At 64.2% G+C, this 112345-nt stretch carries 110 protein-coding genes, 1 tRNA gene and 2 pseudogenes (2 of these 113 cut by a window edge); 67 read left to right on the top strand and 46 right to left on the bottom strand.

What is annotated here, in order from left to right:
• Both aceK and PQQ53_RS00810 read right to left on the bottom strand, forming a co-directional pair.
• Position 1, bottom strand: a 1-nt sliver of a protein-coding gene (aceK, locus tag PQQ53_RS00815) for a bifunctional isocitrate dehydrogenase kinase/phosphatase (RefSeq protein WP_408157411.1). The gene continues 1841 nt to the left of window position 1, outside the view; a 1-nt sliver of its 1842-nt coding sequence is all that appears in the window; only part of the start codon is in view: it crosses the left edge, with 1 base visible at position 1; its stop codon lies off the left edge, out of view.
• Positions 2–286: 285 nt separating this feature from the next.
• Complete coding sequence (locus PQQ53_RS00810; protein ID WP_168669483.1) at positions 287–691, bottom strand: MerR family transcriptional regulator; 405 nt, start codon at positions 689–691, stop codon at positions 287–289.
• A 190-nt stretch (positions 692–881) separates the two neighbouring features.
• Between PQQ53_RS00810 and PQQ53_RS00805 the strand changes: the two genes are divergently transcribed.
• Entirely contained in the window at positions 882–1955 is a 1074-nt protein-coding gene (locus tag PQQ53_RS00805; protein ID WP_408323087.1) for an MBL fold metallo-hydrolase, read from the top strand.
• Positions 1956–2041: 86 nt separating this feature from the next.
• Here the strand turns inward: PQQ53_RS00805 and PQQ53_RS00800 are convergent, their stop codons facing one another.
• From PQQ53_RS00800 to argS, 6 genes are all read right to left on the bottom strand, one after another.
• Positions 2042–3628, bottom strand: coding sequence for an ABC transporter substrate-binding protein (locus tag PQQ53_RS00800; RefSeq protein WP_408150364.1), 1587 nt, complete (start codon positions 3626–3628; stop codon positions 2042–2044).
• Positions 3629–3858: 230 nt separating this feature from the next.
• Complete coding sequence (locus PQQ53_RS00795) at positions 3859–4677, bottom strand: helical backbone metal receptor (protein WP_408157416.1); 819 nt, start codon at positions 4675–4677, stop codon at positions 3859–3861.
• A gap of 3 nt (positions 4678–4680) precedes the next feature.
• Complete coding sequence (locus PQQ53_RS00790) at positions 4681–5454, bottom strand: SDR family oxidoreductase (RefSeq protein WP_408323086.1); 774 nt, start codon at positions 5452–5454, stop codon at positions 4681–4683.
• A gap of 15 nt (positions 5455–5469) precedes the next feature.
• Entirely contained in the window at positions 5470–6108 is a 639-nt protein-coding gene (locus PQQ53_RS00785; RefSeq protein WP_408150358.1) for a thiol:disulfide interchange protein DsbA/DsbL, read from the bottom strand.
• Between the two features lie 159 nt (positions 6109–6267).
• Positions 6268–7086, bottom strand: coding sequence for an SPOR domain-containing protein (locus tag PQQ53_RS00780; protein WP_408157422.1), 819 nt, complete (start codon positions 7084–7086; stop codon positions 6268–6270).
• 61 nt (positions 7087–7147) lie between these two features.
• Positions 7148–8938 (bottom strand): arginine--tRNA ligase, encoded by a 1791-nt coding sequence (gene argS, locus PQQ53_RS00775; protein ID WP_408150354.1) that lies wholly within the window; start codon positions 8936–8938, stop codon positions 7148–7150.
• Between the two features lie 455 nt (positions 8939–9393).
• Here argS and PQQ53_RS00770 point away from each other — a divergent pair, with 455 nt between their 5' ends.
• Positions 9394–9720: a DUF1840 domain-containing protein gene (locus PQQ53_RS00770; protein WP_408323085.1), complete on the top strand. Its 327-nt coding sequence runs from the start codon at positions 9394–9396 to the stop codon at positions 9718–9720.
• Positions 9721–9860: 140 nt separating this feature from the next.
• Here the strand turns inward: PQQ53_RS00770 and PQQ53_RS00765 are convergent, their stop codons facing one another.
• The 7 genes and pseudogenes from PQQ53_RS00765 to PQQ53_RS00735 form a co-directional block, all read right to left on the bottom strand.
• Positions 9861–10070, bottom strand: a complete 210-nt coding sequence (locus PQQ53_RS00765; RefSeq protein WP_408150350.1) for an acid-shock protein — start codon at positions 10068–10070, stop codon at positions 9861–9863.
• Positions 10071–10225: 155 nt separating this feature from the next.
• Positions 10226–12970 (bottom strand): annotated as a pseudogene (gene metH, locus PQQ53_RS00760) (methionine synthase); the annotation flags it as partial.
• Between the two features lie 69 nt (positions 12971–13039).
• Complete coding sequence (locus PQQ53_RS00755; RefSeq protein WP_408323084.1) at positions 13040–14110, bottom strand: homocysteine S-methyltransferase family protein; 1071 nt, start codon at positions 14108–14110, stop codon at positions 13040–13042.
• A 308-nt stretch (positions 14111–14418) separates the two neighbouring features.
• The gene (locus tag PQQ53_RS00750) at positions 14419–14676 is read right to left on the bottom strand and encodes a BTH_I0359 family protein (RefSeq protein WP_007179533.1); all 258 of its coding nucleotides are present in this window, start codon (positions 14674–14676) and stop codon (positions 14419–14421) included.
• A 119-nt stretch (positions 14677–14795) separates the two neighbouring features.
• Positions 14796–15584 carry an alpha/beta fold hydrolase gene (locus PQQ53_RS00745; protein WP_408157462.1) on the bottom strand — a complete coding sequence of 263 codons (789 nt, stop codon included), beginning with the start codon at positions 15582–15584 and terminating at the stop codon, positions 14796–14798.
• 189 nt (positions 15585–15773) lie between these two features.
• Positions 15774–17108 carry a DUF3108 domain-containing protein gene (locus PQQ53_RS00740; RefSeq protein WP_408323083.1) on the bottom strand — a complete coding sequence of 445 codons (1335 nt, stop codon included), beginning with the start codon at positions 17106–17108 and terminating at the stop codon, positions 15774–15776.
• A 297-nt stretch (positions 17109–17405) separates the two neighbouring features.
• A complete protein-coding gene (locus PQQ53_RS00735; RefSeq protein ID WP_408323082.1) occupies positions 17406–18302 on the bottom strand; it encodes an IclR family transcriptional regulator in 897 nt (298 codons plus the stop codon).
• Positions 18303–18532: 230 nt separating this feature from the next.
• Between PQQ53_RS00735 and PQQ53_RS00730 the strand changes: the two genes are divergently transcribed.
• The 6 genes from PQQ53_RS00730 to rfaE2 all read left to right on the top strand — a co-directional run bounded on the left by PQQ53_RS00730 (position 18533) and on the right by rfaE2 (position 25011).
• A complete protein-coding gene (locus PQQ53_RS00730) occupies positions 18533–19516 on the top strand; it encodes a fumarylacetoacetate hydrolase family protein (protein WP_408323081.1) in 984 nt (327 codons plus the stop codon).
• Positions 19517–19764: 248 nt separating this feature from the next.
• Complete coding sequence (locus tag PQQ53_RS00725; protein WP_408157432.1) at positions 19765–21009, top strand: ABC transporter substrate-binding protein; 1245 nt, start codon at positions 19765–19767, stop codon at positions 21007–21009.
• Between the two features lie 78 nt (positions 21010–21087).
• Complete coding sequence (locus tag PQQ53_RS00720) at positions 21088–22032, top strand: enoyl-CoA hydratase/isomerase family protein (protein WP_408323080.1); 945 nt, start codon at positions 21088–21090, stop codon at positions 22030–22032.
• An 82-nt stretch (positions 22033–22114) separates the two neighbouring features.
• Positions 22115–22918 carry a PhaM family polyhydroxyalkanoate granule multifunctional regulatory protein gene (locus PQQ53_RS00715; protein WP_408323079.1) on the top strand — a complete coding sequence of 268 codons (804 nt, stop codon included), beginning with the start codon at positions 22115–22117 and terminating at the stop codon, positions 22916–22918.
• Between the two features lie 574 nt (positions 22919–23492).
• Entirely contained in the window at positions 23493–24365 is an 873-nt protein-coding gene (locus PQQ53_RS00710) for a ferritin family protein (RefSeq protein WP_121316394.1), read from the top strand.
• 163 nt (positions 24366–24528) lie between these two features.
• Positions 24529–25011, top strand: a complete 483-nt coding sequence (gene rfaE2 / locus PQQ53_RS00705) for a D-glycero-beta-D-manno-heptose 1-phosphate adenylyltransferase (RefSeq protein ID WP_408150335.1) — start codon at positions 24529–24531, stop codon at positions 25009–25011.
• Positions 25012–25100: 89 nt separating this feature from the next.
• On the opposite strand, the gene PQQ53_RS00700 is transcribed toward rfaE2, so the two are convergent.
• From PQQ53_RS00700 to PQQ53_RS00690, 3 genes are read right to left on the bottom strand one after another with little or no spacing between them, the layout of a single operon-like run.
• Complete coding sequence (locus tag PQQ53_RS00700; RefSeq protein WP_408150333.1) at positions 25101–25340, bottom strand: hypothetical protein; 240 nt, start codon at positions 25338–25340, stop codon at positions 25101–25103.
• A 57-nt stretch (positions 25341–25397) separates the two neighbouring features.
• Entirely contained in the window at positions 25398–26231 is an 834-nt protein-coding gene (locus tag PQQ53_RS00695) for a type III pantothenate kinase (RefSeq protein ID WP_408150331.1), read from the bottom strand.
• A complete protein-coding gene (locus PQQ53_RS00690; RefSeq protein WP_408157438.1) occupies positions 26228–27145 on the bottom strand; it encodes a biotin--[acetyl-CoA-carboxylase] ligase in 918 nt (305 codons plus the stop codon). Before PQQ53_RS00690 ends, PQQ53_RS00695 begins: the two co-directional genes overlap by 4 nt.
• 106 nt (positions 27146–27251) lie before the next feature.
• On the opposite strand from PQQ53_RS00690, the gene PQQ53_RS00685 reads away from it, so the two are divergent.
• The 10 genes from PQQ53_RS00685 to PQQ53_RS00640 all read left to right on the top strand — a co-directional run bounded on the left by PQQ53_RS00685 (position 27252) and on the right by PQQ53_RS00640 (position 35977).
• Positions 27252–28385: an MlaE family ABC transporter permease gene (locus PQQ53_RS00685; protein ID WP_408145528.1), complete on the top strand. Its 1134-nt coding sequence runs from the start codon at positions 27252–27254 to the stop codon at positions 28383–28385.
• Complete coding sequence (locus PQQ53_RS00680; RefSeq protein WP_408157440.1) at positions 28382–29260, top strand: ABC transporter ATP-binding protein; 879 nt, start codon at positions 28382–28384, stop codon at positions 29258–29260. Before PQQ53_RS00685 ends, PQQ53_RS00680 begins: the two co-directional genes overlap by 4 nt.
• A gap of 16 nt (positions 29261–29276) precedes the next feature.
• Positions 29277–30239 (top strand): MlaD family protein, encoded by a 963-nt coding sequence (locus PQQ53_RS00675; protein WP_408145532.1) that lies wholly within the window; start codon positions 29277–29279, stop codon positions 30237–30239.
• Between the two features lie 28 nt (positions 30240–30267).
• Positions 30268–30894, top strand: coding sequence for an ABC-type transport auxiliary lipoprotein family protein (locus tag PQQ53_RS00670; RefSeq protein ID WP_408323078.1), 627 nt, complete (start codon positions 30268–30270; stop codon positions 30892–30894).
• Between the two features lie 31 nt (positions 30895–30925).
• Positions 30926–32083, top strand: coding sequence for a VanZ family protein (locus PQQ53_RS00665; protein ID WP_408323077.1), 1158 nt, complete (start codon positions 30926–30928; stop codon positions 32081–32083).
• 161 nt (positions 32084–32244) lie between these two features.
• The gene (locus PQQ53_RS00660; RefSeq protein WP_408145750.1) at positions 32245–32568 is read left to right on the top strand and encodes a (2Fe-2S) ferredoxin domain-containing protein; all 324 of its coding nucleotides are present in this window, start codon (positions 32245–32247) and stop codon (positions 32566–32568) included.
• Positions 32569–32576: 8 nt separating this feature from the next.
• The gene (locus PQQ53_RS00655) at positions 32577–33221 is read left to right on the top strand and encodes an alpha/beta hydrolase (RefSeq protein ID WP_408145538.1); all 645 of its coding nucleotides are present in this window, start codon (positions 32577–32579) and stop codon (positions 33219–33221) included.
• Between the two features lie 316 nt (positions 33222–33537).
• Positions 33538–34767 carry a D-alanyl-D-alanine carboxypeptidase family protein gene (locus tag PQQ53_RS00650; RefSeq protein WP_408145540.1) on the top strand — a complete coding sequence of 410 codons (1230 nt, stop codon included), beginning with the start codon at positions 33538–33540 and terminating at the stop codon, positions 34765–34767.
• 12 nt (positions 34768–34779) lie between these two features.
• Entirely contained in the window at positions 34780–35736 is a 957-nt protein-coding gene (locus tag PQQ53_RS00645) for a D-amino acid aminotransferase (RefSeq protein ID WP_408323076.1), read from the top strand.
• A complete protein-coding gene (locus PQQ53_RS00640; RefSeq protein ID WP_408145544.1) occupies positions 35708–35977 on the top strand; it encodes a DUF493 family protein in 270 nt (89 codons plus the stop codon). Before PQQ53_RS00645 ends, PQQ53_RS00640 begins: the two co-directional genes overlap by 29 nt.
• A gap of 21 nt (positions 35978–35998) precedes the next feature.
• Here the strand turns inward: PQQ53_RS00640 and PQQ53_RS00635 are convergent, their stop codons facing one another.
• Complete coding sequence (locus tag PQQ53_RS00635; protein WP_408145546.1) at positions 35999–36967, bottom strand: transcriptional regulator GcvA; 969 nt, start codon at positions 36965–36967, stop codon at positions 35999–36001.
• Positions 36968–37065: 98 nt separating this feature from the next.
• Here PQQ53_RS00635 and PQQ53_RS00630 point away from each other — a divergent pair, with 98 nt between their 5' ends.
• The 3 genes from PQQ53_RS00630 (at position 37066) to lipA (ending at position 39374) form a co-directional block, all read left to right on the top strand.
• Positions 37066–37392, top strand: a complete 327-nt coding sequence (locus tag PQQ53_RS00630; protein WP_121316408.1) for a DUF2917 domain-containing protein — start codon at positions 37066–37068, stop codon at positions 37390–37392.
• A gap of 235 nt (positions 37393–37627) precedes the next feature.
• Positions 37628–38353: a lipoyl(octanoyl) transferase LipB gene (gene lipB / locus PQQ53_RS00625; RefSeq protein ID WP_408323075.1), complete on the top strand. Its 726-nt coding sequence runs from the start codon at positions 37628–37630 to the stop codon at positions 38351–38353.
• A gap of 13 nt (positions 38354–38366) precedes the next feature.
• Positions 38367–39374: a lipoyl synthase gene (gene lipA / locus PQQ53_RS00620; RefSeq protein WP_408157452.1), complete on the top strand. Its 1008-nt coding sequence runs from the start codon at positions 38367–38369 to the stop codon at positions 39372–39374.
• 118 nt (positions 39375–39492) lie between these two features.
• On the opposite strand, the gene PQQ53_RS00615 is transcribed toward lipA, so the two are convergent.
• Entirely contained in the window at positions 39493–39993 is a 501-nt protein-coding gene (locus PQQ53_RS00615) for a MarR family winged helix-turn-helix transcriptional regulator (RefSeq protein WP_408157454.1), read from the bottom strand.
• Between the two features lie 227 nt (positions 39994–40220).
• On the opposite strand from PQQ53_RS00615, the gene PQQ53_RS00610 reads away from it, so the two are divergent.
• The 6 genes from PQQ53_RS00610 (at position 40221) to PQQ53_RS00585 (ending at position 49030) form a co-directional block, all read left to right on the top strand.
• The gene (locus tag PQQ53_RS00610; protein ID WP_408323074.1) at positions 40221–41375 is read left to right on the top strand and encodes a M20 aminoacylase family protein; all 1155 of its coding nucleotides are present in this window, start codon (positions 40221–40223) and stop codon (positions 41373–41375) included.
• Positions 41376–41411: 36 nt separating this feature from the next.
• The gene (locus PQQ53_RS00605; RefSeq protein WP_408145558.1) at positions 41412–42740 is read left to right on the top strand and encodes an MFS transporter; all 1329 of its coding nucleotides are present in this window, start codon (positions 41412–41414) and stop codon (positions 42738–42740) included.
• Between the two features lie 368 nt (positions 42741–43108).
• A complete protein-coding gene (gene ugpQ / locus PQQ53_RS00600; RefSeq protein ID WP_408323073.1) occupies positions 43109–43894 on the top strand; it encodes a glycerophosphodiester phosphodiesterase in 786 nt (261 codons plus the stop codon).
• A gap of 436 nt (positions 43895–44330) precedes the next feature.
• Entirely contained in the window at positions 44331–45611 is a 1281-nt protein-coding gene (locus PQQ53_RS00595; RefSeq protein ID WP_408145562.1) for a dicarboxylate/amino acid:cation symporter, read from the top strand.
• Positions 45612–45659: 48 nt separating this feature from the next.
• A complete protein-coding gene (locus PQQ53_RS00590; protein WP_408323072.1) occupies positions 45660–47660 on the top strand; it encodes a sensor histidine kinase in 2001 nt (666 codons plus the stop codon).
• Positions 47661–47677: 17 nt separating this feature from the next.
• Positions 47678–49030, top strand: coding sequence for a sigma-54-dependent transcriptional regulator (locus PQQ53_RS00585; RefSeq protein WP_408145566.1), 1353 nt, complete (start codon positions 47678–47680; stop codon positions 49028–49030).
• A gap of 75 nt (positions 49031–49105) precedes the next feature.
• Here PQQ53_RS00585 and PQQ53_RS00580 read toward each other — a convergent pair whose 3' ends face one another.
• Positions 49106–49633 (bottom strand): peroxiredoxin family protein, encoded by a 528-nt coding sequence (locus tag PQQ53_RS00580; RefSeq protein WP_408145568.1) that lies wholly within the window; start codon positions 49631–49633, stop codon positions 49106–49108.
• 171 nt (positions 49634–49804) lie between these two features.
• Here PQQ53_RS00580 and PQQ53_RS00575 point away from each other — a divergent pair, with 171 nt between their 5' ends.
• Complete coding sequence (locus tag PQQ53_RS00575) at positions 49805–50488, top strand: hypothetical protein (RefSeq protein WP_408323071.1); 684 nt, start codon at positions 49805–49807, stop codon at positions 50486–50488.
• Between the two features lie 332 nt (positions 50489–50820).
• Here the strand turns inward: PQQ53_RS00575 and PQQ53_RS00570 are convergent, their stop codons facing one another.
• A complete protein-coding gene (locus PQQ53_RS00570; RefSeq protein ID WP_408323070.1) occupies positions 50821–52428 on the bottom strand; it encodes a YifB family Mg chelatase-like AAA ATPase in 1608 nt (535 codons plus the stop codon).
• 121 nt (positions 52429–52549) lie between these two features.
• The gene (locus tag PQQ53_RS00565; protein WP_408145574.1) at positions 52550–52807 is read right to left on the bottom strand and encodes an accessory factor UbiK family protein; all 258 of its coding nucleotides are present in this window, start codon (positions 52805–52807) and stop codon (positions 52550–52552) included.
• 397 nt (positions 52808–53204) lie between these two features.
• Between PQQ53_RS00565 and PQQ53_RS00560 the strand changes: the two genes are divergently transcribed.
• From PQQ53_RS00560 to ptsP (PQQ53_RS00530), 7 genes are all read left to right on the top strand, one after another.
• Complete coding sequence (locus PQQ53_RS00560) at positions 53205–53543, top strand: P-II family nitrogen regulator (RefSeq protein WP_006048089.1); 339 nt, start codon at positions 53205–53207, stop codon at positions 53541–53543.
• Between the two features lie 44 nt (positions 53544–53587).
• Positions 53588–55072, top strand: coding sequence for an ammonium transporter (locus PQQ53_RS00555; protein WP_408323069.1), 1485 nt, complete (start codon positions 53588–53590; stop codon positions 55070–55072).
• 232 nt (positions 55073–55304) lie between these two features.
• Entirely contained in the window at positions 55305–56594 is a 1290-nt protein-coding gene (gshA, locus tag PQQ53_RS00550) for a glutamate--cysteine ligase (RefSeq protein ID WP_408145578.1), read from the top strand.
• A gap of 102 nt (positions 56595–56696) precedes the next feature.
• Positions 56697–57653 (top strand): glutathione synthase, encoded by a 957-nt coding sequence (gene gshB, locus PQQ53_RS00545; RefSeq protein ID WP_408156129.1) that lies wholly within the window; start codon positions 56697–56699, stop codon positions 57651–57653.
• A 328-nt stretch (positions 57654–57981) separates the two neighbouring features.
• Positions 57982–58509 carry a PTS sugar transporter subunit IIA gene (locus PQQ53_RS00540; RefSeq protein ID WP_408145582.1) on the top strand — a complete coding sequence of 176 codons (528 nt, stop codon included), beginning with the start codon at positions 57982–57984 and terminating at the stop codon, positions 58507–58509.
• 112 nt (positions 58510–58621) lie between these two features.
• Positions 58622–58891 (top strand): HPr family phosphocarrier protein, encoded by a 270-nt coding sequence (locus PQQ53_RS00535; protein WP_054035732.1) that lies wholly within the window; start codon positions 58622–58624, stop codon positions 58889–58891.
• A gap of 301 nt (positions 58892–59192) precedes the next feature.
• Complete coding sequence (gene ptsP / locus PQQ53_RS00530) at positions 59193–60941, top strand: phosphoenolpyruvate--protein phosphotransferase (RefSeq protein ID WP_408145584.1); 1749 nt, start codon at positions 59193–59195, stop codon at positions 60939–60941.
• 84 nt (positions 60942–61025) lie between these two features.
• Here the strand turns inward: ptsP (PQQ53_RS00530) and PQQ53_RS00525 are convergent, their stop codons facing one another.
• From PQQ53_RS00525 to gpmA, 3 genes are all read right to left on the bottom strand, one after another.
• Positions 61026–61784 (bottom strand): HesA/MoeB/ThiF family protein, encoded by a 759-nt coding sequence (locus PQQ53_RS00525; protein WP_408145586.1) that lies wholly within the window; start codon positions 61782–61784, stop codon positions 61026–61028.
• Positions 61785–61947: 163 nt separating this feature from the next.
• Complete coding sequence (locus PQQ53_RS00520; protein ID WP_408145588.1) at positions 61948–63525, bottom strand: S41 family peptidase; 1578 nt, start codon at positions 63523–63525, stop codon at positions 61948–61950.
• 307 nt (positions 63526–63832) lie between these two features.
• Positions 63833–64579: a 2,3-diphosphoglycerate-dependent phosphoglycerate mutase gene (gpmA, locus tag PQQ53_RS00515; RefSeq protein WP_408323068.1), complete on the bottom strand. Its 747-nt coding sequence runs from the start codon at positions 64577–64579 to the stop codon at positions 63833–63835.
• Positions 64580–64717: 138 nt separating this feature from the next.
• Between gpmA and PQQ53_RS00510 the strand changes: the two genes are divergently transcribed.
• From PQQ53_RS00510 to PQQ53_RS00490, 5 genes are all read left to right on the top strand, one after another.
• The gene (locus PQQ53_RS00510; RefSeq protein WP_408145752.1) at positions 64718–65143 is read left to right on the top strand and encodes a rhodanese-like domain-containing protein; all 426 of its coding nucleotides are present in this window, start codon (positions 64718–64720) and stop codon (positions 65141–65143) included.
• On the top strand, positions 65140–65400 hold the full coding sequence (grxC, locus tag PQQ53_RS00505) for a glutaredoxin 3 (protein ID WP_028199035.1): 261 nt from the start codon (positions 65140–65142) through the stop codon (positions 65398–65400). The genes PQQ53_RS00510 and grxC overlap by 4 nt, the downstream gene beginning before the upstream one ends.
• A 162-nt stretch (positions 65401–65562) precedes the next feature.
• Entirely contained in the window at positions 65563–66033 is a 471-nt protein-coding gene (gene secB / locus PQQ53_RS00500) for a protein-export chaperone SecB (RefSeq protein ID WP_074762880.1), read from the top strand.
• Positions 66034–66055: 22 nt separating this feature from the next.
• A complete protein-coding gene (locus PQQ53_RS00495; protein WP_408145593.1) occupies positions 66056–67054 on the top strand; it encodes an NAD(P)H-dependent glycerol-3-phosphate dehydrogenase in 999 nt (332 codons plus the stop codon).
• 111 nt (positions 67055–67165) lie between these two features.
• Positions 67166–67714 (top strand): O-acetyl-ADP-ribose deacetylase, encoded by a 549-nt coding sequence (locus PQQ53_RS00490; protein ID WP_408145595.1) that lies wholly within the window; start codon positions 67166–67168, stop codon positions 67712–67714.
• Here PQQ53_RS00490 and trmL read toward each other — a convergent pair.
• Positions 67687–68157 (bottom strand): tRNA (uridine(34)/cytosine(34)/5-carboxymethylaminomethyluridine(34)-2'-O)-methyltransferase TrmL, encoded by a 471-nt coding sequence (gene trmL / locus PQQ53_RS00485; protein WP_408145597.1) that lies wholly within the window; start codon positions 68155–68157, stop codon positions 67687–67689. The genes PQQ53_RS00490 and trmL overlap by 28 nt on opposite strands.
• A gap of 18 nt (positions 68158–68175) precedes the next feature.
• Positions 68176–68877, bottom strand: coding sequence for a phosphoribosyltransferase family protein (locus PQQ53_RS00480; protein ID WP_408323067.1), 702 nt, complete (start codon positions 68875–68877; stop codon positions 68176–68178).
• A gap of 167 nt (positions 68878–69044) precedes the next feature.
• Here PQQ53_RS00480 and PQQ53_RS00475 point away from each other — a divergent pair, with 167 nt between their 5' ends.
• The 8 genes from PQQ53_RS00475 (at position 69045) to PQQ53_RS00440 (ending at position 76280) form a co-directional block, all read left to right on the top strand.
• Positions 69045–70010, top strand: coding sequence for a methyltransferase domain-containing protein (locus tag PQQ53_RS00475; protein WP_408145601.1), 966 nt, complete (start codon positions 69045–69047; stop codon positions 70008–70010).
• A 295-nt stretch (positions 70011–70305) separates the two neighbouring features.
• A complete protein-coding gene (locus PQQ53_RS00470; protein WP_121319223.1) occupies positions 70306–70779 on the top strand; it encodes a DUF2244 domain-containing protein in 474 nt (157 codons plus the stop codon).
• Positions 70780–70845: 66 nt separating this feature from the next.
• On the top strand, positions 70846–72456 hold the full coding sequence (coxB, locus tag PQQ53_RS00465) for a cytochrome c oxidase subunit II (RefSeq protein WP_408145603.1): 1611 nt from the start codon (positions 70846–70848) through the stop codon (positions 72454–72456).
• Between the two features lie 44 nt (positions 72457–72500).
• A complete protein-coding gene (gene ctaD, locus PQQ53_RS00460; RefSeq protein WP_168666060.1) occupies positions 72501–74114 on the top strand; it encodes a cytochrome c oxidase subunit I in 1614 nt (537 codons plus the stop codon).
• Between the two features lie 117 nt (positions 74115–74231).
• Positions 74232–74366 (top strand): cytochrome oxidase small assembly protein, encoded by a 135-nt coding sequence (locus PQQ53_RS00455; RefSeq protein WP_217468646.1) that lies wholly within the window; start codon positions 74232–74234, stop codon positions 74364–74366.
• A 48-nt stretch (positions 74367–74414) separates the two neighbouring features.
• Entirely contained in the window at positions 74415–75029 is a 615-nt protein-coding gene (locus tag PQQ53_RS00450) for a cytochrome c oxidase assembly protein (protein ID WP_408323066.1), read from the top strand.
• 33 nt (positions 75030–75062) lie between these two features.
• Positions 75063–75272 (top strand): DUF2970 domain-containing protein, encoded by a 210-nt coding sequence (locus tag PQQ53_RS00445; RefSeq protein ID WP_408323065.1) that lies wholly within the window; start codon positions 75063–75065, stop codon positions 75270–75272.
• Positions 75273–75422: 150 nt separating this feature from the next.
• Positions 75423–76280, top strand: coding sequence for a cytochrome c oxidase subunit 3 (locus PQQ53_RS00440; RefSeq protein ID WP_408145611.1), 858 nt, complete (start codon positions 75423–75425; stop codon positions 76278–76280).
• Between the two features lie 198 nt (positions 76281–76478).
• On the opposite strand, the gene PQQ53_RS00435 is transcribed toward PQQ53_RS00440, so the two are convergent.
• The gene (locus tag PQQ53_RS00435; protein WP_121316432.1) at positions 76479–76688 is read right to left on the bottom strand and encodes a twin transmembrane helix small protein; all 210 of its coding nucleotides are present in this window, start codon (positions 76686–76688) and stop codon (positions 76479–76481) included.
• 111 nt (positions 76689–76799) lie between these two features.
• Here PQQ53_RS00435 and PQQ53_RS00430 point away from each other — a divergent pair, with 111 nt between their 5' ends.
• From PQQ53_RS00430 to PQQ53_RS00410, 5 genes are all read left to right on the top strand, one after another.
• Positions 76800–77516, top strand: a complete 717-nt coding sequence (locus PQQ53_RS00430; protein ID WP_408156119.1) for an SURF1 family protein — start codon at positions 76800–76802, stop codon at positions 77514–77516.
• A gap of 154 nt (positions 77517–77670) precedes the next feature.
• A complete protein-coding gene (locus tag PQQ53_RS00425; protein WP_408145614.1) occupies positions 77671–78333 on the top strand; it encodes an SCO family protein in 663 nt (220 codons plus the stop codon).
• Between the two features lie 36 nt (positions 78334–78369).
• The gene (locus PQQ53_RS00420; RefSeq protein ID WP_408145616.1) at positions 78370–79479 is read left to right on the top strand and encodes a COX15/CtaA family protein; all 1110 of its coding nucleotides are present in this window, start codon (positions 78370–78372) and stop codon (positions 79477–79479) included.
• A 6-nt stretch (positions 79480–79485) separates the two neighbouring features.
• Positions 79486–80391: a heme o synthase gene (gene cyoE / locus PQQ53_RS00415; RefSeq protein WP_408145618.1), complete on the top strand. Its 906-nt coding sequence runs from the start codon at positions 79486–79488 to the stop codon at positions 80389–80391.
• Positions 80392–80395: 4 nt separating this feature from the next.
• Positions 80396–81013 (top strand): SCO family protein, encoded by a 618-nt coding sequence (locus PQQ53_RS00410; protein WP_408156116.1) that lies wholly within the window; start codon positions 80396–80398, stop codon positions 81011–81013.
• 84 nt (positions 81014–81097) lie between these two features.
• Here the strand turns inward: PQQ53_RS00410 and PQQ53_RS00405 are convergent, their stop codons facing one another.
• A complete protein-coding gene (locus PQQ53_RS00405; protein ID WP_408145622.1) occupies positions 81098–81388 on the bottom strand; it encodes a YciI family protein in 291 nt (96 codons plus the stop codon).
• 247 nt (positions 81389–81635) lie between these two features.
• On the opposite strand from PQQ53_RS00405, the gene PQQ53_RS00400 reads away from it, so the two are divergent.
• Both PQQ53_RS00400 and PQQ53_RS00395 read left to right on the top strand, forming a co-directional pair.
• Entirely contained in the window at positions 81636–83492 is a 1857-nt protein-coding gene (locus PQQ53_RS00400; protein WP_408323064.1) for a methyl-accepting chemotaxis protein, read from the top strand.
• 228 nt (positions 83493–83720) lie between these two features.
• The gene (locus PQQ53_RS00395; protein ID WP_408323063.1) at positions 83721–84533 is read left to right on the top strand and encodes a MetQ/NlpA family ABC transporter substrate-binding protein; all 813 of its coding nucleotides are present in this window, start codon (positions 83721–83723) and stop codon (positions 84531–84533) included.
• Positions 84534–84588: 55 nt separating this feature from the next.
• Here PQQ53_RS00395 and PQQ53_RS00390 read toward each other — a convergent pair whose 3' ends face one another.
• Entirely contained in the window at positions 84589–85515 is a 927-nt protein-coding gene (locus tag PQQ53_RS00390) for a GNAT family N-acetyltransferase (RefSeq protein WP_408323062.1), read from the bottom strand.
• A gap of 372 nt (positions 85516–85887) precedes the next feature.
• Here PQQ53_RS00390 and PQQ53_RS00385 point away from each other — a divergent pair, with 372 nt between their 5' ends.
• From PQQ53_RS00385 to nagE, 5 genes are all read left to right on the top strand, one after another.
• Entirely contained in the window at positions 85888–86622 is a 735-nt protein-coding gene (locus PQQ53_RS00385) for a GntR family transcriptional regulator (protein ID WP_042328750.1), read from the top strand.
• A gap of 122 nt (positions 86623–86744) precedes the next feature.
• Positions 86745–87848 carry an N-acetylglucosamine-6-phosphate deacetylase gene (gene nagA / locus PQQ53_RS00380; protein ID WP_408323061.1) on the top strand — a complete coding sequence of 368 codons (1104 nt, stop codon included), beginning with the start codon at positions 86745–86747 and terminating at the stop codon, positions 87846–87848.
• Complete coding sequence (locus PQQ53_RS00375) at positions 87841–88848, top strand: SIS domain-containing protein (RefSeq protein ID WP_408323272.1); 1008 nt, start codon at positions 87841–87843, stop codon at positions 88846–88848. Before nagA ends, PQQ53_RS00375 begins: the two co-directional genes overlap by 8 nt.
• Positions 88849–88859: 11 nt before the next feature.
• The gene (gene ptsP, locus PQQ53_RS00370) at positions 88860–91451 is read left to right on the top strand and encodes a phosphoenolpyruvate--protein phosphotransferase (RefSeq protein ID WP_408323060.1); all 2592 of its coding nucleotides are present in this window, start codon (positions 88860–88862) and stop codon (positions 91449–91451) included.
• A 98-nt stretch (positions 91452–91549) separates the two neighbouring features.
• Positions 91550–93337 (top strand): N-acetylglucosamine-specific PTS transporter subunit IIBC, encoded by a 1788-nt coding sequence (gene nagE, locus PQQ53_RS00365; RefSeq protein WP_408156105.1) that lies wholly within the window; start codon positions 91550–91552, stop codon positions 93335–93337.
• Positions 93338–93496: 159 nt separating this feature from the next.
• On the opposite strand, the gene cydX is transcribed toward nagE, so the two are convergent.
• The 5 genes from cydX to rpoH form a co-directional block, all read right to left on the bottom strand.
• Positions 93497–93613 carry a cytochrome bd-I oxidase subunit CydX gene (gene cydX, locus PQQ53_RS00360; protein ID WP_408145758.1) on the bottom strand — a complete coding sequence of 39 codons (117 nt, stop codon included), beginning with the start codon at positions 93611–93613 and terminating at the stop codon, positions 93497–93499.
• Between the two features lie 28 nt (positions 93614–93641).
• Complete coding sequence (gene cydB / locus PQQ53_RS00355) at positions 93642–94778, bottom strand: cytochrome d ubiquinol oxidase subunit II (RefSeq protein WP_408145639.1); 1137 nt, start codon at positions 94776–94778, stop codon at positions 93642–93644.
• Between the two features lie 34 nt (positions 94779–94812).
• Complete coding sequence (locus PQQ53_RS00350; protein ID WP_408156103.1) at positions 94813–96408, bottom strand: cytochrome ubiquinol oxidase subunit I; 1596 nt, start codon at positions 96406–96408, stop codon at positions 94813–94815.
• Entirely contained in the window at positions 96398–96658 is a 261-nt protein-coding gene (gene cydP, locus PQQ53_RS00345) for a cytochrome oxidase putative small subunit CydP (protein WP_408145643.1), read from the bottom strand. The genes PQQ53_RS00350 and cydP overlap by 11 nt, the downstream gene beginning before the upstream one ends.
• A gap of 347 nt (positions 96659–97005) precedes the next feature.
• The gene (gene rpoH / locus PQQ53_RS00340) at positions 97006–97941 is read right to left on the bottom strand and encodes an RNA polymerase sigma factor RpoH (RefSeq protein WP_408145645.1); all 936 of its coding nucleotides are present in this window, start codon (positions 97939–97941) and stop codon (positions 97006–97008) included.
• A 409-nt stretch (positions 97942–98350) separates the two neighbouring features.
• On the opposite strand from rpoH, the gene PQQ53_RS00335 reads away from it, so the two are divergent.
• Both PQQ53_RS00335 and PQQ53_RS00330 read left to right on the top strand, forming a co-directional pair.
• The gene (locus PQQ53_RS00335) at positions 98351–98857 is read left to right on the top strand and encodes an acyloxyacyl hydrolase (protein ID WP_459252105.1); all 507 of its coding nucleotides are present in this window, start codon (positions 98351–98353) and stop codon (positions 98855–98857) included.
• Between the two features lie 42 nt (positions 98858–98899).
• The gene (locus tag PQQ53_RS00330; protein ID WP_168666095.1) at positions 98900–99283 is read left to right on the top strand and encodes a nuclear transport factor 2 family protein; all 384 of its coding nucleotides are present in this window, start codon (positions 98900–98902) and stop codon (positions 99281–99283) included.
• Positions 99284–99486: 203 nt separating this feature from the next.
• Here the strand turns inward: PQQ53_RS00330 and PQQ53_RS00325 are convergent.
• Positions 99487–100512 (bottom strand): annotated as a pseudogene (locus PQQ53_RS00325) (2-isopropylmalate synthase); the annotation flags it as partial.
• Positions 100513–101046: 534 nt separating this feature from the next.
• Positions 101047–102024 carry a DNA-binding protein YbiB gene (gene ybiB, locus PQQ53_RS00320; protein WP_408145647.1) on the bottom strand — a complete coding sequence of 326 codons (978 nt, stop codon included), beginning with the start codon at positions 102022–102024 and terminating at the stop codon, positions 101047–101049.
• Positions 102025–102263: 239 nt separating this feature from the next.
• Between ybiB and PQQ53_RS00315 the strand changes: the two genes are divergently transcribed.
• Positions 102264–102962: a fumarylacetoacetate hydrolase family protein gene (locus tag PQQ53_RS00315; protein ID WP_408323059.1), complete on the top strand. Its 699-nt coding sequence runs from the start codon at positions 102264–102266 to the stop codon at positions 102960–102962.
• 29 nt (positions 102963–102991) lie between these two features.
• Complete coding sequence (gene maiA / locus PQQ53_RS00310) at positions 102992–103636, top strand: maleylacetoacetate isomerase (RefSeq protein ID WP_408323058.1); 645 nt, start codon at positions 102992–102994, stop codon at positions 103634–103636.
• 85 nt (positions 103637–103721) lie between these two features.
• Here maiA and ftsY read toward each other — a convergent pair whose 3' ends face one another.
• Positions 103722–104915: a signal recognition particle-docking protein FtsY gene (ftsY, locus tag PQQ53_RS00305; RefSeq protein WP_408156094.1), complete on the bottom strand. Its 1194-nt coding sequence runs from the start codon at positions 104913–104915 to the stop codon at positions 103722–103724.
• A gap of 254 nt (positions 104916–105169) precedes the next feature.
• On the opposite strand from ftsY, the gene rsmD reads away from it, so the two are divergent.
• From rsmD to PQQ53_RS00290, 3 genes are all read left to right on the top strand, one after another.
• The gene (gene rsmD, locus PQQ53_RS00300) at positions 105170–105784 is read left to right on the top strand and encodes a 16S rRNA (guanine(966)-N(2))-methyltransferase RsmD (protein ID WP_408323057.1); all 615 of its coding nucleotides are present in this window, start codon (positions 105170–105172) and stop codon (positions 105782–105784) included.
• Between the two features lie 112 nt (positions 105785–105896).
• Positions 105897–106412 (top strand): pantetheine-phosphate adenylyltransferase, encoded by a 516-nt coding sequence (coaD, locus tag PQQ53_RS00295; RefSeq protein WP_408145657.1) that lies wholly within the window; start codon positions 105897–105899, stop codon positions 106410–106412.
• A 63-nt stretch (positions 106413–106475) separates the two neighbouring features.
• The gene (locus tag PQQ53_RS00290) at positions 106476–106733 is read left to right on the top strand and encodes a YfhL family 4Fe-4S dicluster ferredoxin (RefSeq protein WP_012431644.1); all 258 of its coding nucleotides are present in this window, start codon (positions 106476–106478) and stop codon (positions 106731–106733) included.
• Between the two features lie 83 nt (positions 106734–106816).
• Here PQQ53_RS00290 and hisC read toward each other — a convergent pair whose 3' ends face one another.
• The 7 genes from hisC to lolB all read right to left on the bottom strand — a co-directional run.
• A complete protein-coding gene (gene hisC, locus PQQ53_RS00285; protein WP_408323056.1) occupies positions 106817–107896 on the bottom strand; it encodes a histidinol-phosphate transaminase in 1080 nt (359 codons plus the stop codon).
• A gap of 216 nt (positions 107897–108112) precedes the next feature.
• The gene (pth, locus tag PQQ53_RS00280) at positions 108113–108715 is read right to left on the bottom strand and encodes an aminoacyl-tRNA hydrolase (protein WP_408145661.1); all 603 of its coding nucleotides are present in this window, start codon (positions 108713–108715) and stop codon (positions 108113–108115) included.
• A gap of 150 nt (positions 108716–108865) precedes the next feature.
• Positions 108866–109486, bottom strand: coding sequence for a 50S ribosomal protein L25/general stress protein Ctc (locus PQQ53_RS00275; protein WP_408145663.1), 621 nt, complete (start codon positions 109484–109486; stop codon positions 108866–108868).
• Positions 109487–109650: 164 nt separating this feature from the next.
• Entirely contained in the window at positions 109651–110607 is a 957-nt protein-coding gene (locus tag PQQ53_RS00270) for a ribose-phosphate pyrophosphokinase (protein ID WP_006048037.1), read from the bottom strand.
• Between the two features lie 46 nt (positions 110608–110653).
• Positions 110654–110730, bottom strand: a tRNA-Gln gene (locus tag PQQ53_RS00265).
• A gap of 52 nt (positions 110731–110782) precedes the next feature.
• Positions 110783–111664 (bottom strand): 4-(cytidine 5'-diphospho)-2-C-methyl-D-erythritol kinase, encoded by an 882-nt coding sequence (gene ispE, locus PQQ53_RS00260; protein ID WP_408156089.1) that lies wholly within the window; start codon positions 111662–111664, stop codon positions 110783–110785.
• A gap of 62 nt (positions 111665–111726) precedes the next feature.
• On the bottom strand, positions 111727–112345 hold the 3' portion of the coding sequence (lolB, locus tag PQQ53_RS00255; protein WP_408323055.1) for a lipoprotein insertase outer membrane protein LolB. Its footprint extends 14 nt past the window's final position; 619 of the gene's 633 nt are visible here — the last part of the coding sequence; the start codon falls outside the window, past its right edge; its stop codon occupies positions 111727–111729.

Here is a 112345-nt window from a genome sequence, read left to right as displayed (position 1 = left end):
TGTCGACCGTGCATTCGTCCCATGTCGTGAAGACACCCGTGATTGTATCGTCCGGGTGGGCCCGCGACGCATCGCGCCGCTCGGCTCGCGCCTTGCCGCCTTGTGGGCGTTGTCAGGCGTTCACCGACTTTCCAGCTATCTTCGCTCAATGCGCCGGTTTGGCATCGCTAACCGGCGCAAATTCCGGCAAAAAAATTGCTTCGTGCTGCGCTTGACTGCGTTACGTTGCGTTTATCCGGCTCGTGCCGTGCCGTGCCACGCCACGCCGTGCCACGTCACGCTTCGCTCATGCGGGCTTCGCCTCGCGTGCGCCACCGTCGAGCAACGCGCGCGCCTGGGCTTCGTATTGCGCGAGATCTTCGAGCGTCGCGTTCAGGTCTTCCAGTTGACGCTCCAATACCTCGCGATGACGCGCCACCGTGGCAAGAAACGCGTGCAATTGCGGCACGGTGTCGGTCGGCGATTCGTACACGTCCAGCAGTTCGCGAATTTCCGACAGCGTGAAGCCGAGCCGTTTGCCGCGCAGCGTGAGCTTCAGACGCGTTCTGTCGCGGCCCGAATAGACGCGCCGCAATCCGCTCGACCCTTCGCGGCTCGGCGAGAGTAAACCCTGATCTTCGTAGAAACGGATCGCGCGCGGCGTGACATCGAATTCCCGCGCGAGCTCGGTGATCGTGTATTGCGTATTCATACGGGGCATCCCGTGGCCGGGCAGAAAATCGGATTGGACGATAGAATCGACGTTTACGTTATCGTCAACCTGAGCTGAACGCAACCATTGCTGCAACCACGGCGCGACACGGCAAGCGCGCGCCACAACCACGCCGACCGGCATCGCACACCTCGCCATGCCGGACGGCCGACGGAGGAAGACATCCCCAATGAATGCACTCGAACATCAACTTCAATACCCATTCAACGACAGCTTGCCGGAAGCCGGCCAGACGATGGAAGTCGCGCCCGGCGTGTTCTGGCTGCGCATGCCGCTGCCTTTCGCGCTCGACCACATCAACCTGTGGCTGCTGCGTGACGAGATCGACGGCAAGCAGGGCTGGACGGTGGTGGATTGCGGCATCACGTCGGACACGATCAAGCAGAACTGGGAGAGCGTGTTCGACTCGCTGCTCGACGGCCTGCCGGTGTTGCGCGTGATCGTCACGCACTGCCATCCGGACCATATCGGCCTCGCGCACTGGGTGTGCAGCGGCGGTGACAGGAAGCGCTGGGACGCGCGGCTCTGGATGACGCTCGGCGAATACATGCAGGCTCGCGTGATGGCCGCCGGCGACGGTTCGAATGCAGGCGGCGAGGCGGCGGCGCGGCACTTCGCGCGCCACGGTCTGAACGATGAGGATTCGCTCGAGAAGCTGCGCAACCGCAAGAGCTACTACTCGAGCCTCGTGCCGGCGATCCCGGGGCAATACCGGCGTCTGCGCGAAGCCGATGGCGTGAAGATCGGCGGCAGGACGTGGCGGGTGGTGACGGGCTTCGGCCATTCGCCGGAACACTGCGCATTGCATTGCGAAGAAACCGGCGTGCTGATTTCCGGGGACATGGTGCTGCCACGCATTTCGACCAACGTGTCGGTGTTCGATATCGAACCGGAAGGCTCGCCGCTCGCGCTGTATCTGGAGTCGCTCGGCCGCTACGAGACCATGCCTGAAGAGACACTGGTACTGCCGTCGCATGGCAAGCCGTTTCGCGGCGTGCGCACGCGTATCCGGCAACTGCGCGAGCATCACGACGCGCGGTTGGCCGAAGTGCGCGAAGCATGTACTCAGAAGCCGCGGAGCGCCGCCGACATCGTGCCTTTGATGTTCAAGCGCCAGCTCGACATCCATCAGATGACGTTCGCGCTGGGTGAGGCGCTCGCGCATTTGCATCTGCTGTGGCTCGCGGGCGAGTTGAAGCGCACTCAGGACGCGGACGGCGTGATCCGTTTTTCAGCGTCGTGAGTGATGAGATCGCGTTGATGCGTCGATAAAAAAAGCCCGGTTATGCAAACCGGGCTTTTTTCTGTGTACCTTCGGGCAAGCGCGAATTACTGCACCGAGACCGTCCCGAAGTTGACCCGGCCAAACGGGCTCACGTGATAACCGCTGACGTTCGTGCGCGTGATCGCCGAGGCGGTCGGATAGCCGAGCGGAATCCACAGCGCCTGATCGTGGATGATCTGCTGCGCCTGTTCATACGCCTTGGTGCGCTTGGCCTGGTCCGGCGTGGCCTTGCCGTCGGTGATCAGCTTGTCGAGATCCTGATCGCAAAAGCGCGCGAAGTTGATCCCCGACTTCACCGCGTTGCAACTGAAGAGCGGCGTCAGATAGTTGTCCGGATCGCCGTTGTCGCCGGCCCAGCCCATGAACAGCGAATCATGCTGGCCTTGTTTGGCCTGCTTGATCAGCTCGCCCCACTCGATCACCTTCACGTCCGCCTTCACGCCGATCTTCGCGAAGTCGGCCTGCAGCAATTCGGCGCCGGCCTTCGGATTGGGGTTCAGCACGCTGCCGTTCGGACGCACCCAGATGGTCGTTTCGAAGCCGTTCGGATAGCCCGCATCGGCAAGCAGCTTCTTCGCTTTCGCCGGATCGTACGGCCAGCCCTTGATCGACTTGTTGTAGCTCCACGTGTTCGGCGGATACGGGTTCGTGGCCGGTGTCGCGGTGTTGTCGAACACGGTCTTCAGATAGGTGCTGCGATCGAACGCCATGTTCAGCGCCGCGCGCACCTTCTGGTTGTCGAGCGGCTTCTTCTGCGTGTTCAACGCGACGAACGCGGTCATGAACGCGGGCGTCTGCACGATCGCGAGCGACTTGTCCTGCTTCGCGTCGGCGAGATCCTGCGGCTTCGGCGACAGCGCGATCTGGCATTCACCCGCTTTCACTTTCTGTGCGCGCACGGTGGCGTCCGGCGTGATCGCGTAGATCAGGCGGTCGATCTTCGGCTTCGGCCCCCAGAAGGTCGGGTTCACGTCGTAGCGGATCACCGCGTCCTTCGTGTAGCTCTTCAGGACGAACGGGCCGGTGCCGATCGGCTTCGCGTTCAAATCGGTCTGCTTGCCCGCCTTAAGCAACTCGTCGGCGTATTCGGCCGAATAGATCGATGCGAAACCCATCGTCAGGATCGGCACGAAGGTCGCGTTCGGTACAGTCAGTTCGAACTTGACGGTGTTGTCGTCGACCTTGCTGATCGACTTGATCAGCTTCGGCAAGCCCATCGACTGCGCATGCGGAAAGCCGCTCGCGCCCGTCACCTTGTGCCACGGATTGCTGTCGTTGAGCATGCGCTCGAACGTGAAGACGACATCGTCGGCGTTCAGCGCGCGGCTGGGCTTGAAGTAGTCGGTGGCCTGAAACTGCACGTTCGGGCGCAGATGGAACGTGTAGGTGAGGCCGTCGGCGCTCACGTCCCACTTCTCGGCCAGCGCCGGCACCACCTTCTTCGTGGCCTCGTCGTACGAGACCAGCGAGTTGAAGATCACATCGGCCGACGCGTTGGTCGTGACGAGCGAATTGAACTGCACCACGTCGAAGCCGTCCGGGCTTGATTCGGTACAGACGGTCAGCGGTTTGGCGAGCACGAGCGCGGGCGCCGTGAACAGTAGGGCGGCTGCGAGCAGTTTGAAGCGCATAGGTTCTCCCATAACGAGCGCAGTCAGTCGGTGCGTCTGGTTGTGCGTTATTCCGGTGACGAGGGACGGGCGTCGACGCCGCCCTGATTGTGATACGTTTCCGGCGCTCGCGCATGGTGTGGGTGATCCCGGCTCATGCGCGCCGCGTGCCTTCGCGAAAGCTTATCGAAGGGAGATTATGGCGACAACAACTTAATCCGCATATCCATATGGAGAGCGGACGTCCGCGCTCATGGCGTTGACGCAAGCCGCTGCAGATAAGCGACGCCTTCGATCGCGCGCACGCCATACCACGACACCATTTCGCCGTCGATCAACTCGATGCGCTTGCCCGCCAGCCTCGGGTCACGCGCGAGCGCGTCGCGATGCGTCTGCGTGAAGCGATACGGCTCGCTGGACAGCAGGATGCGGTCGACATCGGCGAGCCACGGCGCGTCGTCGAAGTCGAGCATCGGATAACGCGCGGCGCCCGACGCTCCGCCTCGCACATCGGGCAGCGTGCGCCAGTTCACGAGCCTCAGCATCGCGGCGATGTATGTGTCGCGCGCCACGCTCATCCACGGCTCGCGCCAGATTAGATACAGCACGTTTTGCGCGACGAAAGCCTGCGCCGCAGCTTCGCGCAGCCGGCCTTCGAGTCTTTCGCCGAGCCTTTGAGCTTCCTGCTTACGGTCGAAGATCGCGCCCAGCAGCGCGTAAAGCGAGAGATTGTCTTGCGGTGTCTGCGGATGAGTGACGACGATATGCGGCACGAACGCGCGCAATTGCTCGACGGTGTCGCGCTCGTTTTCGTCGATATTGACGATCAGATGAGTAGGGCGCAGCGCGCGAATTGCGTCCAGCTTGACGGCCTTGGTGCCGCCGACCTTGCGGACCTCGCGCACCTTGTCGTGCGGATGCACGCAAAAGCCGGTGCGCCCGACGATCTGCCGGTCGAGCCCAAGCGCGAAAAGTGTTTCGGTGACGCTCGGCACCAGCGAGACGATGCGCGCGGCGGCGCCCGCTGTTTCGTGCGCGACGCCGGCTGCATCGACCGCACGTGGTTGCATGATTTATTCGGCGGCGACGCGCGGCTTGCGCGGCGCGCGTTCGAACGCGCGGTCGTAGAGCCAGCGCGGCAGCACGTGCAGCAGCATCGCGACGATGCGCATCTGCCACGGAAACACCGCGAACGCCGTCTGCTGCTCGACCGCATGCGCGACCTTGGCGGCGAAACGGTCGGCGTCCATCAGGAACGGCATCATGTACGGGTTGTGCTCGGTCATCGGCGTGCGGATATAGCCGGGCGCGATGGTAACGACGCCGACACCGTGCGGCCGCATCTCGACACGCAACGCTTCGAGATACTTGAGCGCCGCCGACTTCGACGCGCTATAGGCGCCCGAGCCCGGCAAGCCGCGCACACTGGCGACGCTGGCGATGCCGACCAGCGTGCCGCGCTTCGCGGCGACCATCGCGGCGGCGAACGGTTCGAAGGTGGCGACCATGCCGAAGTAGTTGACGTCCATCACCTCGCGGAAGGTGCGCAGATCGCCCTGTCCGGTGACCGCGCCGCGGCTGATGCCGGCGTTGGCGATCACGATATCCGGCAGGCCGTGTTGCGCGATGAACTGCGCGGCCGCTTCGGCGAGCGCTTCGGCGTCACGAACGTCGACGGAATAAATGGAGATGGTGTTGTGCGGATGGGACTGCTGGAACGCGGCGAGCGCGCCGCCGCGGCGGGCAACCAGGCCGAGAATCGCGCCGCGCCGCGCATAGTCGGCGGCAAGCGCGAGGCCGATGCCACTCGAAGCGCCGGTAATGAAAACCTTCAGCGGTGAACTCATTCCGGCGCCTCGTCTTTACATCTTCCTGGCGCGGACTTGCTGCACCAGGTAGTCGAGCACCTGGATCGTGCCCGGCAGGCTGTCGGTCGCGGCCGGGCCGGTTTCATACTTGCCTTGCACGGCCAGCGTCGGCACGCCGTCGATCTTGTACGTGTCGAGCATCTTCTTGTCTTTCTGCAGCGCGCTTTGCGTCGAGAACGAGTTGTACGCTTCCATGTACTTCTTCGGATCGACGCCGAGCTTCGCGAGGAATTTACTCTGGTCTTCCGGCGTCAGCAGGTAGTTCTTGTTGACGTGGATTTCGTTGAAGATCTTCGGCGTGAGTTCGTTCACGACGCCGAGTGCGTCGAGCGCGTGGAACATCTTCGAGTGCGGAATGAAGTCGTCGCGGAAGGCGACCGGCACGCGCTTGAACACGACGTCCGGACCCTGCTTCTTCGCCCATGCTTCGAGGTACGGGTTAAATTCGTTGCAGTGCGGGCAGCCGTACCAGAAGAACTCGATGACTTCGATCTTGCCGGCCGGCACGTCGGTAGGCTGCGGCGAAGCCAGCACGGTGTAGTCCTTGCCCGACACCGGCGCGGCCGGCGACGCCTGCGCCGAGGCGGCAATCAGACCCAGCGAAAGAAACAGAATGCTCAGCAGTTTTTTCATGTTGTGTTGACTCGAGTAGGCGGAGAAACGGTGGCGCCACGCAAATGCCCGTCACCGTTTCCAGATTCGGCATTGGACGTTGCAACTGTCCGACGAGTTGTGACACGCACCGCGCACCGATAGTTTCGGTGGCCGCGCGTGCCGACGTTTACCGTTTGTTTATTGTTTGGTGAAGCGGATCACGGCGGTATCCACGCCCGCGTCCGACAGACGCTGACGGCTCGAATTCATGTCTTCGAACTTCGAGAACGGTCCGATGCGCACGCGATAGTACGTCACGCCGCCCGCATCCCGCTGGGTCACCTTCGATTCGAAGCCCTGGAACGCGAGACGCGCGCGCTGCTGTTCGGCATCGGCTGCGGTCTTGTATGCGCCCACCTGCAGGAAGTAGCCGGTGTTCGCATCGCCCGGCGCTGGCGCCGCGCTTGCGCCCGGCTTGGCGGCGTTAGCGGTAGCCGGGGCCGAGGTACTCTTCGGCGCGGAGCCCGCGGCGGTAGCGGCCGGCGCGCTGGAGGCTTGCGGCTTTTTCGCCGGAGCGGGCACGGCGGACGTGCCGGTACCGTTATCCTGCGAAGGCTTTGGCGCGACCGCCGTGCCGTTCGCATTACCTGCCGACGGCGGCACTTCGACGATCTGCGGTTCTTCGAGCATGCCCGACTGGGTCTGCGAGTTGGTCTGGCCCGGTGCGGTATTGGGCGGCGCGGGTTGCGCTGCCTGCGGCACCGGCTGGCCCGGCGTCTTGCCTTGCAGCGGACGGTTCGGGTCATATTGCGTCTGGCTCGCGCCGGCGTCCGACGCCGCGGGCGGCGCCACCTTCGACACGAACGGCGTAGGCGCACGGGTGATATACAGCGCCACCACTACCGCGATCGCAAGGCCAACGATCAGGCCCAGCACGATGCCGAGAAAAGTCCCCCCGGTTTGTTTCGATTGCTTTGTTGTGCGGCGTGGTTTTGCCATCGTACGAATCACCTGCAAAAAGAATCCTGGAACGGCCGTCGATTATAACGACGGCCGCGTGCATGTTGCGTCGGAGGACTTACATCTTGACGGGAGCGGAGACGCCGATCGTCGCGAGACCGTTGGCCAGCACTTGACGCGTGGCCGCGAGCAGCGCGACGCGTGCATTGCGCTCGGCCGCATCGTCGACCAGCACGCGTTCGGCTCTGTCATTGTAGAACGAGTGGAATTCGCCGGCGAGGTCGCGCAGGTAGAACGCGACCGCGTGCGGCGCGAGTTCGTCGGCCGCGTGTTGCAGCATGTCCGGGAATTCGGCGAGCTTGTTCAGCAGGGCCATCGCGCGTTCGCTCTTGAGCGGTGCGACGTCTACGTTCGCGAGCGTGCTTTCGTCCGTGTTGTAGCGCGCCTTGCATTCGGCGATCACCGAGCAGATCCGTGCGTGCGCATATTGCACGTAATGCACCGGATTTTCGTCGTTCTGCTTCAGTGCGAGGTCGATGTCGAACACGAACTCCGTGTCCGCCTTGCGCGAGATCAGGAAGAAGCGCACCGCGTCCCGGCCGCGGCGAATCGTTTCCTCGTCGATCAGGTCGACAGCGGCTTCCGAACCCGGCGTCGCGCCGCCCGACCATTCGATCAGGTCGCGCACCGTCACGTAGCTGCCGGCGCGCTTGGAGATTTTCACCTCTTCGCCGTTGCGCATGACCGTGACCATCTTATGCAGGATGTAGTCGGGATAGCCCTTCGGAATGCCGACGCCGAGACCCTGCAGGCCGGCGCGCACGCGCGCGATCGTGCCGTGGTGGTCCGAGCCCTGAACATTGATAACTTTAGTGAAGCCGCGCTCCCACTTGGCGACGTGATAGGCGACGTCGGGCACGAAGTAGGTGTAGGTGCCGTCGGTCTTGCGCATCACGCGGTCTTTGTCGTCGCCGTCGTCGGTGGTGCGCAGCCACAGCGCGCCTTCCTGCTCGTAGGTCTTGCCGGCGGCGATCAGCGCCTCGACGGTTTTCTCGACCCGGCCTTCCGTGTACAGCGACGACTCCAGGTAGTACTGGTCGAACTTCACGCCGAAAGCCTGCAGGTCCATGTCCTGCTCGCGGCGCAGATACGCGACCGCGAAACGGCGGATCGCTTCGAGATTCTCGACGTCGCCCGCGCCGGTGACCGGCTCGCCGTCGCTCGCGGCCACCGTCGCGCCGTTCAGATAGTCCTTCGCGATATCGGCGATGTACTCGCCGTTGTACGCCGAAGCCGGCCAGCCCTCGTCGCCGGGAGCGAGGCCGCGCGCGCGCGCCTGAGTGGACAGCGCGAGCGTGTGGATCTGCACGCCGGCGTCGTTGTAGTAGAACTCGCGATGCACATCCCAGCCCTGCGAGGCCAGCACGTTCGACAGCGCGTCGCCGAGCGCGGCCTGGCGGCCATGGCCGACGTGCAGCGGCCCGGTCGGGTTGGCCGACACGAATTCGATCAGCACATGCTTGCCGGCGTCGCGTTGCGAGCGGCCGAATGCGCCTTTCTCGGCGAACACGGCGGCAATCACCGCCTGCTTGGCCGCGGCCGTGAGGCGCAAGTTGATGAAGCCGGGGCCGGCCACTTCGGCTGCTTCGACGAGACCCTGGGCATGCGGCTGCGCGAGCAGCGCGTCGACGATCTGCTGGGCCAGCTGGCGCGGATTGGCGCGCAGCGGCTTGGCGAGTTGCATCGCCACATTGCACGCGACGTCGCCGTGCGCGGCGACCTTCGGGCGTTCGAGTGTGATGGTGGGCGACACGAAAGCGGCTTCGCTCGCGCCTTGCGTGGCGAGCGCGACCTGCTTCACGGTGTCGGCGAGCAGGGTTTCGAGGGTATGTTTATGTGCGGGCAGCATGCTTGTTGCGAGTCCAGTGAGGCAATCCGGTGATGCGGAAGAGGCGCCGGCCGCGTGGCTGGCGCGGCCGATTCGTTAGAAGCGTGGAAAGCGGCGAGGCACCGGCGCGGCTTTTCGAAGGCGCCGGGGTACATCCGAAGCGCCATCGGGCACGTTGTCTGCAACGCGGTAAGCGGTGCACGGCAACTTGCAGCGGTGTCGACTGCCACGGCATGCGAGTTGGGGCCAACCGGCCCGGCCACGCTGCTTGCGCTTCGCCTCGCGCGGCGCAGGGCGGCGCGCTTTTCCGTCCAGACGGATTTTAGCAGGTGCTAATATGTTCAATGAGATGCCCAGCAAGGGCCGTGGCCGCCGCGCCTGACCGGCGAGTTGTCGTGACAGGCGCGTCATGCGCGCCGGCAGCCGCCTTCGGGCCGCTCGCGCGTCGATCCAACATAACGAAAAAGGGAACAGTCATGCTGATTACTTTCAAATGCCGCGCCTGCCCAGACGTGATGATGCTGGAGAATCTGGCTCAGTATCTGGTCGGCATTGTCGGCAAACGCCTTGGGGAGCGGGGCGTCATCACTCACGACGAACTGGGCCCGGCTATCGAGAAGCTCGAAACCGCCATCACCTTCGACAAGCAGGAACGCGCCGAGCACGACGGCCATTTCCACGAAGGCGAAGATGGTCATGATCATCACGAGATTCCGCCGGGGCTCGCGCAACGCGCGTATCCGTTCCTCGACATGCTGCGCGCGGCGCAGAAGGCAAACGCGGACATCGTTTGGGGGCTCTGACCCCCCGCATGCCGCGCGAGAGCGTGTGCGGCAGCCGCAATGGCTGACCACGCGAGGCCCGAGGCCTGACGCACCAATGAAAAGAGCCCGCTCGACGCGGGCTCTTTGTTTTTGCAGCGGGCCGGGGCCGGCCGTGCCGCTTACTGGCTGGCGGCCACTGCCGGGGCGGCAGCGGGCGCCGACGCACCTTTCTTCGTCTTCTGCTTCTTCGGTTTCTTGACGTGCTTCTGAACCGGCGGCGAATACGAACTGACCGCGCTGGAGCCGCCGGGGGCGGCGGGCTGGGCCAGCGCCGCCGAGGCGCCCACGGCAAGCGAAACAGCAGTCAATAACAGCGCCAGCTTTTTCATACGATTTTCTCCGTTGACGATTGCAATTAGATAAGCCGACGCGTTTTGGCCGCGCCTGGCGGGATGAAACCGACCCAGTCTACAAAGCCGAAAATTACGCTGCCGCAAATATTCAGTCTTTCAGACCCGATATGGTGGGTTTCCCGCCACAAGGCTTACAGCAATGGCGCCAACGCGCGCTCGGCGTCCTTTTTCGACAGCGACATGCGCTGCGCGTAGTCTTCGAGCTGGTCCTGGCCGATCTTGCCGACCGAGAAATACGTGCTGTCCGGGTGCGCCAGATAGAAGCCCGACACGCTGGCCGCCGGCAGCATCGCGAGGGATTCGGTCACGCTCATGCCGATTTCGGTGGCGTGCAGCACGTCGAACATGTCGCGCTTCACGAGGTGATCCGGGCAGGCCGGATAGCCGGGCGCCGGACGGACGCCGCGATATTTTTCGGCGATCAGCTCGTCGTTCGAGAGGGTTTCGGTGTTCGCGTAGCCCCACAGGTCGCGCCGCACGCGTGCGTGCAGCGCTTCGGCGAACGCTTCGGCGAAGCGGTCGGCGAGCGCCTTCAGCATGATCGCGCTGTAGTCGTCGTGATCCTTTTCGAACTGCTTTTCCTTCACGTCGACGCCCAGACCCGCCGTCACCGCGAACATGCCGATGTAGTCGGCCACGCCTGAGTCTTTCGGCGCGATGAAGTCGGCGAGCGACCGGTTCGGCCGCATCACGCCGTCCACCACCGGCCGCACGCTTTGCTGGCGCAGGTTGCGCCACGTGAGTGCGACTTCCGAGCGCGATTCGTCCGTGTAGATTTCGATGTCGTCGTCGTTGACCGTGTTGGCCGGCAGCAGCGCGATCACGCCGTTGGCCTGCAGCCAGCGGCCCTGGATCAGACGCGCGAGCATCGACTTGCCGTCCGAGAACACGCGTCTTGCCGATTCGCCGACGATCTCGTCGTTCAGGATCGCCGGATACGGACCGGCCAGGTCCCAGGTCTGGAAGAACGGACCCCAGTCGATGTAGTTCGCGAGCTCGTTCAGATCGAAGTTCTTGAACACACGGCGGCCGATGAATTTCGGCTTGACCGGCTGATAGTTCGCCCAGTCGACCTTGGTCTTGTTCGCGCGGGCTTCGGCGAGCGTGACCATCGGCTGCGCTTTCTTGTTGGCGTGCTGGTCGCGGATGCGGTCGTAGTCGGCCTTGAGTTCGTCGACGTATTTTGCCGCGCCTTCATCGGACAGCAGGCTCGACGCCACCGACACCGAGCGCGACGCGTCCGGCACATAGACCACCGGGCCTTCGTAATGCGGCGCGATCTTCACCGCGGTGTGCACGCGCGAGGTGGTCGCGCCGCCGATCAGCAGCGGAATCTTTTTCACGCGGAAGTAGTCGTCGCGCTGCATTTCCGACGCGACGTAGGCCATCTCTTCGAGGCTCGGCGTGATCAGCCCGGAGAGCCCGATGATGTCCGCGCCTTCGACCTTCGCCTTCGCGAGAATGTCGTTGCACGAGACCATCACGCCCATGTTGACCACTTCGAAGTTATTGCACTGAAGCACCACGGAGACAATGTTCTTGCCGATGTCGTGCACGTCGCCCTTCACCGTGGCGATGACGATCTTGCCCTTCGCGCGCACGTCGGCGCCGGCTTCGGCGAGCTGCTTCTTTTCTTCTTCGATGAACGGGATCAGATGCGCGACCGCCTGCTTCATCACGCGCGCCGATTTCACGACCTGCGGCAGGAACATCTTGCCCTGACCGAACAGGTCGCCGACGATGTTCATGCCGTCCATCAGCGGACCTTCGATCACGCTGATCGGGCGGCCGCCTTCCGCCGCGATCTTCGCACGCACTTCCTCGGTATCTTCGACGATGAAATTGGTGATGCCCGACACGAGTGCGTGCGCCAGACGTTTTTCGACCGGCTGGTTGCGCCACTCGAGGTTCTCTTCCTTCTTCGCGGCGCCGGTCTTGAACTTGTCGGCGATTTCGAGCAGACGGTCGGTGCCGTCTTCACGACGGTTCAGCACCACGTCTTCCACGCGCTCGCGCAACTCGGGGTCGAGGTCGGCATATACGCCGAGCTGGCCCGCGTTGACGATGCCCATGTCCATGCCCGCCTGGATCGCGTGATAGAGGAACACGGTGTGGATCGCTTCGCGCACCGGGTCGTTGCCACGGAACGAGAACGACACGTTCGACACGCCGCCGCTCACCTTCGCGTACGGCAGGTTCTGTTTAATCCAGCGCGTCGCGTTGATGAAGTCGACCGCGTAGTTGTTGTGTTCTTCGATACCGGTGGCGACCGCGAAGATGTTCGGATCGAAGATGATGTCTTCCGGCGGGAAGCCGACTTCGTTCACGAGGAAGTCATACGAGCGTTTGCAGATCTGCGTCTTGCGCTCGAAGGTGTCGGCCTGGCCCTGTTCGTCGAAGGCCATCACCACGGCGGCCGCGCCGTAGCGGCGAATCAGGTTCGCGTGATGGCGGAACGCCTCTTCGCCTTCTTTCAGCGAGATCGAGTTGACGATCGCCTTGCCTTGCACGCACTTCAGGCCCGCTTCGATCACTTCCCACTTCGACGAGTCGATCATGATCGGCACGCGCGCGATGTCCGGCTCCGACGCGATCAGATTCATGAAGCGCACCATCGCCGCTTTCGAATCGAGCATCGCTTCGTCCATGTTGACGTCGATGACCTGCGCGCCGTTTTCGACCTGCTGGCGCGCGACGGCAATCGCATCGTCGAACTGGTCGTTCAGGATCATTCGCGCGAACGCTTTCGAGCCAGTCACGTTGGTGCGTTCACCGACGTTGATGAAAAGCGTCCCGGACGTGACGTTGAACGGCTCGAGGCCGGCAAGGCGCATGGTGTGATCGGTCATGGCGTATGTGCGAGTCGATTGCTTGCGTTGAGGTGCGGCTACGGTGCGGCTATTTCGGTACTGCGGGAGCGGCGGCCCGAACTCGGGCCGCCGGGCTCAGGCGGCGTCGCGATACTGGGTCGGCCACTGGCGCGGCTTCACTTCGGCGAGCGCCTGGGCAATCGCCGCGATGTGCTCCGGCGTCGTGCCGCAGCAGCCGCCCGCGATGTTCACGAGACCGGCCTGGGCGAACTCCTTGAGCAGGCCGGAGGTATCCGCGGGCAATTCGTCGAAGCCGGTGTCGCTCATCGGATTCGGCAAACCGGCGTTCGGATAGCACGACACGTAAGTGTCACAAAGCTTCGCCAGTTCGGCGATGTACGGGCGCATCAGCGCCGCGCCCAGCGCGCAGTTCAGACCGAACGTAAGCGGCTTCGCGTGACGCAGCGAGTTCCAGAACGCCTCGACGGTTTGCCCCGACAGAATACGCCCCGACGCGTCCGTGACGGTGCCGGAGATCATGATCGGCAGACGCTCGCCCGTGTCTTCGAACAGCTCGTCGAGCGCGAACAGCGCGGCTTTGGCATTGAGCGTGTCGAAGATCGTTTCGACGAGGAACAGGTCCACGCCGCCGTCGAGCAGCGCCTTGGCCTGCTCGTAGTAGGCGGTGCGCAGTTCGTCGAAGGTCACGTTGCGTGCGCCCGGATCGTTCACGTCAGGGGAAATGCTCGCGGTCTTCGGCGTCGGTCCGATGGCGCCCGCGACGAAGCGTGGCTTGTCCGGCGTCGAATACTTGTCGCACGCGGCGCGCGCCAGTTTTGCCGACTCGAGATTCATCTCGATGGCCAGCGCTTCCATGCCGTAGTCCGCCTGCGCCACCGTGGTCGCGCCGAACGTGTTGGTTTCGACGATGTCGGCGCCCGCCGCCAGATACTGCTCATGAATCTCGGCGATGATCTGCGGCTGCGTGATCGACAGCAACTCGTTGTTGCCCTTGATGTCGCGCCCGTAGTCCCTGAAGCGCTCACCGCGATAGCGGGCTTCGTCGAGCTTGTAGCGCTGGATCATCGTGCCCATTGCGCCGTCCAGGATCAGGATGCGCGATTTGAGCAGCGCGGGGAGCGCCGTGCCGCGCGTGTAGGCGGGCTCGGAACGGACTGGCGTGGCGGTTTGAGCAGGCTGGTTCATGGCGGATGAGGGCTTGCGCCGGCTTTTTCGGGAAACCTGTCATTGTAGCCGCTGCCGGGCGGATGCGCCCGGCGCGGGTGAAGCCACGCCCGGGCGTGCGGGGCAAGGCAGTGAGCCAAAGATAATGCGAGAAGCGGTACGGGGACAAACCGTTGGCGAGGCCAAAGCGCGCTGCCAAGAAAACGGCCCAGCGAGGCAAAAGCCTGCTGGGCCGTTTTACGAGTGCTGACCGCCTTATAAAGGCCGCCGGCCGGGCCGGACGGCGCGGTCAATCCATGTCGCCAAAGAGATTGAAGCGAATCCCGCGGTTAGTGAAGGATCACCGGTTGGTGCATCAGGCTGTCGAACTGGCCGAGAAATTCGTCGACCTCGTCCAGAGACGGTTCCTCTTCGATCAACTTCTGCACGTGCTCGCGAAAGCGCGCCGCCATTGCACCGTCGATGTAGATTTCGCGCTGCATGTTTTTATCGACGATCTCGTAGCCACCCGACTTCATGGCCAGAGGACCTTCCTGCGGCGGAAACTCGACGACACAATAGTTGGGGCTGTTGTAGATCATTTGCATGGCGACACTCCTTATTTCCGTTGGCTCCTGGCCGTTTCTGCACCATACGTGGAGCGTATGTGGTGGAATTCAAGGGGTGGGTCCGGATGTGACGCTTGCCCAGCGTCCGAACCTACCGGTTAGACCGGCCTTTCAAGAAACGTTTCAAGCAGTGCAGCAAAACGGTGAGATTGCTCGATGGGCGCGAGATGAGCGGCGTCGAGGAGTTCGAACTGTGCGCCTTCGATGGCGTCTGCTATTGCACGCGTAGCAGCAGGCGGCGTGCCTGAGTCGTGGTGGCCCGCCACGGTCAAGGTTGGACAACGAATGCTTCCCAGCTTACTGCTTACGTCGAAATCGCGCAGCGCTTCGCATGCCATGGCGTAGCCTTCTGGCAACGTATGGGCGAGCACGTCGCGAATCTGCTCTACCGCTTCGGGGTGCGCGGCCTGAAAGCCGGGTGTGAGCCAGCGGCTCAAAGTCGTGGGCACCAGCGCCGCGACGCCGTCGCTGCGCGCTGCATGGGCGCGTTGATCCCAGACGGCGCGGTTCTCCGGCAACGTGCCGGCCGTGCTGTCGGCGATCGTCAAGGTGTCGACGCGTGAAGGGTGGTTCAGCGCGAATTGCTGCGCGATCATGCCGCCCATCGACATGCCGACCAGATGAGTCGTCGGGGCACCCAGCGCATCGAGCAGCGCGGCGAGATCGTTTGAAAGATCGTCGACGCTGAACGGCTTGCCGGATACCGCCGTCTCGCCGTGGCCGCGCACGTCGTAGCGCAGCACGGTGTAGTCGTCGCGGAAATAGCCGGCAAGCTGGTCCCAGACGGACAGATCGCCCCCCAGTTGGTGGATGAACGTCAGCCACGGGCCGCCGCCCTCGTTGCTCAGCACATAGCGCGTTTCGATTCCGTTGATGTTCACTTGCATGCGGGCTCCTTGAAGGGAACGCAGTGGAAGGTCCGTTCGTCCGTTTGCACGCGTCGTGTTCCGCCCCCGCGATTTGGGGCTGATCCATATACGCAGCGCACGCGCGAACGGTTGCAGCAACTGGTGCGAGTCGGCGTCGTCGTGGAAGTTCGGCGATCCGGTCGAGACCCTGTTCAGGTTGTGGGGATGTCAGGGTTTGACGTTGCCCGGGGCGGTCGGATCGACCGGTGCGGCGGGCGCGGGTTCGGGCGTAAGTGCCGATGCGTCGGCGGGCGAGGTGGTTGAATTGTCAGGCGAGGGCGAGGGCGAGGGCGAGGGCGACGGCGACGGCGACGGCGACGGCGAGGGCGAAGCGGCCGCGCCGCCGTCATTGCCGCTACCGCCGGTCGATCCCGCATCGTCGAGCGAGAGCTTGCCGCGCCACACCAGTTCGAATTGCGTGCCGTTCGGTTCTGTTTGAACGATGCGCGCGGGCAGCCAGCCGAGCGACGGCGCGAGCCACACGTCGATGCGTCGCATGTCGCCGTCATGACGCGGCAAGCGTTTGAAATGCCGCGTGTCGAGGTAGCCTTCGGCCGTGCGAATGGTCTCGTCGCCGATCGTTTCGACCGGCCAGTTCTCGCCGCTGTCGTTATCGACGACGAAGAACTGCCGGGTCACACCGGGCTTATACGCGGACGGGTCGCCGCGTACGAGGCTCGCAAGCTGCATCACCATGCTGAAACGGTCCTGCGCGCCGTCGGCCAGCGGCAGCGTGGCCGGTGTGCGCGTGAAGCCGATCTTTTTATCGGTGCGGTTGAAGATGGCGATGTCTTCCGCCCGATGGCCGCGCTTTTCGCTGTACTGATCGGGCGCGAGACCGAACGCATCGAGGCGGCCACGGCTCGAATAGACAAACGGGCCGACGAACGGCAGCGGCACGGACACGATCATCTCGTAGCCTTGCGCGTTGCTGGTCCAGTGGATCGTGCCGGGCTGATTGCGCACGCCGTTGTAGAACGTGTCGTACTGTAATTCGGCGGATGGCGGGACCGAAAACTTCACCCCAGGCGCCGCTTGAGGCGCGCTGGCCGCAGCGGGTGTGCTGGCTGTGTCTGCGGCATTTGCGGCGGCATCGGCGTGGGCATTGGGACTCGCCGCCGCGGCCGGCGCGCTTGCCGCCACGTCCGACGCAGCCGCGGCTGGCGGCGTAGCTTGCGTTGCCGGCTGCAGGGCGGTCAGCACGTGTTCGCGCGGTGGACTCGCCGCGGCCTTATGGGCGGGCGCCGGGGCGGGCACGGGTGGCGCGGCCGGCGCGGGTTTGCGCTCGATGCGCTCGGGCGTCAGCAGCGCGACCTGCACCGGCACGTTCTCGTGATCGGTTGGATTGAGCGTCGCGCGGTTGCGTTCGAACCACTGCGCGGCAATCCAGTGCAGAACGGCCACCACGGCCAGCACCGCAAGCCATCGCCACGCGCGCGACCCGCCGCGCCGCCCGTTGGGCGGCAGGCGATTGACGCGGCGTGTGGCGGGAGCTGAGGCCATCGGCGATTGAATGTGGGTGGATGGAATGGGTCGGGATGGATGCGGGCGCTGCGGGGCGCACGGGTGTCGGCTGACGCGCGAAAGGCGTTCACTGCGACGTGCGCACGCACGGCAAGCGGCGAACGGATTCGACCGCGCAGCCGCGCATGATGTTCCGCGACGGCGAAAACACGCCGGGGCCCTATGCGTGCGACGCGGCCCGCCGTGTCCATCATGGCGGCAGCGTCGACCATGCCCGCAACCCCATACCGCCGACATCGAATCAAACTGCCGACGACCGCAACCCCACCCGGCCCCTCAATTTTCGTGACGTGGCGCGGCACTATACCCTAGCTCGTACGAGAGCTTTTGCGCGCATTCACGCAGCGCCGTATCGATCTCGCCGCCCCAGCGGATATCGAACCCGCCTTCCTGGCCGAGCGTGACGAGGCCGAGCGCGAGTTCGCCGGTCGAGTCGAACACCGGCATGCAGAACGCGTGGATAGTCGGCAGCAACATGCCTTCCACGCGCGCCGCCTGATGCTCGCGGACCTGAGCCAGCACCTTGTCGACTTCCTCGCGCGTGCCCGGCCCGCCCATCTGCGACGAGCGGCGCGAATCGGCGAGTTCGCGCTCGAGCATCGCGGCGGTTTTGCTCGCCGGCAGATAGGCGGCGAACAGCAGGCCGGTGGCGGAACTGAGCAGCGGCATCACGTCGCCGAGTTTCAGCGACGCCTTGGCCGGATGGCTCGACTCCATCCAGTGAACCATGGTCGGCCCCTGATTGCCCCACACGGCGATGCCGACCGTCAGATCGAGCCGGTCGCGCAACTCGGCGAGCGCGATTCGCGCGAGCTTGACGCCGTCCACGCGCGCAAGCCGCGCAAGACCCAGTTGCAACGCGAAACCGCCGAGTTCGTAGCGGCCCGACAGCGGGTCTTGCGCGACGACGCCGAGGCGCAGAAAACTCACCAGATAACGATGCGCCTTCGCCGGGCTCATGCCGGCGCGCTGCGCGAGATCGCGCAGCATCATCGCGCGCGGTTCGCGAGTCAGCACGTCAAGCAGGCGAAAGCCGACTTCAATCGACTGGATGCCCGAGCGCAGTTTCTCCTCGCCGGCCTCGATGCTTTCGTCGTCGGCTTCGGAGGCGTCGAGCGGGTCAGCTGAGGCGGTGTCGGTGCGGATCGCGCCCGAGCGGGTGGTTGGAGGCATGAGCGGGGCGCATCGAGCGCGTTCAAAAGATGATGGAAAGAAATGAGTGGCGGCACATTGGATAGCGGCGTTCGCGCGCAGTCGTGGTCGCCCGTCAACGCACCGGTATCGTGCAGGGCAACCGGCAGCCAGCAGCGCCCCTTGCCCCGGCACTCCCCGGCCACTTGGGTCACGCCGATTCACCATCGTAGAATAGATTCCCTCCATCGTCACTACCACGGTTCACTCCTATGAAACTTGCCACGCTGAAGGACGGCACGCGCGACGGCCAACTGATCGCCGTGTCCCGCGACCTGCACACCGCGGCCATTGCCGATGCGATCGCGCCCACCATGCAGCGCGTGCTCGACGACTGGTCCTTCTATGCGCCGCAACTGCACGAGTTGTACGACGCGCTCAATCAGGGCCGCGCGCGCAACAGCTTTTCCTTCGACGCCAGGGAATGCATGGCGCCGCTGCCGCGTGCGTTCCAGTGGGCCGACGGCTCGTCGTACGTGAATCACGTCGAACTCGTGCGACGCGCGCGCGGCGCGGACATGCCGCCGGAATTCTGGACCGATCCGCTGATGTACCAGGGCGGCAGCGACGACTTCATCGGCCCGAAAGACGACGTGGTGTGCGCCTCGGAGGCGTTCGGCATCGACTTCGAAGCGGAAGTCGCCGTGATCACCGCCGACGTGCCGATGGGCGTCACGCCCGACCAGGCGCTCAGAAGCGTGCGCCTGATCACGCTCGTCAACGACGTGTCGCTGCGCAATCTGATTCCTGCCGAACTCGCGAAGGGCTTCGGCTTTTTCCAGAGCAAGCCCGCCACGTCGTTCGCGCCGGTCGCGGTCACGCCCGACGAACTCGGAGAACACTGGCGCGAAGGCCGCGTGCACCGGCCGATGATCGTCCACTGGAACGGCAAGAAGGTCGGCCAGCCGGACGCAGGCACCGACATGGTGTTTCACTTCGGCCAATTGATCGCGCACGCCGCGAAAACGCGCAACCTGCGCGCCGGAGCGATCGTGGGTTCGGGCACGGTGTCGAACAAGGACGCGAAGCGCGGCTATTGCTGTATCGCCGAGAAGCGCTGCCTCGAAACCATCGAGCACGGCGCGCCGCAAACCGAGTTCATGAAATACGGCGATACCGTGAAGATCGAAATGTTCGACGAAGCGGGCAAGTCCATTTTCGGTTCGATCGATCAAGGCATCGCGCCGCTGGATTGAAGCCTGGCGGCGGGGCGAAATGCGCAACCGCGTTCGCGCCAACCTTGCGCAGACGAAAGGGTTTCGCCCGATGCCGCCGCCACGGCGCGCGGCTACACTGACTGGCGCGGCGGCAAGGCCGGGGTGGCGGGCCGCCGGTTCATCGCAAGTCGTGCAGTGAAAACAATGGCGCAAAAAGCCGCGCCCGACGGCGCGGGCGCAGCGCATCGGCAGTCCATCAAAACGAAAAACCGACGTGAGGAGACAGCATGCCGCGATTGGAATCCCTTGAGCCTGGAAGCCGGCGCGCTCGCGCGTCGAACGTGAGTGCATGCATGCGCGCGAGCCATGCGCGCAACCGTTTCGTGCGCCGCGCCGCCGCGCTAGGCACGGTACTCGCCGGCGCGTTGCCCGCGCTGGCGATCGCGCAGGTCAAGATCGGCCTCGTGCTGTCGCTCACCGGCCCGGCTGCGTCGCTCGGCATTCCCGCACGCGACACCGTCGCGCTGCTGCCCAAACAGATCGGCGGACAGACAGTCGAATACATCGTGCTCGACGACGCGTCCGACACGACCCAGGCCGTGCAGGACACCAAGAAGCTGATCTCCGAAAATCGCGTCGACGCGATCATCGGTTCGTCGATCACACCGAACTCGCTGGCGATGATCGACGTGGTCGCCGCAGGTGAAACGCCGATGATCTCGCTCGCGTCGTCGGCGAAAATCATCGAGCCCGTCGACGCGAAACGCCACTGGGTATTCAAGACCCCGCAGACCGACGCGATGATGGCCTCGGCCATCGCCGAACACGCGAGCACGCACGGCGTCAAAACCATCGCATTCATCGGCCAGGCGGACGCGCTCGGCGAGACCTTCTATGCCGAAGTCGCGAAGTTCGCGCAACTGCATCACATCGGCATGGTGGCGAGCGAGCGCTTCAATCGCACCGATCCGAGCGTGACCGGCCAGGTCCTTAAGATCATCGCGACCCATCCCGATGCGGTGGTGGTCGGCGCGGCCGGCACGCCCGCCGCATTGCCGCCCAAGACGCTGCGTGAACGCGGCTACAAAGGCCTGATCTATCACAATCACGGCGTCGGCAATAACGACTTCCTGCGCGTCTGCGGCGCCGACTGCAACGGCACGTTCCTGCCCGCGAGCCCGGTGCTGGTCGCGGCGCAACTGCCGGCGGATCATCCGGCAAAACGCCTCGCGCTCGACTATATCGCGCGCTTCGAGGCGTTGCGCGGACCGGGCAGCGTGTCGGCGTTCGGCTCGTACACGTGGGACGCGGGCGCGTTGCTCGACCACGCCGTGCCGATCGCGCTGAAGGCGGGCGCGCCGGGCACGCCGGAATTTCGCCGCGCGCTGCGCGATGCGCTCGAAGCGACGCACGGCCTCGCGGACACCAACGGCGTGGTCAACATGAGCGCCACCGATCATCTCGGGCTCGATCAGCGCGCGCGCGTGATGGTCGAAATCAGGAACGCTAAATGGGTTTATCAGCCGCGTTGACGTTGCGGCGCCTGCCGCCGCATTTGCCGTTCGCGCGGCCCCGGTTCAACAGACACAGCGACATACGGATTGCTCATCATGTCTCAGGCACCACACAGTAACGGCCACAGCAACGACGCGTACTACGCGCACTATCAGTCGCTGCAGTTGCATCGCCATCCGCACGGCGTGCTCGAAGTCGTGATGAGCGGCGAGGGCGCGAACAAAAGCGGACTCGCCACGGCCAACGCGCGAATGCACTTCGAACTCGCCGAGATCTGGCGCGACATCGACCGCGATCCCGACACGCGCGTCGCGATCATTCGCGGCGAGGGCAAGGGCTTTTCGGCCGGCGGCGATCTGCAACTCGTGGAAGAGATGGCGACCGATTTCGACGTGCGCGCGCGGGTGTGGCGCGAGGCGCGCGATCTCGTCTATAACGTGATCAATTGCAGCAAGCCGGTCGTGTCGGCGATGCATGGTCCGGCGGTCGGCGCGGGACTCGTGGCGGGCCTGCTCGCCGATATCTCGATCGCGGCGAAGACCGCGCGCATCATCGACGGTCATACGCGCCTCGGCGTCGCCGCCGGCGATCACGCGGCGATCGTCTGGCCGCTTCTGTGCGGCATGGCGAAGGCCAAGTACTACCTGATGCTGTGCGAACCGGTGAGCGGCGAAGAGGCGGAGCGCATCGGCCTCGTGTCGCTCGCCGTCGATGAAAACGATCTGCTGCCCAAGGCGTTCGAAGTCGCGCAGAAACTCGCGAACGGCTCCCAGACGGCGATTCGCTGGACCAAGTATGCGTTGAACAACTGGCTGCGCTCGGCGGGCCCCGCGTTCGATACGTCGCTCGCGCTGGAATTCATGGGTTTTGCCGGGCCGGACGTGCGCGAGGGCGTGAACTCGCTGCGTGAGCGCCGCGCGCCTGATTTCGGCGCAAGCGATCCGTGGCGCGGCCAGCCGCAGGCGCCGTCGGATAACCGCGCGAATCAAGGCACCAATGACAGCGCGAACAACGGCGCAGCGGGCAACGAGCGGTCCTGAGGCCGTGCTTCGCACGGTATGATCGGATCGCATACGCGCGAATCGCGCTCATCCCTTCCCCCAATGCATCGAGGCGACAAGCATGACCGACACGACTGATTCCACGCCGCCCTTTCCCGGCTTTCCTGGGTTCCCGCCCGCTGAAATGCTCGATCGCATGTGGGGCATGATGCGGCTCTCGCCGTTCGGCTCCGCGCTCACCGGCGCGCAACCGGGCGGCAGCCTCGGGCCGTCGCTGTCGATGATGTCCGACATGATGGCGCCGCTCACCAACGTCGAAGAACTCGACAAGCGCATCACCGATATGCGCGCCGTCGAGCAATGGCTGAAGCTGAATCTGAGCATGCTGCAGTCCGCGATTCAGGCGCTCGAAGTGCAGCGCGCGACGCTCGCGACACTGCGTGCGTTTGGTGCGTTCGCGCAGTCGTCGATGGCGCAGCCGGCCGCGGCGTCCGCCGCGCCGAGCCCCGCGCCGGCGAGCGGCTGGCCGCATCCGGCGGCCCCTGCGCCGACACCGGCCGCGCCGAGCGCCGCGCCATCGGACAGTGCGGCTGCCGCAGGCAACGCGGAAGAGGACACCCCCGCCACGCCGCCGTTCGACGCGTCGGCCTGGTGGAATCTGCTGCAATCGCAGTTCGACCAGATCGCCCAGTTCGCGATGACGCAACCGGCAGCCACCGCAGCCGCGGCAAGCGGGGCAGCGAGGGACGCCAAAAAGGATGCGGCGAAGTCGTCGGCGGCGCGCGGCGCGGCGGCTCACGCCTCGGCATCGCAGCAAGCCGGAACGCCCGCGAAGAAGCGGCCGGCGGCAAAGCGTGCGTCGACCTCCGCAAAACGCGCGGGCAGCACGGGCGCGAGTGGTTCGACCGCGAAAAAGTCTATTTAAAGGCAGGAACGAAAGACGGCGGCGCGCGTGTCGCGCCGCCGCGCCAAAATCTCGAGGCCGGCCCGACCCAAAACGACAAATTCGCCGCCTGTCATGCTTTTGCCGCCGATTACCAGGCACACTGCGCCGATTGCGGGCTTTTTGCTACAGGTCAAGCGGGCACCGGAATTGCGGGCCTTATGATGCGAAATCGGTAAAGTCCGCGTGCTATCATTGTGTAAGCTTCATTTGGCTTTTGGGCGTGCGTTGACAAGAACCAATTCAGCCGCCCTCGCTTCATTTGCCGCCGGTGCGACCGGCGCAGGGCTGGACGGTGCGGTTTTCATCGCAAACTGGCTCGACCTCAGGCATAGGGTATCCCTCACCCACGGTTGGCCGCACAGCGCGTAACTTACGGGTTAACGCTGGCGCAAAACGCCCGCACTTCTTTTGCTGCCAGGTGCATCTAGGCAGCCGATTACCGCGTAAAATTGAATGCTTGGCCGACAAACGGTGTATTTCGTTCGTCGTGAGCGAAAGTGCTACACGTAGTAGTTACAGACACAGACAGTATGCGCAGAACAGGGGTGGGACTATGAACACCATGCTTTATCCGGAACTTTATAAATCGCTCGAATCCGTTCGATGGGACATGGAAAAAGACATTCCCTGGGACAAGTTCGATGCATCGCTATTGACCGACGAGCAGGCCGCGACGATCAAGATGAACGCGATCACCGAATGGTCGGCGTTGCCCGCCACGGAAATGTTTCTGCGTGACAACCATCACGACAGCGATTTCTCCGCGTTCATGAGCGTGTGGTTCTTCGAAGAACAGAAGCATTCGCTGGTGCTGATGGAATATCTGCGCCGCTTCAAACCGGAAATGTGCCCGACCGAAGAAGAACTGCACGCCGTGCGCTTCGAATTCGATCCGGCGCCGCCGCTCGAAACGCTGATGCTGCACTTCTGCGGCGAAATCCGCCTGAATCATTGGTATCGCCGTGCAGCCGAATGGCACACCGAGCCGGTCATCAAGCAGATCTACGAAACCATTTCGCGCGACGAAGCGCGTCATGGCGGCGCGTATCTGCGCTACATGAAGAAGGCGATGGTGCAAACCGGCGACATCGCACGCGCTGCATTCGCGAAGATCGGTGTCCTGATGGCTTCGGCGCGCCGCACGGAAAAGCCGCTGCACCCCACGAACCTGCACGTGAATCAGGCGCTGTTCCCGCGCGACACGATTCAATCGCGTCTGCCGGATCCGGAATGGCTCGAGCGCTGGCTCGACGAACAGATCCGTTTCGACGACGGCTGGGAAAAGAAAGTGGTCGAGCGTATTTTGCATAATCTGTCGCTGCTGTTCGAGCGCACGTTCACCACGGCGCAGGAATTGAACCGCTATCGCAAGGAAGTGGTCGCGCGCTTGCAGGCGGAGCAGAAGTCGGCTGAACAACCGGCGTGACGAGGTGATCAGGTTTCGCGGATTCAGGCGCGCTTTAGTGCCTAAGCCGCGAGCCGGTTTGACGGTTTCAGGAACGGCCCGACAGGCGTGAGCTTGTCGGGCCGTTTTGCTTCAGCGCGTGCACCGTGTATCGTGACGGCATTTTTCTCTCTCCGACTTTGTCATGGCTGCTATTTTCGAACGCAAGATTCTGACGCGCGATGCACTGGTGAAGCTGCGTCCTTCGTTGAGCGCGCCGCTCGTGTTCACCAACGGGGTGTTCGACATCCTGCATCGCGGGCACGTGACCTATCTCGCCGATGCGAAGGCGTTGGGCGCGTGCCTCGTCGTCGGTGTGAATAGCGATGCGTCGGTGCGCATGCTCGGCAAAGGCGATGACCGGCCGATCAACAACGAAGCCGACCGCATGGCGTTGCTGGCGGCGCTGGAGAGCGTCGACTACGTGGTGTGCTTCGGCGAGAAGACGCCGGTGGAACTGATCACGGCGTTGCGGCCGGACGTGCTGGTCAAGGGCGGCGACTACGATATGGATGTGTTGCCGGAGTCGTCGATCGTGCGAGGCTGGGGCGGCAAGGCGTTGGCGATTCCTTTCGAGCACGATCGCTCGACCACCGCACTTCTGAAGAAGGTCCGCACGCAAGGTTGAACGGTGTTGCGCTGAAGGTTACGCAGCGCGTTCGCGTTCATAAGAAACCGCAATTGCCGCGCTGTGGTCGTGCTTTCGCCTGAAGCTTTTTACTGCGGCAACGTCGATGCCGCAACCGGCGCCGACGGCGCCGGACCGCCGACGACCGGCTGATCGGCGGCCTCGGTAGCGGTGATCGGCTGCACTTTCAGCCAGTCCGGATGCACCTGGCGATTCAGATGATTGGGCTCGCGGCCGCCAGCCGTGGGCGCCGGGCCGAATACGCCGCGCACCGCGACGAATGCCAGAATGTTGGCAAGAAGCAAGATGGCGATCGGCCAGCGGAGCATTGTGGATGGTCCCGTCCAGAGAGAGTTGAGCCGTTGTTATGTTTGCGGCGTAGCGATTCAGGCGCTCTGTTGCCCTGTGCACTCGGCCGCAATCAGCGCGAGGCCGGACAGCACGAGCGAATCGTGGCGAGTATGCGGCACTTTGAGCGCACCCGCCACTTCGTGCACGGCGCCGCCGCTGACCACGAGCCGCACCGGCACCTGCCATTCATCCTGCAAGTCGCGCCACATCCGCTCGATCAAGCCGGCTTGCGCCAGCGTGCAACCGGCCGACAGCGAGCGCGGCGTATCCGTCGCGAAGAACGGGCCGCGGCGTGCGGTGTCGGGCGCGTCATCGGCATCGAGCAACCCGCGTGCCGCGGCGGCGTCGAGCGTCGGCAGTTGCGCCGTGTGCTCACCGAGCGAACGCATCATCAGGGTCCAGCCCGGCGCAATCAGACCGCCGACAAAACAGCCGTCCGCACGCAAGGCTTCGAGCGTGGTCGCCGTGCCGAACGTCGCGATCAGCAGGTGTTCGCCGGGAAACGCCGCATGCGCGCCGATCATGCCGGCCCAGCGATCGCTGCCGAGCGCCTCGGGGGTGGTGTAGCGATTGGTCACGCCGCATTGCTGCGCCCGGGCGCGGATCGTAGTGAGCGGCAGTTGCGGCCAGTGCGCATCGAGCAGCGCCGCGACTCGCGCGGCGACGCCTTCACCGGCGACATTGGATAACCACGCGCTGCCCGGCGCCGGCAAGTTCGACCAGTCGAGCTGATCGGCGCTGCCCTGCGCCGCATGGTTCATGTGTGCCAGCGCGCCGGCGGCGAGCTGCGTGCCGTTCGCCTGCACGAGCATCCACTTGATCCGGCTATTGCCCGCGTCGATCAGCAGATAAGGCGCGCCGCTCGTCATGCGGCACCGTCGGCCAGACGCAACGAGACGTCGCCGGTCGCGATGGTCTGGCGGCCGGTGGCGGTGTCGAGCAGCAACTGGCCGCGCTCGTCGACACCCGTCGCCACGCCGCGCGTCAGTTCCACACCTTGTTCCAGCAGCACGACTTCGCGGCCCGCATACGCATGCACCGCATTCCAGCGTGCCTGGAACGGCGCGAAGCCTTCCGCGCCGAAGCGCTGCAAAGCCGGTTCGAGCGCGTTCAGCTCGGCGGCGAGCGTGTCGGTGAGATTGGCGTTGGGCAGCGCGCGTTGCAGCGCAGTTGGCATCGTGCCGCGCGCCTGCGGCGGCACATCGGCGTTCAGCGCGCCGACCTTGGCCGCCAGTTCGTCCGCGCCTTTCACATTGGTGCCGATGCCGATCACGACGGCGCTCGCGTCGTCCGTGCTCCACGCGGTTTCGATCAGGATGCCGGCCAGCTTGTCGCCTTCGAGCAGCACGTCGTTCGGCCACTTCAGCGCGATCTGGCCGGGACCGGCGACCGGCAGCGAGCGCAGCGCGTCGACGAGCGCGACGCCGACGGCAAGGCTCAGCCCGGCCAGCCCTTCCAGCGGACGCGGCAACACGCACGCGACCGAAAACAGCAGCGCATTGCCCGGCTCCGCGTACCACGGACGGCCGCGCCGGCCGCGGCCGGCGGTTTGCAGATACGCGACTCGCACGATCGGGCGCGGCAGCGCGCCGGCTTTACGCGGCAGCGCCTTGACGCGGGCCATCAGGTCGGCGTTGGTCGAGCCGGTTTCCTCGACGATTTCGATCGGCCAGTCATGCGCGTGCGCGCCGAACAGCGCGACCGCGCGCTCGCGGTCGATGCGCCAGTCGGCGCCGGCCGCAGCCGCGCCGCCGGCTTGGGGTGGGGTCTTGGAAGCGTTCATGCCGCATATTGTAGCGACAGCGAACTCCATGGGGTTTTGAGCACGGCCCATCTGCCGCGCCTTCGCTACAATGGCCCTTAATCCGATAACCAGATTCTCGCGATCCTTGAACTACGACACTCCGCCCGGCCTTGAAGTCGCGGCTGGCAGCCAAGGCAAGATCGTCCGGCTCTCGGGCCAGTGGACGGCGCTCGCGCTCGCGCGCGACCGCGCCACTGGCCACGTGATTCCTCTGTTGCGCTCGCTCGCCGGCGCTGAGGGCATTGGCGAGTGGGACCTGTCGCGCATCGACCGGATGGACCACGTCGGCGGTCAGGCGCTGTGGCGCGTGTGGGGCCACCGGATGCCCCCGGACACCACGCTCACCGACACGCAGCGCGACATCTTCGAGCGCATCGCGTTGCTCGACACGGTGCGCGAGAAGGCCGAACCGGTGGTCAAGTTCGACCCGTTCACGCGGCTGGGTCTCGCGATCTTCTCGTTCTTCGAGCACCTGTACGGCGGCGTCGGCATGCTCGGTCGCGTCGTGCTCGATCTGCTCGCGATCGTGCGCAAGCCGAAAATCACGCCGTGGACCGAGATCTCGGCGAACGTCTACAACGCGGGCGCCCGCGCGCTGCCGATCACCGCGCTGGTCGCGTTCCTGATCGGCATCGTGCTCAGTTATCTGTCCGCGCAGCAGCTGCGGCTGTTCGGCGCCAACCAGTACATCGTCAATATTCTCGGGCTCTCGGTGATCCGCGAGCTAGGCCCGGTGCTGTCGGCGATTCTGGTGGCGGGGCGCTCGGGCTCGGCGATCACCGCGCAGATCGGCGTGATGCGCGTGACCGAGGAACTCGACGCGATGCGCGTAATGGGCATCCCGCACGGCCTGCGCCTGATCCTGCCGCGCGTGATCGCGCTCGGCGTGGCGATGCCGCTGCTCGTCATGTGGACCAACATCATCGCGCTGACCGGCGGCGCGCTCGCCGCCAAGCTCGTGCTCGGCATCGACATGAGTTACTTCGCGCGAGCGTTGCCGGGTGTGGTGCCGATCGCGAACCTGTGGATCGGCCTCGGCAAGGGCGTCGCGTTCGGCATGCTGATCGCGATCGTCGGCTGTCACTTCGGCTTTCGCATCAAGGCCAATTCGCAGAGTCTCGGCGAAGGCACGACGACCTCGGTGGTGACCTCGATCACCATCGTGATTCTCGCGGACGCGGTGTTCGCGATCCTGTTCCAGAACGTGGGGTTAGGATGATCGCGCCACTCACCCAGGCCGTGCGCGGCCAGCCCGTGCCGTCGATCGCCGAGCCGGTGATCGAGGTGATCGACATCACCAAGCGCTACGGCCGCAACATCGTGCACCAGCATCTGAACCTGGACGTGCGGCGCGGCGAGATCATGTCGATCGTCGGCGGCTCGGGCTCGGGCAAAACCACGCTGGTGCGGCAGATTCTCGGTCTCGAGCGGCCGTCCTCCGGCACCATCAAACTGTTCGGCGAGGACCTCGCGACCATCTCGCCGGAAACCGCGCTGCTGATGCGCAGCCGCTCCGGCATGCTGTTCCAGCGCGGCGCGCTGTTCTCGTCGCTGTCGGTGTTCGACAACATCGCGCAGCCGGTGCGCGAACTGGGCGTGGTGCCCGAGGACCTGCTGCGCGACATCGTCATGCTCAAGCTCGAGATGGTCGGCCTGCCGTGCAAGCATGCGTCGAAGATGCCGTCGGCGCTCTCGGGCGGCATGATCAAGCGGGTCGGCATTGCCCGCGCGATCGCGCTCGAACCCGAGCTGCTGTTCCTCGACGAACCGACCGCCGGGCTCGACCCCCAGGCGTCCGACGAATTCGTCGAGCTGATCTCCGCGCTGCATCGCGCGCTCGGTTTGACGGTGGTGATGATCACGCACGATCTCGACACGATGATCGCGCTGTCCACCCGCGTCGCCGTGCTGGCCGATCGCAAGGTGCTGGTCGCCGCGCCGGTCGAGGAGGCGGCGGGCGTCGATCATCCGTTCATCCGCGAATATTTCCTCGGCCTGCGCGGGCGCCGCGCGTTGCAGGCGCTGCCGCCGGAACGCCGCGCGAGGCTGCCGCGCGCGGCGCTCGAGCCGGCATCGTCCGAATTGCCGCTGTGAACCAGGGAACCTGACAATGGAAAACAAATCGCATGCCTTCTGGGCCGGACTCTTCACGATCGTCCTGCTGCTGGCTATCGCGGCGGCGGCTTTTCTGTTCAACGTCGATCGTTCCGTGCGCGTGCCGTACGACCTGATTGCGCGCACCAACGTGACCGGTCTGTTTGCCGATGCCGCGGTGCGCTATCGCGGGCTCGACGTCGGCAAGGTGCAGTCGATCAAATTCGATCCGAGTCATCCGGGGCAGATTCTGGTGCGCATCCTCGTCGATACGCGCGCGCCGATTACTCACTCGACCTTCGGCAGCCTCGGCTTTCAGGGCGTGACGGGCATCGCCTTCATTCAGCTGGATGACAACGGGCGCGACCCGCGGCCGCTGCCGTCGTCGATTCACGCGGTCGCGCAGTTGCCGATGCGCCCCGGCCTGCTCGATCAATTGCAGCAACGTGGCGACATCCTGCTGCGCAAGCTCGAAAAAGTCGCCGACGACGTGAACAATATTCTCTCGCCGGAAATGGCCGACCAGTTGCACGCCACGGCGGCCAGCATCCAGAAGGCCGCCGACGGCGTCGCCACGTTGACCCAGCAGATCACACCGGTCACCGGCAAGCTGCCGGGCACGATCGACCAGTTGGACCGCACGCTGGCGTCGACCAATCAACTGATCACCGGCCTGAACCGTCCGAACGGTCCGTTCGAGATGAATCTGAACAAGGTCGGCACGGCGGCGCAACAGGCGGGCGACGCGCTGACATCGATGAACGCCACGTTGCAGGAGTTGTCGGCGCGCGTCGGCTACGACACGCTGCCGCGCGTCAACTCGCTCGCCGACGACGTGCGTTCGGCGGCCCGCTCGGTGGACCGTGCGGCGGACACGTTCAGCACCAGTCCGCGCAGCGTGCTGTTCGGCGCGCCGCCCGCGGCGCCCGGACCCGGCGAGGCCGGCTTCGCCTGGCCCGCCGGCCGCGCCGCCCGATGAATCCGCAGATTTGAAGAAAGGAACGCTCATGTCACGTCCGATTCACCGATTGTTGTCCTCGAGCGCCGCCGTGGCGGTGCTGTTCGCGTTCGGCGTGCTGGCTGCGGGCTGCATGAGTGCGCCCGCCGCGCTCTCCGACACGCGCTTCGACTTTGGGCCGCCGGGCGCGGCGGTGTCGGCGGGCACCTTGCCGGCCGTGAAGGTGCTCGATGTGAGCGCGCCGGAGGTGCTCGAATCGAACCGGCTGCTGTACCGCCTCAGCTATGCCGACGCGCAGCAGATCGCGTCGTACGCGAACAGCCACTGGACCATGATGCCTTCGCAGCTGCTGACCCAGCGTCTGCGCGGCGCGCTCAGTTCGCACGGCACCGTGCTGACGGGCGCCGACGGCGTGTCCGCGCCGGTGCTGAAAGTCGACCTGAGCCAGTTCGAGCAGGTTTTCGACAGCCGGACGGAAAGCCATGGGGCGATCACCGCGCGCGCCACGCTCATACGGAGCGGCAAGGTGATCGGCCAGCGCACGTTCGTCGCGCAGGCGCCGGCCAGTTCCGCGGACGCCGTCGGCGGCGCGCGCGCGCTCGCCACGGCCAGCGACGATCTGGTCGCGCAGATCGGTGCGTGGCTCGGCACGCAGGCGCTGGTCGCCGCGCAATGACGGGCCCGCAGCGCACGCAACGGAGCGCTGAATGAGCCAACGACCCTGGCTGCGCCGCCCGTCGGTGCTGGCCCGGCAAGCGCTGCTCCTGTACGCGGCGCTGATCGTGTACGGTTCGTGGTATCCGTTTTCGGGCTGGCGTTCGCTCGGGCTCGGGCCGTTCGCCTATCTGTTCGATCCCATGCCGCAGTACCTGACGGCGTTCGACGTCGTCACCAACGTGCTCGGCTATATGCCGTTCGGCGCGCTGGCGGTGCTCGCGGTCTATCCGCGCTGGCGCGGCCCGCTGGCGGTCGCGCTGGCCTTCGTGCTCGGCGGGCTGCTGTCGGGCGTGATGGAAGCGGGGCAAACGTATCTGCCGACGCGCGTCGCGTCCAACCTCGATCTGGCCGCCAACGCGCTCGGCGCTTTGCTCGGCGCGGCGATGATGTCGCCCGCGACCGGCGCGCTGCTCGATCGCGGCTTGCTGCGGCGTATGCGGCTCCTGTGGTTCGAGCGCGATCGTGCGGCGCTCGCGTGTCTGGTCGTCGCATGGCCGTTCGCGACGATGTACCCGGCGCCGCGCCTGTTCGGTCTCGGCAACTGGCCGCGCGCGCTCTGGATGCGCTTCGATTCGACGACGCAAGACGCGCTGCTCGCGTGGACGCCGCAGGGCTGGCACGCCGGCGCATGGCCGGCCGTGGCCGCCGCATGGTTGCCCGACGACGTGTGGGAAGCCGTGATCACCACCCTGAACCTGTTCGCCGCGCTCGCGCTGGCGTCGCTGCCGGTGCGCCGCCACGCGCCGCGGGTGCGGCTGTTGCTCATGTTCATCGTCGTCACTTTGTGCGTGAAGGTGGGCGCGACTTTCTTGCAGTCGCAGTCGGGTCTCGCGTTCGACTGGGCGACGCCCGGTGCGCTCACTGGGCTCGTGTGCGGCACCGCTGCCGCGCTGCTTGCGCTGCATCTGCGGCGCCGCTCGCGCGCGGCGCTCGCGAGCGTGGCGCTGGTGGTCGCGCTGGTGTTCGTCAATCTGCTGCCGGTGAATCCTTATTTCGATGTCGTGCTGGCCGACTGGCGGCAAGGGCGTTATCTGCACTTCAACGGACTCGCGCACTGGCTCGCGTGGATCTGGCCGTATGCTGCGCTGGTGTGGCTGGCGTTTGTCGTCGAGCAGGCGTGGCTCAAGCGGCGTATGAAGCGCGTGTGAGGTACGTGTGAGGCCTGCTCGACACAAGCGGAATGTACCCGTGCAGCATGCGTCGTCCCTGGCCCGCATCGGCGGCCATCAGCCCCGCTCGCTATAATCGACCGCACACGAGGCGCGCCGACAGCGCCATGACCCTCCCTTACAGTCTCGCCCCGGACATCATGGATTCCTTCTACAAGCACCACGTCTTCTTCTGCCTGAATCAGCGCGAACCCGGTGCCGAGCGCCCGAGCTGCGCGAACTGCAACGCCCAGGAAATGCAGGAGTACGCGAAAAAGCGCGTGAAGAAACTGGGCCTTGCCGGACCCGGCCAGGTGCGCATCAACAAGGCCGGTTGCCTCGATCGCTGCGAGCTGGGTCCGACGCTCGTCGTCTACCCCGAAGGCGTCTGGTACACGTATGTCGACGAGAGCGACATCGACGAGATCGTCGACTCGCACCTCCTGAACGGCAAGGTTGTCGAGCGTCTGAAAATCGATCAATAAGCATTGCCATGAACGTACACACGAAGAAATATCTGATCGACGGCCCGGTCGGCAAGATCGAGGTCGCGCTGGATCTGCCCGACGGGATGCGCGAGAACGGCGCCGCGCCGCGCGGCATCGCACTGGTTGCGCATCCGCATCCGCTGTTCGGCGGCACGATGGACAACAAGGTCGCGCAGACGCTCGCGCGCACCCTCGTGCAGTTGAACTACGTGACCTATCGCTCGAATTTTCGCGGCGTCGGCCAGACGCAGGGGGAACATGATGCGGGCATCGGCGAGCGCGACGATCTGCGCGCCGTGCTGGACCACATGCGCGCGGAAGCCGGGCAGGGCGATCTGCCGCTCGTGCTCGCGGGCTTTTCGTTCGGCACCTTCGTGCTGTCGCACGTGGCCGCGAAGCTGCGCGAAGAAGGTCAGGAGATCGAGCGAATGGTGCTGGTCGGCACCGCGGCGAGCCGTTGGGATGTTGCGCCGGTGCCGGAAAACACGCTCGTGATCCACGGCGAGACCGACGAGACCGTGCCCATTCAATCCGTTTACGACTGGGCGCGTCCGCAGGAATTGCCGGTGGTCGTGATTCCGGGGGCGGAACATTTCCTGCACCGCAAACTGCACGTGCTGAAGCGGATCATCGTCGATGCATGGCGATGAGGCGCGCCGCGCGCGCGTTTTCCGGGGTACAGGTGCGCGAAACCGCGAATTAATCGGACTGCGCCACGCAGGATTGGCCGGATAGCGCGCGTATAATGGGCGCTCTTTTTTTGAGCGCAGCACGGCCCATCCGGCAGTTCGCGCGTCGCGGAGCATCATTTCGCGCGCAGCGGTGCCCGTGGGGCGAGCTGCGCGAACCAACCGGGTCGCCGGAAGTCCAATGGGCTCCGCGCCGTTTTACGGCCAGACGCCCGCCGACCGGCTCTTCCAAACTATGCGCCCTGCGCGCGATGTATTTTCCGCACGAACCGACCTTATGCGTTTCTCGACCACCGGCCGCACGTCCTTCCCGTCAGTTGCTTCCTTCGTTCCCCTCAAGCTTAGCCGCGCCGTCACCCTCGGCATCGTGTTGCCGGCGACCCTCGCCGCCAGCACCGCGTTCGCGCAAGTGCCGCCGCCGGCGGTGAACGCGCGCTCGTGGGTGCTCGTCGACGCCACCAGCAACCAGGTGCTCGCCTCCGGCAATGCCGACGAGCGCGTGGAGCCGGCCTCGCTGACCAAGCTGATGACCGCCTACCTCGTCTTCGAAGCACTGCAGACGAAGAAGATCACGATGGACCAGACCGTGATGCCGAGCGAAGCGGTGCGCCGCGTGCGCACCGACGAATCGCGCATGTTCATCGAAGCGAACAAGCCGGTCACCGTGCACGACCTCGTGTACGGCATGATCATCCAGTCGGGTAACGACGCGGCGATCGCGCTGGCCGAACTGGTCGGCGGCAGCGAAGCGCAGTTCGTCAACATGATGAACACCGAAGCGCAGCGCCTCGGCATGAAGAACACCCATTTCGCCGACGTGAACGGCATGCCCGATCCGCAGCACTACACGACCGCGGGCGACCTGGCGGTGCTGTCGGCGCGTCTGATCCGCGATTTCCCCGATTACTACAACATCTTCTCGGTCAAGGACTTCACATACAACAAGATCAAGCAGCCGAACCGCAATCGCCTGCTGTGGATCGACCCGACCGTGGACGGCCTGAAGACCGGCCACACGCAAGCGGCGGGCTACTGCCTGATCGCGAGCGCGAAGCGTTCGCTGCCGGGTACGACCGACGCGTCGCGCCGTCTCGTCTCGGTGATGATGGGCGAGACCAAGGAACACGACCGCGTGCAGGACAGCCTGAAGATGCTGAATTACGGCTACACCGCGTATGACACGGTGCATCTGTACAAGGCCAATCAGGTGGTCGGCACGCCGCGCGTCTACAAGGGTGCGCAGGACAGCGTGCAGATCGGCGTGAAGAGCGACCAGTTCATCACCGTGCCGAAGGGCATGGCCGACAAGGTCAAGCCGCAGATCGAGCAGGTCGACACGCTGGTCGCGCCGATCGCGAACGGTCAGCAGGTCGGCGTCGCCAAGCTGGTGGCCGACGGCAAGGTGCTCGCGCAGTTCCCGGTGGTGGCCTTGCAGGCCGTGCCGCAAGCCGGCGTGGTGGGCCGCGTGTGGGATTCGATGATGCTGATGTTCAACAAGAAGAAATAAGAGCCTGACGCAATGACCGCTGTTTCCGACGTTTCGCTCGATCCGATCGTTTATCTGAACGGCGAGCTGGTGCCGTTGTCCGAAGCGCGCGTGCCGGTGCTCGACCGCGGCTTTATTTTCGGCGACGGCATTTACGAAGTCGCGCCGTTGTACGCGCGCGAAAACGGGCGCACCGCGTTCCGTTTTTCGCAGCACCTCGCGCGCCTCGCGCGCTCGGTCGGCAAGATCGGCATCGCCAATCCGTTCGACGACGCCGGCTGGCGCGAGCTGATCGAGCGCGTGGTCGTGGCCAACGAGGCTGAAGGCGGTTTGCCGGCGAATCAGGATGCGATTGCCTATATTCAGGTCACGCGCGGTGTCGCAAAGCGCGCTCACGCATTCCCGGCCGGCATCCAGCCGACCGTGTTCGTGATGGTCACGCCGCTCAATCTGCCGGACGCGGCGCAGCGCGCGCAGGGCGTGCCCTGCGTGAGCGCCGAGGATCGCCGCTGGCTCAATTGCGATATCAAATCGGTGTCGCTGCTCGGCAACGTGCTGATGGCGCAATTCGCGGCGGAGAACGACGCGTTCGAGACGATCCAGTTTCGCGACGGCATGCTGACCGAAGGATCGTCGTCGAATGTGTGGATGGTGAAGGACGGCGTGTTGTCGGCGCCGCCGCGCAGCCACAAGATCCTCGAAGGGATTCGCTACGGTTTGATCGAGGAGCTGACGGGCGAATGCGGCATCCGCTTCGAAGCGCGGGAGATCAGCGAGGCCGAGCTGCGCGCCGCTGACGAGATCATCGTCAGTTCGGCCACCAAGGAAGTGCTGCCGGTTACGCGGCTCGACGGCCAGCCGGTCGGCGAGGGCAAGCCGGGCGCGGTGTTTGCGGCGCTGTACGCGGCGTATCAGCGAGCCAAGGACAAAGAAGCGCAACAGGCGCAGCAAGGAGTAGAGAATGAATTCCGCGAACGACTCACTGTTTGATTTCCCCTGCGATTTCCCGATCAAGATCATGGGTAAATCGCATCCGGAGTTCGCCGAAACCATCGTCACGGTGGTCCGCCAGTTCGACAGCGAAGTCGACGCGTCGCGTGTCGAAACGCGGCCGTCCAGCGGCGGCAACTACACTGGGCTGACGGTCACCGTGCGCGCCACCAGCCGTGAGCATCTCGATAGCATCTATCTCGCGCTGACCGGCCATCCGATGGTCAAGGTGGTGCTGTAACGCGTCGCGCGATGTTTCGTATCACGGCGTGACGTGCAATGCGTCCGCCGCCAGACCGGGGCTTGCAGCGGCTCCCGCCTCGCAAGCCCGGTCGAACAACTGCTTGAACCGTCCCACCTCGTCGAACACCCAGTCGCGGAACGCCTTGACGCGGGCCGTGTCGAGCATTTGAGGCGGGCAGATGAAGTAGTACTGCCACGGGCTCGGCCCATCCACATCGAATAGACGAACGAGGCGGCCCGCGGCGATCTCATGCATCGCCAGCGAGCGGCGCGTGAGCGCGACGCCCTGGCCGTCGATCGCTGCTTGCAGCAGATTCGACGAATCCTGGTACAGCACGCCGCGCTTGGGCTCCGGCCAGTCGGTCAGTCCGGCGGCGTCGAACCAGGGGCGCCACAATTCGTCGTCGGAGCGCAGCAGCGGGACTTTGGCGAGATCGGCCGGCGTTTTCGGCAGGTTGCCGCCGTTGAAATGCGGCGCGCAGGCCGGAAAGAAAATCTCCTCCAGCAGCAACTCCGAATGTAGCCCCGAATATTTACCGAAGCCGAAACGGATCGCCACGTCGACGTCGTCGCGCGCGAAGTCTGTCAGCGCGTTGGTGGACAGCAGTTCGAGGTCCCATTGCGGATGCGCCTCGATGAAGCTGCCGATGCGCGGCGTCACCCAGCGCGCCGCGAACGACGACAGCATCGACACCACGAGGCGGCGCTCGCGGTCGCCGGCGCGGATTTCGCGGGTGGCGTCGGCGAGCGCCATCAGCGCGGTGCGCACGTGCGTGGCGTAGCGCCGGCCGGTTTCGGTGAGGCGCACGCGCTTGCCGTCGCGAGCGAACAGCGACACGCCCAGTTCGGCTTCGAGCGCGCGGATCTGGTGGCTGACGGCGCCGTGTGTGACGAACAGCTCGTCGGCGGCGCGCGAGAAGCTCTCGTGGCGCGCGGCGGCCTCGAATGCCTTGATCGCGTTCAGTGCGGGTAATTGACGGAGGTCCATCGCAATATTTCTCACATAGAGGTGAAAATAGATCGTTTTGCGTAAACCCTTGCTACGCCTACGATTGTAGCCATGAAACGACTTTTGGCGAGGGCATCATGCGAGAAATTTCCTCTAGCATTGCGTTTGAAATCCGTAACGGCGAAACGCTGCCGATGAAGGTCGCACGCAGCACCAAGCTGGTGGTTCATGGCGGGGCGATCTGGGTCACGCGCAGCGACGACACCGAGGACTACTGGTTGCAACCGGGCCACACGCTACGACTGCGGCGCGGCGAGCGGCTCTGGCTGAGCGCCGAGGGCACCACGCACGCGAAGGTGGCGTTTTCCGTACCGACGCGCTGCGACGAACGCGCGCTGAACTGGCTCGCGCGGGTGGGCGAACGGTTGATGATGCGCTTGCGCGGCGGTTGGCGCACGGTTTGAGGACGGGGCGGCGTCCGGCTGGCGCCGCGCGGTTGGTGCCGATAGGCTGGACGCCACTGGGCGCCGATAGGTCCACGTGCCGGCACGTCACGCCGCCATGCTGGCCGATGCTCTTTCGAACAGCGCCCCTCCCGTCGCAACGCACCCGGCATTCACACCGCCCATCCGCACCGAGGCCCTTCGAATGCACTCACCCTCGGCGCGGATCCCGGTATTTCGGTAAACTGCCGGAACCATGAGCACCACCCCGGTTTCCCCGTCTCCCGCGCCCGCCACGGCGCCGCTTACGCTGCGCTGGCTCGGCAACGAATCCTATGAAGCCAGTTTCGACGCGATGCGCGCGTTCACCGACGCGCGCACGGCCGACACCCCCGACGAAATCTGGCTGGTCGAACATCCACCCGTCTTCACGCTAGGCCAGGCCGGCGATCCGGCACACCTCCTGGCCGCCGACAGCGGCATCCCGCTAGTCAAGGTCGATCGCGGGGGCCAGATCACGTATCACGGGCCCGGCCAGGTGGTCGCGTACCTGCTGCTCGATTTGCGCCGCCGCAAGCTGATGGTGCGCGAGATGGTCACGCGGATCGAGCAGGCCGTGATCGACACCCTGGCGGCGTATAATCTCGCCGGAGAACGCAAGGTGGGCGCCCCCGGCATCTACGTAGCGCCTCATCCGGACGCCGGGCTGCATGCCGGCGCCAAGATTGCGGCGCTCGGTTTGAAAATCCGCAGCGGCTGCAGTTATCACGGCGTGAGCCTGAACGTGAAGATGGATCTGCGGCCGTTTCTGGCGATCAATCCATGCGGCTACGCGGGGCTCGAAACGGTCGACATGGCAACGCTCGGCGTTGCCGCCGGCTGGGACGACGTGGCCCGTACCCTTGCAGCATGCCTCACCGCAAACCTCGACGGCAGTCCCGCGGCCGTCGCCCAACCACAGGCCGGTGCGCTCACCGCCTGACTGGACCGAACGAATGACTGACGTTACCGCGAACCTCGCAGCTTCCCCCGCGCCCGAAGGCGTGCCGGCTTCCGCCGCCGCCTACGACGCCACCGCGAAGCAGAAGGCGCAAGCCAAAACTGCCCGCATCCCGATCAAGATCGTCCCGATTGAAAAGCTGAAGAAGCCGGACTGGATTCGCGTCAAAGCGGCCACCGGCAATTCGCGCTTCTACGAAATCAAGCAGATTCTGCGCGAGCACAACCTGCACACGGTGTGTGAAGAGGCGAGCTGCCCGAATATCGGCGAATGCTTCGGCAAGGGCACCGCGACCTTCATGATCATGGGCGACAAGTGCACGCGCCGCTGCCCGTTCTGCGACGTCGGCCACGGTCGTCCGGACCCGCTGGATTCCGAAGAACCGGGCAACCTCGCGCGCACCATCGCCGCGCTGAAGCTGAAGTACGTGGTGATCACGAGCGTCGACCGTGACGATCTGCGCGACGGCGGCGCGGCGCACTTCGTCGAATGTATTCGTCAGACGCGCGAGCTGTCGCCGGAAACGCGCATTGAAATTCTCACGCCGGATTTCCGCGGCCGTCTCGATCGCGCGATCGGCATTCTGAACGCCGCGCCGCCCGATGTGATGAACCACAACCTCGAAACGGTGCCGCGTCTTTACAAGGAAGCGCGTCCGGGTTCGGACTACGCGCATTCGCTGAAGTTGCTGAAGGACTTCAAGGCGCTGCATCCGGAGGTCGCCACCAAGTCCGGCCTCATGGTCGGTCTCGGCGAAACCGAAGAAGAAATTCTGCAAGTGATGCGCGACCTGCGCGAGCACGACGTGGACATGCTGACGATCGGCCAGTATCTGCAGCCGTCGGAACACCATCTGCCGGTGCGCTCGTACGTGCATCCGGACACCTTCAAGATGTACGAGGAAGAAGCGTACAAGATGGGCTTCACGCATGCTGCGGTCGGCGCGATGGTCCGCTCGAGCTACCACGCCGATTTGCAGGCGCATGGAGCCGGCGTGGTCTGAACGCTTTAGCTCGTTGTCCGTATTGAAGATGAAAAAGCCCGCACGCGTTGCGGGCTTTTTCTTGCCTGCTCTGCGTCGGGCCGCCCATCTCATCCCACGCGACTATCGCGCTATTGCATCAGTCCGCAGACTTCGCGCCCTCGCGCTGTGCCGACGCGCGAAATGCATCGACGAGTTTGTCGACGATACGATCGAGCGCCGCGTGCTCGTCGTCGCTCAACACCGATAACAACTCCGCTTCCAGTGTCTGCCCCAGTTCGTCGCTGGCGGCGCGCGTGCGCTTGCCGGTCGTCGTCGGCCACAACTGGAAGTGGCGCGCATCATCCGGATGGATCGTGCGCCGTACCTGCTTGCGCTCGATCAGATCCGCCAGCAGCTTCGACAGCAGCGTCTTCTCGATCAAGGTCTGCTCCCTCACCGCCGTCGCCGTGATACCCGGCGCATCGCAGATGATCCGCAGCACGCGCAGCGAGCGCACGTCGAAACCGCACGCCGGTTTGTACACCGCATTGGCGCGGCTGATCATCTCGGTCTTGATCAGATCCAGTTTGAAGGTGAGGAAGCGCGCAAACTTCATGTTTTCGGCAACGGTGCGGGCTTTCGGCTTGGCAGGTGGCATACCGCTTCGGATTGTCGGGCTCGGGTTGGGTCGGGGGCGTCGCCTGGGCGGCGCGCGTTGCCGCTCAGATCAAGCTGGATGATAGACGAAGCATGGCCGCCGCGCGTCGTTCGTCCGTAAAATCACTAGTTGAAATTTGCAACTATTAAGGTATCTTCCGGTAACGGGATCCGGCTCGCCGCGGCGAAAAAGGATTTCACCTTCTTCATGGTTCGAGGGATGCCGACATGCAGACAAATGTGGAGTGGGGTGCGCTCGCGGAATCGATGCGGACGTGGCGGCGGGACATTCACCGGTATCCGGAACTGGGATTTCACGAGCATCGCACGGCCGAGCTGGTCGCCGGCCTGCTGACTGGTTGGGACATCGAAGTTCACACCGGCGTGGGCGGCACGGGCGTGGTCGGCACGATCCGGGGCACGCTGGGCACGGGGCCATCGATCGGACTGCGCGCCGACATGGACGCGCTGCCGATGCAGGAGAAGGGCACCGTCGCGCACCGCTCGACGCATGACAACGTTTTCCACGGCTGCGGCCACGACGGCCATACGGCGATTCTGCTGGGCGTCGCGAAGCATCTGTCGTCGCATCGCGCGTTTCGCGGCACCGTCCATCTGATTTTCCAGCCCGCCGAGGAAACGCTGCGCGGCGGCTCGGAGATGATTCGCGATGGTCTCTTCGAGCGCTTTGATTGCGACGAAATCTACGCGCTGCATAACAACAACGCATTGCCTGCGGGCAAGGTCGGCGTGCGCAGCGGCGCGATTCTTTCGGCCTGCGATCTTTTCCGGATCAACATTCAGGGCGTTGGCAGCCACGCCGCGATGCCGCACCGCTCGATTGATCCACTGATGATCGGCGCGGCCATCGTGCAATCGATCCAGAGCATCGTCAGCCGCAATATCGATCCGCTCGACACCGCCGTGGTCAGCGTCTGCAAGTTCATTGCCGGCACCGCGATCAACGTGATCCCGGACACCGCCATGCTGGAAGGGACCGTGCGCACGCTGTCGGTCGCCGCACAGGAACTGACGTTGAAGCGCCTGCGTGATATTTGCGACGGCGCAGCGCGCATGTTTGGAGGCACGGTCGAATTCGAGCACCTGCAGAGTTCTCCGCCCACCGTCAATACGCCCGAGCAGACCGACGTCGTGCGGGCCGCCGCGGAACACGTGCTGGGCGTCGACAACGTGATTCCCGACGTCGCCCCGCTGATGGCGTCCGAAGACTTCGCCTTCATGCTGCAGCAGCGCCCGGGTTCGTACTTCTTCCTCGGTCACGACGGCCTGACGTGCCATCACCCGGAATTCGATTTCGACGACGACACGGCGCCCGCAGGCGCCGCGGTGTTCCTCGAAATCGTGCGGCGTCGGCTGGGTTGAGCGCACACGCCAATCACATCTTCAAGGAGACCAGCAATGTCCGCTAACCCCGTGCCGTCGCCGGCGATGGTGAGAAAGGTGGTGATTGCCTCCGTTCTCGGCAATGCATTCGAGTGGTTCGACTTCGCGATCTACGGGCTGTTTGCGGCGACGATCGCGCGTCTGTATTTCCCGGCCGACAACCCGCTCGCCTCGCTGATGCTGACGTTGGCGACCTTCGGCATTGGCTTTGCCGTGCGCCCGCTCGGCGGTGTCCTGCTCGGTTTGTACGGCGACCGGGTTGGGCGCAAGAAGGCGCTGTCGGTCACCATCGTGTTGATGGCGGTCGGCACCGGCATGATCGGCCTGCTTCCGACCTATGCCGCGATCGGCGTCGGCGCGCCGATCCTGATGGTACTGGCGCGGATGATTCAGGGCATCTCGGCGGGCGGCGAATTCAGCGGTGCGACCACGATGCTGGTGGAGTTCGCGCCCGCTCACCGGCGCGGCTTCTTCGGCAGTTTCCAGATGTGCTCGCAGGCGCTGGCATTCTCGCTGGGCGCCGCAGTGGCGTACCTGCTCACCACCAAGCTCAGCGCGGCCCAACTGGAATCATGGGGCTGGCGCCTGCCGTTTCTGTTCGGCATCCTGATCGGTCCGGTGGGCTGGATCATCCGTTCGAAAGTCGATGAATCGCCGGAGTTTCTTGCCTATCGCCGCAGCGCCGTGAGCGCATCGGAGACGACCGCGCGCACGCCGTTGCGTGATCTCGTGCGCAAGTATCCGCGCGAGATGATCTCCAGCACCGGCATCTGCGTGGTCGGCACGGTCTCGGCGTACGTGTTCGTGTTCTTCCTGCCGATCTTCGCGAAGCAGCGCCTCGGTATCGCAACGGCGGATGCGAATCTCGCGACTTTTTTCGGAACGGCCGTCATCCTGCTGGTCTGTCCGCTCGCGGGCTACCTGTCCGACCGATACGGACGCAAGGCGGTGCTGCTGCCGGGGATGCTCGGCTATGGCGTGGCCGCGTGGTTCTTCTTCCATCACTTCATCGCCGCGCCGTCGTTCCAGTCGCTGTTGCTGCTGCAAGTGGGCGTCTCGTTCTTCATGAGCTTTATCTGGGCGCCCGTGCCGATCGTGTTGACGGAAGTGTTTCCCGTCGGCGTGCGCTCGACAGGCGCGGCGCTCACGTACAACCTGGCCGTGCTGCTGTTCGGCGGACTGGCGCCGTTCGTCAACACGTGGCTCGTCAAGGTGACGGGCAGCAATGCCGCGCCGCTGTACTACGTGTTGTTCAGTCTGTTGATCGGCGTGGTGAGCACGTTGCTGCTGCCGCAAACCGACGGCGGCAGGGTGCGTGCGCAGGCGGCTTCGCAGGCGCGTTAAAGGCGGCGTGGGCGCCGCTGCGCGGCGGCGTCGGCGCGGCGGCGGAATATGCCGCCTTGCGTCCGCAACGGCCGGACCCCGGCTCGCATCCATTGCACATGGGGCAGGAAACATAGGCACGGCGCCGAGAGGGATCCTGGAGTCGGACGTTTCGTCATCCTGACCACGAACTTGCAAAGGCTGAAGATCGCGACGAGACGAGGCGCGTGCCCACGCCAGACTATCGCCGCATTCGTCCACGCGCGATACTACGCGCGGGACTCGCGTGTGAAGCCGCCCAGCGTGCCGTATGAACGCCGTTGCAGGTGATAGCGGCTTGCACCGCATCGCGAGCAAACTCAACCGCTCTTTCTGCAAGGTAACGAGACGTGGCAAACGGGATTGATCGCGGTTTATCCGCAGACTGGCCTTATCCGCGCCTGGTCGCGCATCGCGGCGGCGGCACGCTGGCGCCGGAGAACACGCTGGCCGGTTTCGACGCGTGCGTGCGTTACGGCTATCGCATGGTCGAATTCGACGCAAAGCTGTCCGCCGACAACCAGCTCTTTCTGCTCCACGACGACAAGCTCGAGCGCACCACCAATGGCCACGGCGCCGCCGCCGAACACACGTGGCGGCAACTGGCCGCGCTCGACGCCGGCGCGTGGCACGGACCGCAATTCGCCGGCACGCGCTTGCCGACGCTCGCCGACGCGGCGCAGCGCTGCGCGCGCGACGGCATCGCCGCCAACATCGAGATCAAACCGTGTCCGGGCCGCGAGGTGCTCACCGGCACGCTGGTGGCAAAGGGCGCGCTGACGTTGTGGCAAGGACAGACGCCGCCGCTGCTGTCATCGTTTTCGTTCGAGGCGCTTGCCGCCGCCCGCGATGCCGCGCCGTCGCTGCAACGCGGGATGCTGTTCGAGGAGGTGCCGGCGGATTGGCTGCGCATCGTGCGTGAACTGGATTGCGTGTCGTTGCACGCGAGCCACCGCTATCTGAGCGAGCCGCTGGTCGCGCAGATTCGCGCGGCCGGGTTGCGTGTGCTGGCCTATACGGTGAACGACCCGGCGCGCGCGCAACTGCTTGCGCAATGGGGCGTCGACATGATTTGCACGGATCGCATCGACAAGCTGCAGCACGATATGTTGTTCGCACCGGCGAGTCCGGCCTGAGGGTGCGTTACGCGGGCGCCAGGGCGTGGGCGAAGCGGGAAGGCCGGCACGCTCGCGCCGCGCAACCCCACGCGCACGCAAAAAAAGCCTACGGGTTTTCCCGCAAGCTTTGCCTCGACGGATTCCGGATTCCCCGACAGCCCTCGTCCGGATTTCCGGAATCCCGGACGTCGCTCGCGTTATTGAGATAAAAATCGCATAAGAATCAAGGCGCTAAGATTTATATCCGCCTGGCATCGACCTTGCACAACAAAGAGTGCGGCCGCAACGGTCCGACAACTAAAGCAAGGAGACAACGATGTCCGATTTCCCTCCCCGGTATTTCTGAATTCGTCGTCTTGTCGCGGCCTATTGCCGTGCACGGGCTGACGAATCTTCGTTCGCGTGATGCGCAGTGTGGCAGGCCTTGAGCTCATCTCCCCAAGCAGGAACCATCGTGAAGAAACCTTTCTATAAAGTGCTGTACGTCCAGGTGATCGTGGCGATCATCATCGGTATCGCACTCGGGCATTTCTACCCGAATCTCGCCGTCGACATGAAGCCGCTCGGCGACGGCTTCATCAAACTGATCAAGATGGTGATCGGGCCGATCATCTTCTGCACGGTGGTCACCGGCATCGCCGGCATGGAAGACATGAAGAAGGTCGGGCGCGTCGGCGGCAAGGCGCTGCTGTACTTCGAAATCGTCTCGACTTTCGCTCTCGTGCTCGGCCTGTTCGCCACCCACCTGCTGCGTCCGGGCGCCGGCTTCAACATCGACCCGGCCACGCTCGACGGCAAGGCGGTCGCCTCGTACGCCGCGAAGGCGCACGGCCAGACCACGGTCGACTTCCTGATGCACCTGATCCCGGACACGCTGTCGTCGGCGTTCGCGCAAGGCGAGATCCTGCAGATCCTGCTGATCGCGCTGCTGTTCGGCGCGGTGCTCGCGACGGCCGGTGAGAAGGGCAAGGTCGTGACGAGCTTCATCGAGGGCCTCTCGCACATCCTGTTCGGCATCGTGCGCATCATCACGAAGCTGGCGCCGATCGGCGCGTTCGGCGCGATGGCGTTCACCATCGGCAAGTACGGCATCGGCTCGCTGCTGCCGATGCTCAAGCTGATCGGCACGTTCTATCTGACCTCGATCGTGTTCGTGGTGGTCGTGCTCGGCATCATCGCGCGCTTCGTGGGCTTCAACATCCTGCGCTTCGTCGCGTACATCAAGGAAGAGATGCTGATCGTGCTCGGCACGAGCTCGTCCGAAGCCGCGCTGCCGCAACTGATGCTGAAGCTCGAAAAGCTCGGCTGCTCGCGCTCGGTGGTGGGCCTCGTGGTGCCGACCGGCTATTCGTTCAACCTCGACGGCACCAACATCTACATGACGATGGCCGTGCTGTTCATCGCCCAGGCGACCAACACCGAACTCACGTGGGCGCAACAGCTCACGCTGCTGGCGGTGACGATGCTGACCTCGAAGGGCGCAAGCGGCGTGACGGGCGCAGGCTTCATCACGCTGGCCGCGACGCTGGCGGTGGTGCCGACCATTCCGCTGTCGGGCATGGTGCTGATTCTCGGCATCGACCGCTTCATGAGCGAATGCCGCGCGCTGACCAACATCGTCGGCAACGGCGTGGCGACGGTCGTGGTGTCGGCATGGGAAAAAGAGCTGGACCGCAACAAGCTGAATGCCGCGTTGCGCGGCGACGTGGCGGTCAAAGAACCGGCCGGCGTTTAAGCCGCGCGCAGGTTCTGACTTCACCATAACGGCTGCGGACACCCGCGTATGAAACCGGGTGCTCCGCGCCGATCCACCGCGCCCCCGCATCGCGAAGCTGGCGACGGCGGCGCGGCGCCTTATGCCACAATGTCCGATCCTGACCGATCGGACATTGCCAACGTGACGCGTCGCCTGTTGATCCTCTTCGCGCTCGTTGCCGGGCTCGTGGCGGCGTGTGCACTGACCTACAGCATCGCGTGGCAAAGCGGCATCGACACCCTGCGGCGCAACGCCGCCGTGCGTGCCGAGCGCACCGCCAGCGCGCTGAAGAGCACGCTCGAACGTTACGAGTCGCTGCCCTATCTGCTCGCCGAGCATCCCATCGTGCAGGACGTGCTGGTCGATCCCAGTCCCGCCAACGTCAAACGCGCGAACCTCTATCTCGAAGACCTCAACCGCCACGCGCGAGCGACGGTCACGTACATCATTCCGCTCGACGGCTACTGCGTCGCCGCCAGCAACTGGCGCGGGCCGGGCAGTTTCATCGGCGCGGGCTATCAGTTCCGGCCGTATTTTCTCGATGCGGTCAACGGCGGCGTGGGCCGCTTCTTCGGCATCGGCACGATTTCGCAGGCGCCGGGCTATTACATCTCGCAACCGGTGCGGCGCGACGGCAAGATCGTCGGCGTGGCGGTCGTCAAACTCGATCTCGAATGGTTTCAGGGCGCGGATGCGTCCGAGCCGCTCGTCGTCACCGACGATCACGGCGTGATCTTTCTGTCCTCGGTGCCGGCGTGGAAATATCATACGATCCGGCCGATATCGGGACCGGTCGCCGATTCGATCTACCAGGCGCGGCAGTACGCACAGCAGACCATCGCGCCGCTGCCGTTGACGATCGAGCGCACGCTCCAAGGCCATGCGCAGATCGTGCGCATCGGCGGCGGCCGGTATGCGCCGCGCTATCTTGCATCGCGCCGCAGCATGGGCATCCCCGACTGGCATCTGATCACGATGTCGCCCGTCGATCCGGTCGATGCCGACGCACGCAATGCGACCATCGTCACCGGCTTCGGCTACATCTCCATCGTGTTGCTCGCGTTCTACTGGCGCATGCGCCGCGCCCGCGTGCGCGAGATGATGCGCAGCCGCACGCTGCTGCAAAAGGCCTACGCCGAACTGAACCAGCGGGTCGCCGAACGCACGGTGGATCTGTCGCAGGCGAACGAACAGCTGCAGAAGGAAGTGACCGAGCGCACGCGCGCCGAGCAGGAACTGCGCGCCGCGCACGACGAGTTGATTCAGGCGAGCAAGCTCGCCGCACTCGGGCAGATGGCGGCCGGCATCACGCATGAACTGAATCAGCCGCTCGCCGCGTTGCGCAGTTTCTCGGACAACACGCGCGTGCTGCTCGAACGCGGCGACCAGGCGTCGGCGCGCGAGAATCTCGAAGCGATCGCGGCCCTCACCGAGCGCATGGGCAAGATCACCAATCAGTTGAAGCTGTTCGTCGGACGGGCGCGGCCGCGCAATGCGCGCGCGCCGGTCATGCGTGCGCTGCGCAATGTCGTCGGACTGCTGCAGAAGCGCTTGCAGGGCGTCGAAGTGGCGTTCACGCTGGTCGATGCGGCGAGCGGCGCGCGCACGCCGCTCAGTCTCGCCGACGACCATCCCGAGCTGATCGCGCATTGCGACGACCTGCGGCTCGAACAGGTGCTGATCAACCTGCTCGGCAATGCGCTCGACGCGACTGCCGGCATGAGCGCGCCGCGCATCGCGATCGAGATCGAAGTCGCCGAGGCGAACCTGTCGTTCATGGTGAGCGACAACGGCCCCGGCATTCCCGATGACGTGCTGCCGCGTCTGTTCGAACCGTTCTTCACGACCAAGGAGATGGGGCAGGGGCTGGGACTCGGGCTGGCGATCTCGTCGTCGATCGCGCGCGATTGCGGCGGCACGCTGGTCGCGCGCAACGCGCCGGACGGCGGTGCATTATTCGTGTTGACGCTGCGCCGCGCGCGCGTGCAGACGAACCACCCGGCGGACCCGCTGACCACGGGTTCCTGAATCAAGATGGAAACGCGATGCTGAACCACGGCCTGCAAGTGCTGTATATCGAAGACGACGAACTGGTGCGCCGCGCCAGCGTGCAGAGCTTGCAACTGGCGGGCTTCGACGTGGTTGGCCATGCGTCGGTGGAAGCCGCGGCGAAAATGATCAACGCGGATTTCTCCGGCGTGATCGTCAGCGATATTCGGCTGCCAGGCGCGAGCGGGCTCGATCTGCTCGCCCAGTGCCACGAGCGCGCGCCCGACGTGCCGGTGATCCTGGTCACCGGCCACGGCGATATTTCGATGGCCGTGCAGGCGATGCGCGATGGCGCGTATGACTTCATCGAAAAGCCGTTCGCGTCCGAGCGCCTGATCGAAACCGTGCGGCGCGCGCTGGAGCGCCGCAAGCTGTTGCTGGAGAATCTCGCGCTGCGCCGTGAACTGGCGGAGCAGAACTCGGTGGCGCCGCGGATCATCGGCCGCAGTCCCGCGATCGAACAGGTGCGGCGGCTGATCGCCAACATCGCGCCGACCGACGCGTCGGTGCTGATCAATGGCGATACCGGCGCGGGCAAGGAGTTGATCGCGCGCAGTCTGCACGAGCTGTCGCCGCGGCGCGACAAGCCGTTTATCGCGGTGAACTGCGGCGCGCTGCCGGAGCCGATGTTCGAGTCGGAGATGTTCGGCTACGAACCGGGCGCCTTCACCGGCGCGGCGAAACGGCGAATCGGCAAGCTCGAACATGCGTCGGGCGGCACGCTGTTTCTCGACGAGATCGAGAGCATGCCGCTTGCGTTGCAGGTCAAGCTGCTGCGCGTGTTGCAGGACGGCGTGCTGGAGCGGCTCGGCTCGAATCAGCCGATCCGCGTGAATTGCCGCGTGGTCGCCGCGGCGAAGGGCGACATGGCCGAGCACGTCGCGGATGGCTCGTTCCGGCGCGATTTGCTGTACCGGCTGAACGTGGTGACGATCGCGCTGCCGCCGTTGGGCGAGCGTCGCGAGGACATCGTGCCGCTCTTCGAACACTTCCTGCTGGATGCGGCAGTGCGCTACCAGCGTCCTGCGCCGATCCTCACCGATCGCCAGCGCGCGAGCCTGATGCAGCGCGACTGGCCGGGCAACGTGCGAGAACTGCGCAATGCCGCCGACCGCTTCGTGCTCGGCGTCGCAGAAGACCCGGTCATGTCTTTCACTGACGACACCGCGGCCACACAGCCGTTGAAGGAGCGCGTCGAGCAATTCGAACGGGCGATGATCGCGCAAGCGTTGGAGCAGGCCGGTGGCGTTGTCGCGGTGGCGGCGGACAAGCTGCAGCTCGGCAAGGCCACGCTCTACGAGAAGATCAAACGGTATGGCCTGGCGGCCAAAGGGGAAGGGGAGCGGTAAGGAACGGCGCCAGCGGCAAGGCGCGGCCGGCGCGTTTGGATCGGATCAACTCGGATCGAGTCGGGGTGAAGGACGTTACGCCTTCAGCGCCTTTTCCAGCAACTGGTCGAGTTCCGCGAACTGGGGCTCGCCGACATAGCGCTTCAGAATCTTGCCGTCCTTGTCGATCAGAAACGTGGTGGGCGTGAGTTGCACGTTGCCGAACTGCCTGGCGGCCGAGCCGTCGTCCATGGCAACCTTGAACGGCAACTGGCGGGTTTGCGTGTAGTTGGTCACGTACATCGGCGCGTCATAGTTCATGGCAACCGCGACGAATTCGAGGCCCCGGCCCTTGAAGCGGTTATAGGTCTCGACCATCTGCGGCATTTCCTTCATGCAGGTATCGCAGTTCGTCGCCCAGAAGTTGACGAGATACACCTTGCCTTTCAGGTCGGCGGTCGTGACCTTCTGGCCGGACAGCAGGGTGAAGGTCGCATCGGGCACGCGCTGCTGACCCGCAAACGCGAAGTAGCCCGCGACAGCCAGCACGATCGCCACGGCGGCTGCGATGATGTAGCGCAGTGGGCTCGTGCGCCGGGCGGCGGAAGATGGGTTGGAGCTCATGAACGGAACCTCGAGAGTCGCGCGGAACGCGCGGGCCAGTGGGTCGATTGGGCGTTGGGCCGGTGCTGAACAGCGTCGCTATTGTAGCCCCATTCCGTTGGCGCGGCAGGACGCGGGGCGGCAGCGGATAATAGGGTTTTTCCGTTCCGGTCGGTCCGATCTTCAGTCCCCATGTTCCGAACTGCCTTTTGCGTTAGCCGTTTTCTCGCCCGAATTCCTTCCTGCTTTTCTTTCGGTAGCCGTTTCCGAAGCGGCCTGGCGGCCGATGACAACCGGCCGGCCGGCGCTCCGGACGCTTCCTGGCGCCAGCCGCGCGGGCGTGCGCTGATCGCTACGACCGCTTCCGCGCTGGTGCTCGGCGTCACGTTGACCGCCTGCTCGCCGACCTTCGACTGGCGCACCATCATGAACAACGACAACGGCTACACCGTCGACTTCCCCGCCAAGCCGGGCAACGATCAGCGGCCGGTGCAGATCGGCGGCACGGCGATGCCGATGGCGATGCAAACGGCCGAAGCCGGCAACGCGGTATTCGCGGTCGGCACCGTGTTGCTGCCCGACGACCAGGAAGCCACGCAGCGTGCCGCGCTGGCTTTCCTGCGCGACGGCCTCGCTCGCAACGTCGGTGCGGCTCCCGACGCGCACGCGGTGCAAATCCCGCTCGCCGCGGGCGGCCAGGTGCTCGGCCTCGAAATGAAGCTCAGTGGCGAGGCGGGCTCGCAGCACGAGATGCGCTCGGTCTACGCGCGGCTGGCGGCGCGCGGGCGCCACGTTTATCAGGCGGCGATCATCGCTGACAAACCGCTGCAGCCGGAGCAGGTCGATCAGTTTTTTTCGTCGTTCAAACTCTATTGAGGCCGGTATTTTTGGCCGAACGGGCGCGCGAAGGAGCGACGTACAGAGTGAAAGTTTCTTCGCAGCATCGCGCGCTAATTCCCGGTTTACGTTGAAGTTTTCCCCATGCCCCGCGCTCCTGTGGATAACTCTGTTGAGAACTCGTCGGTATTTGCCGCAGATGCCCGTCCCGTGGGCATTCTGTCAGTTCTCGCTAGCTTCATGCATTTTAGAAAAGTCAATTAAATCAAGAGGTTTGGAGGGAGCCCTTCGACGCGGCTTTCAGATGTATCAAAATCTATCCGAAGTGCGCATGTGTGCATAAGTCAAGTCTTGACAGCATATTTTTCTCCTCATAACGAGCCCAAAGCCCGTCGATACTGAATGGCTTCCGCGATCTGCGCAGCACTCGGCATCGCCGCGCCGGCGAGGTCGGCGATGCTGCGCGCGACCTTCAGCACCCGATAGTAAGCACGCGCTGACCACCGGAAGCGCTCGCCGGCTTCGCGCAGCAGCGCTTCGCCCGCCGTGTCGGGGCGGCAGACCTCGTCCACTTCCCGGCCGCCGAGCTCGCGGTTGGTCTTGCCTTGCCGCAGCAATTGCCGCTCGCGTGCTGCGCATACCCGTCGCGCGATAGCCGCGCTCGCTTCGCCAACTGTCGCCGAACGGGCCGCCAGTTCGGACGGCGTAAGCGCCGGTATCTCAAGCTGAATGTCGATTCGATCGAGCAAGGGGCCGGACAGCTTGCGCAAGTAGCGCGCCGCGATCTCCGGCGTGCAGCGACAGCGCCCGCCAGGATCGCCGCGCCATCCGCAGGGACACGGGTTCATTGCAGCGATCAACTGGCAGGCCGCCGGGAAATCCGCTTGCAAGGCGGCCCGCGAGATCGTGATGCGGCCGGCTTCGAGCGGCTCGCGCAGCGTTTCGAGGACGTCGCGACTGAATTCGGGCAATTCGTCCAGAAACAGTACGCCTAGGTGCGCCAGCGTGATCTCGCCGGGCTGCGGCGGATTGCGCCCGCCGACCAGCGCCGCCGCGCTCGACGAATGATGCGGCGCGCGAAACGGCCGCTGCCGCCACTGCGCCGCGGTGAAGCCCGCCCGGCTGGCGGACAGCAATGCGGCGGAGCTGAGCGCTTCGTCGTCGGTCATTGGCGGCAGCAGGCCCGGCAGGCGGGCGGCGAGCATCGATTTGCCCGCGCCGGGCGGCCCGATGAGCAACACATGATGCCCGCCGGCCGCAGCGACTTCGAGGGCCCGGCGCGCACCGCGCTGGCCGATCACGTCGGCCATATCGGGCACGGCAGCGGGCGGGCATTTCGCGAGGTCGGGCGCGGGGGCGGGGGTGAGCCGCGCGTCGGGCGCTCGGGCGAGGTGGGCGCAGAGTGACGGCAGATCGGCGGCGCCGTAGACATCGACGCCGGGCACGAGCGCGGCCTCGGCTGCGCTGGCGGCGGGAAGATAGAGCTGTGGAGTACGCTCCGGGACGAGCGGGGCTGCGGTTGGCTCGCCAGGGATCGTGGGAGACGAGAAGCCCCCGCCCTCCACACTGCGCTGGGCCGCACCGCTGCGCGCGGTCCCGCAAGCCATCGCGAAGGCGCCGCGCATTGGCCGCAGCGCACCGGTCAACGATAGCTCGCCGGCGAACTCGCGATACAGCAAGGATTCAACGGGAATCTGCCCGCTCGCCGCGAGGATGCCCAATGCGATCGGCAGGTCGAAGCGGCCAGATTCCTTCGGCAGATCGGCGGGGGCGAGATTGACGGTGATCCGTCGGACGGGAAAGTCGAAGCCGCAGTTTTGCAGCGCCGCGCGCACGCGCTCGCGGCTTTCGCGCACTTCCAGGTCTGGAAGGCCGACGATCGAGAATGAGGGTAATCCGTTCGCGAGGTGAACCTCGACAGTGACTTCGGGCGCGCGGCCGGAGGCCGGCGCGCGACTGCGCACCACGGCAAGCGACATATTTTCTCCCGTCGGACGGCACGCCGAAGGCGTGCGCAGGTCCCCTAAAACGCTGATGACGTCACGGCTCGCTTGCCAGTGATGTGCAGCACTGCGCAACTAGTGCGCTGCAAACGACGCGTTACGGCGTTTGCGAGGTGACCGGCAGCTTCTGTTCGAGCTCGGCGACGCGGCGCTCCAACTCTTCGAGGCGGGCGCGGGTGCGTACCAGTACCTGGGTCTGCGTATCGAATTCCTCGCGCGTGACGAGATCGAGTTTCGAAAAACCCTGCGACAGCATGGCCTTCACGTTGCGTTCGACATCTTTGGCCGGCGAGTTCTTGAACAGCTCGCTCATGCGAGCCTGAAAGTCGTTAAAAACATCGTTCGGTTGTTTCATGGTGTTCCCCTTTGTGCACAAAAAATGTGCATATTTCGTTACGCCTGTGCTTTGTCATCGCGCATGGGCTGTCTTGGTGCGCGCCCATCTGCGCGCCGCCGCGGCATGAGCGCCTTTGGTGCGCCGCCCTCGCGTTCAAAACCTTCGAACACTCTAGCAACGATCCATACGCCGCGCCAGCGTGCCCGGCCATCGTTAGCCATCCGGCCAAGGCCGCTTGCGCGCCTTTCCTGGCGCGCGCGGTGCGCAGTCTGACACAACATGGCATGCGAGTTGCTGTTACTGCCCCGCGCGCACTGCCGGACGCTTTCTGCCGGCAGAGGAACGAGACCACGCGAACGGGTTACGGGTACGCAAAACGGTACGCAACGGGTTACGCAACTTAGCGAGGGATTTCATGAAGCTCATTACCGCAATCATCAAGCCGTTCAAGCTCGATGAGGCGCGCGAAGCCTTGTCGGCCATCGGCGTCTCGGGCATCACGGTGACGGAAGTCAAGGGCTTCGGCCGCCAGAAGGGGCACACAGAGCTGTATCGGGGTGCTGAATATGTCGTCGATTTCCTGCCGAAAGTGAAGATCGAGGCGGCTGTCTCGGACGACATCGTCGACCAGGCGATCGAGGCGCTCGAACGCGCGGCGCGCACCGGCAAGATTGGCGACGGCAAGATCTTCGTCACGCCGATCGAGCAGGTGATCCGGATTCGCACCGGGGAGACCGGCGCGGACGCTCTGTAACACGAAAAGATAGCGACACAGATAGCGATAAGAGGAAACGAAAGATGCGCAAATTATTGATGTCCCTGCTGATGGCCGGTTCGCTGCTCGCGGGCGGTATGGGCGCCGCCCTCGCGGACGACGCTTCCGCTCCCGCAGCCGCTTCGGCTCCCGATACGACCGCCAGCGCCCCGGCGCCGGACGCGTCGGCACCGGCCGCCGCAGCAGCTTCGGCACCGGCCGCCGACGCCTCCGCCGCACCCGCGGCATCGGCTCCCGCACCCGACGCCGCACCGGCGGCACCGACCGCGCCGTTCTCGGTCGATTCGTCGAAGATCAATTCGGGCGACACCGCCTGGATGCTGACCTCCACCGCGCTCGTGCTGTTCATGACGATCCCGGGTCTGGCGCTGTTCTACGGCGGCATGGTCCGCAAGAAGAACGTGCTCGCGACGCTGATGCAAAGCTTCGCGATCACCTGCCTCGTGACGATCGTCTGGACGGTGGTGGGCTACAGCCTGGCCTTCACGCCGGGCAGTTCGTTCATCGGCGGCTTCTCGCGCGTCTTCATGGCGGGCATGAACTACATCAAGGGCGACAAGGCCACGACGCTGACCGTCAGCCATCTGGCTCCGACGATCCCCGAAACGGTCTACTTCGTCTATCAGATGACCTTCGCGATCATCACCCCGGCGCTGATCACGGGCGCGTTTGCCGACCGTATGAAGTTCTCGGCAATGCTGGTGTTCATGACGCTGTGGTCGATCATCGTCTACTCGCCGATCGCGCACATGGTCTGGGAACCGACCGGCTGGCTGGCTAGCGCGGGCATCCTCGACTTCGCGGGCGGCACGGTGGTGCACATCAACGCCGGTATCGCGGCGCTGGTCTGCGCGCTGGTGCTCGGCAAGCGTGTCGGTTACGGCAAGGAAGCCATGGCTCCGCACAACCTGACGCTCACGCTGATCGGTGGCGCGATGCTGTGGGTGGGCTGGTTCGGCTTCAATGCGGGTTCGGCGGTGGCGGCTGACGGCCGTGCCGGTTTCGCGATGTTCGCGACGCAAGTGGCCACTGCGGCGGCAGCGCTCGCATGGATGTTCGCCGAATGGGCGGCCAAGGGTAAGCCGTCGGTGCTCGGTATCGTCTCGGGTGCGGTGGCGGGTCTGGTGGCGATTACGCCGGCTTCGGGCTTCGTCGGCACGCTCGGCGCGCTGGTGATCGGTATCGTGGCGGGTGTGGTCTGCTTCTGGTCGGCCACGTGGCTCAAGCACAAGCTCGGTTACGACGACTCGCTCGACGCGTTCGGCGTGCACTGCATCGGCGGTATCGTGGGTGCGCTCCTGACCGGCGTGTTCGCGGTCAAGGACATCGGCGGCGCGGACGGCAGCGTCATCGTGCAAGCCAAGGGCGTGCTGACGACGCTGATCTACAGCGGCGTGGTGAGCTACATCCTGCTGAAGATCATCGACATGGTGATGGGCATCCGCGTGACGGAAGAGCAGGAACGCGAAGGCCTGGATGTGAGCCTGCACGGCGAACACGTCGAATAAAGACTTCTGCGGGCCCGTGCTCCCGGGCTCGTCTGATCACGAATAAGCGCAGCATTTGGCCCGCCTTCATGGCGGGCTTTTTTCTTGCTGGCTCTCTTGTGAGCGGTGGATTTTCCCGTCTATCATGACCATAGTGAGAATGCATTCGCGTCCGCTTGCGAATGGAGAAACCGTCCCCAAATGGGCAAAGCATTTGCTCTACAATCTTTTTTCTCCAGTCTGCGAGTGATCAATGGTTCCGCACCTAGTTACGGCGTTAAACGGCCCGCTGCTCGATCTCGAGCGGAAGATCCTCGACGCCACACCCGCCATCGAACGCTGGTTCCGGCTCGAATGGCAGGAGCACACGCCGCCGTTCTACTGTTCCGTCGATCTGCGTAACGCGGGGTTCAAGCTCGCGCCGGTCGACACCAATCTGTTCCCCGGCGCATTCAACAATCTGCCGCAGGAAGTGCTGCCGCTCGCGGTGCAAGCCGCCATGGCGTCGATCGAGAAGATCTGCCCGGACGCGAAGAATCTGCTGGTGATTCCCGAGCGCCACACGCGCAACGCGTTTTACCTCGAAAACGTCGCCCGTCTGGCCGCGATCATGCGCCAGGCTGGCCTGAACGTGCGTTTCGGCACGCTTGACGAAAGCATCAACGGTCCGGTCACGATTGCGCTGTCGGACGGCCAGAAGCTCGTGCTCGAACCGCTCGAACGTTCGCAGCGCCGTCTCGGCCTGAAGAACTTCGACCCCTGCTCGATCCTGCTGAACAACGACCTGTCAGGCGGCATCCCGCCCATACTCGAAAATCTGCATGAGCAGTACCTGCTGCCGCCGTTGCACGCCGGCTGGGCGGTTCGCCGCAAATCCACGCATTTCTCGTGTTATGACGACGTCGCGAAGAAGTTCGCGAAGATGGTCGAAATCGATCCATGGATGATCAATCCGTACTTCGCACATGTCGAAGGCGTCGATTTCCAGGAGCGCACCGGTGAAGAAGCGCTGACCGACGCGATCGACGGCGTGCTCAAAAAGATCGCGAGGAAGTACCGCGAGTACGGTATTTCCGAAAAGCCGTATGTCGTCATCAAATCGGACGCGGGCACGTACGGCATGGGCGTGATGACCGTGCACGACGCGTCGGAAGTGGCCGCGCTCACCAAGCGCGAGCGCGCCAAGATGGCGGCCACCAAAGACGGCCTCGAAGTGCACGACGTGATCGTGCAGGAAGGCGTGTACACGTTCGAGCGCATCGGCGAGGAAGTCGCGGAGCCGGTCGTCTACATGATCGACCGCTATGTGGTGGGCGGCTTCTATCGGGTGCACGGCAGCCGCGAGCGCGACCAGAACCTGAACGCGCCCGGCATGCACTTCGTGCCGCTCGGCTTCGAGCATACGGCGCTGCCGGACGCGCACGCGAAGCCCGGCGCGGCGCCGCCGAACCGCTTCTACATGTACGGGGTGGTGGCGCGGCTCGGGCTGCTCGCCGCATCGGTCGAACTGGAAAAGACCGATCCGGAAGCGATCCAGGTCTAAGCCATCCTGAATGGGCGATGGCGGCATGCGTGCCGCCATCGCCATTTTCAACGACTATATTTACGAACAATGCCACGCCCGTCAGGGCGCAACGGGACCTTCATGGACATTCTTTTCATCGCCGATCCGCTCTCCCAGTTCAAGATCTACAAAGATTCGACCTACGCGATGATGGCCGAAGCCGCACGCCGCGGGCACGTGGTGTACACGTGCGAGCCGAAGCATCTGGCGTGGACGGGCGGCGACGTCGAAGCGAACGTGCGGCGGATTGCGATCGTCGGCGACGTGACCGATCTGCATCGCGACGAGTGGCACGCCGCCGACGCGGCCGCGCCTCGCGCGCTGAAGAGCTTCAGCGCAGTGGTGATGCGCAAGGATCCGCCGTTCGACATGGAATACGTCACGTCGACGTGGCTGCTCGAGATGGCCGAACGCGGCGGCGCGCGCATCTTCAACAAGCCGCAGGCGATTCGCGATCATTCGGAAAAACTGGCGATCGGCGAGTTCGCACAGTTCGTCACGCCCACCTTGGTCACGCGCGACGCGACCCGTTTGCGCGCATTCCATGAACAGCACGGCGACGTGATCCTCAAGCCGCTCGACGGCATGGGCGGCATGGGCGTGTTCCGCGTGAAGGCCGACGGTATGAACCTCGGCTCGATCATCGAAATGCTGAGCCACGACGGCGCGCGCTCGGTGATGGCGCAAAAGTTCATCCCCGAGATCAAGGACGGCGACAAGCGCATTTTGCTGATCGGCGGCGCAGCGGTGCCGTATTCGCTTGCGCGTATTCCTCAGGGTAATGAAGTGCGCGGCAATCTCGCAGCCGGCGGCCTGGGCGTGGCGCGTCCGCTTACCGAGCATGATCGCAAAATCGCCGACACGCTCGCGCCGGTGCTCGCGGCGCGCGGTCTGCTGCTGGTCGGGCTGGACGCGATCGGCGACTGGCTGACCGAAGTCAACGTGACGAGCCCGACGTGTTTCCGCGAGATCATGGATCAGACCGGCTTCGACGTGGCGGCGATGTTCATCGATGCGCTGGAGCGCGCGGCGGCCTGACGTGCGGCCTTGAATGCCCGCCATGACCCCCAACCTGTGTAGTAAATCCGCATCAAGCGCAGCGCCGGATTTGGCGCGAAAATGAGCCTGCTACAATGCCCGCTCTTCCGCGCCAAGCCGGTTCGATGGCTTCAATCGAGGCCACGGGCACGGATTGCGGACGGTGAACGAGCCATTCCCAAGCGGCGCCGGCATGGCGCAGCGCGGGCGCACGGCTCGTCAAATGATGCGTTCCGGCTCTCATGACCTACGGCCGGTCGAGGGCGCTGACGAACCGGGCGTCGTCCCGGTCCACGGTTTGGGGCCGTTCTTTTGCAGTAAGGCTGACATGGCAGGCATTCTGATCATTGCGCACGCTCCGTTCGCCACCGCGTTGCGCGATTGTATTTCGCACATCTACGGCGGTTTGCCGGCTCGCATCGGCGTCATCGACGTATCGCCCGATTGCGACCCCGCGCAACAGGTTGCGTTTGCGAACTCGGAAATCGAGCGTTTGAAGGAAGAAAACGGCGCACTCGTGCTCACGGATATGTTCGGTGCTACGCCCGCGAATATCGCGGGCCGGCTCGCCACGGTGCCGAATGTGCGCGTGCTCTGCGGCGTCAATTTGCCGATGCTGGTGCGCGCGGTCTGCTATCGCGCCACGCCGCTCGACACGCTGGTCGACAAGGCGCTCGCCGGCGCGACCAAGGGCGTGCATGCAATTGGACCGGCTACGCCGGCCTCCGTGGCGTGCGCGGCGGCTGTCAGCGAGTGCATGCCGGGTTTGCCGCCCGACGCGGCTGCGGGCGACTGTCTACCCGCACTCCCGGCCGACGCCGATCTGACCCAGAAGACCGACGCGGCTGGTTTGTAGCCCGCGCGGAGGCCGTTCAAAAGCCCGATGCCCAATGCTTCAAATGCAGTGCAACGGGTGTGTGCAAATTCACCTTTCGTAACCATACTTACCCGCGCTTTTGGACCATCACATGCTGCAACAGGAAACGACTATTGTGAACAAGCTGGGGCTGCACGCACGTGCGTCGGCCAAGTTGACGCAACTCGCGGGCAACTACCAGGCGGAAATCTGGATGAGCCGCAACGGCCGCCGCATCAATGCCAAGAGCATCATGGGTGTGATGATGCTGGCCGCGGGCATCGGCAGCACGGTGCTGATCGAAACGGAAGGCACTGACGAAAAGGAAGCGATGGACGCACTGTTGAAACTGATTGCCGATAAATTCGGCGAGGGTCAGTGAAGTCGCGCGTGCACGTTTGCAACGAGTATCCACGCCGCGGCTGTCCGCGGCGTTTTTTTTAGCGCGAGAAAATGGATGGGTAGGCGTGGGGAAATCGGCTTGCCTGTCTGCGCATAGGCGCGATCAACTTGCCGGAATGCAACCCTGCCGAGGGCGCATTGTCATGTCGATGACCATAATTCGTGCTGCGCTGCACATAGCTTTGCCGTACTTGCAGAGGGTGCGGAATTTATAATGATCAGCAGAGTCTGAGAGCATTGCAGCGGTTTGCCGCAGCATCACACAACTAGAGGAGGTGCGCGTGTCCTTCACGCTGCATGGAATTCCCGTGTCACGCGGTATCGCCATCGGGCGGGCCTATCTGATCGCCCCGGCAGCACTTGACGTAGACCACTATCTGATCGAACCCGCCCAGATCGAGGGCGAGGTCGAGCGTTTTCGCGCGGCTCAGCAACACGTGCATCGGGAGCTCGACACGCTGCGCGCCGATCTCGCCGCAGACGCGCCCAGCGAAATGGGCGCGTTCATCAATGTTCATTCAATGATCCTGAACGATGCGATGCTCGTGCAGGAAACCATCGACCTGATCCGCACGCGCCGCTACAACGTGGAGTGGGCGCTGACCGAGCAACTCGAGCGCCTGTCGCGTCACTTCGACGACATCGAAGACGAGTACCTGCGCGAGCGCAAAGCCGACATCGAGCAGGTGGTGGAGCGCGTGCTGAAGGCGCTCGCGGGCGCATCGGCGACGCTCGGCGGCGGCGTGCACGGCGCGTGCGACGAGATGATCGTGGTCGCGCACGACATCGCGCCGGCCGACATGATGCAGTTCAAGACGCAGACGTTTCAGGGCTTCGTCACTGACCTCGGCGGCCGCACATCGCATACGGCGATCGTCGCGCGCAGCCTGGGCATTCCGGCCGCGGTCGGCGTGCAGCACGCGAGCGCGTTGATCCGGCAGGACGATCTGATCATCGTCGACGGCGATCATGGCATCGTGATCGTCGATCCCGCGCCGATCGTGCTCGAAGAATATTCGTATCGGCAAAGCGAAAAAGAGCTGGAGCAACGCAAGCTGCAGCGCCTGAAATTTTCGCCGACGCAAACGCTGTGCGGCACGCGCATCGAACTGTGCGCGAATATCGAGCTGCCGGAAGACGCGCGCGCCGCGGTCAACTCGGGTGCGAGCGGCGTGGGCCTGTTCCGCACCGAGTTCCTGTTCATGAATCACAAGCACCGCTTGCCCGAGGAGGAAGAGCAGTTCGCCGCGTACCGCCGGGCTGTCGAGTTGATGAACGGATTGCCGGTCACGATCCGCACCATCGACGTCGGCGCCGATAAGCCGCTCGACTCGATGGGCGGTGGTGACGGCTACGAGACCGCCGCGAATCCCGCGTTGGGGCTGCGGGCGATTCGCTGGAGCCTCTCGGAGCCGCAGATGTTCCTCACGCAGTTGCGCGCGATTCTGCGCGCGTCGGCGTTCGGCACGGTGAAGATTCTGATTCCGATGCTCGCGCACGCGCAGGAAATCGACCAGACGCTCGATCTGCTGCGCGAGGCCAAGCGCCAACTCGACGATGCGGGCATTGCCTACGATCCGAACGTGCAAGTCGGCGCGATGATCGAAATCCCGGCGGCCGCCATCGCATTGCCGCTGTTCCTGAAGCGGCTCGACTTTCTGTCGATCGGCACCAACGATCTGATCCAGTACACGCTGGCGATCGATCGCGCGGACAACGCGGTGGCGCATCTGTACGACCCGCTGCACCCGGCCGTGCTGCATCTGATCGCATTCACGCTGCGCGAGGCGAAGCGCGCGGGCGTGCCGGTGTCGGTGTGCGGCGAGATGGCGGGGGATCCGGCATTGACGCGCTTGTTGTTGGGCATGGGCCTCACCGAGTTCTCGATGCACCCGAGCCAGTTGCTGGTGGTCAAGCAGGAGGTGCTGCGTTCGCATCTCAAAACGCTGGAGAAGCCCGTGGCCGACGTGCTGGCTTCGTTCGAACCGGAAGAGGTGCAGGCCGCGCTCAAGCGCGTCGCGCAGGCCTGAGCGCGAGGCAGGCGTAGTCGCATGAAAAAACGCCGCATGCGGCGTTTTTCTATTCAGCGGTTCGCGGGCGTAGGCATCGCGCCGTCAAGGGTGGTGCCTTTGTCCACATACGGGGCAATCCGGTTGGCGGCCGATTCGCATGGTGTTCCACTCCATCCGCAGCGAATCGAGCATCATCAGACGGCCCTGTAGCGGCGTGCCGATTGCCCCGATCACCTTGAGCGCTTCAGCGGCCTGCATTGAACCGATGATGCCCACCGTCGGCGCGAACACACCCATCGTCGAGCACGCGACTTCCTCGAACGGTTGGTCCTCGGGAAAGACGCATGCATAGCAGGGCGATGCTTCGTCGCGGAAATCGAACGTGCTGATCTGGCCGTCGAAACGCAACGCCGCGCCCGACACCAGCGGCACGCCATGCTTCACGCAGGCGCGGTTGATCGCGTGGCGCGTCGCGAAGTTATCGGTGCAATCGAGCACGACGCTCGCGTGCGGTACTTCGCGATCGAGCCAGGCGTCATCGACGCGCTCGGCCACCGCGTTCACCGTCACCTCGGGATTGATCTGCGCAAGCGTGTCGCGTCCCGACTCCACCTTTTTGCGCCCGACCGATGCGCTCGCGTGCAGGATCTGCCGCTGCAGATTGGTTAGGTCGACCGTATCGGCATCGACCAGCGTCAAGCGGCCGACGCCGGCCGCCGCGAGATACATCGCGGCGGGCGAACCCAAGCCGCCCGCGCCGACGATGATCGCGTGCGCGTCGATAAAGCGCTGCTGCGCCTCGATGCCGATTTCATCGACGAGAATATGGCGGGAGTAGCGAAGGAGTTGATCGTCGTTCATGGCGGAGCGCGTGAGTATGTCGCGCAAAGGGAAGCAGACTTGCGGTCTGCCGTGCGCGTTTCGTTGTTGTTATTTTAATCGCGCGAAGGGTGAGGCTTGTTGCGGGTGATGCTGCGTGTCTCCGCAGCAGGATGCGCTGCGAAGACACGCGAGGGTGTGCTGCTTACTTGCTTTGCGTAGCCGGAGCCGAGGCGGGCGCGACGCCCGATGCACCCGGAACGGGTTGCGTCGGCTTCACCGCGACCGGCGCGGACGCCGACGTGGCCGGCTTGCTCTGCGCGAGCCGGCGCTCGGTCAGTGACTTCGATTCCTGCACCGTCTTGCCCTGGAGCTTGGCCAGTGCCTGTTGCAGCATGAAGTCGTCGGCCGAACCGAATTCCACCGGCTTGCGCTCACGATCCTTCTGACGCTGTTCCGGCGTCTTCTTGTCGTTCGCTTCTTCAAGCTGGCGCAACTGGTCCATGCGTTCCTGTTCGCGCTGTTCCGCTTCCTTCTTCTCGTTCGGGTCCTGCGTGTTCGCAAGGTGGTTAGAGTAGTCGACTTCACGGGTCACGAGCGCGTCGTCCGGATCGCCTTCCGCGTATTGATCGACCGCGATATCAGGACGGATGCCCTTGTTCTGGATCGAACGGCCGCTCGGCGTGTAGTAGTACGCGGTGGTCAGGCGCAGCGCGGTATCCGCGGTCATGGGGCGCACGGTCTGCACCGAGCCCTTGCCAAAGGTGGTCTTGCCGACGATCAGCGCACGATGCTGATCCTGCAGCGCACCCGCGACGATTTCCGAAGCCGACGCCGAGTAGGCGTTGGTCAGCACGATCATCGGCACGGTCTTGAAGATGGCCGGGATGTCCTTCAGCGGATCGCTGTCGAAGGATTGCAGGCGGTAGTTGTCGTACGTATCGCGATACACCTGCTTCGAATCCGGAATCTGGCCGTTGGTCGACACCACCACCGAATTCGGCGGCAGGAAAGCACCGGCTACGCCGACCGCGCTTTGCAGCAAACCGCCGCCATTGTTGCGCAGGTCGAGCACGAGGCCCTTCAGATTCGGCTCCTGACGCGCGATGTCCTGCAGCTTCGCCGCGAGATCAGGCGTGGTGCGCTCCTGGAAGCTGGTGATGCGGACATACGCGAATCCCGGCGCAACGACTTTGCCCTTGACCGACTGGACCTTGATGATCGCGCGCGTCACCGTGAGCGGGAACGTGCGGTCGTCGGACTTGCGGAAGATCGTGAGCGTGACCTTGGTGCCCGGCTCGCCGCGCATCTGCTTGACCGCCTGGTCGAGCGTCATGCCGCGCACGGGTTTGTCGTTGATACGCGTAATCAGGTCGCCCGGACGGATGCCGGCGCGAAACGCGGGCGTGTCTTCAATCGGCGAAATCACCTTGATCAGGCCGTCTTCCGACGAAATTTCGATGCCCAAACCCGCGAAGCGGCCCTTGGTCTGCTCTTGCAGTTCCTCGTAATCGGTCTTGTCGAGGTACGACGAGTGCGGGTCGAGGCTCGACACCATGCCCTTGATCGCGGAGGTGAGGAGCTTTTTATCGTCGACCGGTTCGACGTATTCGTGCTTGATTTGCCCGAACACTTCGGCAAAGAGCCTGAGCTGGTCTAACGGCAGGGGTGCGGCGGCGGCACTAGCGGGTTGCTGGGCCGAGGCGGAAAGTTGCAGGGTGGCAAATGCACCGGTAGCAAGGCCCGCGGCAATCAGGCCGATATTTTTCAGGTTCTTTCGCATAGAGTCTGTTGCGGTCGGAAGCGCGTGGCAGCGTCGATAGGATTTGGACGGACAAGTATAACTGCACACCCGCCTACTCAGGGGGGAGGGCGGGCAATCGTGATTCGACAGTGCGAACCGGAGCGGGTTCGTGAGATTGAGGCCGCGCTAGCGAAGTAATGTGCCGTAACACGCGCAAGGCGGCCAGAAGGGCGCGCTTGCCTGATGCGAGCCGTGCCAACCGGTAGGTGTTGCCGGTCGGCGCAGCCGGCGGACCGCGGCGCCCGTGCATGTTCAATGCACGAGGCCCGCGGCCGGCTGGGCGAAATCAGCCTGCCTTGCCCTGCTTGGCGACCGCGGCTTGCGCCTTGGCGATCGCTTCCTGGTCGCCCAGATAGTAGTGCTTGATCGGCTTCAGGTTCTCGTCGAGTTCATAGACGAGCGGCACGCCGTTCGGAATATTCAGGCCGACGATGTCGCTGTCCGAGATGTCGTCGAGGTACTTGACCAGCGCGCGGATCGAGTTGCCGTGCGCGGCGATCACGATCTTGCGGCCCGACTTGATGGCCGGGGCGATCGACTCGTTCCACAGCGGCAGCACGCGAGCAACGGTGTCTTTCAGGCACTCGGTGAGCGGCAGTTGTTCGCGCGGCACCTTCGCGTAACGCGGGTCGTCGTACGGCGCGCGTTCGTCCGTCGGGTCCAGCGCCGGCGGCGGCGTGTCGTAGCTGCGACGCCAGACCAGCACCTGCTCGTCGCCGAACTTCGCGGCGGTTTCCGCCTTGTTCAGGCCCGACAGCGCGCCGTAATGACGCTCGTTCAGGCGCCATGAATGGACGACCGGCAGGTACATCAGATCCATCTTGTCCTGCACGTGCCACAACGTGCGGATCGCGCGCTTGAGCACCGACGTGTAGGCGATATCGAACACGTAGCCGGATTCCTTCAGCAGCACGCCCGCCTGCTGCGCTTCACTGTTGCCCTGTTCGGTGAGGTCGACGTCGACCCAGCCGGTGAAGCGGTTTTCCTTGTTCCACGTCGATTCGCCGTGGCGGATGAGAACGAGTTTGTACATGAGATTGCCGGTCGGTAGTAAGGAAGCGGTAAAGCGCAGCGGGGATTCCTCTGGAGGAGCACCGCCATCGCGTCAGACGGTTATTTTATAATGGGTGGATTGCCCTTTTCGATTTCTCTCTTTTTCGGCGGATTTTCCGTGAAGTTTTTCACTGATTACACAAACCTTGTACTGATCGCGATCGTCCTCATCTCCGGTGGGTTGCTGCTGTGGCCGACGATCATCCGGCGCGGCCGCGGTGGCCTGTCGGCCGCTGAAGCCACCCAACTGATCAACCGGCGCAATGCGGCGGTCATCGATCTTCGTTCGTCCGCCGACTTCGCCCTGGGGCATTTGCCCTCGGCACGGCACCTTGAATTTGCGGAGTTGCAGGCGAAAGTCGCGCAACTCGTAAAGAACAAGAGCAACCCGGTGCTGCTGGTGTGCCAGACCGGCCAGCAGTCGAACAAGGCAGCGCGTATCGTGCAGGATGCGGGATACGCGGAAGTCCACGTTCTCGAAGGCGGTGTCGACGCCTGGCAGAAAGCCGGTATGCCGGTTGTGAAACAAGGAGCAGCCAAGTGAACAAAGTGATCATGTACAGCACCCAGGTGTGCCCGTATTGCCAGATGGCCGAACGTCTTTTAAAGTCGCGCGGCGTCGAGCACGTTGAGAAGGTACTGATCGACAAGGACCCGGCCCGTCGTGAGGAGATGATGACCCGGACCGGTCGTCGCACGGTGCCGCAGGTGTTCATCGGCGAGACGCATGTCGGCGGGTACGATGACCTGTCCGCGCTCGACCGCGCGGGCGGTCTGATGCCGCTGCTCGAAGCCGCCTGAATTCGCGCGTCCTCCGCACATCTGCGGATGGCGTGAGCCGGCGCGTGAAATACAAGCTGGCGCATGCCTGCCCTGCGAGGGCGGGCGGCGCGCCGCAACGATCCGGCGGCCCATGGAATCATGGGCCGCCACCATGCATACCTATCAGGGAATCACTCAATCATGTCCGACGAGAATAACCAGCCGTTCTTCAACATCCAGCGTATATATTTGAAGGACATGTCGCTCGAGCAGCCGAATTCGCCGGGCATCTTCCTCGAGCAGGAAATGCCGTCGGTCGAAGTCGAAGTCGACGTGAAGGCCGAGCGTCTCGCCGACACCGTGTTCGAAATCCTCGTGACGGGCACTGTCACGGCCAAGGTGTCGGACAAGGTTGCATTCCTGATCGAAGCCAAGCAAGCCGGTATTTTCGACATCCGCAACATCCCCGCAGAGCAGATCGATCCGCTCGTCGGCATCGCCTGCCCGACGATCCTGTTCCCGTACCTGCGCTCGAACATTGCCGACGCGATCACCCGCGCCGGCTTCCCGCCGATCCACCTCGCCGAAATCAACTTCCAGGCGCTGTACGAGCAACGTCTCGCGCAGATGGGCAGCCAGGAAGGCGCGGCGCAAAACGGCGTCACGCACTAAGGTGACGCAAGCAGTGCCGGCTATGAAGGTTGCTGTCCTCGGCGCCGGCGCATGGGGCACAGCCCTCGCCGGCCATCTGGCCTTACGGCACGACACGGTGTTGTGGGCGCGCGAGCCTGCGCTCATTGCCGATCTCTGCGCGACGCACGAAAACGTCCGCTACCTGGCGGGCGTTGCTTTGCCGCCCGCGCTTCGCTACGAAGCGGACCTGAACGCGGCGCTCGACCACGCCCTCGCCGATGACGCGCTATGCGTCGTGGCCACCCCCGTGGCCGGCCTGCGTGGTCTGCTTCGAACGATGCGCGACGCGGGCAAGGTGCCTGCGCATCTGGTGTGGTTGTGCAAGGGTTTCGAAGCCGATTCGCAATTGCTGCCGCATCAGGTGGTCGCGGCCGAGCTGCCGACGCATGGCAGCAACGGTGTGCTGTCCGGTCCGAGCTTCGCGCGCGAAGTCGGGCAGGGCTTGCCGGTCGCATTGACGATCGCCAGCGCGTCGGCGGCATGCCGCGAGAACACGGTTGCCGCGTTTCACCACGACGCCATGCGCATCTATACCGGCGACGACGTCGTCGGCGTGGAAGTGGGCGGGGCAGTGAAGAACGTGCTGGCCATCGCAACGGGCATTGCCGACGGTCTCGGGCTCGGTCTCAATGCGCGCGCGGCGCTGATCACGCGCGGGCTGGCGGAAATGTCGCGCCTCGGCGTAACGCTCGGCGGACGGGCTGAGACGTTCACCGGCCTGACCGGTCTCGGCGATCTGATCCTGACCGCGACCGGCGACCTGTCGCGCAATCGCACAGTTGGCGTGCAACTCGCCGCGGGCCGCACACTCGACGACATTCTCGGTGCCCTCGGGCACGTGGCCGAAGGTGTCCGCTGCGCGCAAGCGGTTCTCGCAATTGCCCGCGCGCACGCGATCGAGATGCCGATCACGCAAGCGGTGTGCGCCGTGCTGTTCGACGGCGTAGCGCCTCGCGACGCCGTCAGCGCCCTGCTGCGGCGCGATTCCAAGGCGGAATAAGCGCTGTTCTTGAATCGATCAGTTTCAGCCGTTTAGCGCGTCATCGCGTTGAACGGCTGCCCTCTATCGCTGTCCACGTTTTTATCGACGCTTCGGATCAGCGAGGTTCCCATGCTCACTGTCAATGCTTGCACGCTGGAAGCACGTGTAGTCGACATCACCACGCTTGCAGTGGACGCGATCGTCAACGCTGCGAATACGTCGCTGCTGGGCGGCGGCGGTGTGGATGGTGCGATTCATCGCGCAGCCGGCCGCGACTTGCTGCGCGAATGCGAAACGTTGGGCGGTTGTGCGACCGGCGACGCCAAGCTCACCGGCGGCTACCGCTTGCCGGCCAAACATGTGATCCACGCAGTCGGCCCCGTCTGGCGGGGTGGGGCGCATGGCGAAGCCGATCTGCTCGCGTCCTGCTATCAGCGCTCGCTGGAGGTGGCGCGCGAGGCGCAATGCAGGAGCATTGCGTTTCCCGCGATCAGCTGTGGCATCTACCGTTTCCCCGCCGACGATGCGGTGCGGATCGCGCTCGCGACGGTGCTCGGCACCTTGCCGCGCGCGCCGCGCATCGAACAGGTGTTGTTCGCCTGCTTTGACGACGCGATGTTCGCCCGCTACGAGGCCGAGTTGAAACGCCGTCAGGCGCCGCCGTCAAAGCCGGTCTGACGCCAGGCCTCGAACACCACGACCGCGACGGTATTCGACAAGTTCAGGCTGCGGTTGCCGGGGCGCATCGGCAGGCGCACACGCTGTTCGTTCGCGAATTCGTCGAGCACGGCGTCGGGCAGGCCGCGCGTTTCGGCGCCGAACACGAACCAGTCGCCCGCCTGAAACGCGTGCTCGTGAAAGCGGCCCGAACCGCGCGTGGTGAACGCGAACATGCGCGCCGGATCCGGCGATTCTTTGGCGACGAACGCGGCCCAATCGGCATGCACGTTCATCTGCGCATACTCGTGATAGTCGAGGCCGGCGCGGCGCAGCTTGGCGTCGTCGAGCGGGAAGCCGAGCGGCTCGATCAGGTGCAGCCGCGCGCCGGTGTTGGCGCACAGACGAATCACGTTGCCGGTGTTCGGCGGAATTTCCGGTTCTACGAGAACGACATTGAACATTGTGAGACCAAGTAAAGACTAGTTTTTCGGTGTGCGCAGCGCGACGAAGTTCGTGACCTGCCGCGCGCCGGCAGCTTTCACTGTTCGGGCGAGCGCTTCGAGCGTCGCGCCGGTCGTCATCACATCGTCGACCACGCCGACGTGCAGCCCGCTCACCGACCGCGCGACCCGGAATGCGCGGCCGACGTTCAGCCGGCGCGCGTCGAGGTCGAGCCGCGATTGCGGTGCGGTGTGGATCACTCGCTGCAGCAAGGTGGCGTCGCCGCGCACGTCGAGCGTGCGGGCCAATGGCTTCGCGATCTGCCATGCCTGGTTGTAGCCGCGCTCGGTGAGACGCCGGCCCGCCAGCGGCACCGGCGCGATCACGTCGGGCCGCTCGGACTCATCCTGCCATGCGTCTTGCGCAAGCCGCGCGAGGCGCTGCGCGAACTCCTGCGCCAGCATCAGCCGGGCGCGGAATTTCAGGCCGACCGCGAGCGTGTCGAGCGGTGCGCGATAGTCGGCAAGCGCGAAGGTCGCATCGAACGGCGGCGCTTCGGCGACGCAATCCGCACAGCGATATCGCGCGTGTGCGGTCCATCGCGTTGCCGGCAAGGGCAGCGCGCATACCGTGCATCGCAACCGGCTCTCGTTCCAGTAGGCCTCGTCGCAACCGGCGCACAACGTCTTGTGCGACAAATTGCCGCACAGCGCGCAGAGGTTCGGCAGTGCCGCGTGCATCAGGTGTGGCCATGCCGAATGCAAGCCACATGTGAAACGCGCGAATCTGCCGCGTGAAGCCAAAGAAAACAGTCGAAATAGCACGAGTGGGCGCCCGCGAAGGCCTTTCACACTGAATGGAAGGAAGCGAACGAGTATACTTCGTGCTCTACGCCAGCACGACACTCATGCCCCCAACTTCCGCTCAATCAGGCCGTCCGGCCTATGATTCACGGCGCCTCCGGCGTATTTTCGACCGCCGCGCCGCACGGTTCGACGAGGTTGCGTTCCTGCCGCGCGAGATTGCGCAACGTATGCGCGAGCGTCTCGATTACATCAAGGTCGCGCCGTCGAGCGTGCTCGACGCGGGCTGCGGTGCGGGCGAAGACATCCCCGCATTGCGCGAGCGCTTCCCCGAAGCGCCGGTATTCGGCTCCGATCTGTCGCACGGCATGCTGACGCGCGCACTCCATCACGATGCCGGCGACACGAGCTGGCGGCGCTTCCTGCCGGCCTCGCTCGGCAAGGCGCTCGGCGCCCGCGGTCCGCGCTTCGCGCAAGCCGACTTCTCCGCGCTGCCGTTCGCGGCCGGCGCCTTCGAATTCATCTGGTCCAATCTCGCGCTGCACTGGCACTCGCGGCCCGATCTCGTGTTCCCGGAGTGGCAGCGCGTGCTGAAGGTCAATGGCCTGCTGATGTTCAGCACGCTCGGCCCCGACACGCTCAAGGAATTGCGCGGCGCCTACGCCGAGGTAGAAGCCGCGCACGGGGTCGCCTCGCGCAAACACGTGATCGACTTTGTCGATATGCATGACCTCGGCGACATGCTGGTCGAAAGCGGTTTCGAGATTCCGGTGATGGACCAGGAAGTGCTCACCATTACCTACAAGTCGCCCGAATCGTTGCTGGCAGACGTGCGCCGCTGGGGCGCGTATCCGTTCGAGCGCGAAGCGTCCTCGAGCGCGGCCGCGCGCAGGCTGCACAAAGCGTTACTGGCGGCGCTCGAAGCCCGTCGCCGGGCCGACGGCACGATCGCGCTGACCTTCGAGGTGATCTACGGACACGCATGGAAAGCGGTGCCGCGCACCACGGCCGAAGGGCATGGCATCGTGCGCATCGAGGATATCGGACGCGGTTCGTCGAGGAATCGTTGAAGCGGTAAAGACGACATCTGTTATGTCTGAAATTTGCACTTCGAAAGACCCGCAAAAGGCGGGTCAAAACGGCGCTAAGGCTTGTCACGCCTGGCTTGTGGGCCAATCGGGGCTTGCTTGTGGATGCTATGGATCGCGCCTATAATGCGTCAGTTTGTCGCCCGGAGTTCCCACATTTGGGGCGGCAGGCCCGAGGCGTAGGGTTGCAACATGCGGTGACGCGGTAGAGGGTTCGCGCGGCCGGAATCGATGGCCGCAAGGAATGGCCGAAGTCGGCGATTCGCAGGAGGCGGCGGTGGGCGCATCAGATCTGCTGGCGGATTCAGAACCGGTTCTCAAAGACTGGACGATGAAGCGCAACTGTTCGATATCGCCCCGGCAGTTCATCTGTCTCTACGTTTCGCTTGCGCTGTTCTCGTTGGCAATTGCTTTCATGCTGGTTCTGGTCGGCGCCTGGCTGGTGTTGCCGTTCACCGGTATCGAATTGCTCGCGGTGGGCATCGCCTTTGCCATTTATGCGCGTCATGCTGTCGATTACGAACGTATCCGGTTGTTCCAGAGCCGGTTGGTGATCGAGCAGGTCAGCGCCGAGCAGCTCACGCAGTTTGAATTCAATCCGCGCTGGGTGCGGATCGAGCCGGGCGCAACGCCGCGTGACCAGATCAAACTGGTCTCGCGCGGCCAGACGATCATGATCGGGCAACATCTCGCGCAGTATCGGCGCGCGCAGTTCGCAGGCGAATTGCGTATGTGGCTCTCCCGTTGTTAGATGGGGCGAGACACGCGGCGTTCAAGGGGAGTGCGAGAGAGGCTGCCAGCGGGGTCGAGGGTTTGAATGGAAAATTTGGGTAAGGAAGCTATGAAAACAATCAAGCGAGCGCTCATGAGCGTGCTGGCGATGAGCGGACTGCTTTTCGCCGGTGCTGCCCTGGCAGTGGGCGATGCTCCGGGCGGCCCTGCCGTCAACGCGATCAATCTCCAGCCGCCTGCGACGAGAATCGCCGAGGAGCTCTTCAGCCTCCACATGTTCATGCTGGCTCTTTGCACGGTGATCTTTGTCGGCGTGTTCGCCGTCATGTTCTATTCGATCTTCGCGCACCGCAAATCGAAGGGCCACAAGGCTTCGAATTTCCACGAAAGCACCACCGTCGAAATCATCTGGACGATCGTGCCGTTCGTCATCGTCGTGCTGATGGCGCTGCCCGCCACCCGCACCGTCGTCGCGATGAAGGACACCACGAACGCCGACCTCACGATCAAGGTCACCGGCTACCAGTGGAAATGGGGCTACGACTACGTGAAGGGTCCGGGCGAGGGCATCAACTTCCTGTCCACCCTGGCTACGCCGCGCGCGGAGACCGATGGCCAAAAGCCGATTTCCACGCTGTATCTGCAGGAAGTCGACAATCCGCTGGTCGTTCCGGTCGACAAGAAAATCCGCATCATCACCACCGCGAACGACGTGGTCCACTCCTGGTACGTGCCGGCCTTCGGCGTGAAGCAGGACGCGATTCCGGGTTTCGTGCGCGACACGTGGTTCAAGGCTAACCGGGTCGGCACGTTCCGTGGCTTCTGTACTGAGCTGTGCGGCAAGGAACACGCGTTCATGCCGGTCGTGGTCGAAGTGCTCTCCGACGATGACTACGCGAAGTGGGTCGACGCCCAGAAGAAGAAAATGGCCGCTGGCCAGGACGATCCCAACAAGACCTACACGATGGCCGAGCTAATGGAGCGCGGCGGCAAGGTGTACGCGGCGAACTGCGCGGTCTGCCACCAGCCGACCGGCAAGGGCGCAGGCGCATTCCCGGCGCTCGATGGGAGCAAGATCGCCAACGGCGCGATCGCCGAGCACGTGAGCCTCGTGCTGAAGGGTAAGAACGCGATGCCTTCGTGGGCGCCGACGTTGAACGATGTCGAAATCGCATCGGTGGTCACGTACGAGCGCAACTCGTGGGGCAATCACACCGGTGACATTCTCCAGCCGAAGCAGGTTGCGGATGCCCGTAACGGCAAGCTGCCGGAAGGCGGCAACCATCTGGCCGACGCGGGTGCCGCGGCAAGCGGGGCAACGGCGGCTTCGGGCGCGGAAGCTGCCGCGCCCAGTTCGGATAGCGCGGCCGCAACGCAGGCTGCACTGCCGGCAAGCATTTACTTCGAGACGGGCAAGAGCACGCTGCCGGCCGACGCGCAAGCGGCGGTCGACGCGGCCGCCGCCTACGCGAAGGCGCATCCGGACGCGAAATTCACGCTGTCGGGCTTCACCGACGCCACCGGGTCCGCCGACCTCAACGCGAAGCTCGCGAAGAGTCGTGCCGAAGCCGTGCGCGACGCACTGAAAGCAGCCGGCATTGCCGAAGATCACATCATTTTGAAGAAGCCGGAAACGATCACGGGCGGCACCGACGCGAAAGAAGCCCGGCGTGTTCAGATCAGCCCGGCTGCCTGACGTGTTCATGATCAGCACCGCAGAATTCGCTTTAGGAGATTGTCATGTCTAGCATCGGACACGATGTAGTCGCGGGCCACGAGCACGTGCACGGCGACCATGCCCACGAAACGCCGCATGGCTGGCGCCGTTGGCTGTTCGCAACCAATCACAAGGACATCGGTACGCTGTACCTGATCTTCTCGTTCACCATGTTCCTCTCCGGGGGCGTGATGGCGCTGGCGATCCGTGCCGAGCTGTTCGAGCCGGGCCTGCAGATCATGCGTCCCGAGTTCTTCAACCAGTTGACCACCATGCACGGCCTGATCATGGTGTTCGGCGCGATCATGCCGGCCTTCGTCGGGTTCGCGAACTGGATGGTGCCGCTGCAGATCGGCGCATCGGACATGGCTTTCGCGCGGATGAACAACTTCAGCTTCTGGCTGCTGCCGGTGGCGGCGGTGCTGCTGGTTGGTTCGTTCTTCTCGCCGGGCGGCGCGACCGCCGCGGGCTGGACGCTCTACGCGCCGTTGTCCACGCAGATGGGCCCGGGCATGGACTTCGCGATTTTCGCGGTTCACTTGATGGGTGCGTCGTCGATCATGGGCGGCATCAACATCGTCGTGACGATCCTGAACATGCGCGCACCCGGCCTCACACTGATGAAGATGCCGATGTTCGTCTGGACGTGGCTGATCACCGCTTACCTGCTGATCGCCGTGATGCCGGTTCTCGCAGGCGCGATCACGATGGTGCTGTTCGATCGTCACTTCGGCACGTCGTTCTTCAACGCGGCAGGCGGCGGCGACCCGGTGATGTACCAGCACATCTTCTGGTTCTTCGGGCACCCCGAGGTGTACATCATGATCTTGCCGGCGTTCGGCATCGTGTCGCAGGTGATCCCGGCGTTCTCGCGCAAGCCGCTGTTCGGCTATAGCTCGATGGTGTACGCAACCGCATCGATCGCGATTCTGTCGTTCATGGTCTGGGCGCACCACATGTTCACGACCGGCATGCCGGTGACGGGCCAGCTGTTCTTCATGTACGCGACGATGCTGATCGCGGTGCCGACCGGCGTGAAGGTGTTCAACTGGGTCGCGACGATGTGGCGCGGTTCGCTCAGCTTCGAAACGCCGATGCTGTTCGCAGTCGGCTTCCTGCTGGTGTTCACGTTCGGCGGTCTGTCGGGCCTGATGCTGGCAATGGCGCCGCTCGACATCCAGTACCACGGCACCTACTTCGTGGTGGCGCACTTCCACTACGTGCTGGTGGCGGGTTCCCTCTTCGCGCTGTTCTCCGGCTGGTACTACTGGGCGCCGAAGTGGACCGGCTGGATGTACAACGAAACGCGCGGCAAGATTCACTTCTGGGCGTCGATGTTCTTCTTTAACCTCGCGTTCCTACCGATGCACTTCGTCGGTCTCGCCGGTATGCCGCGTCGTTATGCCGACTACCCGGCACAGTTCACCGATTGGAACCAGGTCATCTCGATCGGCGCGTTCGGCTTCGGTCTCGCACAGGTCTACTTCCTGTTCGCGGTTGCGCTGCCGGCCTACCGTGGCGGCGGCGAGCACGAAGAAGCGGGCGACAAGCCGTGGGACGGCGCAACGGGCCTCGAGTGGACCGTGCCGAGCCCGGCTCCGTTCCACACGTTCGAACATCCGCCGACCGTCGAATAAACGGTCTTCGGCGAGATGCCCGGCTCCGGCGTCGCATTACTGCGTGACGAGGAACCGGGCACCCGCCGGGCGGCGGCCGCAACTCGCCAGTCACGGAAAGCATTCAGAAAGTCGAGCATGACGCGCAATCCACAGGAACGACGTACACCGGAGCAGATCCGCGCGGGCAACAGGCGAATAGGTCTTGTGATGTTCGCCATCGCAGCGATCTTTTTCGCGAGCGTCATCATCAAGCAGTGCTGGTTCGCCTGAGGCAGCCCAAGCCGTTCGAGTCTGTATGCAGGTTTGTTGAGGATTGAGATGTCGACGCAACCGCCGGCTCAGGCCGACCGCTCTTTCAACCGTTCGATGCTGATCAAACTGTTCGTCGTCGCGTTGATGATGTTCGGTTTCGGCTTCGCGCTGATACCGATGTATCGCGCGATCTGCCAGATCACCGGCGTGAACAACCTCGTGCAGCGCGATGCCACGGCGCGCGAGGCGAAGAATAGGCAGGTCGACATGAGCCGCACGATTTCGATCGAGTTCGACGCGAACGCGCGCGGCCCGTTGGGTTTCAAGCCGGAGCAGCGCAGCCTCGACGTGCATCCGGGCGAAGTGACGACGGTGATGTACGAGGTCAGCAACGAACAGCCGCGCACGATTCAGGCGCAGGCCATTCCGAGCTACGCGCCTAAGCAGGCTACCGAGTACTTCAAGAAGATCGAGTGCTTTTGCTTTACGCAGCAGACGTTGACAGCGAATCAGACCAGACGGATGCCGGTGGTGTTCGTGGTCGATCCGAAGTTGCCGAAGGATGTGAAGACGATCACGCTGTCGTACACGTTCTTTGAGTTGAGCACGCCGGCAGCGGCGAAGGCCGGGAGCGCGGGGCCCACGGCCAATACGGCGGCAACCGCCGCCAACCCCGCCTGATGGCGCGAGCCGCGGGCGAAGGAACGAGACAAGATGAACGAGAACGGCGGCAGTCCGCGCAAGAGTAGTTTCGGTCAGTCGATGCGGGCCGTGCTGTGGTCGTTTTTCGGCGTGCGCAAGCGCCGCGATCTGGAAGCGGATGCGACGCAGTTGAACCCGCTGCATGTGATCGCGGCGGCGCTGATCGCCGCGGCTATCCTGATTGGCGTGCTGATCCTGGTCGTGCGCGTCGTGGTGGGATAGGCGTTCAGGCAGACGTTCAGGCACGCGAGCAGCGAGCAGGGCGAGACGAAGCAGGGCCCACGAATTAGAGTGAAGCGGTGCGGTATCGACGCGCCGCCGAAGATACAGCCGGTGATTCCGGAACAACTGGACTGAAGTGGAGAATCAAGAATGAGCGGTCAAAACGAGAGCCCGTACTATTTCGTACCGCATCCGTCGCGGCATCCGATCAGCGCCGCCACCGGCTTGCTGGTCATGCTCGGATCGCTTGCGGCCTGGATCAACGAACAAAGCTGGGCGCCGATCGGCGTCTTCGCCGGCTTGTTGTGGCTGCTCTTTACACTGTGGCACTGGTTCGGCGACGCGATCGCCGAATCGGAAGGCGGCATGTACGGCAAGAATGTCGACAAGTCGTATCGCTGGAGCATGAGTTGGTTCATCTTCTCCGAAGTGATGTTCTTCGGCGCGTTTTTCGGTGCGCTGTTCTATGCGCGTGAAATCGCGATGCATCAACTCGGCAGTCTCGATTACAAACTGATCTGGCCGGATTTCTCGGCGGTGTGGCCGAACAACGGTCCGGCTGCGCTCGTATCGACCTACAAGTCGATGCAGCCGTGGCCGGTGCCGACCATCAACACGGCGCTGCTGTTGTCCTCGGGCGCCACGCTGACGGTATCGCACCACGCGCTGCGTGAAAATCATCGCAAGAAGGCGATCATCTGGCTCGCGGCGACGCTCGTGCTCGGCGTCTGCTTCCTGTTCCTGCAAGGCTTCGAGTATTTCCACGCCTACAACGAACTGAATCTGACGCTGTCGTCGGGCGTGTATGGTTCGACGTTCTTCCTGCTGACGGGCTTCCACGGTTTCCACGTGTTCCTCGGCGGCACGATGCTCGCGGTGGTGCTGGCGCGCTTGATCCGCGGCCACTTCACGGCGGAGCATCACTTCGCCTTCGAAGGTGCCGCATGGTACTGGCACTTCGTGGACGTCGTGTGGCTCGGGTTGTACGTCGTTGTGTACTGGCTGTAACGGAGTCTGGCCTGCGCCGACCGGCTAACCGGACCGCGTGCAGGCCGTTCGCGCGACGTCCTTCGGGGCGGGGCGCACGAGCAGTATGCAAGCACAAGCAGCGCCGCCCTCGACCCTGTCAGGGCGGCGTTTTGTTTGGATGCGAGTGGCTGTGAGTGGCTGCAATTGGCGGCGTGAGGGTTCGTCCGCCTGACTCGATTAACGCCCGTAAGGAATGCCGGTCGACTGAATCCAGCCCATCCAGTGTGCGAACAGGATGAACAGAAACAGCGAGATCGAGAGGCCCACCCGTGTGGCGAGCGACCAGACCATCCGTTTGGTTTTGCCCTTGTCATGCATCATGAAATACAGCGCCGACACCATGCTGGCGATGATCAGAGCAAAGGCAATGGGAACGAGAATGTGCATGGAACCGGCTCAAACCAGGAAGCGCAGAGGCAAGAGGTTTATTATCGCACCGCGCGTGAGCGTTTGCCGCCGGTTGCAGCTGGTGTCGCAAGCCGTGTCGGAGCGTGCTCGATGAAGTTCCGGCTGATTCCCGCGCTGCTGATTCTGGTGGTGATCGTCGTGACGGTGCGGCTCGGTTTCTGGCAGCGCGAGCGCGCGCATCAGAAGGAGGCGCTCGAAGCGCACATCACGCAGTTCGAAAACGCGCCCGCGCAGCCGGTGAGTGCCGCGCCGGTCGAACTGAAGGACATCGAATTTCATCGCGTGAAGGCGCGCGGCACTTTTGTCGCAGACAAGGTCGTGTACCTGGATAATCGTCCGTATAACGATCAACCGGGCTTTTACGTCGTGATGCCTTTTAAACTGGCCGACGGCGGTTATGTGCTGGTCAACCGCGGCTGGCTGCCGCGCAACATGAGCAGTCGCGAGACCATCGCGCCGTACACGACGCCGCAAGGCGAAATCGAGATCGAAGGGATCGCGCGGGCTGACGCGTCGCGCGCGTTCGAGTTGGGGCAGGGCGGTTCCGCCGCGCATCAACTGATCCGCCAGAATCTGGATATCGCCGCGTATGCCGCGGAAACCGGGCTGCCGTTGCACTCGTTCGTGATTCAGCAACTGAGCGACGACGGCGACAAACTGGTGCGTGACTGGCCCGCGCCGACCAGCGGTGTCGAGCGCAACTACGGCTACATGTTCCAGTGGTGGGGCATGGCGGCCGCGGCCCTGGCTTTCGGTCTGTATGCCGCGCGCCGCGCCGGCAAGAAAGAGCATGCACCGGGCGCGTAACCGGAACGTGGCCTCGCGCTCGGGCCTCGTCGTGAGAGCACGCGCGGGGTGCGTAACGAAACAGAGCACACGCTGCGCGCGTGCCGCAGCACATTCGGCTTAACGGTCCGGTAAATCACGGCCAGGCCGCGCAATCATTGAAAGAGGTCCTGTAGTGTCGACGCAATCTCCCCGTTCGCCGCGAGCCGGCAAACCCGCCGCATCGAAAGCGATGCCCGGCCAACCCAATGGCAAAGGCTCCTGGCAGCGCGGCCGCTGGATGCTGCTGCTGCTGGCGATCATCTGCGCCGCGCCGATCGCCGTGTCGTATTTCATGTACTACGTGATCAAACCAAGTGGCGGCAGCACGAGCTATGGCACGCTGGTCGACCCGCAGCGGCCGATTCCCGACTCGCTCGTGGTCACGGGCGAAGACGGCAAGCCGCTCAAGCTGGCGACGCTGCGCGGCCGCTGGCTGCTGGTCTCGGTCGACAACAGCGCATGCGACAAAGCGTGTGTCACCAAGCTCTACTTCATGCGACAAATCCGCGCAGCTCAAGGCCCGGAACGCGAGCGCGTCGTGGAAGTGTGGCTGCGCACCGATGCAGGCAAGGTCGCCGACGTGATACAAACCGCCTACCCGGACACCAACATGCTGGTCGCCGATCCGGCGCAGGTGTCCGCGTGGCTGCCCGCCGACACGGGCACCCAGATCACCGACCACATCTACATGGTCGATCCGAACGGCAATCTGATGATGCGTTTTCCGAAAGATCCGAACCCCAGCAAGATCAAGGGCGACGTGACCAAGCTGCTCAAATGGTCGAGCATCGGCTGATGCCGCAACCAGGCTAAGACGACAGAGTAAAAAAAGATGTTCGTATTGCAACTGGCCCTGATCGGCTTGTGTATTGCGTTGCTGCCGCTGTCCTATGTATGGGTCAAGGCCGACGACAATAAATTCCGCAAGCTGGTCTGGCTGACCACCTTTCTCACGCTCGATCTCGTGATGTTCGGCGGCTTCACTCGCCTCACCGACTCCGGACTCGGCTGCCCGGACTGGCCGGGCTGCTACGGCACCTCGTCGCCGTTCATCGCGCACGCGGCGATTTCAGCCGCGCACCAGGCGATGCCCACCGGGCCGGTCAGCATGACCAAGGCCTGGATCGAAATGATCCACCGTTACTTTGCGATGGCGATCGGCGTGCTGATCATCGCGCAGACGATCATTGCGTGGTCCGCGCGCATCAAGCGCCGCCCGCTGCATGTGTCGCCGTGGTGGCCGACCTCGCTGCTGCTGCTGATTCTCGTGCAGGGCGCGTTCGGCGCGTGGACCGTGACGATGAAGCTGCAACCGGTCATCGTGACGACGCACCTCCTGCTCGGCCTTGCCCTGCTCGGCACGCTCGGCTGGCTGGCGGCGCGGCTCACGCCCTTGCCGGCTTACGAGCCCGAAGCCGCGCGCTGGCGCGCGGCGGCGCTGGCGGGCCTCGCGCTGCTGGTCGTGCAGATCGCGTTGGGCGGCTGGGTCAGCACGAACTACGCGGTGCTCGCGTGCACCGACTTCCCGACCTGCAACGGCCAATGGATTCCGCCGATGGACTTCGCGCACGGCTTTCACCTGTGGCGTGCGCTCGGCATGACCGGCGACGGCGACGTAATCACCCAGGACGCGCTGGTGGCGATCCACTGGACGCATCGCACGTTTGCGTTCGTGGTGATTGGCTATCTGCTATGGTTCGCGGCGAAGCTGCGCCGCTTCGAATCGCTGCGCGCGCCGGCGAACGGCGTGCTGCTGGTGGTGCTGATCCAGTTCATCACCGGGCTGTCGAACATCGTTCTGCAATGGCCTTTGCCGATTGCAGTCGCCCATAACGGCGGGGCCGCGATCCTGCTGCTTTTGCTCGTTATGTTAAACTTTCGGATCGCTTATAGCCGTCCCGGCCGCGCCGTGCTCCCAGCGCGCGATGCCGCGCCAGCGTGACTCCACATGGACAGCACAACACTCTCCCAAACGCCCGGTAGCCGGGTCTCCCAGTACATCGCCCTGACGAAGCCGCGCGTCACGCAACTCGCCGTGTTCTGCGCCGTCATTGGCATGTTCCTGTCGACGCCCGGCATGGTGCCGTGGACCGTGCTGATCGGCGGCACCGTCGGCATCTGGCTGCTGGCCGGCGCCGCGTTCGCGATCAATTGCCTCGTCGAACAGAAGATCGATGCGAAGATGCGCCGCACTTCGTGGCGTCCGTCCGCGCGCGGTGAAATCACCACGTCGCAGATTCTGTTGTTTTCGGCCGTGCTCGGCGGCATCGGCATGTGGACGCTCTACACGTTCGCCAATCCGCTGACCATGTGGCTCACGCTGGCCACCTTCGTCGGCTATGCGGTCATCTATACGCTGTTGCTCAAGCCGGCTACGCCGCAGAACATCGTGATCGGCGGCGCGTCGGGCGCGATGCCGCCCGCGCTCGGCTGGGCTGCGGTCACGGGTCACGTGCCGGGCGATGCCTGGATTCTGGTGCTGATCATCTTCGTGTGGACGCCGCCGCATTTCTGGGCGCTCGCGCTGTATCGCCGCAAAGACTACGAGAACGCCGGCCTGCCGATGCTGCCGAACACGCACGGCGAGAAGTACACGCGCCTGCATATTCTGCTGTACACGGTGATCCTGTTCGCGGTCACGCTGATGCCGTTCATCTCCGGCATGAGCGGCGTCGTGTACCTCGCCGCGGCCGTGCTGTTGGGCGCCGTGTTTCTCGCGTATGCGTGGAAGATCTATCGGGAATACTCGGACGATCTGGCGCGCAGCACCTTCCGTTACTCGATCGTCTATCTGTCGCTGCTGTTCGCCGCGCTGCTGATCGACCACTATGCGCGCGTCCTGATTGGCGCGTAATACCATGCTCACAAACCGCTTCGCGCGCATCGCGCGTGCTGCCGTGATCGCTTGCGCGCTGGGCGGCGCGATGCTGGTGGCGGGCTGCGGCAAACAGCCGCCGGCGTTCACCAATCTCGACATCACCGGTAATACCCAATTCGCGAGCGATTTCTCGCTGCCCGATACGTCCGGCAAAATCCGCACGATGGCGGATTACAAGGGCAAGGTGGTGGTGCTGTTCTTCGGCTACACGCATTGCCCGGACGTCTGCCCGACCACGATGGCCGAACTCTCGCAAGCGTTGCAGCAACTCGGCCCCGAGGACGCGAAGCGCGTGCAGGTGCTGTTCGTCACCGTTGATCCCGAGCGCGATACGCCGGAATTGCTGGGGCAATACGTACCGGCGTTCAATCCGACTTTCGTCGGCTTGCGTCCGGCCGACGAGGCGCAACTCGCCAAGCTCGCGAAAGACTTCCGCGTCTATTACGCGAAGGTGCCGGGCAAGACGCCCGACAGCTACACGATGGATCACACGGCCGCGAGCTATGTATTCGACACGCAAGGCAAGCTGCGTCTGTTCGCGCGCGACGGCCAGGGCGCCACGCCGTGGGTGCACGATATCAAGCTGCTGCTCGACTGAGTCGCGGCACCATCAAAATGGGCGCGTGATCGGATCACGCGCCCATTTTCAAATCTCCTCGCTGCAACCCATCCCCGCCAAATTTCAGACAGGCATCGGTAGATTCAACCCCGGTGCGAGACGCGTCGTCTTGAACTCCGTCACTTCGTAACGCGCGAGCTTCTGCTCGGCGAATGGGTCGCTGGCGAGGATCCGGTCCAGCCTCTCGCGCTCGATGCGCACCGCCAGGATGATGCCGCCATCGCGTGGCACTTTCGGTCCGGCGGCGACGAATATCCCCGCTTCGAACTGCTTCGCCAGAAACGCGCGGTGCGCGTCGAGCGCGTCGTCGATGCGTTCGAGCGAGGCGGTGTAGATAAGGTTGATGACGTACATGAGCGTCTCGCGGGCAATTGAATGAGCCGCGCGCCTGTGCGCTCGCGGCTACGACCTTGAATTATCGGTCAGCGAGCGATTTATTGCGTGAGAGCAGCTCATCCGCGCGCCGCCATGCGGCGCAGCCAGGTCCCTCAAGTTGGCCGTCCGGCATGCCGATATAACTGAGGCAATCGTTTGCGCTCAGCGCGCGGCCACACGCTCGCGCCGCGAATCGAAGACGAATCACACGAGAGAGACCACAACAATGAGCAGGATGAGTTTGAATCGCAAACTATGGCTGTCACTCGCGCTGGTATGGCTGGGGCTGCTTGGCGTCGGCCTGTGGAGCGCGGTCGAAACCCGCAGCACGATGCTGGCCGAGCGCAAGGCGGGCATGGCGAACCTCGTCGAGGCGGCGCAGGGCGTGGTGAGCGGCTACTACGCGCTGTCGCAGAGCGGCAGGATGAGCGAGGCCGATGCGCAGCGCGAGGCGCTCGCCCGGCTTGCCACGATGCGCTACGGCGAATCCGGCTATCTGTTCGTGATGGACTCGAAGCCGGTCGTGCTGATGCACCCGACGCTGCCGCAAATGACCGGCAAGCCTGTCGGCGACTTCAAGGATCCGGACGGCAAGCTGCTGTACGTGGCGATCGTCGATGCGGCCAAGGCAAGCGGCCGCGGCTTCGCGCAGTATCGCGGACGTTTGCCGCACAGCGAAACGGCGGTGCCGAAAATCAGTTACGTGGTGCGGTTCGCGCCGTGGGACTGGAACATCACGAGCGGCGTGTTCATCAAGGACATCGACACGGTGTACTACGAAACGCTGCTGGGTCACCTCGTGGTCGTGCTGGTGATCGGCGCGGTCATTTCGCTCGCGATGGTGCTGATCATCCGCAACGTGCGTGCGAGTCTCGGCGGCGAACCGGACCAGGCGGCGCGGCTGGCGGCGAGTATCGCGCAGGGTGATCTGACCCACGCGGTCGAGGTTCGTGCGCAGGACACGACGAGCATGATGGCGGCGATGCGCGACATGCAGAACCGTTTGCAGCGCACGATCGGCGAGATCCGGCGCTCGGCGGAATCGATCGCGTCGGCGACGCAGCAGATAGCCGCCGGCAACGGCGATCTGTCGCAGCGCACCGAACAGCAGGCGGCGTCGTTGCAGGAGACCGCGGCGAGCATGGAAGAGCTGACCGCGACGGTCAAGCAGAACGCCGACAACGCGCGCCAGGCGAGCGGTCTTGCGCACAACGCGTCCGAAATCGCGACCCGGGGCAATGATGTCGTGAGCCGCGTGATTGGCACGATGGGCGAGATCAACGACAGTTCGCGGCAGATTGCGGACATCATCGGCGTGATCGAAGGGATCGCGTTCCAGACCAATATCCTGGCCTTGAACGCGGCGGTGGAGGCCGCGCGCGCCGGCGAGCAGGGGCGCGGCTTCGCGGTCGTCGCGGGCGAGGTGCGCAGCCTCGCGCAGCGCTCGGCCACGGCGGCCAAGGAGATCAAGCAGTTGATCGGCGCGTCGGTAGAGCGGGTGCACAACGGGTCGACGCTGGTGCAGCAGGCCGGCGCGACGATGGGCGAGATTCTGCAGGCGGTGCAGCGCGTGACCGACATCATGGGCGAAATCGCGGCGGCGTCCGAGGAGCAGAGCAGCGGCATCTCGCAGGTCGGCCGCGCCGTCACGCAGATGGACGAGGTGACGCAGCAGAATGCCGCGCTGGTCGAGCAGGCGGCTGCGGCGGCGGCATCGTTGCAGGACCAGGCTGGGCGTCTGCGCGATACGGTGAGTGCGTTTCGTGTGAATGGTGGTGCGAGTGGTGCGGTGGACGCGGCCGGACGCGCGGTTGCCGGGAGAGCGCGTGAAGCGGCACCAGCGGCGCTCGCAGGGGCGACACGGGACGGCAGCACGGCGGCTGAGGCCAAGGAGGCATCCATACGCGCCGAGCCGAAACTCGCCGCGACGGCTTCAGCAGCCGGTTCGGCGAGGACCACACCGGCCGCATCGGCCGCATCGACTGCGAACAACGGGGCCGCCGCAAAGCGTTCGTCCGCCGCCTCGGCAAGGCCCGCCCCCGCAAGCACCCGCACCTCCGACGACGACTGGACCACCTTCTAGCCACCACTCCGGTCGCGTACCGCGTGTTCAGCGGACGCGGTCCCGCGCCGTTCATATGCATACCGATATGCCATCGCGCTATTTCCCATCTCGCCGCGCATATGAGACCATTTAGGGCTTGGTTGGCGGCGCGCTCGCATCTGTCAGCGCCGCCGCCGGCTTCCACCTGAATCCGACACCGGGCAAAGCATCGGTGAGAAACAGTCGATTAGAAACAGCGAGAATCACATGCAGCGCAGAAACCTCCTCAAAGCCCTCTTCGCCGTCGTCGCCGGCGCGGCGATCCTCACCAGCGTCGGCGCCCATGCCGACGACAAGGTGATCAAGGTCGGCACCATCGGCGGCCCGGATGCGCAAATCTGGGAAGTCGTCACCAAAGTGGCGAAGCGCGAAGGCCTGAACGTGAAGGTCGTCGAATTCAACGATTACGTGCAGCCGAACGCCGCGCTCGACGCAGGCGATCTCGACGCGAACAGCTTCCAGCACCAGCCATACCTCGACAGCCAGATCAAGCAGCGCGGCTACAAGCTCGTCAACGCCGGTCTCACCTACATCTCGCCGCTCGGCGTCTATTCGAAGAAGCTGAAGTCGCTGAAGGACCTGGCGCCGGGCGCGAAGGTCGCGGTGCCGAACGATCCGTCGAACGAAAACCGCGCGCTGCTGTTGCTGCAGTCACAAGGTCTGATCAAGCTGAAGGCCGGCGCGGGCACGGGCGGCAATAACGCGACGCCGCTGGACATCGCCGAGAATCCGAAGAAGATCAAGTTCGTCGAACTCGACGCCGCGCAACTACCGCGCTCGCTGTCGGACGTCGACGCCGCCGTGATCAACACGAACTTCGCGCTGGCCGCCGGCCTGCAGCCGACCAAAGATGCGATCGCGCTGGAAGACATCCACAGCCCGTACGCGAACCTGATCGCCGTGCGCGCGCAGGACAAGGACAAGCCGTGGGTGAAGAAGCTGGTCGCGGCTTATCAGTCGGAAGACGTGCGCCAGTTCATCAAGACCCAGTTCAAGGGTTCGATGGTGCCGTCGTTCTAAGCGAGCGGCACTGAGCACGCAGGCGCGCGCGGCCATGTCCGCTGCGCGCCTTCTGCTACAACTCCAGTTCCCATCTTTCGATCATCAGATCCTTGCCGAAACGGCGCTCAGCCGCCGTGCCGGCAAGCCTGAACCCGGCGCGCTCGCAAAGCCGCCGCGGTTCCCCGAGCGAGCTGGCGGTCGTCAGCGTGAGCTTCGTATAACCTGCCCGCCGTGCGAACCGCACCGACTCGCTGAGCAGTTGCGTGCCGATGCCGAGGCGTTGCACGTCCGGTTCGACCCACAGCAGCCGCACGCCGGCCACCGTCGTCGACACTCCGACGACGCACACCGAACCGACCACCATACCGTCCTGTTCGGCGACCCAGCACATCTCGCGCAACGGGTCGTCACGCTGAGTGTAATCGGCGACCACGCGCGCCAGCACCCCCTCGAACGATCGATCCCAACCGTGTTGCGCGGCGAACCATTGGGCCTGCCGATGCACGAGCCAGCCGCACTCGCCGGCACGCGGCTGCCGCAGGGTCACGAGTTCGTGTTTCGGCCTGTCGCGCAGCAGCCGCTCGATGAGCTTCATCGCGGCAATCAGCTGTTCCTGCGAAAGCACGGTGAGGCGGCCGAGCAGCGCCGACACTTCGTCGATGGCGGCGGCGTCGAGCGGGGCGTAAGCCGCGTGGCCATCCTCGGTGAGGGCGATCAGCGACTGGCGCGCGTCCGACTCGGACGGGCGGCGCGTGATCAGGCCGCGTCGTTCGAAACTGGTCAGCAGGCGGCTGAGATAGCCGCTGTCGAGACCGAGCGCGCGGCCCAGCACGGAGGCCGTCTGCGCACGGCCACGTGAGAGTTCGTGCAGCACGCGCACCTCCGTCAGCGAGAACTCGCTCTTCGCGAGATGCTCATGCAATGCGCCAATGTGCTGGATGTAGAAGCGGTTGAAATGGCGGACGACCTGAGCGCGCCGCCGCGCTTCGGAATCGGTCAAGTGCGGCTCCCCGGGAATTTTTATGGCTTGGTATCCCGCACTATATTTGAACGCCTGTCGGGAGCAAAGCCGCGCCGGACAAGGGTGCCCCGAACTGGTATTAAACAGGTATCAATCAGGACCTCCCCTTCGGCTGAAATAGCAGCTGGCTAAGACCACGAAAACCCCTTCTGATGGGACGAGTGCGGGTAAATCCTGGTCATCGACACATCCTCTCCGCCGCCTTTCAAGACCTGTGTGTGCCTTACCTGGCAAGGCTTTGCGGCCATTTATACCAGCATGGAACCAGTTGGTTGACTGGTATTATGTTGGTTATATAATGGGCTCTCACTTTTCGTAGGCCTATCTGTTCGTGACGGCCGCCGGAGTCCCATGGAAACTCGCTGGTCCGCACTGATGCCTGACGCCCGCAACGTCACGCCGCTCTATTTGCAGCTCGCGCGCAATCTGGCGACGGCGATCCATTGCGGCGTGTGGTCCGCGGGCGAGGCGCTGCCGTCGGAGCGCACGCTGTCGGATGCGATCGGCGTGTCGCGCATCACGGCGCGCAAGGCGATCGAGCTGCTGGTCGAACAAGGTCTGATCCGGCGCGCACGCGGCGCGGGCAGCTTCATCACGCCGCGTGTCGAAGACCCGCTGTCGCGCCTCACCGGTTTCACGAAGAAGATGCAGCAGCGCGGTTTCCGGCCGGATTCGGTGTGGCTCGAGCGCGATATCCGCGCCGCCAACCGCGACGAGCTGGTGCACCTCGGACTGTCGCCCGGCGCGGCGGTCGCGAGTCTGCGGCGGCTGAGGCGCGCGGACGGCATCGTGATGGCGGTCGAGCATTCGGCGCTGCCGGCGTCGATCGTGCCCGACCCGCAGGCCATCGGCGTATCGCTATACAGCTATCTGGAGCAGCGTGGCGCGGCGGTCGTGCGCGCGTTGCAGCACTTCCGGGCGGTCAACGCGTCGAGCGAGATCGCTTCGTTGATGGACATCGAACCGCGCACGGCGCTGCTGGTCATTACCCGTATCGGCTATAGCGCGGACCAGCGCGCGATTGAACTGACCGATACCTATTGCCGCGACGACTACTACGACTTCGTCGCCGAATTGCGCACGTGAGTTGCGCGTCTGACTTGCCTCAGCCGGTTGCGCCGCCGGGCGGTCCGCGTGGCCGGCCGTCAGACGCGGCGCCGGCGAGCGCAAGTCGGCCACACCCGTATCACGCCTCACCAGGAAGACTCATGCTGACCGGAAACATACTCACCACCGATGGGTGGATTCACGGCACGCTCGAATACGAAAACGGCCGCATCACGGCGCTCACCGGCGAGCGCGTCGATCCGTCGACGAACGACGCGCCGTACATCCTGCCGGGCTTCATCGATCTGCACGTGCACGGCGGCGGCGGTTCCGACGTGATGGAAGCCGGCGACGCGATCGAAGTGATCTCCCGCACGCATGCGCGCTACGGCACGACGAGCCTGCTCGCCACCACGATGACCGCGCCGCGCGACGAACTGATGAACGTGGTCGCCGGCCTGGGCAACAACGCGAAGGTGCGCACGCCGGGCGGCGCGCGCGTACTCGGCGTGCATCTGGAAGGGCCGTACATCAACCCCGGCAAGCTCGGCGCGCAGCCGGACGCGGCGGTCTCGGCGGTGATGGACGAAGTGCTGAAGTACCTGTCGATCGCGCCGATCCGCGTGGTTACGCTGGCGCCCGAAATCGCCGGCCATATGGAGGTCATCTCGGCGATGGCGGCGCGCGGCGTGCGCGTGCAGCTCGGCCATTCGCTCGGCACCTACGACGACGCCGTCGCCGCGCTCAAGCACGGCGCGTGCGGCTTCACACACCTGTTCAACGCGATGTCGCCGCTGCATCACCGCAATCCCGGGCTGGTGGGCGCGGCGCTCGCGCACGCCGAGTTCGCCGAAATCATTCCCGACCTGCTGCACGTCCATCCGGGCGCGATCCGCGCCGCGTTGCGCGCGATTCCGCGCCTGTACGTGGTGACGGACAGCACGTCGGCCACCGGCATGCCCGATGGCGAATACCGCCTCGGCAGCCAGCACGTGACGAAGTGCCTGGGCGGCGTGCGTCTCGCCGACGGCACGCTCGCCGGCAGCACCCTGACGATGGATCAGGCGCTGCGCAATCTCGTATCGATTGGCCTGCCGATCGCCGATGTATCAAACCGTTTGTCGCGCTATGCCGCCGACTATCTCGGCATCGAGGACCGCGGCCGTATCGCGCGCGGCGCCTGGGCCGATGTGGTCGTGTTCGATCGTGAACTGGCGTTGACCGCGACCTACGTCGAAGGAGAAGCAATTGTCGAATATGCTTAAAGAGGCGCTGGCGTCCGCTGAAACGGTCGCCGCGCAACTCACGGACACCTCGCGCGTCGCGGCGCTCGCCGCGAAGCTGGCGCAACAGCCGCGCCACGTCGCGCTGACGGTCGCACGCGGCAGCTCGGACCATGCGGCGAGTTACTTCGCATCGCTGACGATGAGCCGCCTCGGCGTGCCGGTCGCATCGCTGCCGATGTCGGTCGCGACCCTCCAGCAAGCGCCGCTGCAGGTGCGCGACCAGCTCGCGCTGGCGTTCTCGCAATCGGGCAAGAGCCCGGACCTGGTCGGCACGATGCAGGCATTGCGCCAGGCGGGCGCATTGACGGTTGCCGCCGTGAATGCGCCGAGTTCACCCTTGGCCGATGCGTGCGAATGGCAACTGCCGCTTGTCGCCGGTCCTGAACTGAGCGTCGCGGCCACCAAAAGCTATATCGCGATGCTGTCGATTTCCGCGCAACTGGTCGCGCACTGGCAGAAGGATGCCGAATTGCTCGGCGCGCTGAACACGCTGCCCGACGCTTTGCAGACCGCAGGCAAGCTCGACTGGTCGAAGGCCGTGGATGAGCTGCGCGGCATCGAGCGCATGATCGTGATCGGCCGGGGTTTGGGTCTCGCGATCGCGCAGGAAGCCGCGCTGAAGCTGAAGGAAACCTCCGGCATTCAGGCCGAAGCGTTTTCGAGCGCGGAGGTGCGTCACGGTCCTATGGAACTGATCGACCGCGATTACCCGCTGCTGGTGTTCGCACCGCGCGGTCCCGAGCAAGCCGGCTTGCTGCAACTCGCGCACGACATGCGCGCGCGCGGCGCGCGCGTGCTGCTCGCCGCACCGGACGACGTGCCCGAGGCCACCTTGCCGCTGGTCGCCACCGCTCACGCGGCGCTCGACCCGATCGCCGCCATCCTGTCCTTTTACGTGATGGCCGCCGGCCTTGCCGCCGCGCGCGGGCGCAATCCCGATGCGCCGCGCCATCTCAACAAAGTCACCGAAACTCACTGACGAGACATCAGATGCGACGTGTCGAGGAGTCCCGCTTGAAGAGCCATTCTGAAGGCCATATTGTTTTGCTCGCGCCGCTGACCGGTCCGGTCGTGCCGCTCGCGCAGGTGCCCGACCCGGTGTTTTCGGGCGGCATGTTCGGCGACGGCATCGGTATCGATCCTTTGGAGGGGCGGCTGGTTGCGCCGTGCGACGGCACCGTTACCCATCTCGCGCGCACCGGTCATGCGCTCACGCTGGCCACCGCCGAAGGCGCCGAGATCTTGCTGCACATCGGTATCGACACGGTCGAGCTGAACGGCAAAGGCTTTGCACCGATGGTCGAGCAGGGCGCGCACGTGCGTGCCGGCGACGTGCTGATCGAGTTCGATCAGGATCAGGTCGCATTGAATGCGCCGAGCCTCGTGTCGGTGATCGCGATCGCCAATTCGGATGCGTTCGAGATCGTCGAGCGTGCGCAAGGCGGTGTGCTGAAGGCGGGCGAAACGCCGCTGCTCATGCTGCGTGCCCGCGATGGCGCGGCAGCCGACGCGTCGCGCCAGCTCAGCGCGACGAAGGTGATGGAGGAAGCGCGCCGTCAGGTCACGCTGGTTCACGCAGGCGGTCTGCATGCGCGTCCCGCGGCGCGCGCGCGCGAAGCGGCGCGCGGTTTCGATGCGCGTGTCGAAGTGCGATACGAAGGGCGTAAAGCGGCGATCGAAAGCGTGATCGGTCTGCTCGGTCTTGGCGCGGGTGAGGGCGCGAGCGTCGAATTGCTCGGCGTCGGTCCGCAAGCGCAAGCCGCAGTCGACGCGATCGCTCATGAGCTGACGCGCGAAGCGCACGGTGAAGTCGAAGAGAAACCGGCGCGGCAAAGTTCGCCTGCGCCGCAGACGGTGCCGCGTGCGGCGGGCGAAGCGCTCGCGCCGAATACGCTCGCCGGTGTCTGCGCGGCGCCCGGCATTGCGGTCGGCAAGCTGGTGCGTTGGGACGATGCGGACATCGATCCGCCGGAGCAGGCGAGCGGCACGTCCGCGGCTGAAAGCCGTTTGCTCGACAAAGCGATCGCCACTGTCGACACCGATCTCGACACGACGGTGCGCGACGCGTCGCAACGCGGCGCGCACGGCGAGGCGGGAATTTTCGCGGTGCATCGCGTGCTGCTCGAAGACCCCACGCTGCTCGATGCCGCGCGCGATCTGATCAGTCTCGGCAAGAGCGCCGGCTTTGCATGGCGCGAGACGATTCGCGCACAGATCGGCATCCTAAGTAATGTGGAAGACGCGTTGCTCGCGGAACGAGCCGCCGATCTGCGCGACATCGACAAGCGCGTGCTACGCGCGCTCGGTTATACGAATGCCGCGGCGCGCACATTGCCGGAAGAAGCCGTGCTCGCGGCGGAAGAGTTCACGCCGTCCGATCTGTCGTCGCTGGATCGCTCGCGCGTCACCGCGCTGGTGATGGCGCGCGGCGGCGCGACCTCGCACGCGGCGATTCTCGCGCGCCAGGCGGGCATTCCCGCGCTGGTCGCGGTCGGCGACGCGCTGCATGCGATTCCGCCAGGCACGCAAGTGGTGGTGAACGCCAGCACCGGCCGCCTCGAATTCGCGCCGACCGAACTCGACGTCGAGCAGGCTCGCCGTGAGCGCAGCCGTCTTGCCGACGTGCGCGAAGCGAATCGCCGCACGTCGCAGCAGGCCGCGGTGACCTCCGACGGCCGTGCGATCGAAGTGGCCGCGAACATCGCCACGCTCGACGACGCGAAAGCCGCCGTCGACAACGGCGCCGATGCAGTGGGCCTGCTGCGCACCGAACTGCTGTTCATCCATCGCGCGGCTGCGCCGACCACCGACGAACATCGTCAGAGCTACCAGGGAATCGTCGACGCATTGAGTGGCCGCACCGCGATCATCCGCACGCTGGATGTCGGCGCGGATAAGGAAGTGGACTACCTCACGCTGCCGCCCGAACCGAATCCGGCGCTCGGCCTGCGCGGCATTCGCCTCGCTCAAGTGCGCCCGGATCTGCTCGACGATCAGTTGCGCGGCTTGCTCGCGGTGCAGCCGCTCGGCGCGGTGCGCATCCTGTTGCCGATGGTCACCGATGTCGGTGAGCTGATCCGCATCCGCAAGCGTATCGACGAACTGGCGCGCGAAGCGGGCCGCACGGAGCCGATCGAAGTCGGCGTGATGATCGAAGTGCCGTCGGCGGCGCTGCTGGCCGATCAACTCGCGCAACACGCGGACTTTCTGTCGATCGGCACCAACGATCTCACGCAATACACCCTCGCGATGGACCGTTGCCAGGCCGATCTCGCCGCGCAAGCCGACGGCTTGCACCCGGCGGTGCTGCGCCTAATCGCGGCCGCCGTGCAAGGCGCGGACAGGTATGGCAAATGGGTCGGCGTGTGCGGTGCGCTGGCGGGCGATCCGCTCGCGATGCCGCTGCTCATCGGCCTCGGCGTGACCGAGCTGTCGGTTGACCCGGTGTCGGTGCCGGGCATCAAGGCGCGGGTGCGCAACCTCGATTATCAGCTGTGCCGTCAACGCGCTCAGGATGCTCTCGCGCTCGAATCGGCGCAGGCGGTAAGAGCAGCAAGCCGCGAAACCTGGCCTCTGGACTGAACCCCACACAGTCCGCAACCAGCTTCGCACAGTTACTTCGTATAGCTACAAAAACTTAACGACGACGTTCGACCACGAGACAAGGATTGGAGATATCAATGGATGGGAATCCGTTTCTGAAGATTCAGCGCCTGGGACGCGCGCTGATGCTGCCTATCGCGGTGCTGCCGGTTGCCGGCCTGCTGCTGCGCCTCGGCCAGCCCGATGTGTTCAACATCAAGATGATCGCCGACGCCGGCGGCGCGATCTTCGACAACCTGCCGCTGCTGTTCGCGATCGGCGTGGCGGTCGGTTTCGCGAAAGACAACAACGGTGTCGCGGGGCTTGCGGGGGCGATCGGCTATCTGGTGCAGATCGCGGTGATGAAGGACATCAACGACAAGCTCAACATGGGCGTGTTGTCGGGGATCGTGGCGGGTATCGTCGCGGGCTTGCTGTACAACAAATACAAAGACATCAAGCTGCCCGACTACCTCGCGTTCTTCGGAGGGAAACGCTTCGTGCCGATTGCCACGGGCGTGGTCTGTCTCGGGCTCGGCATAGCGTTCGGCTACGTATGGCAGCCGGTGCAGGCCGTGATCGATACGGCCGGCCACTGGCTGACCACCGCGGGCGCGCTCGGCGCATTCGTGTTCGGTGTGCTGAACCGGCTGCTGCTCGTCACGGGCTTGCATCACATCCTCAACTCGCTGACGTGGTTCGTGTTCGGCACCTTCACGCCGCCGGGCGGCGTAGCGGTGACGGGCGACCTGCATCGCTTCTTCGCGGGCGACCCGACCGCGGGTACCTTCATGACCGGCTTCTTCCCGGTGATGATGTTCGGCCTGCCGGCCGCGTGTCTCGCGATGTTCCATGAAGCGCCGAAGGAGCGCCGCGCGGTGGTCGGCGGCCTGCTGTTCTCGATGGCACTGACCTCGTTCCTGACGGGCGTGACCGAGCCGATCGAATTCAGCTTCATGTTCCTCGCGCCGGTGCTGTACGTGATCCATGCGCTGTTGACCGGTCTGTCGCTCGCGGTCTGTTCGGCGCTCGGCATTCACCTCGGTTTCACGTTCTCCGCGGGTTTCATCGACTACGTGCTGAACTTCGGCCTGTCGACCAAGGGCTGGTGGGCGATTCCGATCGGCCTCGTGTATTCGGTCGCGTACTACGGGCTGTTCCGCTTCTTCATCCGCAAGTTCAACATGGCGACGCCGGGCCGCGAACCCGCAGCCGCCGATGAGCAGGCCGAGTCGTTTGCGGCGGGCGGTTTCGTTTCGCCGGCAGCCGGTGCGGCCGTGCCGCGCGCGCAACGCTATATCGCCGCGCTCGGCGGCGCGTCGAATCTGTCGGTGGTGGATGCGTGCACGACGCGTCTGCGTCTGTCGGTGGTCGATGCGAACAAGGTCTCCGAAAGCGAACTGAAGACGATCGGCGCGCGTGGCGTGCTCAAGCGCGGCTCGACCAATGTGCAGGTGATCATCGGACCGGAAGCGGACATCATCGCGGATGAAATGCGTACGGTGATCGCGCAGGGTGGGGGCGAGGCGGTGGCGCCGGTGGCGGCTGCTGCTCCGGCCGCTGTCGTTGCGAGCGCCGCGAGCGCGCCGGCTGCTGCTACTACGGGTGCGACGGGCGGCCCGCTCGACCCGGACCCGCTGCGCTGGCTCGCCGTGTTCGGCGGCGCGGGCAACGTGGTGTCGCTGGATGCGGTGGCGTCGACGCGTCTGCGTATCGTCGTGCGCGATCCGTCGGCGGTCGATCGTCAGCGTCTGGCCTCGCTCGACACCGCATGGGTCTCCGGCGACACGTTCCACATCGTCGTCGGCGAAGCGGCGCAGCGCTATGCCGCGAGGCTGGCGACGCGGATGTCGGAAAGCGGCGGCGCAACGCCGTTGCCCGCGTAAAGCGTGCAGGGTGCTAACGAAGTGGCCTGCCATGCCGCGCATTCATTGATACGGCGGTAAAGCGATCATGAGGCGGCAATAAGCCAGCAACAAAAAAGCGGCACCTTGATTCAAGGTGCCGCTTTTACGTTTACCGGCTCGAGGCCGGTTCGTACTGCATCAGTGCGCTTTGATTTTTGCCGCTTCCGACGGCCTGCGCGATTCGAGCCACATCACATTGATGATGCCAAACGCCAACGCGACACCGATACCGAGCAGCCAGCTGAAATACCACATCATGAACTCCTGTTAAACGTAGTGCCGTTCAATACATCGTATGGTGATTCTCTTTGAGCGCCGCGGCGGTCACCTTGCCGCGCAGCACGCGATACACCCAGCTCGTGTACAGCAGGATGATCGGCAGGAAGATGATCACGGCGAACAGCATGATCTCCAGCGTCAGGCGGCTCGAAGTCGAGTCCCACATGGTCAGGCTGCTGCGGCCGTCGAGCGAGGAGGGCATGATGAACGGGAACATCGAGAAGCCTGCCGTCAGGATCACGCCGATGATCATCAGCCCGGTCGACAGAAACGCGCTCTTCTCGAAGCGTGAGCGCGCAAGCGCCGCGGCCAGCAAGCCGCCGACCAGAGCGGCCACGGGCGCGATCACCGTCCACGGATAAAGTGCGTAATTGGAGAGCCACAGGCCGGGCGCGCTGATCACGGTCTTCATCAACGGATTGGCGACCGCGTCGAGAGGCGGGGCGTCGACGATCTGATAGCCGGGGATCATCGTGGCGACCAGCGCGCCGGCCACCAGGAACAGCACCACGCCGCTCGCCGCTGCGATGCGCAGCGCCAGCGACGCGCGCGCGGCGATCACACCATCCGACTTCAGCTTCACGAAGGCGGCGCCGTGCGCAGCCAGCATCGCGACGCTCACGAGGCCGCACAGCAGCGCGAACGGGTTGAGCAGGCCGAAGAAGCCGCCGTGATAGGTGACACGCAGGTCGGTATCGAACGAGAACGGCGCGCCTTGCAGCAGGTTGCCGAACGCGACGCCGAACACCAGCGCCGGCACGAAGCCGCCGATAAAGAGTCCCCAGTCCCACGCGGCGCGCCAGCGCGGGTCTTCACGTTTGCTGCGGTAGTCGAACCCGACCGGGCGGAAGAACAGCGCGAACAACACCAGCAGCATCGCGAAGTAGAAGCCGGAGAACGACGCCGCGTAAGCCAGCGGCCACGCCGCGAACATCGCACCGCCTGCCGTGACGAACCACACCTGGTTGCCTTCCCACGTCGCGCCGACCGTGTTCACGACGATGCGCCGCTCGGCGTCGGTCTTGCCGATGAACGGCAGCAGAATCGCCGCGCCCATGTCGAAGCCGTCAGTGAGCGCGAAGCCGATCAGCAGCACGCCGATCAATACCCACCAGATCAGTTTGAGGGTTGCGTAATCCATGATGAACTTTCCCTTGGAACAGAGTGGCGGTGAATCATGCAGCCGGGTTGGCCGACAGCGGCTGGTCGAGCGGCTCTTTCACTTCGTGGTGATAGCGGCCCGTATGCAACGACGAAGGGCCGAGCCGCGCGTACTTGAACATCAGCATGATCTCGATGATGAACAGCACGGTGTAGAACAGCACGAAGCCGGCGATACTCAGGTACAGGTCGCGCGGCGTCAGGCTCGATGCGGCGAGGCTGGTCGGCAGGATGCCGGCGATGCTCCACGGTTGACGGCCCACTTCCGCGACGATCCAGCCGAATTCGGCTGCGAGCCACGGCAGCGGAATCGCCCACACGGCCCAGCGCAGGAACCAGCGGCGCTTTTCCAGCAGCAGCGTACGTTGCGCGCAGAACCAGAACGCCAGGATGAAGGTCGCGAGGAACAGCAGGCCGAGGCCGACCATCAGGCGGAACGAGAAGAACAGCGGTGCGACCGGCGGAATCGTTCTTTTGGCCGCCTGGGCGATCTGATCCGGTGTGGCGTCGGTCACGTTCGCCGTGAACGGCTTGAGCAGCAGGCCGTAGCCGAGATCCTGCTTGTGGAGTTCGAAGGCGGCGTGGGCTTCGTCGGTTGCGTCGCCTTGCTTCAACTTCTGCAGCGCGGCGTAGGCCAGCATGCCGTTCTTGATGCGCCCTTCGTTGCGTGCGATCAGGTCTCTCAGACCCACCACCGGCTCGCTGATCGAGCGTGTGGCGATGATGCCGAGCGCGTACGGAACCCGAATCGCGTAGTCCGTGCGCTGCTCCGCCTGGTTCGGAATGCCGAAGATCGTGAACGGGGCCGGTGCGGGTGCGGTTTCCCATTCGGATTCGATCGCGGCCAGCTTCACCTGCTGAACTTCGCCGGTGCGGTAGCCCGATTCGTCGCCGAGCACGATCACGCACAACGTCGACGCGAGACCGAAGCCCGCGGCGATTGCGAACGAGCGCAGCGCGAATTCGGTATCGCGGCGCTTCAGCAGATACCACGACGACACGCCGAGCACGAACATCGCCGCGGTCACATACCCGGCCGAGACGGTATGCACGAACTTCACCTGCGCGACCGGGTTGAACAGGACGGAGCCGATGCTGTCGAGTTCCATGCGCATGGTCTGGTAGTTGAAGACGGCGCCGACCGGATTGTTCATCCAGCCGTTGGCCACCAGAATCCACAGCGCCGACAGGTTCGAGCCAAGCGCGACGAGGAACGTGACGATCAGATGCTGCACCTTCGACAGCCGTTTCCAGCCGAAGAAGAACAGGCCGACGAAGGTCGATTCGAGGAAGAAGGCCATCAGACCTTCGACGGCGAGCGGCACGCCGAAAATGTCACCGACGTAATGAGAGTAGTACGCCCAATTGGTGCCGAACTGGAATTCGAGCGTGAGACCCGTGGTGACGCCCATCGCAAAATTAATACCGAACAGCTTGCCCCAAAACTGGGTCATGTCTTTGTAGATCTGCTTGCCGGTCATCACATAGACGGACTCCATGATGACGAGCAACCATGCGAGGCCGAGCGTGAGCGGCACGAACAGAAAGTGATAGAGCGCCGTGATGGCGAACTGGAGGCGCGACAGTTCTACGACTTCGCTAACGGGCATGTTGATCACCTTGAGACGAATGCGAGACAGGCGCGGACAGCAGCGCCTGCGCGACCTGTTCAGGCGGCAGCGACATATGCTCCGCCTGCGGATGATTGAAAAAGGTGTATTTGAGCGCCATCAGCAGAACGAATTTGATGGCGAGGACGATGGCGATATCCCGCGCCAGCGTTGGACCGCGCACCCAGCCGGCGAGCCGCTTGCGCCAGCGCGACCGGAGAGTGGTACTGCGATTGAGGGCTATGGTCATAGTCGGTCGAAAGCGACTTCACACCGGTGAATCCGGCTGGATCCAGGCCGCCTGAGCGGTCTGGCGAGTGCATCCCGATTTTAGGAGCGGAACCTCGCGCACATCGATTCGGCAGTGCGGCATTGAGTCGCTAAACTCGCCGTGTTTATCCAGTATTGCTATCTGGTTTGTGATACGTCAAGAAAGCTGTGGCGGCAGGCCGTCGTCAGGCCAATTCATCCAGCCGGTGTGGGCGCGCGCGAATGCGCCGCCGCGTGGGCGAAAAAAAGCCCCGCCGTCTTGCGAGGGCGGGGCTCGGGGCCAAGTGGCGCACGCCGGGCGAACCGGTGTGCTGACAGCTTCAGGCCTTATGCATATTCGGTTAGTGCGCCGCGCATCTTCTTCATTGCGCTTGCTTCGATCTGCCGGATACGCTCGGCGGACACGCCGAACTCGTCAGCCAGTTCGTGCAGCGTCGAGCCGCCCGAACCGTCGTCTTCCACCTTCAGCCAGCGTGCCTCGATGATGCGGCGGCTGCGGGCGTCCAACGCGTCCAGCGCACTGGCGATACCGTCGCTTTGCAGGCGGTCGCGCTGACGCGAAGCCAGCACGGCAGTCGGTTCGCTATGCGAGTCGGCCAGATAGGCGATCGGCGCATACGACTCTTCGCCGTCCTCGACCTGGCCTTCCAGCGCGATGTCGCCGCCGGACAAGCGCGTTTCCATTTCGGAGACTTCTTCGCGCTTCACGTTCAGTTCCTTCGCGAGACCTTCGATCTCGTCCGGTGTGAACGCGCCCAGCCCCTGCTTGTGGCTGCGCAGGTTGAAGAACAGCTTGCGCTGCGCCTTGGTTGTGGCGACCTTCACCATCCGCCAGTTGCGCAGAATGTATTCGTGGATCTCAGCCTTGATCCAGTGCATCGCGTACGACACGAGGCGCACGTTCTGCTCCGGATCGAAGCGCTTCACGGCCTTCATCAGGCCGATATTGCCTTCCTGGATCAAGTCGGCGTGCGGCAGTCCGTAACCGAGATAGTTGCGCGCGATCGATACGACCAGCCGCAGGTGCGACAGCACGAGACGGCGCGCAGACTCCAGGTTGTCCTGCTCGCGAAATTCGGTGGCGAACTGGCGTTCTTCCGCCGGCGTCAGCATCGGAATCCGATTAACGGCCTGGATGTAGGCGTCGATATTGCCCAGTTGACCGGGCAGCAGCGAGGAATGCGAGAGCGCCAGTGCACCTGCCGAAGCGGCCTTAGCCGACGACGGGCTCAAAACACTCGGAAGGGTCATTGCATGGCTCACGTAGAAAACTCCTTTGGAATCAGACAAAAGCGTATTCAGTAAACGACTCCAGCGTTGGATGTTAGCACTCTGATTTGGGGAGTGCTAATACTTAGAGGCAGTAGGGGCATCCAAGTTCCGTAAAGTCCTATTGAAATTCGCGTTCTAATAGCCATAGCGTACACCAACGGGGCATCTTGCGCAGTACGTGGAATTTGCCCGTTCCTTCCTGCTTAGTCTCACAAAAGACCGATATTTTCAGAATCAGTAGTGACTGATTGCGTGAAATGAGCATTTTTCATACGATCGACCAAATCGACTTTCTATCTAGGATAAGCAAAACTGTTATGCATTTTTAACCTCAGTAGGTTCGGGTGTTAGATGGACAACCAAAACATATGTTTTGCGTGGTCCGGCTCTAAAAACCGGCATGGTTGGGCTGTTCTCCGTGGCCCCGGATCTTGCGTCCGCCGGTCAGTTTGGCGTGCAGGTCGCCGTCGACGCGGGCGATCATCACGTCAAGAAATTCGACCTTGGCGCGGCCTGGGAGCCAGGGCTGTATTGGTGGCAGATTGGCGACTGGCATTTGGCGCTGATCGGCGAAGCGCACGCGGCCTGGTGGCATATCGACGAAGGGAACGTGCACAGCGACATCGGCGTGACGCCGGTGATTCGCTTCATCAAGATATCGGGATGGGTGCGCCCTTTCGTCGAAGTGGCAGCGGGCATCCGGCTGTTGTCGAGTCCCCCGGATTGCTTCGGACCTTACGCTCGGCACCGCGTTCCAGTTTGCCGACATGGCGGGCGTCGGCGTGCAGTTCGGCCACCGCCAGCCGTACCTCGCGGGCTACGCTTCCAGCATATTTCCAACGGCGGTATCAAAGAGCCGAATCCTGGTATAAATTTCAGCCAGCTATATTTGCAATATAACTTCTGACGACCGAGGCCGCGTTCGGCTTACCGGTGTGGGGGCTGAGCAATGGCGGCAAAGATGATCGAAGCGATTCGCGGGCTGGAGCGAGAGCGCTTCCGTGCGATGGTCGAAGGCGACGGACAATCGCTCGACACGCTGCTCGCGGACAACGTGAGCTATGTGCACACGAATGGCAAACGCGAAACGAAGCGGCAGTTCATCGACGGGATTACCGGAGGGCGCCGCCGTTACCGGCAGATCGAAGTGCAGTCGCAGGAGGTGCTGCCGGCCGGACGGGAAACGTATGTCGTCACCGGCCGCGCGCTGATCGAGATGGAGGCGAATAACGGCGCATTGCTGTTTCCGATCGCCTACACCGCGATTCACACGCAGGAAGACGGGCAATGGCGCCTGATTGCGTGGCAGGCCACACGGTGCGCGCTCGAGTGAGCCTTTTGGGTTCACCTCGTCAGGCCGGTCGCGTCTCGTGAACGCGCCGGCAGCCTGAGAGCGCGGGGTACGCGCTCGTTCTCGTCGCTTTTCTCATACTTCCCGCACAGATATCAGGCGGCGACGCGCTGCGGCTCCTCGTCGCGGGACCCGGCACGATCCTCCGTGCCGTTTGCGCTCGCTGCCCCTTCCTGATCCGCCGCGACGCTCTGGCCGCGGGCCGCATCGGCCGCCCGCATCACCGCATCGCCCGCATACGGATGCCGTGGATGCACCGGAAGCTGATTGCAACGTTCGACCACGCGCCGCACCGCCGACATATCGGAGAAATCGAGGCCGGTGGTGATGCCCTGCGCGTCGAGATTCATTGCCAGACCGACGAGATCGAGATTGCCCGTACGCTCGCCATTGCCGAACAGACATCCTTCGACGCGGTCCGCGCCTGCGAGCAGCGCCAGTTCCGCCGCAGCCACCGCGGTGCCGCGATCGTTATGCGGATGCACCGACAGCACGATGCTGTCGCGATAAGCAAGATGACGGTCCATCCATTCGATCTGGTCGGCGAAGACGTTCGGCGTCGCCGCTTCGACGCTCGCCGGCAGATTGAGGATCATCTTGCGCGCGCGCGTGGGCCGCCACGTTTGCGCGACGGCATCGCAGATCTCGCGGGCAAACGGAAGCTCGGCGGTATTGAAGGTTTCGGGCGAATACTGGAACGTCCAGTGTGTGTCCGGGCGCGCCTGCGCGTGTTCCTTGATTAAACGGGTGCCGTCCACGGCCAGCGCCTTGATTCCGGCTTTCGACTGGTTGTAGACGATCCGCCGGAACGATGGGCAGATCGCGTTATACAGATGCACGATGGCGCGCGGCGCGCCTTCGAGCGCCTCGAACGTACGGGCGATCAGGTCCGCGCGCGACGGCATGAAGACCTCGATGGTCACGTCGTCAGGAATGCGCTTTTCCTCGATCAGCTTGCGCACGAAATCGAAGTCGGTCTGCGACGCCGACGGAAAGCCGACTTCGATCTCCTTGAAGCCGATCGCGACCAGCATCTCGAAGAACTCAAGCTTTTGCGCGGCGTTCATCGGTTCGATCAGCGCCTGGTTGCCGTCGCGCAGGTCAGTGCTCATCCAGACGGGAGCCTGGTCGATCGTGCGGCTCGGCCATTTGCGGCCGGTGAGGCGCACGGGAGGGAAGGGGCGGTATTTTTCAGCGGGATTGCGCAACATGATGTGCCTCGTTCGTTGTGTCGTATGCGAAAGGGAGTGGCATTGAGCGGTTGGCGGACTGCCACGGATGCACGGCCCGCCAGCCGATGGCTAGCGGCAACAACGAACGGGCGCGAACGAACAACGTCACGACGATGACGAAAACGAACGTGGATGATGCCCATGCAACGTGCATTTGACCCTCGCGCTTCGTCCGCACGGTAAACGGACGAATGCAAACGACTACTGGTTGTGAAGAACTACGCTGGGGTGTGAAACGGGAACTGCGAAACCGCCTGGAGGACCGCCCGACGGCAACAAGGGTTGCCAACGAACGGCGCTACGCCTGACTTACGCCAGGCGTAGCGATAGGGGCCGCGCGAGGCGGCCGAAAGTAATTCGGAAGGTGTTCAGAAGGGAACGCATGGGTCTGAATGTATGACGGTATGAAGCGGTGTGTCAACCCGCGACCACCGCTTCCTCATGCCATAGGAGCGCCCGACGGCGGCTCACGCGTCGTGCGTCGATCTCGGCTTCAACTTCATTTTCAACGCCTCACACCGGCGTTTTCGCGACGTCCGCGATCAGTTCCACTTGCCGTTCGATCGCGCTCGGCACCGGCGCTTCGCCGCGCAGCACGGCGCTGATCCACGCGGCCGTGGTGGCGGCATCGCGCGCTTCGGGCAAGTCGACTTCCGGCGCATCGGGCGACGAGCGTTCGTGCGGCACGCGCGTTTCGCAGACGCCGTCGTGCAGCCAGTCCACCTGCACCTGACGCCGCGTGTCGGCCACCGCCTCGCCTTCGGTACCGCGCGCAAGCAGCGCACCGCCCACGGCCGCATCCGGATGCGAGTTGAACAACTGCGTGAGGCTGTCGCGGTACGGCGGATGCGTGTAGTTCACAAGGCGCAGCCCCGCCGGCGCGAACGGCTGCAGGATTTTCACCAGCGTGTGCGTCGAGTTGCGCACGCCCATGCGCCGACGCAGCGCAAGCAGGCGCGCGAGCTTCGGTGCGAGCACGTCGATCGGCGCGAACGCGAGACGGTGCTCGGCGAGACCGTCTTCGATATCGGCATGCGAGCGCGCATGCTGGATCTGCAGATGCGTGAAGATCTCCGCGCTCGTCACGCGGCCCGGATCTTCGGTGACGCCGTGCACCAGCACCGGCACGCCTTCGCGCGCCAGCAGCAGGGCCAGCAGCGGGACCAGGTTCGGCTGTTTGCGCGCGCCGTTGTAGGTGGGGATCGACACGGGCCGGAATGCGCCGTGCGGCAAATGGATCGGTTCGAACGACGCGTGCGCGCCCGCCAGCATCGCGGCGAGTTCGTCGGCGGTTTCGCCTTTCACGCGATAAGCGAGCAGCACCGCGCCGAGTTCGAGCTCGGCCACGCGGCCATCGAGCATCGCGGTGTAGAGCGCGCGCGTATCGTCGGCGGTCAGCGCGCGGGCGCCATTCGGGCCGCGGCCGATTTCCTTGATGAAGCGGGCGCAGGGGAACGGAGTGTCAATGGCGGTATCGGCGGAGTCGGTCATCGGGCGCAAGGGGACGTGATGGCGTGCCGCGCGCTGGCGGCTCGCCACGGTATTCAAGGGAAGCTGTTGGGTCGCAGGTTGGTGTCAGTATCGCATCTATGGCGATCCTGCGAGGCATGGCGCGCGGCCGTGCGCCCGGGTGCGCGCTTGCCCGACTGCCGCGCGCGGCGCTTTGCCGCGCGTTACACTCGATGTTTTCTCGCCGCGTCGTCGGCACAAATCAAGCAACGGAGAACGGGATGAGTTACGTATTTGAACCGGCACCGCAGGCGGCGGTGCCGGTTGTGGGGTCCAGCGAGCAGTTCGCGGTGCGTCGCATCTACTGCGTGGGACGCAACTACGAAGCGCACGCGCGCGAGATGGGTCACGATCCCGACCGCGAGCCGCCGTTCTTCTTCACCAAGCCGGCCGATGCCGTGCTGTACGTCGCGCCCGGTGCCACCGGCGAATTCCCCTATCCGACGCAGTCGAAAAACGTCCACTTCGAAATGGAACTGGTGGCCGCGATTGGTAAAGGCGGCAAGGACATTCCGGCCGAGAGCGCGCTCGACCACGTCTACGGCTACGCGCTCGGCCTCGACATGACGCGCCGCGATCTGCAAGCCGAAGCGAAGAAGCTGGGCCGTCCGTGGGATACCGCGAAGGGCTTCGACCACTCGGCGCCGCTCGGCCCGATCCATCCGGTGACGGAGATCAGCCATGTCGGCAACGGCGCGATCTGGTTGTCGGTGAACGGCGAGGAAAAGCAACGCTCGGACGTGTCGCAGCTGATCTGGTCGGTGGCGGAGACGGTTGCCTATCTGTCGACGCTGTTCGAACTGCAGCCCGGCGATCTGATTTTCACCGGCACGCCTGAAGGCGTCGGCGCGGTGGTGAAGGGCGACCTGATGAAGGGTGGTGTGGACGGACTCGGCGAATTCAGCGTACGCGTCGTCTGACAGACGGCGGCTTGGAGGAGACAGACAACATGAAGCTCTACAGCTATTTCCGGAGCTCGGCGGCCTATCGCGTGCGCATTGCGCTGAACGTGAAGAAGCTGCCGTACGACTATGTGCCCGTGCACCTCGTGCGTGATGGCGGCGAGCAACTGAAGCCGGAGTATCGCAAGGTCAATGTGGACGGCATCGTGCCGACGCTCGTCGACGGCAACGAGCTGTTGCCGCAGTCGCTTGCGATCATCGAATATCTGGAGGAGACGCATCCCGAGCCGCCCTTGCTGCCCAAAGCGCCGGGCGACCGCGCGTACGTTCGCTCACTCGCGTTGCAGGTCGCGTGCGAGATTCATCCGTTGAACAATCTGCGCGTGCTGAAGTATCTGAAGCACACGCTGTGTGTCGACGACGACGCCAAAGACGCCTGGTACCGGCACTGGGTCGAGGCGGGTTTCGCGACGCTCGAAGCCCATCTGGCCGGCAACGCACGCACCGGCAAGCTGTGTTTCCGCGATACGCCGACGCTCGCCGACGCCTGTCTGATCCCGCAGATCTTCAACGCGCAGCGCTTCAAGGTCGACACGACGCGGTTTCCGACGATCCAGCGCATCTACGATCACGCGATGCAGATCGACGCGTTTGCCCGTGCCGCGCCTGGCGTGCAGCCCGACGCCGAGTGACAGGGGTGGTGTTAAATGAAAAAGGGCACTCCGTGGAGTGCCCTTTTTGCTGGCGCGTGCGTGGAACGTTGCGCGGCCGGGACGTTCAACCGCCCAGCAACGCGTCCGAAAACTCTTCTGCGCTGAACGGCTGCAAGTCCTCGACCTTTTCGCCCACGCCGATGAAGTACACCGGAATCGGACGCTGCCGCGCGATCGCGGCGAGAATGCCGCCCTTCGCGGTGCCGTCGAGCTTGGTGACGATCAGGCCCGTGAGGCCGAGCGCGTCGTCGAAGGCCTTCACTTGCGCGAGCGCGTTCTGGCCGGTGTTCGCGTCGATCACGAGCAGTACCTCGTGCGGTGCGCCGTCGTGCGCCTTGCCGATCACGCGTTTCACCTTGCGCAGCTCTTCCATCAGATGCAGCTGGGTCGGCAGACGGCCGGCCGTGTCCGCCATCATCACGTCGATCTTGCGTGCGCGCGCGGCGCCGACCGCGTCGAAGATCACCGCCGCCGGGTCGCCGCTTTCCTGCGACACCACGGTCACGTTGTTGCGCTGACCCCAGATCGCCAGCTGCTCGCGTGCGGCGGCGCGGAACGTGTCACCCGCGGCCAGCAGTACCGATTGATTGAAGCTCTGCAGATGCTTGGCGAGCTTGCCGATGCTGGTGGTCTTGCCCGCGCCGTTGACGCCCGCGATCATCATCACGAGCGGCTGCGCGCGGCCGAGCATCAGCGATTTTTCCAGCGGCTTGAGCAGGTCGACCAGCAGCGTGCGCAGCGCGCCTTTGACCTGTTGCGGGTCGGTGAGGCGCTCGCTGCGCACTTTCTCGCGCAGCGATTCGAGCAGGAATTCGGTGGCCTCGACGCCCGCGTCCGACATCAGCAGCGCGGTTTCGAGCTCTTCGTACAGGTCTTCGTCGATCTTCGCGCCGACGAAAATACCGGTCAGGTTCGAACTTGTCTTCGACAGGCCGGTTTTCAGGCGCGTGAGCCACGAGCGCTTCGCGCCCGCGTCCTGTGCGGGCGGCGGGACGATTTCGATGGTGTCGAGCGCGGATTGTTCCGGTTCGAGTTCCGGCTCAGGTTCCGGTTCCGGCTCCGGCTCGATTGCGGCCGGGGCGGGCGCAGGCGCTTCGACGCCAACGGAGGCTGCAGGACGCGCAGCCGGCTGCGCGACAGGCACTGCCGGCGCTTCTGCGGCGGCCTCGGGCGTCGAGCCTTCGGGTGCCGCCTGCGATTCGTCTGCCGCGGTATCGGACTCTTTCGAACCCTTGAATCGTTTGAAAAAGCTGAACATGATCTGGCGTGGTGAGAGCGCGCGCCGATGCGCGCAGCCGGCACAAGACCGGCGGGAGCAGCAGGCAGCGTTGCAGGGGTAGACAAAGCGCGAGATGCAAGGCGCTGGAAGCCGGACATTTTATCAGGCGCGCCGCCGCCCGTCGTATCGGCCGATCGGCCAGGCTGGACGCGGGCCGCCCCTGTGGTAACGTTGGCGCTCCGACCCCGCGCGTATCGACGTCGCGGGTGCATTCATCACGTCATTGAAACTGCATGCCTCGTTCCGCACCCTCACGCGCCCACGGCGCTTCGTCCAAAGGCGGCAAGCCGCACGCCATCCGTATCATCGGTGGCGACTGGAAGCGCACGCCTTTGCCTGTGCTCGATCTCGACGGCTTGCGCCCCACGCCCGACCGCGTGCGCGAAACGCTGTTCAACTGGCTGGGCCAGCGCCTCGACGGCCAGCGCTGCCTGGACCTGTTCGCCGGCAGCGGCGCGCTGGGCTTCGAGGCGGCGTCGCGCGGCGCGGCGCGGGTGCTGATGGTGGAGCGCAACGCGCGGGCCGCCGGCCAGTTGCGCGCGAACCAGGAACGGCTGGCGGCGCGCACGATCGAAATTGCCGAGGCGGACGGCTTGCGTCTTGCCGCGAGTCTCGCACCCGGCTCGTTCGACGTGGTGTTCCTCGATCCGCCGTTCGATGGCGACCTGCTCGCCAAAGCGCTCGCGCTGGCCGTGCCGCTCGTCAGCGCGAAAGGGATTCTGTATGTGGAAGCGGGCGACGCGCTCGAACTCGACGGGAACGAGACGCTCGCCGGTTGGGAAGTCGTGCGGCAGGGGAAAGCGGGCGCTGTCCACTTTCATTTGCTGCAGCGCGAAAATAAGGAATAATGCGCGTTCCAAAACAGGCGCCGGGCGGTTTGACGTCACGAGCGCGGTCGGTGCCAAATGCGTCGTGTGGACGCTTTTGACGTGCCCTTTGTCTGAAAAGAGGAGAAGTCTCATGGTAGTCGCCGTGTACCCGGGCACGTTTGACCCGCTGACGCGCGGTCACGAAGACCTCGTTCGGCGCGCGTCGAGCATTTTCGACACGCTGGTGGTGGGCGTTGCGGACAGCCGCAACAAGAAGCCGTTCTTCACGCTGGAAGAACGCCTCGACATCGCTCACGAGGTGCTCGGGCACTACCCGAACGTCCAGGTGATGAGCTTCAAGGGGCTGCTGAAGGACTTCGTGCGCAGCAATAACGCCCGGGTGATCGTGCGTGGCCTGCGCGCCGTGTCGGACTTCGAATACGAGTTCCAGATGGCGGGCATGAACCGCTATTTGCTGCCTGACGTCGAAACCATGTTCATGACGCCGTCCGACCAGTACCAGTTCATCTCGGGCACGATCGTGCGCGAGATCGCGCAATTGGGCGGCGACGTCAGCAAGTTCGTGTTCCCGTCGGTCGAAAAATGGCTGCACGAGAAGGTCGCCGCGCTGGATCCGGACAACGGCGCTTCGGCGGCACAGCCGTAACCGGCGTAAACTGTCGGTTTGACGGATCAAAGCCGGCTGCGGCCGGCATGAAGTGAGAGAAGTATGGCCTTGATGATTACCGACGAGTGCATCAATTGCGACGTGTGCGAGCCCGAGTGCCCGAACGACGCGATTTCGATGGGCCCGGAAATCTACGTGATCGACCCGAAGAAATGCACCGAGTGTGTCGGCCATTTCGACGAGCCGCAGTGCATTCAGGTATGCCCGGTCGAGTGCATTCCGCGCGACCCTGACCATCTGGAAACGCCCGATGGCTTGATGGCGAAGTACCACGCGCTGCAGGCAGCGAAGGGCGCATAAGATCCGCGAAGTGGACGAGAAAGCGGCGAGGCCTTGGCCTCGCCGCTTTCCTTTTGCCGCGGCGCTTTTTCGTCGTGCGCGGACTAGCCGACGTAAGCGCTGAAGATGTCGCGCAACGCGTCCAGCAGAATGTCGCATTCGGCGTCGGTGCCGACCGAGATCCGCAGATGCTGGTCGATTCGCGGCGCCTTGAAGTGGCGCACGAAAATCTCCTTTCCTCTTAACCGCAAGACGAGCGTGGCCGCATCGTAGCCTTCATGGCGAGCGAACAGCAAATTGGCTGCCGACGGCACGACCTCGAAGCCGAGCGCCGTCAATCCCGCCGCCAGCCGCTCACGGCTCGCCACCACCTTGGCGCAGTTGTCGCGGAACCACGCGTCGTCTTCGTACGCGGCGTTGGCCGCGGTTTGCGCGAGGCGGTCGAGTGGATAGGAGTTGAAGCTGTCTTTCACGCGGTTCAGTGCGTCGATCAGCGCGAGATTGCCGAATGCGAAACCTACACGCATGCCGGCCAGCGAGCGTGACTTCGAGGTTGTCTGAACGACCAGCAGGTTCGGATAGCGGTCGATCAGCGCAATGGCCGACTCCGCGCCGAAATCCACGTAAGCCTCGTCGATCACGACGACCGATTCCGTGTTGCTCGCCACCAGACGCTCGATGTCCGCTAGCGGCAGAGGACGGCCGGTCGGTGCGTTCGGGTTCGGGAACAGCACCCCGCCATTGGGCACTGTGTAGTCGTCGACATTGATTGCGAAACTGTCGTCGAGCGCGATGGTCCGGTAGTCGACGTCGAACAGCCGCGCGTAGGTCGGATAGAAGCTGTACGTGATGTCCGGGAACAGCAGCGGCTTGTCGTGCTTCAGCAACGCCTGGAACGTGAGCGCTAGCACTTCATCCGAACCGTTGCCCGCGAATACCTGGTCTGCGCGGATGCCGTGGTATGCGGCGACCGTCTCGCGCAGTTCGAGCGCGGTCGGATCGGGATAGCGCCGCAGCGATTCACCGGCGTCGCCCAGTTCCCGGCGGATCGCCTCGAGCACGCGCGGCGACGGCGGATAGGGATTCTCGTTGGTGTTCAGCTTCACCGGATGCGCGAGCACGGGCTGCTCGCCCGGCACATACGGCGTCAGACGATGAACGATGTCACTCCAATAGCGGCTCAAACGATTCTCCTGTGTCGACCAGAGTTAGCGCTTTAGCGCTTACTCTGGTCCCATGCCAAGGCGGTCGACCAGAGTTAGCGCTTTAGCGCTTACTCTGGTCCCATGCCAAGGCAGTCCCATGCCAAGGCAGTCCCATGCCAAGACGGTCGGTCCCATGCAAGCTAGTTGCTGTAGCGAGCGATAACGCTACGCCAATACGTCGGCAAGCGTGGCAGCTCAAGGGTTGCGATGCAACTGCATCATCGCGCGCTCCAGCTCGCCTGCGATAATCTTCGGCATCACGGCAAGCGCCCGCTCGAGCGATGCGTCGATCACCTCCTGCTCTTCCCGCCGCGGCGGCTTGAGCACATAGTTGGCGACATCCGGCTTGGCGCCGGCGCGTGCGCTTTCGGGAATCAGGTCACGCGGATGGCCGATACCGATCCGCAGCCGCCAGTATTGTTGCGACGACAGATGCGCGGTGATGTCCTTCAACCCGTTATGGCCGCCGCTGCCGCCGCCGAGCTTCAGCTTGACGCTGCCAGGCGGCATGTCGAGTTCGTCGTGCGCGACCAGAATTTCGTCGGGAAGAATCTTGAAGAATTGCGCGACCGCCACGACCGACTGGCCGGAGCGGTTCATATACGTCTGGGGTTCCAGCAGATGCACTTCCTCGCCGTGCAGCCGCGCTTTCGCGTAGAAACCGTGGAAGCGCCGCTCGTCGCGCAGCGTCGTGCCTGCTTCGCGCGCCAGTTGATCGACCAGCCAGAAGCCGGCGTTATGGCGCGTCGCAGTGTATTCGGCGCCCGGATTGCCGAGCCCGACGATCAGCTTGATCATGATTGTGTAGGTCCATCTGGCCAGGGAGCCGAACTCGACCGGGCCGAAAAAAACCAAAAAAAACCCGCCGGGGCGAACCTCGGCGGGTCACATCGACCGTTTCATTGAAAACGGATCGAGAGGATTGCTTGGCTAGAACCCGAAAGGTCCTTAAGCAGCCGGCGTTTCGCCTTCAGCAGCAGCAGCGGCGTCGCCTTCAGCGATTGCGCCAGCCGGGATCGTCGCAGCTGCGACCACCGGGTTTTCTGCGTCGAGGTGAGCGACCAGCGATACACCTGCCGGCAGCGCGATGTCCTTAGCGTGAACCGATTGACCCGCTTCGATCTTCGCCAGGTCGACTTCGATGAATTCCGGCAGTGCCGACGGCAGGCACTCGATTTCCAGTTCATTGAGGACGTGCGAGATCACTGCGCTCGACAGCTTCACTGCCGGGTTCGATTCCTGGTTCATGAAGTGCAGCGGCACCTTGGTGTGCAGCTTCTTCGACGCGTCGACACGTTGGAAGTCCACGTGCAGCACGAGCTGACGGAACGGGTGGTATTGCACGTCGCGCAGCAGAACCTGTTGCGACTTGCCTGCCACTTCCAGGTCGAGGATCGACGAGTGGAAAACTTCTTTCTTCAGCGCGTGCCACAGCGCGTTGTGGTCCAGTTCGACCAATTGCGTTTCAGCACCAGCGCCATATACGATGCCCGGGGTCTTGCCCGAGTTACGCAGGCGGCGGCTCGCACCCGTACCTTGCAAAGAACGCTCGAAAGCGACTACTTTCATGTTGAATCTCCAATGCACTGCCCGCGACCAGGCAGTAAAAACGGGGCCTCCAAGCCAATATGGCTGAGGCCCCAGAGCTGCGGCACGAACCTTCGTTCGCTCGCGCCGATTGTGCAAAAGCGCAGCGTGCCGCCTGAAGCGATACGCTGCGCCTTCGCAAATACTTAACTTTCAGCGAACAGCGACATGACCGAATCGCCGCGACGAATGCGCGAGAACGTTTCGGCAAGCAGGCCGGCGCTGGTCAACGAACGGATCTTTGCGCACGAGCGGGCTTCTTCGCCGAGCGGGATCGTGTCCGTGACAACGAGTTCGTCGAGTGCGGAAGCTGCGATACGCTCGCCTGCGCCGCCCGACAGAACCGGGTGGGTAGCGTAAGCGAACACCTGCTTCGCACCGCGCTCCTTCAAAACCTGTGCTGCCTTGCAGAGCGTGCCCGCGGTGTCGACCATGTCGTCCATGATCACGCAGGTACGGCCTTCGACTTCACCGATGATGTTCATCACTTCGGCGACGTTCGCCTTCGGACGACGCTTGTCGATGATCGCGAGATCGCAATTGAGCTGCTTCGCCAGTGCACGGGCGCGCACCACGCCGCCGACGTCCGGCGAAACGACCAGCAGGTTCTCGTAGTTCTGCTTGCGCAGATCGCCGAGCAGCACGGGCGTAGCGTAGATGTTGTCGACGGGGATGTCGAAAAAGCCCTGGATCTGGTCGGCGTGCAGGTCCATCGTGATGATCCGCTCGACGCCGGCGATTTCCAGCATGTTCGCCACGATCTTCGCCGAGATCGCCACGCGCGCGGAACGCGGGCGACGATCTTGACGGGCATAACCGAAGTAGGGGATGGCTGCGGTGATCCGGCCAGCGGATGCGCGCTTGAGCGCATCGACCATGATCATCAGTTCCATCAGGTTGTCATTCGCCGGCGCGCACGTGGATTGCAGGACGAAGACGTCCTTGCCACGCACGTTTTCCTGAATCTCGACCTGGATTTCACCGTCCGAGAAACGGCTAACCATTGCTTTGCCGAGGGGAATACCGAGGATTTTGACGACTTCCTGTGCAAGCGCGGGATTCGCGTTGCCAGTAAAAACCATCAGGCCGTCATGGCTGCTCATCATGCACCTGCTTCAGGCTGGGGGCGAGGGGAAATGCGAGAAATTTTGGCAGGGGAGAAAGGATTCGAACCTTTGCATGCCGGAATCAAAATCCGGTGCCTTAACCAGCTTGGCGACTCCCCTACACTAACTCTGAGCTCCGCCGAACGTGGAGTTTCGTTCGACGATGCAAAACTTATGACGCGAAAGTAAAGAGTGGATGCTGATCCAGACCGGCGGCCACTGCGCTGTTCCATTCGGCTGGCAGCTTGGCTTGCACCGCTTCTGCTTCAGCTTTACTACGGAACGCTGCAAAGACACTTGCACCTGATCCAGACATCCGCGCTGGCGCGACGTTTTCAAACCATCGCAGCACTTGCGCTACTTCCGCGTACTTTCCTACGACAACCTGCTGCATGTCATTCCGGCCAAAACTTTCCGGCCATTCAGTGTTGCAGCTAAGTTCTGCAGGAAAGTCCGTAATTATGAGGGGCTTTGAATCTCTTGTCAACGCTTTTTCGGAAAAAATCGCTGCAGTCGGAACCTGTACCCTCGGTGTCACCACCAGGAAGTGGCGCGGCGGCAATTGTACAACGTCTAAAGCTTCACCGACACCCTCTGCAAACGCATTTTTTCCAAAAACAAAAAACGGCACGTCCGCGCCCAGCTTCAATGCCAACGCCTGCAATTCCAGACGCGGCAAATCGAGCTTCCAGAGGCGATTCAGCGCGAGCAGCGTGGTCGCCGCGTCGGAGCTGCCGCCGCCGAGGCCGGCGCCCATCGGCAGGCGCTTCTCAATTTCGATCTCGACACCCTCGGACGAGCCCGTATGCGCCTTGAGCAAAGTCGCGGCGCGCACGGTCAGGTCATGCTCAGGCGGCACGTCCGCGATCTCGGTGCTGCGCGTGATGCGCCCGTCGTCGCGTCGCTTGAAGTGCAGCGCGTCGCCCCAGTCGAGCAACTGGAAAACCGTTTGCAGCGTGTGATAACCATCCGGCCGGCGGCCGGTGATGTGCAGGAAGAGGTTGAGTTTCGCTGGCGCGAGGCACCCGCGCAGCGAATCGGTCGTTTCAATCATGAGTCGAGGCTACATGCGCCAGGCGGCGCCAAAGAAGCGGCAAGGTTGCAAATAGACGCGGATTACTGATCCAGCACGAGCTTAATGTCGAGTGGGGGCTCCGAACGGCTCAGGTTGACGCGCTTCACGCCGGTGGCGGGTGCGTCGGCATACGCGAGATAGTCGACGGTCCAGCCATCCTGCGTGATCTGCTTCAGACGCGACGGCTGCTCCGGGTCTTTCTCGGTTTTGGCGCGCGAAGTAGGCGCGGGCGACGGTTGCAGCCAATAACGCAGACCCTCGACAGGCAGCGCAAAACCGAGCGCCTCCTGCATCAACGTGGTGACGTTGTCCGCGGTCAGGGGTTGCCGGTTCGGCAGTTCGAGCGTGGCCGCGGACGGCGACGACGTCACGATTGCCAGCGTCTGGCCAAGCGGGTTGCGTAATTGCAGTGTCACGGTGTCGCCCGTTTCCTGCCAGGAGAAGTTGCCGTAAGCGTTACGCTGCTGGCCATTCTGGTCGTTGTACTGGATCGCGAAGCGGCCCTGGTAAGCGCGGCTCGTCTGCGCGGTGACCGAGGTGGCGGCATTCGACGTGGACGGCCCCTGCGGTTTCACCGACGCACAACCGGCCAACGCGACAACCGCTGCCGCAGCGAAACCGAGCGCCGCACCGCGCGGCGCCGGAGGAAAGGCAATCAAA

This window comes from Paraburkholderia strydomiana, assembly GCF_046030495.1.
Taxonomy (GTDB): domain Bacteria; phylum Pseudomonadota; class Gammaproteobacteria; order Burkholderiales; family Burkholderiaceae; genus Paraburkholderia; species Paraburkholderia strydomiana_A.
This window is presented reverse-complemented; position numbering and strand designations above follow the sequence as displayed.

Bases quoted from the DNA above. Each gene is read 5' to 3' on its own strand.
- trmL (WP_408145597.1), bottom strand. From the start codon at position 68,157: ATGTTCAATGTCGTTCTCGTAGAACCGGAAATTCCGCCGAACACCGGC.
- PQQ53_RS00525 (WP_408145586.1), bottom strand. From the start codon at position 61,784: ATGAACGACGATCAACTCCTTCGCTACTCCCGCCATATTCTCGTCGAT.
- PQQ53_RS00700 (WP_408150333.1), bottom strand. From the start codon at position 25,340: ATGCTCCGCTGGCCGATCGCCATCTTGCTTCTTGCCAACATTCTGGCA.
- gshA (WP_408145578.1), top strand. From the start codon at position 55,305: ATGGTTCCGCACCTAGTTACGGCGTTAAACGGCCCGCTGCTCGATCTC.
- PQQ53_RS00565 (WP_408145574.1), bottom strand. From the start codon at position 52,807: ATGAAACAACCGAACGATGTTTTTAACGACTTTCAGGCTCGCATGAGC.
- PQQ53_RS00495 (WP_408145593.1), top strand. From the start codon at position 66,056: ATGAAGGTTGCTGTCCTCGGCGCCGGCGCATGGGGCACAGCCCTCGCC.
- PQQ53_RS00810 (WP_168669483.1), bottom strand. From the start codon at position 691: ATGAATACGCAATACACGATCACCGAGCTCGCGCGGGAATTCGATGTC.
- pth (WP_408145661.1), bottom strand. From the start codon at position 108,715: ATGATCAAGCTGATCGTCGGGCTCGGCAATCCGGGCGCCGAATACACT.
- PQQ53_RS00675 (WP_408145532.1), top strand. From the start codon at position 29,277: ATGGAAAACAAATCGCATGCCTTCTGGGCCGGACTCTTCACGATCGTC.
- PQQ53_RS00720 (WP_408323080.1), top strand. From the start codon at position 21,088: ATGTCTCAGGCACCACACAGTAACGGCCACAGCAACGACGCGTACTAC.
- ptsP (WP_408323060.1), top strand. From the start codon at position 88,860: ATGCGACGTGTCGAGGAGTCCCGCTTGAAGAGCCATTCTGAAGGCCAT.
- cydB (WP_408145639.1), bottom strand. From the start codon at position 94,778: ATGGATTACGCAACCCTCAAACTGATCTGGTGGGTATTGATCGGCGTG.
- cydX (WP_408145758.1), bottom strand. From the start codon at position 93,613: ATGTGGTATTTCAGCTGGCTGCTCGGTATCGGTGTCGCGTTGGCGTTT.
- PQQ53_RS00290 (WP_012431644.1), top strand. From the start codon at position 106,476: ATGGCCTTGATGATTACCGACGAGTGCATCAATTGCGACGTGTGCGAG.
- PQQ53_RS00725 (WP_408157432.1), top strand. From the start codon at position 19,765: ATGCCGCGATTGGAATCCCTTGAGCCTGGAAGCCGGCGCGCTCGCGCG.
- cyoE (WP_408145618.1), top strand. From the start codon at position 79,486: ATGGACAGCACAACACTCTCCCAAACGCCCGGTAGCCGGGTCTCCCAG.
- PQQ53_RS00605 (WP_408145558.1), top strand. From the start codon at position 41,412: ATGTCCGCTAACCCCGTGCCGTCGCCGGCGATGGTGAGAAAGGTGGTG.
- PQQ53_RS00670 (WP_408323078.1), top strand. From the start codon at position 30,268: ATGTCACGTCCGATTCACCGATTGTTGTCCTCGAGCGCCGCCGTGGCG.
- PQQ53_RS00795 (WP_408157416.1), bottom strand. From the start codon at position 4,677: ATGCAACCACGTGCGGTCGATGCAGCCGGCGTCGCGCACGAAACAGCG.
- PQQ53_RS00730 (WP_408323081.1), top strand. From the start codon at position 18,533: ATGAAACTTGCCACGCTGAAGGACGGCACGCGCGACGGCCAACTGATC.
- secB (WP_074762880.1), top strand. From the start codon at position 65,563: ATGTCCGACGAGAATAACCAGCCGTTCTTCAACATCCAGCGTATATAT.
- PQQ53_RS00790 (WP_408323086.1), bottom strand. From the start codon at position 5,454: ATGAGTTCACCGCTGAAGGTTTTCATTACCGGCGCTTCGAGTGGCATC.
- PQQ53_RS00475 (WP_408145601.1), top strand. From the start codon at position 69,045: ATGCCCCCAACTTCCGCTCAATCAGGCCGTCCGGCCTATGATTCACGG.
- PQQ53_RS00410 (WP_408156116.1), top strand. From the start codon at position 80,396: ATGCTCACAAACCGCTTCGCGCGCATCGCGCGTGCTGCCGTGATCGCT.
- PQQ53_RS00690 (WP_408157438.1), bottom strand. From the start codon at position 27,145: ATGAACGCTTCCAAGACCCCACCCCAAGCCGGCGGCGCGGCTGCGGCC.
- PQQ53_RS00520 (WP_408145588.1), bottom strand. From the start codon at position 63,525: ATGCGAAAGAACCTGAAAAATATCGGCCTGATTGCCGCGGGCCTTGCT.
- PQQ53_RS00615 (WP_408157454.1), bottom strand. From the start codon at position 39,993: ATGCCACCTGCCAAGCCGAAAGCCCGCACCGTTGCCGAAAACATGAAG.
- PQQ53_RS00555 (WP_408323069.1), top strand. From the start codon at position 53,588: ATGCGCAAATTATTGATGTCCCTGCTGATGGCCGGTTCGCTGCTCGCG.
- rfaE2 (WP_408150335.1), top strand. From the start codon at position 24,529: ATGGCTGCTATTTTCGAACGCAAGATTCTGACGCGCGATGCACTGGTG.
- PQQ53_RS00435 (WP_121316432.1), bottom strand. From the start codon at position 76,688: ATGCACATTCTCGTTCCCATTGCCTTTGCTCTGATCATCGCCAGCATG.
- PQQ53_RS00785 (WP_408150358.1), bottom strand. From the start codon at position 6,108: ATGAAAAAACTGCTGAGCATTCTGTTTCTTTCGCTGGGTCTGATTGCC.
- gshB (WP_408156129.1), top strand. From the start codon at position 56,697: ATGGACATTCTTTTCATCGCCGATCCGCTCTCCCAGTTCAAGATCTAC.
- PQQ53_RS00755 (WP_408323084.1), bottom strand. From the start codon at position 14,110: ATGAACCAGCCTGCTCAAACCGCCACGCCAGTCCGTTCCGAGCCCGCC.
- gpmA (WP_408323068.1), bottom strand. From the start codon at position 64,579: ATGTACAAACTCGTTCTCATCCGCCACGGCGAATCGACGTGGAACAAG.
- PQQ53_RS00630 (WP_121316408.1), top strand. From the start codon at position 37,066: ATGCGAGAAATTTCCTCTAGCATTGCGTTTGAAATCCGTAACGGCGAA.
- PQQ53_RS00445 (WP_408323065.1), top strand. From the start codon at position 75,063: ATGAACGAGAACGGCGGCAGTCCGCGCAAGAGTAGTTTCGGTCAGTCG.
- PQQ53_RS00375 (WP_408323272.1), top strand. From the start codon at position 87,841: ATGCTTAAAGAGGCGCTGGCGTCCGCTGAAACGGTCGCCGCGCAACTC.
- PQQ53_RS00420 (WP_408145616.1), top strand. From the start codon at position 78,370: ATGTTCGTATTGCAACTGGCCCTGATCGGCTTGTGTATTGCGTTGCTG.
- PQQ53_RS00450 (WP_408323066.1), top strand. From the start codon at position 74,415: ATGTCGACGCAACCGCCGGCTCAGGCCGACCGCTCTTTCAACCGTTCG.
- PQQ53_RS00585 (WP_408145566.1), top strand. From the start codon at position 47,678: ATGCTGAACCACGGCCTGCAAGTGCTGTATATCGAAGACGACGAACTG.
- PQQ53_RS00805 (WP_408323087.1), top strand. From the start codon at position 882: ATGAATGCACTCGAACATCAACTTCAATACCCATTCAACGACAGCTTG.
- PQQ53_RS00710 (WP_121316394.1), top strand. From the start codon at position 23,493: ATGAACACCATGCTTTATCCGGAACTTTATAAATCGCTCGAATCCGTT.
- PQQ53_RS00745 (WP_408157462.1), bottom strand. From the start codon at position 15,584: ATGCAAGTGAACATCAACGGAATCGAAACGCGCTATGTGCTGAGCAAC.
- PQQ53_RS00665 (WP_408323077.1), top strand. From the start codon at position 30,926: ATGAGCCAACGACCCTGGCTGCGCCGCCCGTCGGTGCTGGCCCGGCAA.
- PQQ53_RS00770 (WP_408323085.1), top strand. From the start codon at position 9,394: ATGCTGATTACTTTCAAATGCCGCGCCTGCCCAGACGTGATGATGCTG.
- PQQ53_RS00330 (WP_168666095.1), top strand. From the start codon at position 98,900: ATGGCGGCAAAGATGATCGAAGCGATTCGCGGGCTGGAGCGAGAGCGC.
- PQQ53_RS00480 (WP_408323067.1), bottom strand. From the start codon at position 68,877: ATGCACGCGGCACTGCCGAACCTCTGCGCGCTGTGCGGCAATTTGTCG.
- PQQ53_RS00395 (WP_408323063.1), top strand. From the start codon at position 83,721: ATGCAGCGCAGAAACCTCCTCAAAGCCCTCTTCGCCGTCGTCGCCGGC.
- cydP (WP_408145643.1), bottom strand. From the start codon at position 96,658: ATGACCATAGCCCTCAATCGCAGTACCACTCTCCGGTCGCGCTGGCGC.
- PQQ53_RS00580 (WP_408145568.1), bottom strand. From the start codon at position 49,633: ATGAGCTCCAACCCATCTTCCGCCGCCCGGCGCACGAGCCCACTGCGC.
- PQQ53_RS00735 (WP_408323082.1), bottom strand. From the start codon at position 18,302: ATGCCTCCAACCACCCGCTCGGGCGCGATCCGCACCGACACCGCCTCA.
- PQQ53_RS00270 (WP_006048037.1), bottom strand. From the start codon at position 110,607: ATGAGCAGCCATGACGGCCTGATGGTTTTTACTGGCAACGCGAATCCC.
- PQQ53_RS00695 (WP_408150331.1), bottom strand. From the start codon at position 26,231: ATGACGAGCGGCGCGCCTTATCTGCTGATCGACGCGGGCAATAGCCGG.
- PQQ53_RS00540 (WP_408145582.1), top strand. From the start codon at position 57,982: ATGGCAGGCATTCTGATCATTGCGCACGCTCCGTTCGCCACCGCGTTG.
- PQQ53_RS00640 (WP_408145544.1), top strand. From the start codon at position 35,708: ATGAATTCCGCGAACGACTCACTGTTTGATTTCCCCTGCGATTTCCCG.
- PQQ53_RS00400 (WP_408323064.1), top strand. From the start codon at position 81,636: ATGAGCAGGATGAGTTTGAATCGCAAACTATGGCTGTCACTCGCGCTG.
- PQQ53_RS00315 (WP_408323059.1), top strand. From the start codon at position 102,264: ATGAGTTACGTATTTGAACCGGCACCGCAGGCGGCGGTGCCGGTTGTG.
- PQQ53_RS00590 (WP_408323072.1), top strand. From the start codon at position 45,660: ATGAAACCGGGTGCTCCGCGCCGATCCACCGCGCCCCCGCATCGCGAA.
- maiA (WP_408323058.1), top strand. From the start codon at position 102,992: ATGAAGCTCTACAGCTATTTCCGGAGCTCGGCGGCCTATCGCGTGCGC.
- rsmD (WP_408323057.1), top strand. From the start codon at position 105,170: ATGCCTCGTTCCGCACCCTCACGCGCCCACGGCGCTTCGTCCAAAGGC.
- PQQ53_RS00655 (WP_408145538.1), top strand. From the start codon at position 32,577: ATGAACGTACACACGAAGAAATATCTGATCGACGGCCCGGTCGGCAAG.
- PQQ53_RS00660 (WP_408145750.1), top strand. From the start codon at position 32,245: ATGGATTCCTTCTACAAGCACCACGTCTTCTTCTGCCTGAATCAGCGC.
- PQQ53_RS00650 (WP_408145540.1), top strand. From the start codon at position 33,538: ATGCGTTTCTCGACCACCGGCCGCACGTCCTTCCCGTCAGTTGCTTCC.
- nagA (WP_408323061.1), top strand. From the start codon at position 86,745: ATGCTGACCGGAAACATACTCACCACCGATGGGTGGATTCACGGCACG.
- PQQ53_RS00440 (WP_408145611.1), top strand. From the start codon at position 75,423: ATGAGCGGTCAAAACGAGAGCCCGTACTATTTCGTACCGCATCCGTCG.
- PQQ53_RS00575 (WP_408323071.1), top strand. From the start codon at position 49,805: ATGTTCCGAACTGCCTTTTGCGTTAGCCGTTTTCTCGCCCGAATTCCT.
- coaD (WP_408145657.1), top strand. From the start codon at position 105,897: ATGGTAGTCGCCGTGTACCCGGGCACGTTTGACCCGCTGACGCGCGGT.
- nagE (WP_408156105.1), top strand. From the start codon at position 91,550: ATGGATGGGAATCCGTTTCTGAAGATTCAGCGCCTGGGACGCGCGCTG.
- PQQ53_RS00570 (WP_408323070.1), bottom strand. From the start codon at position 52,428: ATGTCGCTTGCCGTGGTGCGCAGTCGCGCGCCGGCCTCCGGCCGCGCG.
- PQQ53_RS00610 (WP_408323074.1), top strand. From the start codon at position 40,221: ATGCAGACAAATGTGGAGTGGGGTGCGCTCGCGGAATCGATGCGGACG.
- PQQ53_RS00740 (WP_408323083.1), bottom strand. From the start codon at position 17,108: ATGGCCTCAGCTCCCGCCACACGCCGCGTCAATCGCCTGCCGCCCAAC.
- PQQ53_RS00715 (WP_408323079.1), top strand. From the start codon at position 22,115: ATGACCGACACGACTGATTCCACGCCGCCCTTTCCCGGCTTTCCTGGG.
- ispE (WP_408156089.1), bottom strand. From the start codon at position 111,664: ATGATTGAAACGACCGATTCGCTGCGCGGGTGCCTCGCGCCAGCGAAA.
- PQQ53_RS00405 (WP_408145622.1), bottom strand. From the start codon at position 81,388: ATGTACGTCATCAACCTTATCTACACCGCCTCGCTCGAACGCATCGAC.
- PQQ53_RS00335 (WP_459252105.1), top strand. From the start codon at position 98,351: ATGGTTGGGCTGTTCTCCGTGGCCCCGGATCTTGCGTCCGCCGGTCAG.
- PQQ53_RS00490 (WP_408145595.1), top strand. From the start codon at position 67,166: ATGCTCACTGTCAATGCTTGCACGCTGGAAGCACGTGTAGTCGACATC.
- PQQ53_RS00385 (WP_042328750.1), top strand. From the start codon at position 85,888: ATGGAAACTCGCTGGTCCGCACTGATGCCTGACGCCCGCAACGTCACG.
- PQQ53_RS00800 (WP_408150364.1), bottom strand. From the start codon at position 3,628: ATGCGCTTCAAACTGCTCGCAGCCGCCCTACTGTTCACGGCGCCCGCG.
- PQQ53_RS00765 (WP_408150350.1), bottom strand. From the start codon at position 10,070: ATGAAAAAGCTGGCGCTGTTATTGACTGCTGTTTCGCTTGCCGTGGGC.
- coxB (WP_408145603.1), top strand. From the start codon at position 70,846: ATGGAAAATTTGGGTAAGGAAGCTATGAAAACAATCAAGCGAGCGCTC.
- PQQ53_RS00635 (WP_408145546.1), bottom strand. From the start codon at position 36,967: ATGGACCTCCGTCAATTACCCGCACTGAACGCGATCAAGGCATTCGAG.
- PQQ53_RS00275 (WP_408145663.1), bottom strand. From the start codon at position 109,486: ATGAAAGTAGTCGCTTTCGAGCGTTCTTTGCAAGGTACGGGTGCGAGC.
- PQQ53_RS00455 (WP_217468646.1), top strand. From the start codon at position 74,232: ATGACGCGCAATCCACAGGAACGACGTACACCGGAGCAGATCCGCGCG.
- ybiB (WP_408145647.1), bottom strand. From the start codon at position 102,024: ATGACCGACTCCGCCGATACCGCCATTGACACTCCGTTCCCCTGCGCC.
- ctaD (WP_168666060.1), top strand. From the start codon at position 72,501: ATGTCTAGCATCGGACACGATGTAGTCGCGGGCCACGAGCACGTGCAC.
- PQQ53_RS00535 (WP_054035732.1), top strand. From the start codon at position 58,622: ATGCTGCAACAGGAAACGACTATTGTGAACAAGCTGGGGCTGCACGCA.
- ftsY (WP_408156094.1), bottom strand. From the start codon at position 104,915: ATGTTCAGCTTTTTCAAACGATTCAAGGGTTCGAAAGAGTCCGATACC.
- argS (WP_408150354.1), bottom strand. From the start codon at position 8,938: ATGCTGCCCGCACATAAACATACCCTCGAAACCCTGCTCGCCGACACC.
- lipA (WP_408157452.1), top strand. From the start codon at position 38,367: ATGACTGACGTTACCGCGAACCTCGCAGCTTCCCCCGCGCCCGAAGGC.
- PQQ53_RS00560 (WP_006048089.1), top strand. From the start codon at position 53,205: ATGAAGCTCATTACCGCAATCATCAAGCCGTTCAAGCTCGATGAGGCG.
- lipB (WP_408323075.1), top strand. From the start codon at position 37,628: ATGAGCACCACCCCGGTTTCCCCGTCTCCCGCGCCCGCCACGGCGCCG.
- PQQ53_RS00680 (WP_408157440.1), top strand. From the start codon at position 28,382: ATGATCGCGCCACTCACCCAGGCCGTGCGCGGCCAGCCCGTGCCGTCG.
- PQQ53_RS00645 (WP_408323076.1), top strand. From the start codon at position 34,780: ATGACCGCTGTTTCCGACGTTTCGCTCGATCCGATCGTTTATCTGAAC.
- PQQ53_RS00350 (WP_408156103.1), bottom strand. From the start codon at position 96,408: ATGCCCGTTAGCGAAGTCGTAGAACTGTCGCGCCTCCAGTTCGCCATC.
- PQQ53_RS00430 (WP_408156119.1), top strand. From the start codon at position 76,800: ATGAAGTTCCGGCTGATTCCCGCGCTGCTGATTCTGGTGGTGATCGTC.
- PQQ53_RS00750 (WP_007179533.1), bottom strand. From the start codon at position 14,676: ATGCAAATGATCTACAACAGCCCCAACTATTGTGTCGTCGAGTTTCCG.